The sequence below is a fragment of the Paraburkholderia sp. BGA-UO-ETr-F12 genome (assembly GCF_059567945.1).
In genome coordinates this window covers 1-113633 of the sequence record NZ_JCAQOZ010000044.1, presented here as the reverse complement: position 1 = coordinate 113633, position 113633 = coordinate 1, and the positions used below count along the sequence as shown (strand labels likewise).

The window sequence follows — 113633 nt, the reverse complement described above, 5'->3', positions numbered from 1 at the left end:
CTGGCGGTTTGAGCCGCTTTCTTTTGCCTACTTTTCTTTGCGGCAGGCAAAGAAAAGTAGGTGCCGCCCCGCACAGGGGCAACGCTAATAGACCACTAACAATTCAAGGAAAGGCCAAAAGCCCAACACCAGAACAGCAACAGCAACAGCACCCCCCATCGCCCCGCGAAAAAATCCCCTTATTTCCCCTCATTAGCATACCGCCGGCAATGCTCCAGATACCCCACAGCATGACTACTCACCAACTCTAAAATACTCTTCCAAAGCCACCCCGGCGCATCGAGCGTCTTCGACCGATTCCTCCGCAACTCCGCAAGCCACCCCGCGCGTTCCCCCGCATCCATCTGCCGCGCATGCGCCTTCCCCACCACCAGCGCAAGAAAGCGCGCAACTCTCATCGCCTCATCCTGCGTCAACTGCTCAATCGTCAACTTCATATCCTGCGGCAGCAACTCCCGTATCACAACAGCTCGATCCGATAACCGCGCCGCCCGCATCCGCTCGCCCAGCGATGGCGACAAATGCCGCGCACCCTCCACCACCCGTTCGGCGTTATCCCGCGGCATGCGCACGCCGGGATACCGCGGCGCTGCCGCCTGCGCGGCTTCCTTGATGTCGATCAGGCAAAGGTCGTCACCATCCATCGCGGCACCGTCTATATCCAGCAGCACCGCATACCGCAACCGCCCCAGCGAACTGCATCCCTTCACCCAGTACGCCGCATCGAGCACCTCTACATCCGCGTCGTCGCCACCGCCACGCAAGACCGTCGCAAGCCGCGCCAGCGATCCCTTCTCGAATAACGCCTCGATTTCGCGCCGCTCGCTCTTGGCCAGCGGCCAGAAACGCGAGCCCAGCGGAATGGTCGGCTCGATATCTTCAATCCGCTCCTCCGCCAGATGACGCCACGAACGGCGTACCGCCTCCTTCATCACCACCTTCACCACCTCCGGCTTCTCGGCATGGATATCGGCTTCGCCGGCGCCCTCGTCGAAGGCGCGCTCGTAGCCGTCCGCCAACGCCTCCATCATGTGCACCGTGGTCAGGCCAGGCAGGTCCGAACCGCGCGCGGCCGTCGCCAGCGACAGCCCAAGTCGGATCAGGTCGTGCGCCGGATTGCCGATCACCGTCTGGTCGAGGTCGCGAATCAGGATCTCGACGCGCCCCTCTCCATCGGCGACCGGCCCAAGATTGCCGCTGTGGCAATCGCCGCAGATCCAGATCGCCGGCCCCTCGGGCAAAGTGTGGCTCTCCATCCCGTCGAGCCATTCGTAGAACTTGCTCGTGTTGCCGCGCACATAGGCATGCGCCGAACGCGCCATCTTGGCGTTGCGGCGGGCAGTCAATAACGCCTGCCGTACCTCCGGCTTAGGCAACTTATTGTTTCGTGTGATGTTTTTCTTCGGCATTCTGGCGTCCGCGTTTGTTGAAGTTCGAATCCGGTGTGGCGCTCAACCCGCACCTTGCGCCCATTAGCACAAGCGAACCAGAGCGCGGAGCACGAAACACGCCTGCCCCTTCCCGCCACCCACGCGCATCCGGGACGCGCCCGTCTCGCGCCAATCGAGCAGCAGACGGCCGGTTCAAATCAGTCACATATGCGCTTCTTTTCTGATCCAACGCGCAGACGCCGACCGATTCAGGTAAAACTTGCAAGGCGATTTGCGCCGATTGTTCGGCGAACTCCGCAAAGCCCCTTCTGTTATGCCAACAGGAGACGTTCTAGCCTACAATTATTGCTGCCGCGCAGCCGCTTCGTGGCCGCCTCATCCCCGCGGTACACAGCAGAAGATTCATCCCACCTCCTGCTGAGCATCCACGCGCACCATGCGCGTCGGCAGAGTGGGGACACACTCATTGACGTGAACTCTGTGGAGCGCAGCAATGCCATTCCCGGCACAAGACCACGGCTGCCCCGGCTGGAACGGGGAAATGGCGCGGCGCATTAGCGAATTCGACTGGAGTGCGACCAGCCTCGGCCCCATAAAAGACTGGCCACGCAGTCTCACCGCTGCCGTTCAAATGCTGCTCGCGTCGCCCGTGCCCCTCGTGCTCCTGTGGGGGAAACCGGGCTACATGATCTATAACGACGCCTACGCGATTTTCGCGGGCGGACGGCATCCGTATCTGCTCGGTTGTCCAGTCGAACGCGGCTGGCCGGAAGTGGCCGACTTCAACCGTCATGTGATGGTGACCTGTCTGGCCGGCGGCACCCTGTCGTATCGCGACAAGGAACTGGTTCTGCTGCGCGACGGCAAGCCCGAAGACGTCTGGATGGACCTCTACTACAGCCCGGTCCCCGACGACAGCGGCGCCCCCGCGGGCGTCCTCGCGATGGTCGTCGAAACCACCACGCGCGTACTGACCGAACGCTGGCGGCAACGCGCCGAGGCGGAATTGCGCGAAACCAACGAACGCCTGCAACTCGCACTCAACACCGGCGCCGTGCTCGGCACCTGGGTGCTTGACGTGCGCTCCGGCACCGTCACCGGCGACGAACGTTTCGCGCGCACCTTTTCGTTTCCGCTGGACGAGGCCGCGAAAGGAGTCGAGCATCATGCCGCGACACAAGTAATCCATCCCGATGACCAGTCGCTCAACGAGCAGTTGACGAGCGAAGCGATACGCACCGGCGCGCCATTTCGCGCCGAATACAGGATTCGCCGCCCCGATGGCGACTATATGTGGGTTCAGGCGAACGGCCGGTGCGAGTACAACGAACATGGAGAGCCGACGCGCTTTCCCGGCGTGCTGATCGACATTCACGAGCGCAAGATCGCCGAGCAATCGCTCCGTCAGTTGACCGAAACACTCGAACAACGCGTCGCTGATGAAGTCTCGGCACGCGCGCTCGCCGAAGAGCAGTTGCGCCAGGCCCAGAAAATGGAAGCGATCGGCAGCCTGACAGGCGGCGTCGCGCACGACTTCAACAACGTGCTGCAAGTGATCAACGGCAATCTGCAAATGCTCGCCGCCGATGCGGACTGCAATCCGGCCACCTTGCGGCGCTTGTCCGCCGCAACCGACGCCGTCAAACGCGGTGCGAAACTGGCCGCGCACCTGCTCGCCTTCGCGAGGCGCCAGCCGCTCTCGCCTACCGTGCTGAACCCGCGCCGCCTGCTGGCCGGCATGAGCGAGATGCTGCACCGGGCGCTCGGCGAAACGGTCAAGATCGAAACGGTATTGAGCGACGACCTGTGGAATGTGCAGGTCGATCGCAACCAGCTCGAAAACGCCCTGCTCAATCTCGCGATCAATGCCCGCGATGCAATGCGAGCGGACGGCACACTCACCGTGCGCGCGACGAACCGTGTGCTGGACGCCCAGTTCTGCCGTGGCGAACCGGAACTCTCGCCGGGCGAATACGTGGTGTTCTCAGTGACCGACACGGGCACCGGCATGAAGCCCGAAATCCTCGAGCGCGTGTTTGAACCGTTCTTCACGACCAAGCCCGACGGTCATGGCACCGGCCTGGGCTTGAGCATGGTGTTCGGTTTCGTCAGACAAAGCGGCGGCCATACGATGATCGACAGCGAGCTGGGACGCGGCACCACGGTCTCGCTATTTTTCCCGCGCTGCTGCGAGCCCGAAACTGTCGAAACCGCCGATCAGACTGCGGCGCCGGTGGGCGGCGGCGAAACGATTCTGGTGGTCGAGGACGATGCGGATGTCCGTCTGACCGCCGTCGAAATGCTCGCGCAGCTTGGCTATAAGGTGTTGACTGCATCCAGTGGCGATGCGGCGCTGGAGTTCATCGACAGCGATGTGCCGATCGATCTGCTGTTTACCGACGTCGTGATGCCCGGCCAGGTAAAAAGCGTGGAACTGGCGCAGCGCGCGGCGGCTCGCTCGCCCACGGTGCCAACGCTCTTCACGTCCGGCTATACACGCGACGAAATCGTCCATCACGGCAAGCTCGACGCCGGCATCACGCTGCTCTCCAAACCCTACCGGCGCGACGATCTCGCGCGCAAGGTGCGCGCCGTGCTGAACGCCGGAGTCGTCAGCGTGGGCGATGGACGCATCGCCCCTTGCGTGCCGCGCACGGTGTACGATCCGGCCGGCTCATCCGGCGTATCCGAACCGCGCGAAAGTCCGCATGCGGTTGCCGCTTTGACCGGGAGTTCGCTCGCAGGCGCCACCGCGAGCTCGCCAGTGGATTCCCTGACGAGTTCGGCGGTCCCCCAAGCCGGTACGCCGGCTCGTCTGCTGCTAGTCGAAGACGACGCCGATTCGCGCGACGCGCTCAACGATCTGCTCGGTGCGCTGGGTTTCGACTGCACCGCGGTCGCGAGCGCCGAAGAAGCGCTGCCACTGGTGCCCACGCAGCACTTCGATGTGCTGCTCACGGACCTGACGTTGCCCGGCATGTCCGGCGACAACCTGGCGCGCGCGGTGCTCGGTCAGCAGCCGGACATCCGCGTGTTGCTGGTGTCGGGTTATGGCGAGAATGCCGAGATCGGCGACACCATCCCGGGCGCACGGCTGCTCGGCAAGCCGCTCGATATCTCGCAGTTGCGGCACCAACTCGCCGAGTGGCTCGATCACACGGAGGCGGCCTCCTAGCGGAGTCCTTCGCGCAATCACACGGACCGCCGATGGACATCCGATGCGGCACGGCTGGCTGGACCGACAAGACGCTGATCGCCTGCAAGCGCTTTTATCCGCGCGGCAGCAGCAGCGCGGAAGCAAGGCTGCGTTTTTACGCGTCGCAGTTTCCGCTCGTCGAAGTCGATTCGGCTTACTACGCGTTGCCGTCGGCACCCAATTCCCAGTTGTGGAGCGAGCGCACGCCCGCCGGCTTCACGTTCAATTTCAAATCGTTCCGGCTCTTTACCGGCCATCAGACTTCACCCGACGTCCTGCCCAAAGACATCGCGATGGCGTTGCCGGCGGGCATCACCGGGCCGCGCAAGAAGAACGTCTATTACGGTGATCTCCCCGCCGAGATTCTCGACGAACTATGGCGGCGCTATCGGGAAGCGCTCGAACCGCTGCGCGCGAGCGGTCGTCTCGGCGCGGTGCTATTTCAGTTCGCGCCGTGGATCACCCGCTCGCCGGACGGTCTCGCGCTTGTCGAAACGTGCCGGATGCGCATGGCGGACTATCTGATGGCCGTCGAGTTTCGCAATCAGACCTGGTTCGACGACCAGCACGCGCAATGGACACTCGATTTTCTGCGCGAGCGCGGCCTCGTCCACGTGATCGTCGACGCCCCGCCAGACGTGACGAACCGCGTGCACACCGTATGGGAAGCAACGCATCCCGAACTCGCCATGGTGCGTCTGCACGGCCGCAATACGCAGGCGTGGGGCGCGACGGGCGCGGCAAGCGCCGCCGATCGTTTCGACTACGACTATAACGACGACGAACTGAACGAACTGGCCGCGTCGATCCGCGCAATCGCGACGCGGGCGGGCCGTACTCATGTGATCTTCAATAACTGCTTCGAGGATCAGGGGCAGAGAAACGCGAGGACATTGATGCGTATCCTGGGGGTCGGTCCGATCCCGTCGTGAGCGGTTTCGGCGCGCAGTTGGCCCAACCGGCAACCGGCCCATCAGGGGCATTCGACAAAAGCTCCTGGATTGCTGACAAGCCGGCCGGAGATGGAGTCGGCCAGTCGTCAATTCCATCTGAAGCCATGTTGGGCCAGTTGCCGGGCTTCGACATGCCGACCAGAATCGACGACAATATTCCCCGGAAACAATGGCGAGCCGTGCTCCTTTGTCGGAGACACACCGCTAAACCTGAAAGGCACCATGAGACGACTCTTCGCCGCCGCGCTCGCGGCTGCCACTTTCGCGACTTGCGTTCATGCGCAAAGCAACGCGTCCGGCCCGCTCGGCACGCCCTCGGGCAAACTGCAATTCGTGCGCGCCGATCACGATTTTGCGGCAATGCTCGACCAGCAAATTTTCGATCGGTTTGGCGCGAACACGCTCACGCATTTCGATGACATGGCCGGGAACAATGACACTGTAGAGCGCATGCTCGTGCAGACCGATTCCGGCCCGGTGCTGTACGACTTGCGCGACCGTCCTCCACTTGTGCAGCGCTGTGGCACGCGCATGACGGTCAAGCGCGTGTTCTGGCAAGGCGATGAGGTCGTGATGCAAGGTTCGCAAGGCTGGTTTCGATTCAAACGCGGCGCGCTGACGAAGCTGCAGTCGTCCACGACGACCTATCACTGACGTACTGGCATTGGGGCACGACAGTCAAACGTATGAGGGATTGCCGTAGCGGACTTCGATAGATTTTGAACGTCCGCTACGATGAAGACGGTCACCACCCGCGCCCCATATCCGCAAACCCAGCGGATCGTGGAGCACGGGTGGCGGCGCCCATCGAGCCATCGCGGAAACGTCCCTACGGCAATCGCCTTCCGGTCCGGCCCGCCAGGGCTATGACCCGCATGCGACAGACTAGTGGGTTGAGAACACCGAGATTCCGCCGTTGGGGAAGCTGGCCGCACCGGGCTGGAACGGCACATACACTCGCCCAAGCGTGCTGTCGATAGCAACAGAGTGCGCGCCGGTGCCCACCGGAATCTTGAAGAGCAATTGCCGTGACGTACCATCGATTACGGCCATCTGCGGGCTAAACCCCGATGTCGCGGCGATACCGCTCGTGACGTAATGACGGGCCGGGAGGAAATAGCGATTGGAAGCCGGATCGTAACTGACCTGGTCCACCCCGCCAAATGGCAGGCTCGCTTGAATTGCGCCACTCGTACGGTCGAGAATCAGCGTGATCAGCGGGTCGCCCGCGGGCGGATCGCATCCAACAAGCACGTCATTATTTGGGCCAAGCACGATTCCCGCGGGTCCACATTTCCCTAACGGAAACGACTTGCTGACGGATGGACTTCCCGCTGCCGCAGAACTGGCGGTGATGACATCGAGTTCGCCATCGGGATTGGCAGCAGTCCCATCATTGTTGATCAGAAAACTCTTCGAGGCGTGATCATATGTACACGCTTCGAGCCCCGACGAACCATTGAAAGAAAGCTTCGCCACCGCTGTTTGCGTCAGCGTGGAAATCAACGTGACGAACGGTGGTGAGTCTCCGGGACTTGCGAACATCACAAGATGATCGTCAGGATCGTAGCACCCTTCATCGACACGCGATCCGGAATGACTGATGACGATAGTGTTGACCGTCTTCTGCGCAGCAGTATCGATCACCTTGACTGAGTCGACGTCGCCAACATAGATCGTGTTCGTGCCGGTGACACCTACGATTCCGTCAGGACCGGACTCGTCTGTCGTGGCGCCGGCACCGGTGAACGGCCCTGGAATCTGTGCGATCAACGCGTTTGATCCGGTGTCCACGACATCGACTGCCTTGTTATTGCGGTCGGAAAGAAAGTACTTGCCGGCCTCGACGTAGCCAATGTCGAAACTGAATGGTGGGCTCGAAGCATTGGGTACGGCGATGTTCGTCAACAGCTTTGGCGGCGTCGGCGTGCTGACGTCATTTCCACCTCCGCAGCCGGTCAAGGTGGCCGCCGCGAGCAACATCAAGGTCATCATGCGCTTTTCCATCGATTCGTCTCCTTTCAGTTTATTGGCCTGACCGTCGGTCCGGGGATGGGCGTGAGTACTGAAATCCAACCCGCTCCCGGACGACGACGATCGACGAACAATTTCTTAAGGAATCTTAAGAAATGCTCATCTGAAGATGAAAGCCACGTTTCTCATGAATGCAGCCGCGCAGCGCATGAGTTGTGGCTATAGACTGGCTGTCTGGCTCACACAATGGCGGCGCGACGGAAAATCGGAAAGTAAAACTTATTTATCGTCTGCATTATGTGAACGCTATACCCGTAATGAATCTGAAGCCTCCATGGACCGTCACCTATTTCCATGAAGATTCGGAATCCAAAGATTCATTAGGCGTAGTCAGTGAAATACCTAGGGACGCTCATGGAACGAACCACGCGTCGAGTACCCATGACTGGGCGGCGAGATAGTCGACCATCGCGCGCGGATGTTCACTTGACCCGCGCCCTGGCCTGTACGGATACCTCGGTGTCCAGGCCGGCGAGATTATCTTCGCGCATATCGATCCGCTGCCCCACCCATTGGTGCGCAACCTGTTTTGCCTTGACTTCAAGACATCATGACGTCATGATGTCATACATGAACGCCGACCGAAACAGCCAACTCCCCCTCTACGCGCAGGTCGAAGCAGTGCTTGCCGCGCGGATCGCAGACGGCACCTATCCGCCGGGCACACAATTACCCAATGAGGCGAGCCTGCTGGCCAGTTTCAACATTAGCCGCACCACGCTGCAGAAAACGGTGCAGAACCTGATTACGCGCGGTCTGATCGAAATCCGCCGTGGCAAAGGCACCTTCGTCACCCAGCCGCGCCTCACGCAGCCGCTTACCGAACTGAGCGGTTTTGTCGAGGATATGCGTGCGCACGGCCGCCATCCGAGCGCCCGTCTATTGGCGCGGCAGGTCGAAACCGCCAGCGAGACCGTGGCCGGCAAACTGGCGCTCAAACCGGGTACGCCCGTCGTCCACATTCAGCGCGTGCGCATCGCCGACGGCACGCCGCTTTCGTTCGACGAAACCTGGCTGCCAAAAGACATCGGCGAAAAGATCATCGAAAACGATCTCGAAGCAGAGCCGATCTTCACGCTGCTCGAAGAGAAGTACGGCGTTGCCCTGATCGAAGCGGAATACCGGCTGGAGGCAATCGCCGCGGACGCCGCCGTTGCGCAGGCCCTCGAAGTCGCGACGGGCAGCCCGATTTTCCTGATCGAGCGAACCTCCTACAGCGACGAAAACCGCCCGGTCGATTATGAAAAGCTGTATTACCGGGGCGATCAGATCCAGTTCGTTACCCGCCTCGCCCGGCGCAAGCCGAACCTGCCATGACCGGCGCACAGGCAGCGATGGATCTGGGCTACACGCTGTGGCTCTTCGCGGTGTCGCTCGGGACCAGCGCGCTGGGCGGCGTGCTCGGCATGGCGAGCGGCATTTTTATCGTGCCCATCCTGACCATGTTCGGCCACCTCGACATTCACATCGCCATTGGCGCCAGCATCGTTTCGGTGATCGCCTGCTCGTGCGGAGGCGCCGCACCCTTCCTGCGCGGCCGCTTGACCAATGTCCGGCTTGCCGTGGTTCTGGAAACCGCCACCACGCTCGGCGCGTTGTCCGGCGTCCTGTTGAGTGGGCTCATTCTGGTGCCCGTGCTGTTTTTTATTTTCGCCGTCATTCTGCTGCTCTCCGCCCAGCAAATGCTGGCACGGCGTGCCGATCCGGTTATCAGTCATGGCACTGCCGTGCCGGGCGCGCAGTCGTGGGGCGCTGCGTTGCGCCTGGATTCGAGCTATCCGGACCGCGCGCTCGGACGCGACGTCGACTATCGCGTGCAACGCGTGCCATTGGGCCTGTCCCTTATGTACGGCGCGGGGTTGATTTCGGCGTTGCTCGGCATCGGCAGCGGCGTTCTCAAGATTCCGGCGATGGATACGGCGCTGCGTCTGCCGATCAAGGTCTCGTCCGCCACCTCCAACTTCATGATCGGCGTGACGGCGACAGCCAGCGCCGGCGCTTACTTCCTGCGCGGCGACATCGTGGCGGCAATCGCCGGCCCGGTGGCCTTGGGCTCCGTCGTCGGCGCCGTGCTCGGCGCGCGGGTTCTCACGCGCCTGTCGGGCGACAGGCTGCGTGTGCTCTTTGTCTTGGTACTGGCGGTACTGGCCGTGCAGATGCTGCTCGAAGCATTCGGCGTCCACCTCTTCGGCGCGTCGGCATGAGCGGCGCCGCGTCGACCGGGAGACGGCTCGAACACTGGCTGGCGAGACTCCTGCACTACGGCACATGGGTGGCAACGGGCATCGTTGCCATCGGCCTTGCAATTAGCCTTCTTCGTACCGGCGACGGCAAGCTTGGCAAGCTTGCAAGCGCGCTATCCGGCATGCGAACGCTGCCCGAAATGCTCTCGATATCAGCCGGCATGCATGTTATGACCGCTGGCATCGCGCTTTTTATCCTGTTGCCGATAATGCGGCTTATATTGATGTTAGGGATGTTCCTGCATCAACGCGACTACCGGTTCAGCGCGATTGCCGCCCTGGTGCTGCTGATCGTCGCCGCGGGATTACTGGCCGGCGCGGTTTGATGTGCGCGGCGCGAACGACCCTGGGTATGATGCGAACGCGTGCCGCCCGGCGTGCGATCCGTTGCCGGGCGATGGCACTACGCCGGGCATCGGGTCCCGCATTACGTTTCCTTACCGCGCGTTGTCATCACGTTTCGATTTGAATTTGCAGCCGCGCCTTACACGGCACTTTTCCAGCCACGAGAACCATCATGCCCGCCCAACACGACGAAGTCCCGGCTACCAGCACCGAACCGGGCAACGCAAAGCGCAAGGATCTGTCCGTTACGTCGCGCAACCTTCTGATGGTTGCGATCGGCGTGGTGGTCTTCGCGATCGTGGCAACGGTCGTGCTCTACGGTCCAATCACTTACGGCGACGAGATTCCCAACTTCGGCATCATTCTGATGCTGACCGTGCCGGTTATCGCGGGCGTGGCTTTCCGGGTCGGGCTGGACGCGTGGCTGGACAGGAAATGAGCGGGCCCGATCAGGATGCGCGCGGCAACACGACCCACACTTCCAGGCCACCGCCCTCGCGCGCATGAAACTGCAGGCTGCCGCCGTGCAGCCGTGCAATCCGCTCGACAATCGCAAGCCCCAGCCCGGTACCGCCGCTGTGCGCGCGCGCATTGCGGCCGCGCTGAAACGGCGCTTTCAGTTGTTCCAGTTCCTCCGCCGAAAGCCCTTTGCCGCGATCGCCAACCGCCACATACACGGCCTGGCCTGTGGCCCAGCTTCGTACGGCAAGCCCGCTGCCGCCGTAGACGATCGCGTTCTGCATGAGGTTCATCAGGAGCCGCATCATGCTGATCGGCCGGTACGCGATCGCCGGCAAAACCGCCAGCGAAAGCTCAAATTCATGGCCCAGCCCCGCGAAATCGCCCGCGAGCCGCTCGATCAGTGCATTGAGATCGCCGCGTTCGGCCGCTTCGCGCTCGCCGCTGCCGGCGTAATCCATGAACTGCTGCAAGATCGTTTCGATCTGGTCCAGATAGGACTCCGCTGCGACGACAAAGCTGCTGTCGCTGCCGTCCGGCATCGCCATCGCCATCGAGAGCCGCAGTTTGGTGAGCGGCGTGCGGATGTCGTGTGAGATGCCTGCCAGCATCAGCGCGCGCGTTGCCTCGGCTTGCTGCAGCGTATGCGTCATCTGATTGAATGCGCTGCTTACCGCAGCGATCTCGGTGGGACCGTCGGTCGGCAACGGCTCAGGGGTTTCGCCCGCGCTCACGCGGCGCGCCGCCCGCGTCAACTGCCGCAGCGGCTGGTTCAGATGGCGCTGGATCACGTAGCCGGTCAGCGCCGCCAGCGCACCCAGACCGAGCGACAACAGGATCGCGGCGTCGAGGCCAGCGCCTTGTGCATCCTCCGGAATCGGCAGCGCGATCCAGTACGGCGAATGCGGCGCATCGGCCGGCGCATGCATGCGAATCCACAACCGCTGGCCGCCTTCGGACTGCCAGAGCACCGGCATATCGGCAGGCAGATGCGCGCGCAAGCTGTCGAGAAACACGCTGCGCTGATACGTGCGATAGGCCAGCAACAAACTGGGCGGCGGCTTGACCGACGCCTCGGCGGGCAGTTGCTCACGCGCGTCGAGGCGGCCGGTCAATCCGGCGCGCGCGTTCGGCGGTGTGGCTTGAAGCAGGCTGTCGAGCGTTCTCACGTAGGTGGCGAACACGGCGGCCGCACGCACGACACGCGGCCGCTGCACATAGTGCAGCAGCACACCGAGCGAACACACCTGGCTCAGCATCACCAGGACGATCAGCAAAACGATATTGCGCGCCAGCAGCGTTCTCGGCAGCGCGCGCTGCAGCCACGCGCGGCTCATGAGTCGACGTCCGCGACCAGCATGTAGCCGATGCCCCACACGGTCTTGATGAAGCGCGGCTTCGACGGGTCGTCCTCGACGATCTGCCTGAGCCGCAGCACCTGCACGTCAATGCTGCGATCGAGCGCATCGTGCTCGCGCCCGCGGGCGCGCGCCAGCAGATTGTCCCGGCTCACAGGCCGGTTCGGCGAAGAAGCCAGCGCGACCAGCAGCAGCATCTGCGCCGAATGAATCTCCAGCAACTCGCCCGCGCGCGACAACTCCTGCTTGCCTACGTCGAGACTGAAATCGCCGAAGCGCACACTCTGCGAAGTCACGGTGACGTCGCCCGAAGCCATCTTCTGGCGGCGCAGCAGCGCATTGATCCGCGCCACCAGTTCACGCGGCAGGAACGGTTTGGCGAGGTAGTCGTCAGCGCCGGTTTCGAGGCCCACCACCCGGTCGAGCGGATCGCCCTTGGCGGTCAGCATCAGGATCGGCAGCGTTTGCCCCTGCTCGCGCAGACGGGCGCAGATCTCGAGGCCGTCTTCTTCGCCGATCATCAGATCGAGCACCAGCAGATCGAACGGCTCGCGCTGCAGATAGCGGTCGAGCCGTTTGCTGTCCTCCGCGACCCGCACGTCGAAACCATGGCCACGCAGGAAACGCTGCAACATGTTGCGCAGTTCGACTTCGTCGTCGAGCACGATAATTTTGGCGGGGCGATCCATATGACAGCTCCTCGGTTCAAGCGTCGGGCGGTGCATGGCGCGCCGCGTGCCGTTCTGCCTCGCGCGGCGACAACACGTAGAACGACGGGATAAACAGCCATCCCACGATCCCGCCGATGCCCGCGCCGCTCAGTGCGCTGCCCCGCGTTCCTGCATGAATGCCATGATCTGCGGCAGCGTGATGTAACCCGCTTTCTGCGTGTCGATTTCATCGAAATGCTTCGCGACCATCGGCATGCCTGTGGCGGCCTGTTCTTTCGTGAGCTTGCCGTCGTGCGTGGTGTTGGCATTCGCAAAGCGCGTTTGCAGTTGCTGCACCATGCGTTCCATGCGCTGGGGATTGCCACCTTGCGGTGCGGTTGTTTGAGCAAACGTGACGGTGGATGCGCAGCACAGCAACACAACGGCGATTAACTTCTTCATGACTGATTCCTCGATTAAACCATCGTGCGTCGCCTGCAAACCGCCGCGATCCGTTCGATGACAGAGCGGATTTTTAAGCAAGCGCGACTGGAAGGCAATTTCAGAATCATGTCGCCGTGTTTCATGGTCCGGTTACGTCGGCATAAGGGGCACAGCGCGCGGCCTTCGTGGCACGTTGTGGCACGTCGCGCGCTTCAACCACATGCACGCCTGTCTTCACGACTCCTTTCGCGCGACATGAAATGAAATAAGTTCGCGCTGCCGTTTCGAACGCAGTTTGCGTATCTTTCGTCTGCCGGCGCTACCGGCACCTTATTCACCTTAAGTACCTTAAGCAACCAAAGCGCTCCAGCGGTTCGGATGACATATCAAGCAATCCGAATCAGCCGCCTTTCTTTACCGGCACATGCGCCACGCCGTTCAACACGTCTCAGGAGTATAAAGTGAGTATTCGTCTAGTCTGCGCCTCTACCTTCACCGCCATCGGTCTCGCCTGTTCGTCGACAGCGTTCGCCCGGGTAATCGTCACCGTACCCGCCACCGTCATCTACGCGCCGCCGCCACGCGCCGTCTATTACTACGGCTATGCGCCGGTCAAACCGGTCTATGTGGTGGCGCCCCCACCCGCTCCGATTCCGGTGGCGGTCGCGGCCGGCACGCCGGTGTTGCTGCCCGCGCCGACCCGCTACGCAATCGTGCCCGCGTCCGTCGTTACTTACGCTCAGCCTGTCATGGTGGTGCCGCGTTAGATGGTGCCGAACCGGGGACGCAAACGCGCGCTCCGCGGGTTCGTGTCCGATGTACCGGTTACGGCAATAGCCGTTGAACCAGCATAAGCCATGCTGCCCACAAAGATTCCTGGTGAATTCCCGTTCCCCTGAAGAATGGCCGGCGTGCCGCGCGAAAACACCTTGTCCAGTGTTAAATCGCCACGGCTTACAGACAAAGATGCGAAATGAGCCCGGCTTTTAAGCGTCCGATTAACCATTTCCATGCATTGCGTGATTTAAAACGGACAGAAGACCTGCTCCGTCCAGAAGCCTCCGAGACTGGACGAAGTCAATCCATCAGGGCAATGCAGGACGTTTGAAAGCTCGACATCGCATCAGAACAGAGGGATGCGGTACGGGATTTGCTCAAACGGATTACCAACGCCGAGCGTGTTTAGCATCCGTTAGCCGGATCGGTCTGATCTTTCCAACTTATGGAATTCCGCCCACAACGCTTCGTTGCCCATTCCTCTTCTTCAGGAACGCTTGATGAGCTTCCAACACATAGATAAGGAAATCGCCCATCTCGAACGCGTATTTGGGCTGATCTCCGCTAACGATCGTATCCCGTTGTCCTATTGGCGTCAGCGATTGCTCATGCTTCCAAGAACATCATTGATGCCCGCCCAGCGCGCGCGCCTCGCGCGGCTCGAAGCTGTGCTGCAATCGCTCGAACAGTCCGTGCCGACGCTGGTGGCCAAGCCGCCCTTGCGTCCGACGGGAACCTAGATCAGGATCCGCGCGGCAAGCGCCAGCGCGAGCGCCGGCAGCATCACTACGACCCCGACTTTCAGGAACTTCATGAAACTCACGTCCTCGCCCTCGCGACGAATGGCGTTGAGCCAGAGGATCGTGGCGAGCGAGCCGGTGATCGACAGGTTCGGCCCCAGATCAACGCCAATCAAAAGCGCGTCGATCACCCGCTCCGGACTATGCGCCTGCATCACGGTCGAACTGGCGATCAGGCCGGCCGGCAAATTGTTGATCAGATTGCTGCCGATCGCGATGACGCTGCCCGCCCAAGCGGCCGTCGAGAATTCATTGTGCCGCGTCGCGTCTTGCAGCAGATTGACGAACGTCCTGATGACGCCCGTGTGATCGAGCATTTCGACCAGCACGAATAGGCCGGCGACCAGCGGCAACACGCTCCACGATATCTCCCGGATCATCGGCAGCGGCGATTTGCGCTCCTGGACCAGCACGACCAGCGCGGTCAGCGCGCCGAGTATCGCGGTGGGCAAGCCGAGCGGAACATCGAACGCGGAAACCGTCAGCAACACGACGGCAGTCACCGCGATCCCGCCAAGCGCGACGCGCCCGCTCGACGACAACGCCACTGGCTCCAGATCGGCCTCGCAAGTACCGGCGAGCGCCTCGCGCTGGGTCCAGCGCAACAGCAGATAGGTCGCGACGATCGACAGCAGCGAAGGCAGCGTGAAGCGCAGCAGCCAGGCGCCGAGCGCGGGCGTGTGATTGCCGTACAGCACGATGTTGGCTGGGTTCGAGATCGGCAGCACGAAACTCGCGGCATTCGCGATGAACGCGCACACGAAGAGCAGAGGCAACGGATGCGTCTTCGCTTTTTTGGCGGCGGCAAATACCGCCGGCGTGAGGACGACCGCAGTCGCGTCGTTGGATAGAAACGCGGTAATGACCACGCCGACCAGATAGACCAGCAAAAAGAGCTTTCGCGGCGAACCTTTGGCATGGTTGACCGCGAATACCGCCACCCAGTCGAACAGACCTTCGCGACGCCCGACTTCCGAGAGCAGCATCATGCCGAACAGGAAGAGGTAGACGTCCGTGCCTTTGCCGACCGCCTCGACGGCCAGGTCGACGGGCAGCAGGCCGAGCGACACCAGCAGTAACGCACCGGCGACGGCCCACACGGCCTCGGGCCATTTGAACGGACGGGTAATGACGCCGGCCGTGGCGGCAATGGCAATACCCCAGGATAGGAAGACGGAATTCAATGGACAAGTCCTGGATTCTGATTCTGGATGATCTGGATGGCGCGCGAGCGCGGCCGTGGAGCGCAGCATAACCTATGACCGCAAGACAGCCGGAAACGGGGTGCAAGTGACGTGCCACGCCCCGCAGGCGGTCACGCGCGTTTATTCCATCCTCATTAGCGTCACGGCTAGAACAATCTGTTCTCTTCTGCCCGTCTATTCAGTTTTCATCGGCGTCCCTACCATCCGCATTCACACGCGACATAGCGCACGCGGTAAGCATCACGCGCCTCACGAATAGCGAGCATGAATTCATGAACCCCCGTCCTTCAGACGTCGAGCGTTACAGCGGCCCTGCCATCGCCCTGCATTGGCTGATTGCCTTGCTGATCACCTGCGGGTTCTATATCGGCTGGATCATGACCGATATCCCCGGCTTCACGCCCACCAAGCGTACTTCTCATGGCACAAATGGATCGGCGTGACCGTCTTCGTGCTGGCCGTGGCCCGCGTGCTGTGGCGCGCCACGCACCGCGCGCCTGCACTCGATCGCGCGACACCCACGTGGCAGAAGGCGGCGGCCCACCTCGTGCATGGCGTGCTCTACGCGCTGATGCTGGCCATTCCGCTGTCCGGCTACTTCTATAGCTCGGCCGCGGGCATTCAGGTGGTGTACCTCGGCATCGTACCGCTGCCCACCCTGATCGGCCCCGACCAGGCGCTCAAGGCAAGCCTGCGCACCGTCCACGTACTGCTCAACTACACGCTGCTGGCGCTCGTTGTCATGCACGTACTGGCGGCGCTCAAGCATCAGTTTGTCGACCGCGACGGATTACTCGCGCGGATGATTCCGTTCCTCAAGTAACACAGGCATCAGCCGGGCCACAGCCGGGTCACGGTCTGGTCACAGCCGATTGGCTACAGCCGGTTGGCAATCTAATTCCCCGTAGTGCGCAATCAGCGCGCATGAGTTCGATAGGATGCGTACCACGATGAAATCAACTCTCTACCACTCCATTCTGGCCGGCGCTGCCGCCCTCTCGTTCTTCGGCGCAAGCCTCGCGCACGCCGATGTCGACACGAGCAAAAGCAGCGTCATCGCCACGACGAAGCAGATGAACGTGCCGGTGGACGGCAAATTCAAAAAGTTCTCCGCGCAGCTGAATTTCGATCCGGCCAAGCCAACCGCCGGCAGCGCCAATGTCTCGATCGACACCGGCAGTTACGACCTCGGTGCGGACGACTACAACAAACAGGCCCAAGGCAAGGAATGGTTCGACAGCGCGACCTGGCCGGCCGCGACTTTCGTTTCGAGCGCGATCGCGCCGGCCGGCGGCAATCAGTACAGGATCACCGGCAAGCTCACCATCAAAGGCAAATCGCAGACCGTGGTGGTGCCGGTTACGATCGCCAGCCAGGGCAACACTCAAACCTTCGACGGCACCTTGCCGATCAAGCGCTCGCAGTTCGATGTCGGCACGGGCGAATGGAAAGACACGTCGGTTGTCGCCGACGAAGTCGTCATCAAATTTCACATCGTCGCTTCGAAGAAGTAACGCAACACACCGAAGCGTCACAGCACTTTCTGAAACCTGGAGAATCACTTGAAAAAACAACTTTTGCTCGCCGCAGGCGCGCTGGCCACCGCTTTGTCGTTCAACGCCATGGCCGCCGATACATATCAGCTCGATCCCACGCACACCTACCCGAGCTTCGAAACCGATCACTTCGGCGGACTGTCGATCTGGCGCGGCAAGTTCAAGAAAAGCAGCGGCACCGTGGTGCTGGACCGCGCGGCAAAGACCGGCACGGTAGACGTGACGATCGACATGAGCTCGGTGGATATCGGTAACGACAAGCTCGACGCTGAACTGGTCACCGACAAGTTCTTCGACGCCGCCAAGTATCCGAGCGCGACCTACAAGGGCACGCAGATCCGCTTCGACGGCGACAAGCCGGTGGAAGTGATCGGCACCCTGACCATGCACGGCATCACCAAACCGGTCAACCTGAAGATCGAATCGTTCAAGTGCTTCATCAACCCGATGCTCAAGCGCGAAGTGTGCGGCACTGAATCGACCGCGACGTTCAATCGCGACGATTTCGGTATCGATTTCGGCAAGACCTACGGCTTCAAGATGCAAACCACATTGCACATTCAGGCCGAAGGCATCAAGCAGTAATCGTTGCTCCCCGCCCGCTCGCGCCATGCGCGAGCGGCAAACCGCCGTATCGCTTCCCACCTCCCCCTTCGACCTTGCCGTCATGCCGTGATGCCGACGGTCGATTCGTCCAGACCATCCCTCCCATTCGTCGAAGTCTTCATATTCGAGGCTTAATCGAGGCTCAAACAGGCTCGCCGCGCTGACAAGCTCTTGTTATAATTCTCTCATCAACTCGAACAAAACATAACGCCTTTCCCTACTGCGCGACAGGACCTCCATGCTGAAACCCGACCGCCTCCGCGCCCTCGCCGATGCGCTGGCCAAGCAGAGCGTCATGCGCCTGCGCGACGCCGCCACCCTGCTGAACGTATCGGAGATGACTGTCCGGCGCGACATCGCAGGCAGTCCGGAACGATTCACGTATCTCGGCGGCTACATTGTCAGCGCGACCGACGTACCCAATACCGCCGGCTATTCACTCGAAGCCGAGCAGGATCACTTCGCGCAAGCCAAGGCGGAAGCATCCGCGATTGCCGCGAAACTCGTCGTCGACCACGAAACGATCTTCATCGATTGCGGCACCACGCTCACCACGCTGGCGCGTCTGATTCCGCTCGAGCGTCACGTCACCGTGGTCTGCTATTCGCTGAACGTGGCGGAGATTCTGCGGCGCAAGCCGAATGTGCGGATGATTCTGCTGGGCGGCGTCTACGTGCCGTCTTCAGATTCGTTTGCGGGCGAAGAGAGTCTGGAGATGCTGCGCCGTATGGGCATCAACAAGGCATTTATTTCCGCGGGCGGCGTGGACAGCGCGCGCGGCGTTACATGCTGGAATTTTCACGAAGTCGCGCTCAAGCAGGCAGCCATGGCAAGTGCCGTCGAACGGCATCTGGTGGTGGACCAGAGCAAGTTCGGCGTCGTCAAGGCGGTGCGCTTCTCGCAAGTCGACGACTTCGATTCCATCATCACCGAAAAGGGCCAGGAGCTTCGCAAGCGCAAATGAATGCGCTTGCAGCCCGGCACCACGCCGGGCGGCCGGTTTCAGCTCTTGCGCTGCAAGGCGAACAACGTCCCCGCGATCAGAATAAACGCACCGATAATCACCTTCTGCCAGGTACTCGGCACCCCAACCAGAATCAGCACACTGTTGATCAGCGTGACCAGCACCACACCGAGCAAGGTGCCGGCCACCGTGCCCGTGCCGCCCGTAATGCGCGCACCGCCCAGAATCACCGCGGCGATCACATCGAGTTCCGAGCCCACCAGATCGAACGGATTCGCGAGCCGGTTGTTCGATACATGCAGAATGCCTGCAATCCCGGCGAGCATGCCGGTATAACCGAACACGAACAGATGGATCGCGCGCAGGTTGTAGCCGAGCCGCTCGGCGATGGCGAGACTGCCCCCCATCGCATAGACGCCGCGCCCCATCATGGTCCGGTTCAACAGCCACCACGTAACAACGGCGGCCACCGCCAGCGCCAGCACCGAGACAGGCAGCACGGCGCGCAGCCCCTCGCTGGTGTGATAGAAAAACAGCGGAATCCGGCCGAAATGATCCATGCTGTGCGGAATGTTCATGAAGAACGTCGTGCCGATGAACGTCAGCAGCAGGCCGCGATACAGATACTGCGTGCCGATCGTGACGATCAGCGAAGGCGCTTTCAGGCGATGCACCAGCATGCCGTTGATGAGACCGAGCAGCACGCCGCCCAGCGCGCCGGTGATCAGGATCAATGCGAACGGCGCATCCGGCCAATATGCAAATACCGCTTTCGTAATGCCGTACATCGTCAGCGCGGCGATTGCCGTAAACGAGACGTCGATACCGCCGGACGCAAGCACAACGAGCGTGCCCAGCGCGAAAAGCGACATGGTGGTGGCCGAATGCAGCAGATCGAATAATGTCGCGAGCTGAAAGAAGCGTGGATTGATCGTGCCGACAATCACACACGTCGCCGCAATCAAGGCGACAGTGAACCATTCGGGGTTACGCGAGAGCTTCGCCATCAAGGTGGGTGGCTTGACCTCGGGGGCGACTTCAACAACGCTCGGGGTGGTCATGGTCTGGTTCATGCGCGAAGGGATCCGCGAGTTCATGGGTATCGGCATCCTTTATGCGGCGTGCTTTATGCGGCTTCCGAAAGCAGCGCGCGATACAGGTCGGCTTCGCTCAGCATGTCGGCCTGATATTCGCTTGCCACGCGCCCCTTCTTCATCATCAGGATGCGGTCGCAGTTCTGCAGCAACTCGGGCAGGTCGTCGCTGATCAGAATGATGCCGATGCCGCGTTGCGACAGGCGCTGCATGATGCGGTAGATAATGTCTTTCGAGCCGACGTCGACGCCAACCGTCGGCCCATGCAGAATCAGCACGCGCGGATCGATGGCGAGCCAGCGGCCAATCAGCACGCGCTGCTGATTGCCGCCCGAGAGCGACTGCACGGGTTTGTCGACACCGGGTGTCGCGATCTGCAAATCCTTCACCGTCTGTTCGGCAAGCGCTTGCGCGCGCGTGCGGTCGATCTGGCCGAAGCGGTCCCTCAGGCTCGAGATCATTGCGGTAATCACGTTGTCGCGGATCGGTTTGTCGAGAAACAGCCCTTCGTTCAGGCGGTCTTCCGGCACGTAGCCAATGCGATGATGTTTCGCGTCCGAGGGAGTACGCAAGGAAATCGCCTTGCCGTCGAGCATCGCCTGTCCCGATTGCGCCGGCGCAACACCTGCCAGTGCACGAGCAAGTTCGTTGCGCCCCGAATCGAGCAGACCGGTGATGCCGAGAATCTCGCCGCCATGGAGCGCGAACGACACGTTGCTGAATTGGCCCGCGCGCGTGAAGCCGCGCACGTCGAGCACGACCTCCCGGCTGAACGCGCCTTCACGATAGCGCTCGTTCGACAGATGGCGCCCTGTCATCAGCTCGCTGATCTGCGCTTTGGTGAATTGCGCGATCGGCCCCTGCGCCATTTTCTGGCCGTCGCGCAGCACGATGACTTCGCCGCCGATCGCGTAGCATTCGTCGAGCTTGTGGCTGACGAACAGCACCGTCACGCCCTGCGCGCGCAGATTCGCGAGCACGGCGATCAGATTGTCGACCTCCTTCTGCGTGAGCGAGGTGGTGGGCTCGTCCATGATGACGAACTTTGCCTCGCTCGCAATCGCGCGCGCAATGGCAACGAGCTGGCGCGTGGCAAGCGGCAATTGCTCGATCAAGGTCGCCTGAAATTGCGCATCGCCAGGCAGGCCCACCGATTCCAGCGCTCGCGCTGCCGTGCGCGCGAGCGCCCGGCGGTCGAAGGTCCGCGCGAGCCGGCCTGCGTGCGTGGCCAGCTCGGCGGTAAGTGCAACGTTTTCCGCCACGTTCATGTTGGGCAGCAGCGAGAGATCCTGATAGACGGTCTCGATGCCCGCCGCGAGCGATTCCAGCGCGGAAAGCCGCGCATGCCGAACGCCTTCGATCACGAGCTCACCTTCGTCGGGCGGCTGCGCGCCGGAGATGATCTTGATCAGGGTGCTCTTGCCGCAGCCGTTTTCGCCGAGCAGGTGATAAATCTGACCGCGCTCAAACGACAGGCTCACCCCGCGCAAGGCATGCACGCCGGTGAAACGCTTGTGCACGCCGACAACCTCAAGAAACGGTTGCGGCGTGTCGGAACGCGATGACAGCGGTGACGTTGCGTCTTCACTCATATCAGAACGGATACTGCTTGTAGTTCGATTTGTCGACGTTCACCCAGCCCTGGCCGCGCACAATGATCCCCTTGCCCGGCCCCTTGGCCACGGTAACTTTCGTATAGCCCGGAATGCCGAGATCGGCGCCGTTCTCGACCGTCTTGCCGTCGATCAGCATCTGCGCAATCTTGTTCATCGCGATGCCCGCAAGCTTCGGATCCCAGAATGCGATGCCGTTGATCGCGCCGCTCTCAAGGAACTTGCCTGCTTCGGTCGGCAGGCCCGTGCCGTACACACAGATCTTGCCCTGCATGCCGGCTTCTTCGACCGCGCGGCCGATACCGATCACGTCGAGCGAGGAGGAGCCCTGGAAGCCCTTCAGGTCCGGATGCTTGCGCAGCACTTCCTTCGCGACTTCATAGGCGCGTTCGCCGTCGTTGTTGGTTTCGAGTTTCGGTTCGACCAGATCCATCTTCGGATACTTCGCCTTGGCGTTGCCGATCCCGCCGTCGGCCCATTGCACCTGCGAGCGGCTGCCGAGCGAGCCGACCAGCACGGCCCACTTGCCTTCGTTGTGCATGCATGAAGCGAGGCGTTCGTTCAGGCCGGCACCGTAGGCCGTGTTGTCGAATGCCTCGATATCGACCATCGTGTTCTTTTCATTGTCGGCCTCATGGGTCACCACCTTGATGCCGCGATCCATCGCCTTCTTCAAGGCCGGTTCGAGTGTCGGCGGATCGTAGGGCACCACCGCAATCGCCGTGACTTTCTTCGCGATCAGATCTTCGATGATCTTCAGTTGTTGTGCGGCATCCGCCCGGCCAGGGCCGGTCTGATATGCGGTCACACCCGGGTTGTCCTTCGCGAATTGCTTGACGCCCTCGTCCATCCGGTTGAACCAGTTGATGCCGGTCACCTTGACGACCGTGACGATCGTCTCGTTGGTTGCCGCGTGCGCAGCGGCAATCACGCCCACCGTAAGGGCGCCTGCTGCGAGCGCGGTACCCAGTCGAGTCAATTTCATGCGATGTCTCCTTTATGGTTCGATGTCGCCCCACTTCATCGTCACGGACAGCCAGGGCTCGTTGTCCGCCGCGTACTGAAACCTTGCCTTCGCCTCGCGTCCGTGCTGCGCGCTAATGTTTCGGCGCCGTGCCGCCGGAACCTGCGGTACTACCTCCACCTCCGCCGCCACCGCCGCCGAAACCGAAGATCGCGCGCACCCGCTCGCCGCCCGCGAACGCGAGCGACAGCAGCAACAGAAAACCCCACGCGCAGTCGCCGAAAAACTGCGACACGCCCAGCAGATTGAACAGACTGGAGAGGAACTGCAGTACGGTGGCGGCAAAGAACACGCAGATGATGCGGCCGTGGCCGCCGGACGGATTCACACCGCCCATCACCGCGATCAGAATGGCGATCAGCAGATAGGAGTTGCCGTAGTCCCATTTCGCGCTCGACGTATGAGTCGCGCTGATCAGACCGGCGAGCGAGGCCAGCACGCCGCACATCGCATAGGTCGTGATCAGCATCCGCGCAGGCGGAATGCCGGCGTAGAACGCGGCCTTCGGATTGGTGCCCATCAGATAGAGGCGCAAACCGAACGGGCTGCGCTTGAGCAGCCATCCCAGCACGATCACAGCGGCGATAAAGATGCAGAACGCGATCGGCACCTGAAACACGGTGCCGTTACCGATATTCGACAAGGGGTCGACATAGTCGACATGTACCGAAGCGCCGTTGCTGAGTACAACCGCAAAACCCGTGAACACCAGTTGCGTGCCGAGCGTGCAGAGAATCGGCGTGAGCCGCAGACGCGCGATGACCACGCCGTTCAGCAGTCCGCCAAGCAGCCCCGTCACCACGACGATCACGCAGAAGAGCGACGTATAGAGCACCGGTGAGTCGTCGCCGCTGACGAAGCGCGGCACAACGAGCGCGGCGACCATCCCGGACAGGTTCGCGAGCCCCACACCCGACAGGTCGATTCCGCCGTTGCCCGACACCATCGACAACATGATGCCGAGCGCGAGCAGCCCGAGTTCGGGCAACTGCCCGCCCATCGACTGCAGGTTGTCGATATCGACGAATTGCCCGCGCGAAAGCCACGTTGCGGCCAGCACGACGAGTACGTTGACGATCAGCAGAAAATTCAGTTGCCGGTCGCCGAACATTTTTCCAGCGTTGCCAGTGATAAACGAGGACTTCATGGTGAACACGATCTCCTTGAGCCTTCGCAATGATCAGGACAGCGGCGAGCTTGCCGGAGACAGTTCGGCCGGCTGATTCAGCACGCGATTCACCTCGTCGAGCGTCGGCATGGAAGGCGCCGTACCCGCGCGCGTGACGGAAATGCCCGCGAGTGCACAGCCGAAGCGCAGTGCGGCTACCGCGTCGTCGCCGCGTGCGAGTGCGGCCGCGAAGCCGCCCGTGAAGCCGTCGCCCGCACCGGCGGTCTCCACCACGCGGCCGCAGCGATAGGCCGGTACGAGCACCGACTGGGTCGGCGAGTGCAGCAGCGCGCCGCTTTCCCCCAGCGTCACGATGACCGCGCCAACACCTTTGGCGAGCAGCGCGTCGGCGGCACGGCGCGCGTCGTCGGCATTCGCGATCGGCACGCCGGTGAGCGCGGCGGCTTCGGTTTCGTTGGGGGTAATGTAATCGCACAACGGGAAGATGTCGTCGTCGAGCGGCAACGCGGGCGCCGGATTGAACACGGTGATGACGCCGTGCCGGCGCGCCACCTCGAGGCCGCGGCGCGCCGCCGCGAGCGGCTGCTCGAGTTGCGTGACGAATACGCGCGCAGCGGCAATGTCGGCTTCGATTGCGTCGACGTCAGCTGCATTCATCGTACCGGCCGCACCGGAAGCGACGATGATCGCGTTCGTGCCGGTGGTGTCGTCGACGAAGATATGCGCCGCCCCCGTGGAGACGCCCTCGATCACCGACGCGCGTGCCGTAATGCCTTCCGTGGCCCACGTTTTACGCGCAATCTCGCCGAATGCATCGTTGCCGATGCGAGTGCAGAACACCACCTCGGCCCCGGCGCGCGCCGCCGCCACCGCCTGATTCGAGCCCTTGCCGCCCGGACCCATTGCGAATGCCGAGCCGGCAATCGTCTCGCCGATCAGGGGCATGCGCGCGGCACGAAACGTCAGGTCCGTGACGTAGATGCCCAGAATGACGACACGCCCGTTTCGCTGTACCGGCGCGTTCATTGGCATTCCCCTCGAGGCAAAACCTGCAACAACAACCGCAAATCCAGTTTCTTCAGCACGTTGTCTCCTCCATTTTCTGGTTGGCGTGCATGGGGTTTCGACACCCTGTGGGTCTCGCGGTCAGTCTCCGTACGGGATCCAGATATTCTTCACCTGCACGGCCTGACGCAGAAACGGGCGGCCTTCGCTCGAACGGTCGAACCAGTCGAACTGGCGGCCATAATCGACGAACGTCCGCTTCAGATTACCAACCGACTCGCGCTCGACGAGCGTCGAATCCGCCGCATAACCGAAACACCAGAGCGCATCGACGTCGTCGTGTGCGGCAAGCGCGGGCAACAGCGCACCGCGCTCACCCGTGACGATGTTCAGCACACCGCCCGGCACATCTGAAGTCTCGGCTACCTGATAAAAATCGGTCACGGTGAGCGGGCACGCCGCACTCGGCAAGACCACCACACGATTGCCCATGGCCAGCGCGGGGGCCACCAGCGAAACGAAGCCGAGCAACGGCGCTTCGTCCGGACAGGCGATACCGATCACGCCAAGCGGCTCGTGCATGGCCAGCGCGACACCGCGCAGCGGCGGCGTATGCACGGCGCCGTCGAACTTGTCGGCCCACGCTGCGTAAGTAAAGAGGCGTGCTACCGCCGCCTCGACTTCCGCATGCGCCGCCGCTTCCGTGGCGCCGTTTCTCGTCACCAGTTGCCGCGCGAACTCGTCCGCACGAACGGCCAGGTTCTCCGCGAGATAGAACAGCACCTGGGCACGATTATGCGTGCTCGCCTGCGACCATTTCTGCGCCGCGCGCGCCGCTTCGACCGCGTTGCGAATATCCTTGCGATTGCCCTCACCCACTTCGCCGACCAGGCTGCCATCCGGCGCATGAACCGGCAACGAATAGCCGCTATCCGGACGCACCTGCTTGCCACCGATGAAAAGCTTCGCAGTACGGTCGATCAGCGTGACGTTCGACAACGACCCGGGCGCATCTGCGCCGGCTGTCGGTTCAACCCGTTCAGCGCGTTCAGCGCGCGCGTCCCGACGGGCGGCCAGCTTGAGCCAGGCGCGCGGCTTCAGATATTCGTAGATACCCTCACGACCGCCTTCCCGGCCATAGCCCGACTCGCGATAACCCCCGAAACCAACGGCCGCATCGAACAGATTGGTCGCGTTGATCCACACCACGCCGCAGAGAAGGCGCGGCGCGATATCGAGCGCGCGGCCAATGGTTTCGCTCCACACGCTCGCAGCGAGTCCGTAGCGCGAGTTATTGGCAAGCGCAATTGCTTCGTCCGGTGTGCGAAAATTCATGGCGACCAGCACCGGTCCGAAGATTTCTTCCTGCGCCAGAATGGAAGCCGGCGCCACGCCGGTAACGAGTGTAGGCGGATAAAAACAGCCGCCGGCAGGCATCGCCGTATCGGGTGACTGCCACACCGCACAGCCTTCACGCCGGCCGGTTTCCACCAGCGACTGAATACGTTCGAGCTGCACCGGATCGACGATCGCGCCGATGTCGATACTCTTGTCGAGTGAGTTGCCCACGCGCAGCGTTTCCATGCGGCGCTTCAGCTTCGCGATGAAACGCGCTTCGATGCCCTCCTGCACCAGCAGGCGCGAGCCCGCGCAGCAAACCTGCCCCTGGTTGAACCAGATCGCGTCGACAACGCCTTCGACGGCGCCGTCGAGATCCGCGTCGTCGAATACGATGAACGGCGACTTGCCGCCGAGTTCGAGCGTCAGCGATTTGCCCGAGCCGGCCGTGGCCGCGCGTATCAGACGCCCAACTTCCGTCGACCCCGTGAACGCGATCTTGTCCACTTGCGGATGATCGACGAGCGCGGCGCCGGTGCGGCCGTCGCCCGTCACGATGTTCAGCACGCCGGCCGGCAAACCGGCCCGGTGCGCGAGTTCGGCAAACAGCAACGCCGTGAGTGGTGTGTATTCGGCCGGCTTCAACACGACGCAGTTGCCCATTGCAATCGCCGGTGCGATCTTCCACGCGAGCATCAGCAGCGGAAAATTCCACGGCACGATCTGGCCGATCACACCGAGCGGCGCGTAATCGGCGAATTCGCTCTCCTGCAATTGCGCCCACCCCGCGTGATGCAGGAAGTGCCGCGCGACGAGCGGTACGTCGATATCGCGTGTTTCACGGATCGGCTTGCCGTTGTCGAGTGCTTCGAGCACGGCAAAGAGGCGGCTATGCCGCTGCACCATGCGCGCCAGCGCATATAGATGGCGTGCCCGGCCGGCGCCGCCCAACGCGAGCCAGCCCGGTTGCGCGGCACGCGCGGCGGCCACGGCCGCGTCGACATCGGCCGCGTCGCCTTGCGCGATATCCGCGAGCCGCTCGCCCGTGGCAGGCGCGTGCGAGACGAAACGCTCGCCGGCAGCGGGCGCATGCCACGCACCGCCGATGAAATGCCCGAAGCCCGCTTCATGCTGCGCGAGCCACGCGCGCGCAGGGCGATCGTCCTCGGGTGCGGGACCGTACTCCATCGATGAAAAATACTCGGCTACGCTCATGAGATCGGTCTTCTGTTCAGGCTACGGGGTGGCGGTTGAAAGCGGAGTAACGGCCGCTCACGTGGTGTTCGAGCTGGCGTTCGATATCGGCCAGCAGGCTCGATGCGCCGATCCGGAACAGCTCCGGTTCGAGCCACGGACGGCCCAGTTCCTCCTTCATGAGGATCTGATAGGACAGCACGGACTTGGCGCTCGACACACCGCCCGCCGGCTTGAAGCCGATCGGCACACCCGTGCGCTGCTGGTATTCGCGGATCATGCGCACCATCACCAGTGAAACATCCAGCGTGGCGTTGACCCCTTCCTTGCCGGTCGACGTCTTGATGAAGTCGGCGCCCGCCATCATGCAGACCATCGAGGCGCGCGCCACGTTGGAAAGCGTGCGGATGTCGCCGGTGGCCAGAATCGCCTTCAGGTGTGCCGGACCGCAGGCCGCGCGGAACTCGCGCACCTCGTCGTAGAGCGCCTGCCAGTTGCCGGTCAGCACATATTCACGCGTGACGACAATGTCGATTTCTTGCGCCCCGTCCGCCACCGACGCCTCGATCTCTTTCAGCTTCAGCGGATGCGGAATCAGTCCGGCCGGAAATCCTGTCGATACGGCGGCGACCGGAATGCCGCTGCCCTGCAGCGCATCCACCGCCGCCGCGACGAAGCGGTGATAAACACACACCGCGCCCGTGGTGATGCCGTGCGGCGCGATGCCGAGCGCTTCGAGCAGATCGGCCCGCACGGGTTGGCGCGCCTTCGCGCAAAGGCGGCGCACGCGCCCTTCGGTGTCGTCGCCGTTAAGCGTGGTGAGGTCGATACAGGTGACAGCCTTCAGCAGCCACGCTGCCTGGGCGTCTTTCTTGACGCTGCGGCGGGTTCCGAGCGTGGCCGTGCGCCGCTCGACGGCGGACTGATTGACCCGCAAGCCGTCCAGCCAGGACGCGTCGAACGGCAGGCCCGGATTACGCACCGGATGAACCAGCGGGCCGCCGCGCAGCGTGACGACCGAAGAAGAAAGCACAGGGGCTTCAGGCATAAGGCATCCGGAAATTTGACGCGGCGCACAACGGCCGCCGACAAGTTTGTTCGCAGTTATGCTACAACGATTGATAGAATTCTCACAAGCTTTCCGATTCAATCGTCACACAATCCGATGTCAAGCGCTGCGGTACGGGACAAATGTTATTGACGCACCATATTCATGATGCGAAGATCACAAAACGGTTTCGGCCATCAGCGCCATACAAAGAGAAAGATTCCGCCGTATCGACGAAGGAGACGTGTCAGATGAGTGAGCCGGTTGCGGTCGCGGCCGCGTCATCGCCTCAGGTTCCATTGATCCGTGTTGCGGGCGTCACCAAACGATTCGGTGGCGTGCAGGCGCTGCGCGGCGTCAGCCTCGACGTATTGCCCGGCGAAGTCCATGCGTTGCTCGGCGAAAACGGCGCCGGCAAATCCACTCTGATCAAGATTCTCAGCGGCGTGCATGCCTATGACGACGGCGTCATCGAGATTGCCGGCCAGAAAGTGGCGTTCGACTCGCCGGCGCGCTCGCGTGAAGCCGGCGTTGCCGTGGTCTATCAGGATCTGAGCCTGGTCGAATCGCTGTCGGTCGGCGCAAATCTGATGCTGGGGCGCGAGCCCCGCACCCGTCTCGGTTTCGTGAAGAACCGGCAACTGATGGCCACCGTCCGCGAATTCCTCCACTCGCATGGCATCCCGCTCGACCCGCGCACGCCGGTTGGCGCATTGCCGTTCGCTTACCGGCAAATGACCGAAATCTGCAAGGCGCTGATGGGCGACGTGCGCGTGCTGATTCTCGACGAACCGACCTCGGCGCTGACCGGCGGCGAGGAACAGATTCTGTTCGACGCGATTCGCGCGGTCACAGAGCGCGGCGTCGGTGTGATCTATGTGACGCATCGTCTGAACGAGGTGTTCAGGATTTCGCAGCGTGTCACCGTGTTTCGCGACGGAGCCAACGCAGGGGTGTTCCAGACCGCGCACACCGATATGAAGCAACTGGTCGCAGCCATCGTCGGACCCGGTCATGCGGCCTTGCAGGCGCGGGAGCGGACGGCTGCCGGCATGGCGGGTGACGAACCGTTTCCCGGACAGCAGACCCTCGCGACCTTCCATGCCGCTGCCGCGCCCGTGCTCAAGTTGTCGAACGTCAGCAACGACAGGCTTCGTCACGTCGACCTGCTGATTCGCCGCGGCGAGATCCACGGGCTTGCGGGATTGATCGGCAGCGGACGCACGGATATCCTGCAAACCATTTTTGGCATTCGCACGATCGAGGCAGGCGCGATCGTGATCGAAGGTCAATCCCGCGCGCGTATGACGCCGGCCGAAGCCATCCTGCTCGGCGTCGCGCTGGTGCCGGAAGACCGTCATCTCGAAGGGCTCGTTCTCGACCATTCGATCGAGCGCAATCTGACCTTGCCGCGCTTGCCGCAATTCTCGCGTTGGGGGTGGCTGCGCAGCCAGGCGGCCGTCAATCAGGCGAAGCACTCGATGCAGGAACTGGCCGTCAAGGCACCGGGCTCGTCGACCCCGGTCAAGTTTCTCTCGGGCGGCAACCAGCAGAAAGTGGTCTTTGCGAAGTGGAATCACCCGCGTCCCAAGATCCTTCTGCTCGACGAACCGACAGTCGGCGTGGACGTCGGCGCGCGCGAGGAGATCTACGACGTGATCCAGGACGCCGCGCAAGCAGGCACCGGCGTGCTCGTCGTGTCCTCGGACCTCGACGAGCTGCTGCGCCTGTGCGCGCGGATTTCGGTCGTCGTGGACGGCTCGATCGTCAGGACCATTGAGCGTGCCGATCTCGCCAACGCCGAGGCGCTTCATCACCTGATCCAGTTGTCCCGTTCCTCCATCGAGTCCCTCGACGGGACTTCTTCCAGGGCGCATTCAAAATGAACGATTCTGTCTCGCCGATGACGGCCGAACGGCAGGCATCGCCACCGCGCAAGAGCCGCATGCGGCGCATCGCGCAACTCCTGCTGCAAGGCGAGCGGCCCTATGCACTGTACGGCGCGTTCGCCATCCTGCTGGTGGTGTTCAGTTTCGCTTCGCCCTGGTTTCTCTCCATCGATAACTTCCTGAATATCGGCCGGCAAACCGCGCTCGTGTCGATCATCGCTGTCGGCATGACCTTTGTGATCATCGCGCGGCAAATCGATCTCTCAGTGGGCTCGACCCTAGCGCTGTCGGGCATGTCCGCGGCGCTTGCCATGTCGCATCTCGGCGACAACTGGATCGTCGGCGCGATTGCCGGCATCGGCACCGGCGCGCTTGTCGGCGCGATCAACGGGGTCGTGAGCACGCGGCTGAACATCCCCTCCTTTCTCGTGACGCTCGGCACCTTGAGCGCCGCACGCGGACTCGCCTTGATGGTGACGACCACGCGGCCGGAGATCATCACCAACGACTCGTTCATCGCGATCTTCGGCGAGGGCGACATTGCCGGTGTGCCGGTACCGATCATCTGGACCGTACTGACGGTGATCGCCGGCATCCTGCTGCTGCATTACAGCGTGTTCGGCCGGCAGATCTATGCCGCCGGCGGCAATCCGACGGCGGCGCTCTACTCCGGCATCAACACGCGACGCGTGACCACCCTCGCCTTCATTCTCACCGGCATGCTGGCCGGACTCGCCGCGCTCGTGCTCTCGGCACGTTCGCATGCGGCACGGCCCGACGTCGTGCAAGGCATGGAACTCGACGTGATCGCTTCGGTGACGCTCGGCGGCTGCAGTCTGTTCGGGGGCCGCGGCTTCGTGCTCGGCACGCTGCTCGGCAGTCTCATCATCGGCACGCTCAACAACGGGCTGGTCCTGCTCGGTGTCAGTTCATCGCTGCAGTTGGTGATCAAGGGGGCCATCATCGTCGCGGCGGTGGCCTTCACCAGAAAATGAGCGGGACATGAGCTGGAAGCGATCCAGAAAGTGACGAGGGCAAGTCGATCGCGCGTGAGTTCGCGTGCCCGCGCTGTTCGTGAATGGCAGGAGACGTAACACCAACATGAAGACCAATGGAGAAGAAACATGAAACATTGTCGTGGCTCAGGATACGTTCTACCCACTCTCATGGCGGCCGCCGCTGCCGCCCTCATGGCGCTGGCAACGCCGGGCGCCTACGCGCAATGCGTGACGAGTCTGCCGGTCGGATCGATCGGTCCGAAGACGATTGTCGGGCAAGGGCCGAACGGCGAAAAAGCGGCCTCGGTGGATGCCGTCAAGCTGAGCGACGCCGACATCGCCAAAATCAAGGCCGGCAAATTCAAGGTCGGTATTTCGATGCAGACCATGAATCTCGACTGGTCGCAACTGCAGGTCCAAGGCATCACGGATACGCTCAAGAAGTACGGTGTGGAAGTGATCGGCACGGCGTCGGCGGAGTACCAGGTCGACAAGCAGATCGCGGATATCGAAAACACCATTCAGCGCCATCCGGACGGCATCATCTCCATTCCGGTCGACGGTACGGCGACGGCCGCCACCTACAAGAAAGTGTCCGAAGCCGGTATCAAGCTCGTGTTCATGGACAACGTGCCGACCGGCCTGAAGCATCCTGAGCAATACGCGTCGATGATTTCCGCCGACAGCGAAGGCAACGGCCAGATTGCGGCGAAAGTGCTCGCCTCGTGCGTGCCGCAAGGCGGCACCATCGGGCTCGTGAATTTCGGCGTAGACTACTTCAGCACGACGGAGCGCACCAAGGCCGTCAACGACTGGTTCAAAAAGAATCGTCCCGACATCAAGATCAAACAGGTCGCGTTTACGGATCCGTCCAAGGTGGGGCAGATCGCGGGCGATTTCCTGACCGGCAATCCGGACGTCAAGGGCCTGTTCGCCGTCTGGGATCAACCGGCGCTCGACACGCTGACGTCGATGCGGGCACAAGGGGTGAATATTCCCGTCACGACCGTCGACCTCGGTCTGCAATCCGCAATCGAAATCGCCAAGGGCGGACCGCTGAAGGCAACCGGTTCGCAACGTCCGTACGATCAGGGCGTGGCCGAGGCCATGGCGATGATGAAGGCGCTGATCGGCCAGACGCCGCCGGCCTGGATCGGCGTGCAGTCTTTGCCGGTGGTTCAGTCGAATGTGCTCGAATCGTATAAGACGGTGTTCAAGAAGGACCCGCCGCCGCAGCTTGCGGACGCATGCAAGAAAGCCAAGCCGGCTTGCGGTTGACGCTGACCGCGTGACACCTTGCCCGGGCGGAGCAAGGTAATATTATGGTTTGGCGCCCGGCGTACAGCCCGTCACGGCTGATATGTCAGGCGCCCAACGCAGCAGCCATACCATCGGGCAACGGGCCCACGCATCGACTGTTATGCTCGCGGCCCGTGCTGTCATTCCATCCGCCATCCATGAGTTCTGCAAGCCGCCGTATTGCGCATCTGGACATGGACGCGTTCTACGCGTCCGTCGAACTCCTGCGCTATCCCGAACTGCGCGGCAAGGCGGTGGTGATCGGCGGCGGGCGCAACGGCGCGCCGCAAACGCTTGAAGACGGCAGCCGCCGCTTCGCAAAGCTGCGCGATTACGCGGGCCGCGGCGTGGTGACCACCTCCACTTACGAAGCCCGCGCGCTCGGCGTGTTCTCCGCGATGGGCATGATGAAAGCCGCCGTGCTCGCGCCCGACGCGATTCTGCTGCCCACCGATTTCGAGTCGTATCGCCACTACTCGCGCCTGTTCAAGGCGGCGGTCGCGACCTTCACGGACCGGATCGAAGACCGCGGCATCGACGAAATCTACATCGACCTCACCGAGCTGCCCGGCGAGCCGCGCGAGATCGCCGCGCGCATCAAGCAGGCCGTCAATCAGGCAACCGGCCTCACCTGCTCCATCTGCGTCGCGCCGAACAAGCTGCTGGCGAAGATCGGCTCCGAACTCGACAAACCCGACGGCCTCACGATTCTGACGCCGGAGGACGTGCCGCTGCGGGTGTGGCCGTTGCCGGTGCGCAAGGTCAACGGGATCGGACCGAAGGCCGCGGAGAAGCTCATCGCGCTCGGTCTCGCCACAGTCGGCGATCTGGCGGCGGCAGACGCGGGCCTGTTGCAGGATCACTTCGGACGCAGCTACTCGGCCTGGCTCATGCAAGTCGCGCAAGGCTACGACGAGCGGCCGGTGGTGGTCGAATCGGAACCAAAGTCGATGAGCCGCGAGACGACCTTCGAGCGCGATCTGCATCCGCGCCACGATCGGCCGGCCCTGTCCAGTTCGTTTACCGGCCTATGCGTGCGGGTGGCGGAAGACCTGGTGAGGAAGGGCTACGTGGGCCGCACGGTGGGTATCAAGCTGCGCTACGACGATTTCCGCACGGTCACGCGCGACCTGACGCTCGACGAACCGACGGCCGACGCCACCGAGATCCGGCGCGCGGCAACCGAGTGTCTGCGACGGGTGGAATTGAACCGCAAGCTGCGGCTGCTGGGTGTGCGCGTCAGCGCATTGACACCGGCCAATGCGCAAACGGTGAAGACGCGCGTACCGGTTCAGGCCGATTTGCCTTTTACCAGCGACGATTAACCCGCGACGATTAACCCGCGGCCACCGCCGCGACACCGGCATTCGCGCGCGCCGCCGGCGCGCTGGTTTCCACACTCGAGGCCGCAATCGAAAACGTGAACGTATTGATCCCGTTCGCGCTTTCCGCCGACACCGCGCCGCGATGCATCTCCGCAATCGCCTTCACGATCGCGAGGCCCAGCCCGTGGTTTTCGCGGCTATTGGTGCGAGACACTTCCGCGCGATAGAAGCGGTCGAACAGGTGTTCGAGCACGCCCGGCTCGATGGGCTCGCCAGGGTTGGCCACCGCCACGCGCACCTGATCCGGCGTGTTCGAAATCGTCACCGTGATCGCCGCGCCAGGCGCGCAGTGCTGGATCGCGTTCATCAGCAGATTCGTGCACGCACGCCCGAACAGCGAGCGGTTCACGCGCGCCACCGCATCGCCGCGCAACTGCGCGTGCACGCGGGCTTCTTCAAATGGGATCTCCAGAAACTCCAGCGTGTGCGCGACCTCCGCGGCCAGCGACACTTCGACGAGCCCCGTCGCGCGCTCGCCCTGGTCGGCACGGGCGAGGAACAGCATGTCGTTGATGATCGCGCGCAGGCGTTCGAACTCTTCGAGATTCGATTGCAGCGTATGACGCAAATCGTCGACCGAGCGGTTGCGCGTCAATGCCACTTCGGTCTGACCGATCAGAATCGTCACCGGCGTACGCAGTTCGTGAGCGACGTCCGCGTTGAACGATTCGAGGCGGCCATAAGCGCCGTCCAGACGTTCGAGTGCGCCGTTGAAGGAGTTGGCCAGATCGTTCAGTTCGAGCGGCAGCGAAGCGGTATTCAGACGTTGCGAGCGGTTGTTCGGGCTCACTGCGGACGCATCTCGCGTCAGGCGCGTCAACGGCGCGAGACCCAGCCGGGTGACCGAGTAACTCAGCAGCAGCACGGCGAGACTGCCGAGCGCGGACAGCGCGGCGAGCGCCGAGCCGAACACGCGCATGGTGCGGAAGTTGGGCGAACAACTGGCGGCGACCTGCAATTGCACCGCCGGGCGGGCGCCATTAGCCGCTATCGGCACGGTAATGGTCAGCATGTCCGCGCCGCCGCCGGCTGGTGCAATAGTCGCGTAGCCGCCCGCCCAGCTCGATACCACGGGGCCTTCGACCAGCTTGCCGTAGTGGAAATACGGATCGGCACTCGACACCGCATAGATGGTGCTGCCGTCGCGCGGCGTCATGTCGGTGAGTTTTTCACGCGCCATGCGCCACTTTTCCGGCGTCACCGCATGAGAGACGATGATGCGCGCGATCTCCGTGCGATCGTCGAGCGACTCGCGCAGGTGATGCTGAAGTTGCGTGCGCAACACCACAAAGAGCCCGGTTCCTACCAGCGTGAACACGAGCAGCGCAACCAGCGCGAACATCAGCGCAAGGCGGCGTGCAATAGAACGGTTCATGTTTGCTCCGCCTCTTCACGTACTTCGAGCACGTAGCCCATGCCGCGCACGGTGTGCAGCAGCTTCGAGGGAAACGGGCCGTCGAGTTTGGCGCGCAGCCGCTTGATCGCGGTTTCTACCACGTTGGTATGGCTGTCGAAGTTGACGTCCCACACGAGTTCGGTAATCGCGGTCTTCGAGAGAATGTCGCCCTGGCGGCGCGCCAGCACGCTGAGCAACTGGAATTCCTTGGCGGTCAGATCGAGACGCACGCCGTCGCGGGTGGCGCGCCGGCCGATCAGATCGACGAATAAATCGCCCACGGAAATCAATGTGGATTCCTGCGAGCGCGTGCGGCGCGCCAATGCATGCAACCGCTCGACCAGTTCGAGAAAGGAAAAAGGCTTGGTCAGGTAGTCGTCCGCGCCTTCGCGCAAACCCCGCACACGGTCGTTCACATGATCGCGGGCCGTCAGCATGATGACCGGGGTCGACTTGCGCATGCGCAGCGCCTTGAGCACGCTGTAACCGTCGCGTTTGGGCAGCATCACGTCGAGGACGATTACGTCGTAATCGAATTCGGTGGCCAGATGCATGCCTTCCTCGCCGTCGAGCGCGACGTCGACGACCCAGCCTTGCTCTGTCAAACCGGAGCGCAGGTAGTCCACCACCTTATGCTCGTCTTCAACGATCAGCAATTTCATGCGCATCCCCTTGTATCTGCATTATACGAAACGCCTCGTTTTCCGTTTCCCGTTTCCCGCCTTCCTGTCTGGCCGTGTCATTCGTCGGGCGGCTCACTTCGCGGGAACCATCGCCTCCTTCGTGTTCGTTGCGTTCGTTGCGTTGGTTGCTTCGCCGGGCCGCTGCGTGCCCGACATGTCCGTGCCGGCACCCTCCCAGCCGCCGCCGAGCGCCTTCACCAGCGACACCGACAGCGTCATCTGCTGACCATGAATCTGCACGTCCTGACGCTCGCTGGTGAGCAGCGACTGCTGCGCGGTGATGACGTCGAGATAGGCGACGAGGCCGCCCGAATAACGATCGTTGGCGAGCGCCAGCAGATGCTGCGCATCGCTCACCGCCTCGTGCGACTGCTTCGCCGCGCCGTCCAGCACCGACAGACCGGTGATGCCGTCCTGCACCTGCTGGAATGCGTTCAGCACGGTTTGCCGATAGTTCGCCTCGGTCGCCTTATAGCCTTCGCTCGCGTATTTCACGTTGGCCGCGCGGCGGCCGCCGTCGAACAACACCTGGCCGACCGTCGCGCCGAGCGTCCACATCAGCGTTGGCGCGCTCAGCAGGCTGGCGAACTGCGTGCTTTCCCAGCCGATGCCCGGCGTCAGCGTCAGGCTCGGGAAAAACGCCGCCTTGGCGACGCCGATCTGCGCGTTCGCGGCCGCCATCGCGCGCTCGGCCGAGGCGATATCCGGGCGCCGTTGCAATACGTCGCTCGGCAGCCCAAGCGGAATCGGCGGCACCTGCGTGGCGAGCACGCGAGACTCGATTGCGAACTGCGGCGCGGGTACGCCGATCAGCGCGGCAATCGCGTGCTCTTCCTGCGCGCGCTGATTCAGCAGCAGTTGCGCCTGCACCCGGGTCGAATCGAGCAGCGACTTCTGCTGCAGCACGTCGAGCCCGGACACCGAGCCGAGATCGTGCTCGGCCGTGACGTAATCGAGCGCCTTCTGCTGCAGTTTCACCGATTGATTCAGCACGTCGATCTCGGCGTCGAGTTCACGCAGCGAGAAATAGTCGGTGGCGAGATCGGTAGTGAGGACGAGCCGCGCGTTGGCGAGGTCGTCGGCCGATTGTTGCGCCGAAGCCGTGGCGCCTTCCACCTCGCGACGTATCCGGCCGAATAGATCGGTGTCGTAGTTGATGGTCGGGCCGAGCTGCACGTTGTTCTGCACCGTCGACACAGTCGGCGTGGCGTAATTCGTTTGCGGCCGGTTCTGTGAAATGCGGAAGCGCGAGCCGGTCGCGCTCAGATCGACCTCGGGAATCTGCTGCGCACGGGTGTTGGCGAGCGTCGCTTTAGCCTGCTCATAATGCGCGCTTGCCGCGGCCAGCGTCTGATTCTGCGCCAGAGCCTGCGTTTCCAGCGCGGTGAGCGTCGGGTCGCCGAACGCGCTCCACCAGTCCGGCGACATCGGTGCATGCGAAGGCGCCGCGACGCGCCAGTACGAATCGGTTTGCCAGTCCGGCGGCACTTCGGCTTGCGGTCGCTGATAATCCGGGCCGACGGTGCATGCGGCCAGCAATGCCGCGCTTGCGGCGGCCGCGAGTGCCGCAAGCGCACTGCGTGACGCGTGTGACGTTCGTGATGTGAGTGCCCGGTCAGCGCCCGCCTGCTTCGCGATCACGACGCCCCCTTGCCGTTTTTCTGCGGCGGCGCGATCTGCACATGATCGCCGTCCGAGATCGAATCGCTCGGGTTGATGATGATCTTGTCGCTCGCCTCGATGCCGCTCTCGATTTCGAGCGATTGCCCCAGGTCCTGCGCGATCACCACTTTGCGCAACGTCACATTGCCCTTCGCATCGACCACCGCGAGCCGCGGACCTTCGGCGCGAAACAGCAGCGCATTACCCGGCACCGACAATTGCGCATGAGCGGCCGCGGGCACCGCAACCTGCACATAGGCGCCGGGCCGCAGCGTGCCGTCGGGATTCGGCAAGGTCACTTCGATCTGCAGTGAACGGGTTGGTACGTCGATCGCGCCGGAGATGTGCGTGATCTTGCCGTGGAACTGCTGACCCGGCAGTTCAGCCTGCGTGACCACCACGTCCTGTCCGACCGACACGTTCTGCGCGTAAGCCTGCGGCAGTTGCACATAGACTCGCAACGGGTCCGACTGCGCAAGAGCAAACAACGCGCGGCTCGTGCCGCTGCCCGCGTCGATCAGATCGCCGACGTCGACATTGCGCTGCGTGACCACGCCCGCAAACGGCGCGACGATGCGCTTGAACGATTCGAGTTGCTGGAGGCGCTTCACATTGGCGTCGGCGGCGGCGAGATTGGCGACATCCTGCGTGTAAGCGCTCTGCCGTTCGTCGAGTTCCTGCTGCGAGACCGCATCGCGTTGACGCAGTTGCTGCCAGCGTTGCGCCGAACTTTTGGCAAGCTCGAGACTCGAACTGGCCTGTTGACGCTGCGCGAGAGCCTGCGCGAGTTCCTGATCAATTTCCGGCGTGTCCAGATCCGCAAGCAATTGACCTTGCTTCACGCGAGCGCCGATATCGACGTACCAGTGCAGCAGATAGCCGGTGGCGCGCGCGTAGATCGGCGACTCGACATAGCCGCGCAGCGTGCCCGGCAGCAAGGTATGGCCGCCACCGCCCGTTTCCGTCGGGCTGACCACGTTCACGTACTGGGTGGCGTTCTGCGTTGTCGTGGCGACGACTGCGCGGCTCTGCAGAATGTTCGCGACCACGGTGCGCAGCGCACCCACGGCGAGCAGCGCCAACACGATCCAGACGGCGATTTTGGCGCGCTTCCATTCGCGATTGCGCGGCGGCAAGCTGTGGCCGCCTTCGGTCTCTCGCGCGGGTATCGCCAGCGATGCATGAGTTTTTTCGGTCATCTCAGTCAGCTATCTCAGTCAGCCGTCAATTAACGTTACGCGGGCTTGCCGTCACCGCCGTGGTCCAACGTGGGGCCGTCGTTGCCATGGCCGGCGCCGTGGCTGCCCGTACTATCCGTGTCGTCATCGTCGCGGTGGCGCCGCGCGAGGCGGGTATGAATGCCCGCGAACACCACCGGCACGAAAAACAGCGTGGAGACGGTGGCGAACAGCAAGCCGCCGATCACCGCGCGGCCCAGCGGCGCGTTCTGTTCGGCGCCTTCACCGAGACCGAGCGCCATCGGAATCATGCCGATGATCATCGCGAACGCGGTCATCAGCACCGGCCTGATCCGGCTCGCACCGGCTTCGAGCGCGGCGGTAAGCGGCGGTGCGCCGGCGGAGAGCCGCTGGCGCGCGAACGACACCATCAAAATACTGTTGGCGGTCGCGACACCCATCGTCATGATCGCGCCGGTCAAGGCCGGCACGCTCAGATGCGTGCCGGTCAGGAACAGCATCCACACGATGCCTGCCAGCGCCGCAGGCAACGCGCTGATGATGATCAGCGGATCGACCCACGACTGGAAATTCACCACGATCAGCAGATACACCAGCACGATTGCCATCGCCACGCCGAGGCCCAGACCGAAGAACGAACTGCGCATGGTCTGCACCTGGCCGCGCACGATGATCTGGCTGCCGCGCGGCAGCGAGGCGCGCACGTTATCGACGAGCTTGTCGACCTGATTCGCCACGCTGCCGAGATCGCGCTTCTCGACGCTCACGTACAGGTCGATCACCGGTCTGATGTTGTAGTGCGTGACGTCCGCGAACTGGGTGTGCGGCGAGACCCGCACCAGGTTGCCGAGCAGTTGCGTCGGCCCCGTGGCGGAACCCGACACCGGTGTGCGCAACAATTCATCGATCGACGAAATCCGATACTGCGGAGTTTGCACCCCGACGCTGTACTCCACACCATTTTTGTCGTTGAACCAGAACCCCGGCGAAGTCTGCGAACTGCCCGACAACGAAATCAGCACGTTTTGCGCCACGTTGCTTGCGCTCAGATTGAGCTGCTGCAGGCGCGTGCGATCCATCTGAAGATTGATCGCCGGTTCGTCCAGTTTCTGCTGGATGTGCGTGTCGACCGTACCGGGAATCATCCGAACCTGTTTCAGCAGCTTGCGTGCGACGTCGAAGTTGCCCTGCTGATCCGCACCGGAAATCTGCACATCGACGGCGGCGGGCAGGCCGAAGTTGAGAATCTGCGTGACGATGTCCGCCGGTTGAAAGAAGAACTCGACGCCCGGAAAGCGCTGCGGCAGGATCGCGCGCAATTTGTCCATATAGCCTTGCGTCGGCTTGTGGTTTTCGTTCAGGGCCACCTGAATTTCGCCATCGAGCGTGCCGATCGTCCCCGCGTTGCTATACGAGAGGTTGATACCGCTATACGGCAAGCCGAGGTTGTCCAGGATCGTGCCGAGTTCGTCAGGCGGCACGACCTGGCGAATCACCTTCTCAACTTCGTCCGCGAGACGCGCGGTTTCCTCGATGCGCGTGCCGGTCGGCGCACGCATATGCAGACGAATGTCGCCGGCGTCGACACTCGGGAAAAAGTCCTCGCCGAGCACGAAAACCAGCCCCATCGACACCACGCAGAAGCAGAGAAATATGCCGCCAAACCTGCCGCGACGCACCAGCACGCTGCTGAGAATCACAATGTAGGCGGAACGCATGCGCTCGAAGCCGTGATCGAAACGCAGATAGAGGCGGCGGAACAGATTCGGTCTGGCATTCGCCTTGGGCTTGTGCGCATGGCCCATCAGCAGCATGGCGAGCGTCGGCACCAGCGTACGCGACAGCACGTACGAGGCGAGCATCGCGAACACCACCGCTTCCGCAAGCGGCACGAACAGATAACGCGCGACGCCGGTCAGGAAGAACATCGGCACGAACACGATACAGATACACAGCGTCGAGACCAGCGCCGGCACCGCGATTTCGCCGGCGCCGTCGAGAATCGCATCGTGAAGATTCGTACCCATATGCAGGTGCCGTTCGATGTTTTCGATCGTCACCGTCGCGTCGTCGACAAGGATCCCGACCGCCAGCGCAAGGCCCCCCAGCGTCATGATGTTGATGGTTTGGCCGAGCGCATGCAAAGCGATCAGCGAAGACAGAATCGACAGCGGGATCGAAATCGCGATGATGCAGGTGCTGCGCCAGTTACCGAGGAACAGCAGGATCATCGCCGCAGTCAGCGCAGCGGCCACCAACGCTTCGCGCACTACGCCCTGTACGGCCGCTTTCACGAAGACGGACTGGTCGAACAGGGCCGTGATGCTCAAGTCCGGCGGCAACGCGGCGCGCACGTTTGGCAGCAATTCTTTCAGCGTATTGACGATCGAAAGTGTCGACGCGCTGCCGCTCTTCAGCACCGAGATCAGCACGCCGCGGTGGCCGTTCTGCCGCACGATATTGGTCTGCGGCGAAAAACCGTCGCGCACATGGGCCACTTCACGCAGGTACGTTGTCGCGCCATTGAGCGTGCGCACCGGAATGTCGTTGAGTCCCTCCACCGTGGCGGGTGAGCCGTTCATGTTGATGGTGTATTCCCGCGGCCCGATCTTGGCCGTGCCGGTCGGCAGAATCAGGTTTTGCGCATTGAATGCGCTGACGACGTCCAAAGGCGTCAGGCCCTTCGCAAGCAACGCGCGCGTGTCGAGGTCGACCGAGATCAGACGCGATTTGCCGCCGTACGGATAGGGCACCGCCGCGCCCGGAATCGTTACCAGTTGCGGACGCAAAAAATTCAGCGCGGTGTCGTTGAGCGCCTGCTCGGAAAGCTTCGGGCTCGACAAGCCGAGCTGGATCACCGGAATGCTGGAGGCCGAATAGCTGATCACCAGAGGCGGCGTCGCGCCCGGCGGCATCTGCTTGAGCTGTGCCTGCTCGACGGCCACCGTCTGCGCGATCGCGGTCTGGATATTCGCATTGGGCTGCAGGAACACCTTGAGAATCGTGATGCCCGCCAGCGACTGCGATTCAATGTGCTCGATGTCGTTGACCGTAGTGGTCAGACTGCGCTCGTTGACGGACGTGATGCGGTTGGCCATGTCCTCGGCCGACAAGCCCGTATAACTCCAGATGATGCTGACCACCGGAATATTGATCTCCGGCAGCACGTCGACCGGCGTGGTCAACAGCACGAACGGCGTCGCCAGCAGGATCAGAATGGCCATCACGATGAACGTGTATGGCCGCTTAAGCGCTACGTTGACGATCCACATGAAACGCGCCCGAAAGAATGCCGGTAAGGGAGGGGTGAATCAGCCAGGACGGGTGAGTCAGCCAATATGCTAGATCGGTAGCACCAACGCCTGCATGGCGCGAAAATGGCGGAATTGTCAGGAAGGCTAATGTAAGGATAGGAGACACTTCAAACGCACGCAATGCCGTGCGGACGCAAACGTTTGAAGAGATGGAGTTAGGCGATTTTAAGCGGGTGATTAAAGGCATGTCCCACGCAAGTCTCGGCGAACTCTGGCGAGACATGCCTTTATATTTTATTGCGCAATGCTAATACCTTACGGCCAGATTGTGTCTCCTGCCGTTCGGCGTGGTGATGGGCTCCACGCAATCGGCTTCTGGCAACCCACCCTCATTCGCGGCGCCGGCGTATACCGCCGGGCCCCTCGCACCAACTGTTACTTCGCAAACAACGACGACATATCCGCAAACGCCTTGAATTCCAGCGCGTTGCCCGACGGATCGAGGAAGAACATCGTCGCCTGCTCGCCGACCTCGCCCTTGAAGCGCACATGCGGTTCGATGATGAAGTCGATCCCGGCCTGTTGCAGCTTGTCCGCGGCAGCCTGCCATTGCGCCATCGAAAGCACCGCGCCGAAGTGGCGCACCGGCACCGCGTCGCCGTCGACCTTGCTGGTGTGCCGGTGGCCGATTTCTTCCGGCGCGAGGTGCGCGACGATCTGGTGGCCGTAGAAGTTGAAGTCGACCCAGTCCGGCGAGCTGCGCCCTTCCGGACAGCCGAGCAGCTCGCCATAGAACTCGCGTGCGGCCTCGAGGCTATGCACAGGGAACGCCAGATGGAACGGCGGCAAAACGGTTTCGGCAACGCTCATGTTCGGAGAACTCGCAAAGAGGAAAGTGGGATCGCGTGCCGGGCCCTGAATCAGCCCATGAAGCGGCCCATGAGGCAGCCCATCAAGCGGTTCCTGAAGCCGCACGCGTGAGGCCAATTTTAACCATGACTAAAAATGGTGAAAAACGATATATATTTGACCTGACCAACACGAAAATCGATCAATCGACGATGCTCAGCGAACTCAGAACCTTTATCGCCGTCAGCCAGTACGGTACGTTTTCCGGCGCGGGTGCGCGCATCGGCCTGACGCAATCGGCGGTCAGCGCGCAGATGCAGCGGCTCGAAGAGGAACTCGGCTTCGCGCTGTTCGACCGCACCGGCCGCTCCGCCACGCTCAACGACGCCGGCCGCGAAACGCTGGCGCTAGCCGAAGAAATGATGACGCTGTACGCGCGGCTCTCTGAGCGCGGCGCGGGCGCCGCCGATAGCGGCATGCTGCGGGTGGGCGCGATTGCGTCCGCGCAAGTGTCGTTTCTCGCCGATGCGCTGGCGCGCTTTCGCGACGACCGCCCCGGCTGGCGAATGCGCGTCGTGCCCGGCGTGTCGCTGGGTTTGCTCGGCCAGGTGGACTCGGGCGAGCTCGATCTCGCCGTGATCATCAAACCGCCGTTCGCGCTGCCGTCCGAACTGGAATGGCGCACGCTCGTCACCGAGCCGTTCGTGCTGCTGACGCCCAAGGCGCTCGCGCGTGGCAAGCGCTCCTGGCGCGAGCTGCTCCGAAGCGAGCCGTTCATCCGCTACGACCGCGGATCGTTCGGCGGCAGGCTGGTCGACCGTTTTCTGCGGCGCGAGCGGCTGAATGTGCACGACGTGATCGAGCTGGACGAGTTGCAGGGCATCGCGCAACTGGTCGCGCGCGGTATCGGCGTGGCGCTGATTCCGAATACTACGGGACTCGGCAGATGGCCCGCCAATGTCGCCGCGCTCGAACTCGGCGACGCGACGTTTCACCGTGAGATCGGGCTCGTGCAGCGTCCACGGCATAGCCGGCAGGCGGTGGCGGAGGCGCTGGCGGATTGCATCGGTCAGGCGGCGGGGGGCTGAGTTGCGCGGCGACTCCGGGCTGCGTGAGTTACCTGCCTGAGGTTGGGCCGGATGTGGTGCCTGATATGGCAAATACACGTTGCAAATGAACGTAGCAAACGCACGTGACAAGCGCACGCGACAACCGCACGATTGTGCCGCTGCACGGGCCATCAACTGTACCTGTGAGATTCGCACGCCAGCACGCAGAATCGTTGCACTCGCATCGTTCCACCCCGCTCGCCACCCAAGCTTACAAACCCATGATCGCCAGCACCTTCCTCACCACCGACGTTCTGATCGCCTACAGCGCCTACTTCGTCGGCACGGCGAGTCCGGGGCCAAGCAATCTTGCGATCATGTCGCTCGCGATGAGCGCCGGCAGAAAATCCGCGCTCACTTTCGCGCTTGGCGTGGTGTCCGGTTCGTTCTTCTGGGCCTTGCTGGCGTCGCTGGGTTTGTCGGCGGTACTTGCCACCTACTCGGAATGTCTGGTGGCGATCAAGATTGCCGGCGGACTTTATCTGCTATGGCTCGGCTTCAAATCCGCGCGCTCCGCCTTGCGCGCGAAAACGCTGCCCACGAATACCGCACGCGAAGGCGAACCGCTCAAACGGCTCTATTTGCGTGGCCTGCTGCTGCACCTCACCAATCCGAAAGCGATTCTGGTGTGGCTCTCAATCGTTTCGCTGGCCATGTCGCCGGCAGGCGGCACGCCGCAAACGGCACCGGTGGTACTCGGCTGCATGGTGATCGGCGTATCCGTGTTCAGCAGCTACGCGGTGCTGTTTTCAACCGCGTCCGCGCGGCGTATTTACGTCGCGATCCGCCGCTGGCTGGACGGTTCACTCGCGATCATGTTCGGCATTGCCGGGATCAAGCTGCTGACCTCGAAAAGCTAACCGCGCCCTCGGGACTCGCCCGCTCTGCGATACTGTCAGCTTGATGAATCGAAGTGGACAAGCGAACAGAATGAGCGCTGGCAACAACCCGGATCCGGCAGCAAGGCGCTCGCCATTCCAAACGCGGCTATATCTGGCAGGCGCTGCTGTGCTGCTCGGCAGTCTGGTCGCCGCTGCGATCATCTACGCAATGGCGCCGGCGCCGGACAGCGCCGTCTCCATGTACAGCATCGCGGACCCGCGCTATCAGATCGAATTGCAGCGCATTGGCGGCACCGCTCAGGTGCTGATGGCGGAGCTTCACCAGTGGTTCGATGGTCTTTGGCAGGGCACGGCGCTCGCGTATACGGTGGCCGTGCTCGGCGCGCTGCTTGCGGGCGCATGCTTTTTCGTCGGCTACTTCTTTGCCGACGAAGAGCCCTCCCTCTGAAGCCGACCCGCCGCGTCTGACCAAACAGGCGTTTATCACGCCTCCTCGTAGTCCTTCGTTACGAGGCGTCTTTGCGCGTACCCGGCTGCTCCACGCCTGCCAGGCGCAACGCTTCGTGCAAGGTGCTAAAAATGCGGTCAGTGCCGACAATCGGCGTGATCCCATGCCGCTCCATATCCGAGCGCAGGTACTGGTTTACGCGCGCGAAGATCACGTCGACACCGCTCTTCTTTAGCGTCCCGCACAATTCGCCGATTGAACGCGCCGCCGAATAGTCGAGGTCGGTGATCGCGCCGGAATCGATCACGAACCATTGCACCGGGCTCGGCGCGTGATCGATCAGGCGGCGGGTATCGTCGACGAAAAAGTGGTCATTCGCGTAGAACAGATCGGCGCCGAAGCGATAAACGATCAGTCCCGGCGCGGTCTGAAGTCCGGGCGCGGCCGGCACCGGCGCCCAGATACCGCCTTCGCTGGGCGCGAGAATCATGGTGTGCGGCCGGTAACTATGCCGCACGTGCCGCAGCAACGATAGCGTGACCGCCACCAGAATACCGTGCTCGACACCGATCAACACCACGGCTGCCGCGGTGAACACGGCCAGCATGAATTCACCGGGACTTTCGCGGCGAATTGAAAACAGCGTCGTCAGATTGATCAGCCCGACAGCGATCGTAAACACGATGCTGGCCAGGATGCAGTGCGGCAGGTACTGCAAAAACCGGCTGAAAAACAGCAGCACCACAACCACCACCACCGCGAACGCAAGCTGCGCGAACTGGCTGCGCGTACCGGCGCGATCGGCCATCGCGGTTTGCGTCGGACTGCCGTTCACCACGAACGCGCCGGAAAACGCCGCCGCGGCATTGGCGGCGGCAATGCCCAGCAGATCAGCATTGGTATCGACGGTTTCGTGATAACGCTCAGCGAATACCCGGCTCGCGGCGGCGCTTTGCGCGACGATCATCACGAAGCAGGAAGCCGCGACCGGCAGCAGATCGAGCAGTTGCTGCCAGGTAACCGAAGGCATGTGCAGCGGCGGCAAGCCGCCGGCCACCGGCCCCAGCACGGCGATACCGTGCGCCGCGAAACCGTAGATATCGCTGGCCGCGATGCCCGCCACCACCGCGATCAACGGCACTGGCACGCGCGGCAGAAAGCGCTTGCAAACCAGAATGGCGACAACCACCAGCACTGAAATGGCGAGCGTCGGCAGATTGATCTGCGCCGACTCGCGCACCGCCAGAGCGAGTTGGCCGACGCTGGTGGCGGCATGCCCAGGAATGCCGAGCATGTCGCCCAGCATCGCGATGCCGACCTGCACGCCGACGCCGGCGAGGAAACCGACCAGCACCGTGCGCGAAAGGAAATCAGCAAGAAAGCCGAGCTTGAAGATCCGCGCGATCAACAACAGCGCAGCAGTGAGCAAGGCGACCATCCCGGCGAGCGCCGCATATTCAGCGCTCGAAGCCGGCGCCATGGTCGACAGCCGGCTCGCAAAAATGGTGGCGGTGGCGGAATCGGCAGCCACCACGAGGTGCCGCGACGCGCCGAAGAACGCGAACGCGATAAGCGGCAGAAAGACGGTGTAAAGGCCCGTAACGGCAGGCATGCCGGCAATGCGCGCGTAGCCGAGCACTTGCGGAATATCCATTGACGCCAGTTGCACGCCGGCCAGCGCATCGCGCGCCGCCGCAGCACGGCTCAACGGAAGGACGCCCTTCAGCAGGCCAAGGCGTGAAGTGATGTTTGCCAGAAAATCCCGCATGCGCGATCGTGCCCCGAACTTAGGTTTATCGCGCATCGTGCCGCGACTCGGCACGTAAAGGCAAGGATTGGAGCGTTGATCGGCTAAAGAAAATGGCAAAACCAATGCGACGGCTTCGAACCCCAGGCTCCGAATCCGCCACGGCAACCATCCACTTCGGCTTAACGCCTGAACTGCCCCGTCAGTGGATCCACACGCCGCGCGAAACCGAACAGCGCGGCAATGCAGATCGGACAAGCGATGATGAACACGGCCAACATCTCGCACCCCGTAACATATTGTTACCGCCAAGTTTAAGCGATTGCGGCGCGAATTGAATGAGGGAAAACGCAACACACTATTGCGGACCATTACAACAAAATTACTGCCGGATGGCGCGTCGCTTGCGAAAACGCGCCCGAAAATGTGCCGGAAAATACGCCGGAAAACGCGGCAAACAGGGCAATAGAGCGCGCGCCCGGCACAAGGCGCTACGACGCGCAAACCTTCACTCACCTACAAATCTGTTACACCGCATATAGGTCACGTTCAGCTTCGCGGCCCGACAATTAGACGACCGCTTCCAACGACTCGAAGCGAGCATTGGCTGGCGCCCGCACCACTGCGCACTCCTATTTCGCTTCCTTGAACAGCACGATGCCGGCGAAACTCACCAGCCCGCAGGCCAGCACATACCAGGCCGGTGCATAAAAACTCCCCGACATGCGCCACAGCGCGCTGACGATCAACTGCGCGAAACCGCCAAAAATCGTCACACCCAACGCGTAGATGATGCCGAGCGACGTTGCCCGCACTTCGGGTTTGAACGCTTCGAGAATCAGCACGAAACCCGCCGGGCTCGACAGCGTCATCAAGCCGATCAGCACGAATACGACTAGCACCACGATATAAATCGACGGCCAGGTCCTGATCGCATAGAACGCCGGCAGCAGCACAACCAGCGACACCACCGACACCGCGTACAGCAAGGTCTTGCGACGCGGCGTGCGGTCCGCGAGACGACCGGCGAACGGCGAACCGATCAGCAGCACGAGGCCCGCGGTGCAACCCGCCAGCAACGATACCGCCGCCGGCATGCCGGTTGTCATCGTCAGGAACGACGGCAGGAAAAATACGATCACATACATCGACGAGGTGCCGCCGATCACCAGCATCGTGCCCGCCACGATCTGCCGCCATTCGATGCGGGACTTGCGGGCCGCCGCCGTCACCGCATGCGCGGGCGGCAAGGTCTCGTCGAGATGCTTGCGCAGATAGAAACCGAGCGGACCGATCAGAAGGCCGATCAGGAACGGCACGCGCCAACCCCATGCAAGCAGGGCTTCGTGCGACAGGCTGCGCGAGAGCGTTGCCGCCACCAGCGCGCCGACCAGCGCTGCGCCGCCCTGCGAGGCCATCTGCCAGCTCACCAGCGAACCGCGCCGGCCCGCGCTGCCCGACTCCATCAGCAAGGTGGTCGCCGCACCCACTTCTCCACCCGCCGAGAAGCCTTGCAGCAAACGGCCCAGCACGATGATCGCGGGCGCGGCCAGACCGATCGCCGCGTAAGTCGGCGCGAGGCCGATCATGCCGGTGCCGAGCGCCATCAGCGAAACAGTGAGCACGAGGGCCTGCTTGCGGCCCACGCGGTCGGCATACGCGCCGATCACGATGCTGCCGAGCGGGCGCACCACAAAGCCGACGCCGAACGTCGCCAGCGACATCATCAGTGCACCGAGCTCGCTACCGGCCGGAAAAAACAACTTGCCGATCAGCGCGGCGAAAAAGCTGTAGACCGTAAAGTCGAAAAATTCGAGGCCATTGCCGAGTGCCGCGGCGAAGATGGTCCGGCGCGACGCGCGCTGCGCTGCCGCGTTGTTCACGACGGCGCCTGCCGTGTGTTGGATTGCATTCATGGGGAGCCGTACGCCTAGAAGTTGTGATACATGCCGAGCGACATGGTGACCGGCGTCGTCCCGAGTTCCGGCGCCGTGCTGCCGGTTTGTGTCGGCAGCGGATTATTGTTCAGCAGTACCGTGGAAATGCCGTAGTTGCGGATGAAGCCGGCGCGCGCATACAGGCCCGTGCGTTTGGAAAGGGTGTAGTCGTAGCCGAGCATCACGCCGAACGCCGAATCTTTCGCGGGATTGTTTGCCGAGTCGTGCACGCCGGATGTATCGCGATACACCACTGAAGCCCGGAACGCATTGCGCCCGACCGGCCAGATCGTGCCGAGCGTATAGACACGCGCGATGCCGTCGTTGGCTAGCCTCGGCGCATACTGGTTGAATGCGCCTGACAGCACGATCTTGCCGGTATCGACCACCACGCCGAGACCGTACAGATCGTTGCGCACGGTGCTCGTGCCGCCTGTGCCTGTGGCGCCCCACACCTGGTTGTAGGTACCCGTCACGTAAGTCCTGCCGTCATACCACTGCAACAGCGCACCCTGCGCCGCCGCGGCAGGCGACTGCCCCGCCACGTTGCTCGGCGCATACATCACTTCCGTGCTGAAGCCCGCAAACGTCGGCGACAGGTACGTGATTGCGTTGTTCACCCGCGCGGCCAGTTGCGTTGCGCCCGCGCCGAGGTCACTGTTGTAGCCGAAGCCCTTCGGCGTCTGCACGACAGCGGTGCCGAGCCACGTATAAGCCGAGTTGGTGCCCACCGTGCCGAACACGTCGACGAAGAGCGGCAGCCCCGTGCCGATCTGCTTGCCGAAACGCAGCCGGCCGTAAGTCGACGAGTTCAACCCTACCCAAGCCTCGCGATTGAAGAATGACGTGCTGTCCTGCATGGCGCCGTTATTCGCCAGAAAACCGTTCTCCAGATTGAATTCGGCGCGCAGACCACCGCCCAGATCCTCCCGTCCGAAGATGCCGAATTTTGAGGTCCATTCGCCGCCGCTCTGAGTCTGCACCAGCGATTTGCCGCCGACGGTCTGATAGTTGATGCCCATATCCACCGAGCCGTACAGCGCCACGCCTTCGCGCAAGCTGCCATTGAACTCCGGCAACGCGGCCAGCAAGGTTGCCTGATACGGCTCGGCGTGCGCCGTGCCGGTCCCGAGCGTCAGCACTGCCACGCTCATTGCGATGCATTTTTTCATGGGTCTCCCTGCTCCTCACATGCGATTGATATCTGACGCTCAGGACACGCTCAAACAGCGCTCCGCGAGTCCGACGAAATAGGCCGCGCCCCAGCTGAGCGCCGCGTCGTTGAAGTCGTATTCCGGGTTGTGGACCGCGCAGCCGCCTTTCGAGTCGACGCCGTTGCCGAGCACCACATAGCAGCCCGGCACCACTTCGGTCATCCACGAGAAGTCTTCGCTGCCCATCACCGCATCGGGCATTAGCGTGTAGCCCTCGGGGCCTGCAAGGGCTTCGATGGTTTCGATCGCGAGGTCGGCCGCGCCGCGATGATTGACGAGCGGCCGAGAGATCTGCCGGTAGTCGACTTCGGCTGTGGCACCGTAGGTTTGCGCCTGCAATTGGGCAATGTTGCGGATCCGTGCTTCGACCTTGTCGCGCGTTTCCGAATCGAGCGCGCGCACCGAAAGTTTCAGCGTTGCGGTTTCGGGGATCACGTTGGGCGCGCTGCCGGCGTGGATCGCGCCGACCGTCACCACGGCCGCGCGAGTCGGCTCGATGTTGCGCGCGACGATCGACTGCAAGGCCAGCACAATATTGGCCGCCGCGACGATCGGATCGCAGCCCAACTGCGGCATCGCGCCGTGCGTGCCCTTGCCGGTCACGGTGATCGTCACCGAATCGGACGACGCCATCATGCAGCCGTGGCGCAGCGCGAAATGGCCGACCGGCAGGCCGGGCGCGTTATGCAGCGCGAACACCTGGTCGCATGGAAAGCGCGTGAAGAGGCCGTCCGCGATCATCTTCGAGGCGCCGCCCAGGCCCTCTTCCGCAGGCTGGAAGATCACGTTCAGCGTGCCGTCGAATTCGCCTTTGCGTGCAAGGTGATGCGCGGCGGCCAGCAGGATCGCGGTGTGGCCGTCGTGACCGCACGCGTGCATGGTCTGCGCGACGGTGCTCGCGTACGGCAGGCCGGTGGCCTCCTGGATCGGCAGCGCGTCCATGTCGGCGCGCAAGCCGAGCGTGCGATTCGACGTGCCGCGCCGCAACTGGCCCACCACGCCGGTGCCGCCGACCCCCGTCGTCACGTCATAGCCCCACTCGGCGAGCTTACGGGCGACCAGTTCCGCGGTGCGCGTTTCAGCGAAGCCCAGTTCGGGATGCGCATGGATGTCGTGGCGAATCGAAATGAATTCGTGCTCGTTCTCGCGCAGTTCGGCGAGAAGCTGGGGAAAAGCCTGCGTCATTCGTCTTGCTCCGATTAAGCCGGTTGTCGTTTCGCAACCGTCGAAGCCAAGCGTAAAGATCCAGCCCGAAAACAAAAAAGCACAAATTTTGATGTGCATAACCAGCAGTGCTATATTCCGCATCATGAAAATTCATCATCTGCGAGCACTGGTTGCGATTGCCTCGACCGGCAGCATCAACGGTGCGGCCAAGGCGCTGTACGTGACACAACCGGCCATCACGAAAGCGGTGCGCGAACTGGAGACGGAGTTCGGCGTGCGGCTGCTGGAGCGCAACCCGTGGGGCGTCGTGCCGACGGCTGAAGGCGCGGCGCTGGTGAGCCGGGCGCGCACCGTGGTGCGCGAGATGGAACGCGCCGAGGAAGACATGGCGCATCTGAAGGGCTTGCGCGACGGCAGCCTCGTGATCGGCATCACACCGATTGTCGGCACGACCGGGCTTGCCGAGGCCTTCGTCGAATTTCGCAAACGCTGGCCGATGGTGACGCTGGAGTTTCGCGAGCTGGGCTTCAACCAGTTGCACGAGCAACTGCGCAATCGCACGCTGGATCTTGCGTTCGCCGCCTTTGCCCGGCCGGTGAGCGATCTGGGCAGCGTGAAGCGGATGGTCTCGTTCGAGACCGTATTCGTGACGCGCGCACAGAGTCCCTATGCCGGCGCGGCATCGCTCGAAGCGGTGCAGGAAGCCGAGTGGATTCACACCGACGTGACGGACAACTATCCGGGCTTCATCCGCGCGATGTTCGAATGCGCCGGACTCGCGCCGCCCCGGCGCATCACGCGTTGTACCTCATACGCGCTGTTTTACAGCCTGACGGTCAGCACCGATGCGATCTTCGCGTGGACCACGCATTCGCTCGAAGAAACCTTGCTCGGACAGAGCTTCGTGCGCCTCGCCCTGCCGGTCGCGCCACCGCCGCTGCAGTTGTATTTGCTGTCACCGCAGGAATCGCAGTTGACCCGTCCGGCGGAGTATTTCGTCCATTGCATCGAGCAGGCAATCGGGCCGTTGTTGAAGGGGACGGTGGCTGCCGAAGAAGTATGAACGGGGTCGAAGGAATGACCCGGTCACTGCCGCAGCCCTAAATTTGTCCGATATTTTAGTCAAATTTCAAGTTTTTGCCTGAAGTATCATGCACATCAAATACGATCTCGGTTGATATCGCCAACCCTCCTATCATTTCGATCCAAGTCGTCTTGTCCGATACTTTTGACAAATATAGGATATTTGCCTAATCTATCCGACATGCCACGTACCTTTCAACGCCCCTTTCCGTCGGTCGAGAAACAGATGCGCGCTCTTGGCGAGCGGTTAAAACTGGCCCGGCTACGGCGTGAACTCTCTACGGTTCTGTTCGCCGAAAGGCTGGGCATTTCGCGCGACACCTTGAGCCGCCTCGAGAAAGGCGATCCGAACATTGCGCTTGGGACCTACATGCGAGCGCTTCGTGTATTGGGCCTCGACAAGGACATGGACGCCGTCGCCCGCGACGACGAACTCGGCCGCAAGCTCCAGGATCTCAAGTTGCCCGGCCAGCGAAAACCACGTACGGAAAGACCCAGCACCGCGCCGATCAAAACCGCGCCGCCGGATAAAGCTCACCCGAAGAGGTCTGATGGTCAGTAATAAACCTCGAGATACATACAAGGTATTCCTCGACGCAGCCGAACTGAGCGACATGCAACAGGTCGGCACGTTGTACCGCCAGACTGCGCGTACCGACTTGCCTGCCGCGTTTGCCTATGCGCAGAGCTGGCTCGACGGTCGCAACGCATTCATGCTCGACCCGCGCCTCGAGTTATGGGTCCATGAGCAATACCCGCCGGCGAAGTCTGTCGCATTCGGCGTATTCATGGACTCGGCCCCTGATCGCTGGGGACGCGTGTTGATGGAGCGCCGCGAAGCCGCTACCGCGGATCGCGAGGACAGACCCATGCGTAACTTGCAGGAACTCGACTTTCTGCTGGGCGTACACGATCTGACGCGCGTCGGCGCGCTGCGGTTTCGGGATGTAGAGGACCGGTTTCTTGACAACAGCGCCGACGCCGCTCCACCCGTTACCGACCTTGCCACCCTCGCCTATATCAGCTTGCGCATTGAAGAGGCGGGGGTCGAAAAGTTGCCCGAATACGAGCAGTGGCTCGCCATGCTGATCGCTCCCGGCACATCGCTCGGCGGCGCTCGCCCGAAGGCCAACTTCACCAGCCTGGGCAACGATCTCTGGATCGCCAAATTCCCAGCCAAAGACGACCGTTACGACATCGGCGCGTGGGAATACCTCACTCACCGGCTGGCGAGCAAAGCCGGCATCTGGGTGCCGCAGTCCGAGCTCAGGTACGTCGGTGCGCATGGCGTACGGTATGGCACGTTCTGCGTCGAACGATTCGATCGCCGTCAAGGCAGCCGGCGCATGTACACCTCCGCCATGACCTTGCTCGAACGTCAGGATGGCGAGTCGGATGCAAGCTATCTGGACATCGCCGAGTACCTCGCCGGCAACGGCGCGCAAGGTCACATCGACGAAGATCTCGCCCAACTCTTCCGAAGGATTGTCTTCAACGTGCTCGTGGGAAACCGGGACGATCATCTTCGCAATCACGGCTTCATTCGCGAAGCGTCGGGCTGGAGGCTCTCGCCGGCATTCGATATGAATCCAAATCCCGGCAAGCGGGAACACGCGCTCACGCTGGACGCCATGAGCGCCCTGCCGGATCTCGAAACCGTGATCGGAACGGCTGAGTTTTATCGGCTCGACGACAAGCAGGCACGTCGCATCGTTGTGGACGTTCGACACGCCGTCAATACATGGCGTGAAGAAGCCGCGGCTCTGAATCTGCCCCGGCCCGAAATACAGCGAATGGAATCTGTATTTCAGGTGTGATGCGTTCGAATGGCGACCCACATGTGCGAGGCCAGTCGGTCGCAACGGGCACCTCACTGCCTGCGTTCGAGCACATATCCTCATACCCCTTATAATCCGGCATGACCCGAATCCCGCATCCTCTCCCCCTCAAATCGGCCGCGTACGGCCGATCAGCCGCCCACCGCTCCATGGCGGCCGCATGAAAACACCCAAACGTCTGCTCCCGCTGGTCGAGGAAGGCCTGATCGACGAAGTCATTTCGCAGTTGATGAGCGGCAAGGAGGCCACCGTCTACGTGGTCCGCAGCGGCGAATCTACGCGCTGCGCGAAGGTCTATAAAGACGCCAAACAGCGCAGCTTCCGCCAGGCCGCGTCCTATCAGCAGGGCCGCAAGGTCAAGAACAGCCGCCAGCAGCGCGCCATGGAGAAAGGCAGCCGCTATGGCCGCGAAGTGCAGGAGCAGGCATGGCAGAACGCTGAAGTCGACGCGCTGTTCCAGCTTGCCAACGCGGGCGTGCGCGTGCCGCAGCCGTTCATCTGCACCGACGGCGTGTTGCTGATGGAATTGGTGACCGATGCGGACGGCGACGTCGCGCCGCGTCTGAACGATGTCGAGATGACCGAAGCACGCGCGCTCGAACTGCACGCGCTGCTGCTCAACCAGGTGGTGCGCATGCTGTGCGCCGGCATGATTCACGGCGATCTGTCCGAGTACAACATCCTGCTCGCGGCGGACGGCCCCGTGATCATCGATCTGCCGCAAGCCGTGGATGCCGCCGGCAATCTGGAAGCGCCGGCCATGCTGGAGCGCGACGTGAACAACCTCGCCACGTACTTCGGCCGTTTCGCGCCCGCCTTGCTCGACACAAGCTACGGCAAGGAAATCTGGTCGCTGTACGAAGCAGGCGCTCTGCACGTGGACGCCCGATTGACCGGCCGTGTCGAACAGGACACCACGCCGATCGATCTCGAAGGCGTGCTACAGGAACTCGAAGACACCCGGCTCGATGAAGAAGCGCGCCTGCGCTACGAACAGTCGCTGCGTAGCGGAACGTAAGCGGACCCCGTACCTCGCGCCAGCGTACCCGGAACCTGCCCCACCGATTCCCGCATCGTCACGCTCACCGGAAACTCGCGAGTAATCTCCCACGAAGTGCCGTAGCACTGATTGACCAGCCAGCGCACGGCATTCTGCGTCAGCTCCGCCGTCGGGATATGCACCGAGGTCAGTCCCGGCGCGGCATAAGCGGCCGAATAGTCATCGTCGTAGCCGATCACGGAAACGTCGTCCGGTACGGCAATGCCCGCCTGATGAAAGCGCGCCAGCACGCTGACCGCCATCGTGTCGTTCGCGCAGAATAGCCCCGTGAAGCGCCGCTTCGAATCGAGCAGTTTCTGCGCGGCCGCATAGCCGCCTTCTGGCGAAAAGTCCGATTCGATCAGCGTGACGTCCTCGCGAGCGATGCCTTCGCGCGACAGTTCGGCGAAGAAGCCTTCGAGCCGGGTCTGGTTGTCCGAGGCGCTGGACGGCCCGGATATCACCGCGATGTGCCGGTGCCCATGATCGAGCAGCGTGCGTGCCGCCAGTTCACCGCCACGCCGATGATCCGCGCAGAATGACGCCTCCGGCAAATGATCGAACGCGCGATTCAGAAACACCATTTTCGGGTGCATGCGATGCAGCATGTCCAGATCGTCGTCGTGCAGATCGTGGCTGATCACCACCACGCCGTCGCAATCGCGGCCGATCAGAAAGCGCACCGCCTCGATCGCCTGCTCACGCGGCGACACTTCCCCACAGCCGGTCGCCACCACCACGTGACGGCGCACCGCGCGCAGTTCAGTGTCCGTTTGCTTGAGTATCGTGCCGTAGTAGGAGCCGAAGAAAGTCGGCACAAAAATGCCGATGATGCCGAGCGATTGCGTCGCCATGGCGCGGCCGATCGACGATGGCCGGAAATTCAGTGCTTCGATCGCGGCCTTTACACGGGCGGCCGCGTCGGCTGAAATGGGTCCCTTACCGGAAATGGCGCGTGACGCAGTCGACATCCCCACGCCGGCCAGTGCCGCGACATCCTTGAGTGTTGCCACGCGGTTCTCCGTCAAGCCTGTTGTATTCAACGACGCCGCGTCCGGTCACTAGAGACGCGCGCCGCCCTCCTCGTCGAACAGCGAAATATGCGCGCCGTCGAACGAGAACGCCGCGGCATCTCCTATCGCCAACGGCGTCTTGGTCTGATCGATCGACGCGATCTGCACGCCATGATAATCGAGCCAGACGACGCGGTGGTTGCCCATCGGCTCAATCAGTGAAATGTTCGCGCGCTCGCTCATTGCCGTGCCCGAATCCACGCGTTCGCTCACCAGCACGTCTTCTGCCCGCACGCCGAGCACACAAGGCAGACGATCCGCCGGCAGGTTTTTGAAAGGATAGGCCGACACATCGAACCGCAAGTTCGCGCTGCAAAAGTGCAGCGACCCATCGCGCACCTCGAGTGTGCCCTTGAGCAGATTCATCGCGGGCGAGCCCAGAAACGTCGCGACAAACAGATTGTCCGGCCGCGCATAGACTTCCCCGGGCGTGCCGAACTGCTGGATCACGCCGCCGCGCATCACGGCCATGCGTGTGGCGAGCGTCATGGCTTCCACCTGGTCGTGAGTCACGTAGATCATCGTCGCGCCCAGACGCTGGTGCAGTTGCTTGAGCTCGCGCCGCAATTCAGTGCGCAGCTTGGCGTCGAGATTCGACAGCGGTTCGTCGAACAGGAACACGTCGGCCTCGCGTACGATCGCCCGGCCAATCGCGACGCGCTGCCGTTGCCCGCCAGAGAGCTGGGCCGGCTTGCGCTTGAGCAGCGGGCCGAGTTGCAGCATCTCGGAGGCCCGCGTGACGCGCCGTTCGATTTCCGCCTTCGGCGTGCCGTTGATGCGCAACGCGAACGACAGATTGCGCTCGACACTCATGGTCGGATACAACGCATACGACTGAAATACCAGCGCGATGCGGCGATCTTTCGGGTCGGCCCAAGTCATGTCTTCGCCGGCAATTTCGATGCTGCCGCCGGTCACATCGATCAGACCCGCAATGCTGTGCAGCAAGGTGGATTTGCCACAGCCCGAGGGTCCGAGCAGCACCACGAACTCGCCCGCGCGCACGTCGAGATCGAGATTTTCGATCACCGTATTCGCGCCGAGCTGAATCTTCAGGTTGCGCACCGATACATTGGCCGGATTCGCCAGCCCCGCCGCATCCGCCACGTCGCCGAGGCCGGCCGCACCTGCCACATCTGCCGCGCCTGCTGCCGGGTGTGTCATCGCATTTGCCACTGCATGTGCCTCCACGTTTCAAAACTGGCCAGCTTCGTCATACCTTACCGCCCTGTCCCCTATCCCTTGACGGCGCCGGACGCAATGCCGCGCACAAACCAGCGGCCCGAAATGAAGTAGACCGCTAGCGGCACCATGGAGGTCAGAATGGTCGCCGCCATATTGACGTTGTAGAGCCGTTCGCCGGTAGTCGTGTTGATGATGTTGTTCAATTGCACCGTCATCGGCAGATTTTTTGTGCCGGCGAACACCAGCCCGAGAATAAAGTCGTTCCAGATGCCCGTCACCTGCATGATGACCGCCACGACGATGATCGGCGTGGACATCGGCAGCATCAGCTGCAAAAAGATACGCCAGAAACCGCCGCCGTCGATGCGCGCCGCCTTGAACAGCTCCTGCGGAATCGACGCGTAGTAGTTGCGAAACAGCAGCGTCATCACCGGCATGCCGAAGATGGTGTGTATCACCACGATGCCCGGCAGCGAACTGAACAGATGCACGCTCGCCAGCACGCGCACGAGCGGATAGACCATCACCTGCACAGGAATGAAGGCGCCCATCAGCAGCACGCCGAACAGCACGCCGGCCCCGCGCGGCCGCCAGAACGACAGCGCGTAGCCGTTGACCGCACCGGCCGCGATCGATAACACCGTGCTCGGCACGACGATACGCACTGAATTCCAGAAACCGACCTGAATGCCGTTGCAATCGAGCCCGGTACAGGCCGATTGCCACGCGGCGCGCCATGCGTCGAGCGTGAAATGCGTGGGGAACGCGAGCAGATTGCCGAGGCGAATCTCGCTCATCGGTTTGACCGACGTGACGAGCATCACATACAGCGGCAGCAGGAAAAACAACGCTGCCGTGAGCAAAAACGCGTAGACGCCGAAACGCGCGGGTGTAAAAGTCCGGCGGCGCCGGCGGCTATGGCTCGGCGTGCCGCCTTTCAGGGTTGGACTCAGCGTGTTCATCACACCTCCTTGCGCAACGCAGCGCGGCTGCGGGCATAGAAGAACGGCGCGAGGATCGCCAGCACCGTTGCGAGCAACACGATCGACGCGGCCGACGCCAAACCGATATTCGCGCGGCCGAACAGGTAGTCCATGATGAACTTTGCGGGCACTTCGCTCGCCGTGCCGGGGCCGCCTTGCGTCATTGCGACCACCGCGTCGTAGAGCTTGACGACCATCACGAAGAGCAGCACGAAGGCCGTGGACATGGAAGGCCCGAGCATCGGCACGACAATGCTCGCATACACACGCCAACGCGGAATTCCGTCGATACGGGCGGCTTTCCACAGTTCGTCGTCGATACCGCGCAAGCCCGCCAGCAGCAGCGCCATCACGAGGCCGGATGCCTGCCATACCGTCGCGATGACGATGGTGTAGATCACCCAGTCCTGATCGACGATCCAGTCGAAGCGCGCATGCACGAAACCGAGCTTGTGCAACACCGCCTGCGCGCCCAGTTCGGGATTCAGGATCCACTGCCAGACCAGACCGGTGGCGACAAACGACATGGCATACGGATAGAGAAACACCGTGCGCAGCACGCCTTCAGCCGCCACTCGCTGATCGATGAAGATCGCCAGCAACAAACCGATCACCATGCACGCAACAATGAAGCACGCACCATAGATCACGATATTTTGCAGCGACAGCAACCAACGGTCGTTGTTGAACAGCCGCACGTATTGCGTGAAGCCCGCGAAATCGCCGGAAGGAAACGTGCGCGAGTTGCTCAGCGACACGCGCGCGGTCCAGACCATCGTGCCGAGATACGCGAACACGACGGTCAGGACCATCGGCAGCAATGCCACCCATACCGCTATAGGCAAACTCTTTTTAAGCGGTTTTTTCAGCGGCCCTTTGCGATGCCTCGAGTCAGCGGCCTGCAGCTTGAGCGCGTGCATGGCGGGCGCCTAGCTCTTCAACGCACTGGCAAACGCCTTCTGCGCGTCGTCGACCGACTGGTTCTTGTTCCAGAAGTTCGTGATGACGTCGATTAACGCGCCCTGTGTGTCAGGCGAGAGCAGCATTTCCGGATTCGGCAACTGACGCGACTTGTCCTTCATGATCGCAATACCCTCCTTCGCGCAGATGTCGAGACTGCTCGCGTCCACGTCGGGACGAATCGGAATCGAACCTTTCTTCGCGCTGAATGCGACCTGCGCGGCCGGCGAGGTCATCACCGTGGCAAGCAGATTCTGCGCCTTGATCGCGTTGGCGTTGTCGGTTTTCGGGAACACGAATACATCGCCCGCGACCAGATACGGCGAATGCGGACCGAAACCCGGGAAGCAGCCGAAGTCCTTGCCGGCCACCTGGTTGGCTGCCGAGAACTCACCCTTGGCCCAGTCGCCCATGATCTGCACCCCGGCCTTGCCGGAAATCACCAGCGCGGTGGCATCGTTCCAGTTGCGGCCAGGCGAGCCCGGATCGACGAAGTCATGCAAGCGCTTGAACGATGCGAGCACCTTCTTGAACGCGTCCGACCTGACCGCGTTCTGGTCGCGATCGCGATACACCTTCAGATAAAGATCGGGGCCGCCGACGTCGGCGAATACCGCATCGAACGTGATCTTTTCCTGCCACGGCTGACCGCCGAGCGCGAGCGGGATCACGCCCGCGGCTTTGAGCTTGCCGAGATCGGCGAGGAATTCGTCGTAGTTCTTCGGCTCGGCGGCAATGCCGGCCTTCTGGAACACGGGTTTCGAGTAGAAGAACCAGGCCGGCATATGAATATCGACCGGCGCGGCGTAGTAATGACCTTTCACCTTGATGCTGTCGATGATCGACTGCGGGAAGACGTTATTCCAGTTCTCTTTCGCGGCAACCTCGTCGACATTGTTCAGGAGGCCCTGGTCGATCAGGTCGTGAAACTGTTTGGACGTATTGAACTGCGCGGCGGTGGGCGGATCGCCGCCGACGATCCGATTGATCGCGGTGGAGCGTGCCTGATCGGCGCCGGCGACGGCGTTGTCGATCCACTGGCCGCCGGCCTTGTTATACGCATCGGCGAACTGGCGGATCGCGGCGGACTCGCCGCCCGAGGTCCACCAGTGGATCACGTTGGCCTTCAACGGTTCCGCTTGCGCGACGACGCCATATAACGACAGTGCCGCAACTACACTCGCCGCGATCATTTTTCTGCTGTTCATTCCGTCTCCTGTGTCGATCAGAGTTAGCGCTTTAGCGCTTATTCTGATCCCATGCAAAGCTGTCGATCAGAGTTAGCGCTTTAGCGCTTACTCTGGTCCCATGCAAAGCTGTCGATCAGAGTTAGCGCTTCAGCGCTTACTCTGATCCCATGCAAAGCTGTCGATCAGAGTTAGCGCTTTAGCGCTTACTCTGATCCCATGCAAAGCTGTCGACATACAGCCCCACCTGCCGTTAGACCCTCGCCTTACGCTCCTTCAAGAATTTCGCCACCAACTCCGCACTGCGTTTGACCGTGCGCTTCTGCGTACTGTAATCGACATGGACGACACCAAAGCGACGCTCGTAGCCAAACGCCCACTCGAAGTTATCCATCAGCGACCACAGAAAATAGCCGCGAACATCCACGCCGGCCTTGATCGCCTGATCGACCGCCGCAAGATGGCGCTTGAGGAACGAGATGCGCTGCGCATCGTCGACGTGGCCGTCGATCACCTTGTCGTCCGAGGCCATGCCGTTTTCGGTGATGTAGATCGGCGGCAGGTTGCGATACGTTTTCTTGAAACCGGTCAGCAGATCGCGCAAGCCATCGGGATACACCTCCCAACCCATCTGCGTGCGTTCGACGCCTTCGAGCGGCACGTCGCGAAATCCATGCGCGCCATCGCTCGCAACATTGGTACGGAAGTAATAGTTGATACCGAGGAAGTCGAGCGGCGCGGCAATGGTCCGCATATCGCCGTCGAGTACCAGCGGTTCGGTGCCCGGCCACAATTCGAACAGATCCTGCGGATACTCACCCTTGAGCAGCGGATCGAGAATCCACGCATTGTGCTGGACTTCGAACAGATGTGCCGCGCGTTGATCCGCGGCGCTGTCGCTATTGGCCGTGCCACGGCCGATGTTGGCGACGATACCTTTCTGCGAAGCCGGATCGTTGCCGCGCAATACCGGAATCGCGAGGCCGTGCGCGAGCAGCAGATGATGCATCGCCTGCGTCGCGAAACGGTCGTTGGCGAGGCCCGGCGCGTGGTGGCCGTTGCCGTAGCCGAGATATGCCGAACACCACGGTTCATTGAGCGTCGCCCATGCGTCGACCGTGCCGGCCAGTTCGCGGCTCATCAGATCGGCGTAGTCGGCGAAGCGATACGCGGTGTCGCGATTGAGCCAGCCGCCGCGATCCTCCAGATGCTGCGGCAGGTCCCAGTGATAGAGCGTCACGAAGCTTGTGATGCCCTTCTCTTTCAGGCGGTTCAGAAGGCGCTTGTAGAAGTCGAGCCCTTTGCGATTCGCCCTGCCTGCCGCGTCCATCACGCGTGGCCATGCAATCGAGAGCCGGTAGCCCTCGAGCCCGAGCGAGGCCAGCATGTCGATGTCCGCTTCCCACCGGTGATAGTGATCGCAGGCCACCGCGCCGGTGTCGCCGGCCAGCACCTTGCCGGGTGTCGCCGAGAAGGTGTCCCAGATCGACGGCAGGCGACCGTCTTCATCCACCGCGCCTTCGATCTGATACGAAGCCGTGGCGGCGCCCAGCAGGAAGTTCTTGCGCCACAGCGAGGAGTCCGCGGGCGGGGTAAAGGGCTCGGCGAGCGAGCCCTTGAAAACTGCTGGGGATAGGGTGTCGAATGCAGCGGATGCGTCGTTTGCCACGGATTCTCTCCTGCGCTGAGGTCATTGAACCGGGTACGGCAAAACTTGATACGGAAGCCGGCTGGAAGCCGCTTAAGAGCTGATTGGAAACAGTCTGGAAGCAAAAGTGGAAGCGCTTCCACAACGACCAGCGAACGATAGCAGTGGCGAATTCCCCGCAGCAATCAGGGTTTGTCTGGAGGGAGTGCTGGCATGCGCGGCGCTGTCATGCGCCGCGCATTGGCGTTGTCGCGTGAATCTGAATTCAACAGGCTGTTGGCGCTGCCGAACGATTGAAGTGAATTGTGCGGCGATTGTCAGCTGTCAAGCTGACAGTCCACATGGCAGTGGTAAGTTACGAACCCGACTTGCCATATAGATGGCGCAAATCTGCCCCGCCGATCCGCTTGTTTCGCTCGACAATCATTAACCCGTCGCCCGCTTCAGGGTAATTAACCAGCGGTTCTCCATCTAACCGGTCCACATTAAAGATATCAATGAAATAGTCTGAGGGGGTTTTCATTGCCACCGCATAGATTAGAACCGGCACACCGTGATCGACGCCCACCAATTCGTAGCCGAGTGTGATTGAGTCGCGTCCTGCTCTTTCGATGTTTTCTTCGTGAACCACCGCGAGGAAATAAGGAGAATCGATCTCGCGTACCAGACACGTTTCAACCTGTGTCTTCCATTGATTAGTTCGGTCACCATACAGCGGCTCATTTGCCTCGATCAGAAACTTGAGCAGCGCATGCTCCTTCGCCGAGAGTGGTCTTGACATTTGTTCCTTCCTCATCTTGGGCGAATCGAGCCCACTCGTATCGTGTTGCGTCGTTCAGATCGAGGGACTGCCGTTCCTGGCAACCGTGCCGGTCCGCGAAACGACCTGGCCGTCAGGTGAATAGCCGAACCTCCTGTTTCGCTCGCCAATCATTACCCCGTCACCTGCCTCAGGATAGTTAGCCAGCTTCTCTATCGAGGCGGTCTTTCGGGAGCTTAAAGCGCGGCAATAGGTCCGACTCCTTGAACACGTGTCGCAAATCTGCCCCTCCTATGCGTTTCCCCGCTTCCATGATCATGAGGCCGTCACCTGGCTCGGGATAGGCGACAAGAGGCTCTCCATCGAGTCTGTCGATATTGAAGGAGTCGAGCACGAAGCCTGCCGGCGTTCTATCGGCTATCGCGTAGATAAGCACCGGTACACCTTCGTCAATGGATATCAGTTCACGCGCAAGCGTTCGGGAGTTTTCCCATCCTTCGTAGGTTTCCTCGCCGTGGCTGATCGAGAGGCAATAGGGAACGTTGACTTCACAAACCATACAGTTTTGAATCTGATTCATCCAGCGAGGTGCGTCCGCCTCGTACAAGGGAGCATTGACCGAAAATAAGAAATTCAATCAATCGATGTTCCCGGGGAGTTAGCAGTCGTTGCATATGTAGCCTCTGTGACCTTATTACCGTGGCAGGCAAATCGAACCAATGCGAATTACATCCGCACACTGTCGATAAGCCGAGTATCCGATCTGCACACCGTCGACGCTAGAGGTAAAAAGACAAGATGCGCTGGCAGCCGTAAAGATCGATGCAAAGCCCTGGGCACGGCGCCAAGTGCCCAGGGTGACGCGCCATTAAGACTTCTGCACCGGCAGATTAAACGCGCCGCCATCATAAGCCTCGCAATACGCTTTCCAGTCGGCGTTCACTTGAGCCTCGCATTGCGTCGCGAGTTCGATCAATGGCAATTGCCAGTCCTTACGATTGCCGAACGCAATCAATTCGTCCGCAATCGCCGACTTCTGCCGGCCGCCGCTACGCAGTTGCCCCCATGCGCTCAACTCGGCCATGCTATTGATCACTGCTTCGAGCCGCGGCAGCTTGTCGTCCCAGGCGCTCAACGCCACCCGGTCTTCCGAAGGTTGCAAGCTGCGCAGCACATACGAACGCTGGTTGAAATCGACTGCGTGCAGGAACGCCTGCGAAACAGCCTGATTGCGCCGCTGAATTTCAACCACGCGCTGCGCCTCGCTGTGCCACTTCGGCTGCGGTGTGCGCACATGCGGCGTCACCGAAGACGGCAGCGCCTCTTTCAGATCGAGCAGATAGTTGCCGTCCGGCGAGCCTTTGCCTTCGACCAGAATCGCATAGCGATCTACCCCCAGGCTCCCGGTGCCGGCAATCCGCCGGGCCACGTCGATAACGCGATAGAAGTCCGGATTGGGTTGGCTGGCGGCGAACTGATGCATGAACGCGGTAACGGTGGCCCGCGCCTCGTCGCTGATCGGCAGGGCTTTTCTGCCGTCCACCTTCAGCACGCGCGTCTTGCCCTTGAGCGTGGTGCGCCGGTCGAGATGCTGGGCGCGCGTGCGACTCTCCAGCGCGTCGAACAGATCGCGCACCATGCCGACGGAAGTCTCCGCTTCGATCCAGCGCGCTTTGCCGAAGGCGAGCGCGCCGCCGTACGCATCGACCGCGGTGTGGCAGAGCGCGAGTGCCTGAGCACGGCTCAGTTTGAGGTCGCTTGCACCGACCAGCACGCTCGTGAGAAGCCGTACCAGTTCGTAAAGGGCCGGCGCGAGGCAGGCTTCATCGAAATCGTTGTTGTCGAAATAGACAAGCCGGCTATCACCCTTGTAGCTGCCGAAATTTTCCAGATGCATATCGCCGCAAATCCACACCGGCGGCGCATCGTCGAGCACTTTGTCGCGCGGCAGGCGCTCATAGAACAGATGACAGGTGCCACGCAGAAACACGAATGGCGAGCTGCGCATGAGCTTGTACTTCATCGCGAGCCGTTCAGGATCGCGGCCGGTATTGAAGCTGGCGATGGTATGTGCGATATCGGACATGGGGTTTCCTTTCATACGGCGCGCGGTGAGTCCAACGGGGGGCAGTATGGACTCAATTCGAGCGGATCGAGTCCACGAGCGCATGGAGATTGAGCGGCTTCACGCGAATCACGCCACCGCGCGGACTGTCGATATCGGCGACCAGCATGAACGACAGCGATACGATCAGCGGCACGATCAGCAACAAGCCGGCGCCCGCTTTCAGACCGCGCGCGCCATAGCCGACCAGTACGTTGGCGCACACGCCGATCAGCACCATCAGTGTCCACGCCGCGACGGGAATGCGGTTCCACCACGCCGCCTGCGTATAACCCTGCGTGTTGAGCACGTCGTTCATGCCGGAGACAGCTAGCGCCGCCACCGGCGTGGGCTGCGCCATGGCGGCGTTCTTCACCGCGGACCACATTGCGTTTTGCAGGCGTGACGTATCGGCGTTGACCTGGGCGAGTTCGTCGGCGTCGCGGGTAGTGTAGAACAGCACCCGCTGGTCCAGATAAGTCTTCAGCAAGCCTCGCACGGTAGCCGCTTCGGCGGCGGGCAAAAGATCGGCACGAACGTATTCAGTGCCGATTGCGTTCGCCTCTTCTTCCTCGTAGTTTTTGCGTTGATCGTAGCGGCCTACCGCCATCGAAAAAGTGAAACCGATAATCAGCGCGAGCAAGGTTAGCGTGGCGGCCTGAATCACGCTGAAGTCATCGCGTGCATCTTCGTCGATCTTTCTGAATCTGCGTAGCACCGACGCGCCGACGCGCGCCGACAACCACATCGCGACGAACGAAATGATGAACACGAGTGCGGGATAGTCGAAGAGGGTTTGCATGGACGAGCGTTATTCTTATCAGGGCTTCGTTGGCGGGAACGCTGTGGACAGCGGTTAAACGGGTACAGCCATTGCATCATAAGAGACGCGGTGCGGATGGGGAAGCCGGCGCGCAACGCCGCACTCGCGCCTGGCCGCCGGCAGCATGCGAACCGTCAGGAGCCTGTCATCAGATAGTAACGTCCGTTCGCACTGACATTGAAGCCGAAACCGCATTCCATCGGCGAGCCATGCGTCTCTACGTCGAGCGTCTCCGGTGCGGAAAGCCTGAACTCGATCAGGCATTTGTCCGCCGCTTTGTTAGCGGGTTTGTCATAAGCCGCGAGGTTGGTGATTCTCGCAGTGGCGTCGAGCGGCGCATCGCCGCCGCCATCGGTCACGGGCACGCGCGCCACACCGTCGTAAAACCGCACGTAGGCCGACAGGTTGCCCAGGTTCGCGCTGGGCTGACCGTCGGCGCCCACCGTGGGATACATGAAGTCGCCGTCGATCCGGTAGATGCCGTGCCGCCCTTTCACCGGCTTGATCTCGATACTGTTCCACGCGCCGAAAAACATATAGCTGACGAAGTGCGCGCCGTTTGGCGGCACCCCGTTCACCACGGCTTTGCCGGCGATCGACTCGAGGCGCTGACGCGCGGCCGCGACGGCGCGACCGAGCAGCGCATCGTCAGGGTACGCGCCGCCACGACTCACCGCGGTCCGGTAGTAGGCGCGGGCATCGGGCAGCGCACCTAGCTTCAATTGCACGTCGCCCTGATGGACCAGCGCCATCGCCACGCGGGCCCGCGCCGAACTGGTGGCTTTCGGCGAGTTCTCCTCGTCGGCCTGCAGGGCGGTGGCTTCGGCGAGCGCGGCTTCCATCTCGACCAGCGTTCGCGCCTCCTTGACGTGCCCGGCTTCGAGCGCGGCCACGCCCAACGCCGCGCATGACGCGTTCGTACGGCACGGCACGTCTTTGCCCGCCAGCAGGTTGCGCCGATAGAGTTCGGCGCGTGACGCGGTGGCTTGCGTTTGCGCCGCGGCGAGCGCGGGCGTAAGCACAGCAACGGCAGCAGTGACGACGACGGCAGCAGCAGCGACGGTGATTTTGACGTTCATGAGCAGGAGAGGACGGTGGCGACGACGCGTTTCAAAGACGCACTTCAAGCAGCCGTATGCGCCACACGCTGGAGGTGGGTTGCCACGGACGCTGGCCGTGATGCTGACAGAAAACCGGCGATTGCGCGAACCCTCGCACGCGGCCGGTGCGGGTGCTCAATCACGCGAACCAGTCGTAACGCCCGGCTTATGGCGCTTCGTGACGTTCGATCTCGCGCGGAGGCCGGCATGACGCGCATTCGATATCTCATGCGGCGCGCATCGAAGTGCTTGCCATGCATGCACCCTGGATGATTTTTCACATCGGCAAGCGCGTGTTTGAAACGGCACGCGCACACGAGAACGGCAACACGGACGTGACCTACGTCTACCGGCCCGTTTGCAAGCCGCCCTATGCCTCGGCTTGCACGCCGAATTTCTTACGATACGCGCCTGGGCTCGTCAATGCGATACGGCGAAAGTGCCGTCGCAGTGATTCCTCAGAGCCGAAGCCCGCGAGTTCCGCAACGCGCGTCATGGGCAACGGCGTGGATGCCTCAAGCAGTTCCCGCGCGATCGCCACGCGTTCACGCACCAGCCATTCGTAGGGCGCCATGCCGGTGGCGTCGTGAAACTGCCGCTGCAGCGTGCGCGGACTCATCGCCGCCCGTTCGGCCAGCGACTGCAAGGTGTGCGGCAAAGCCGGATGACGGCGCACCCAGTCCATCAGTTTCGCGAGGCGGCCGCCTTCATCCTGCGGCATCGGCCGCGGCACGAACTGCGCCTGACCGCCCTCGCGATGCGGCGGCACCACGAGCCGCTGCGCGACCCGGTTGGCGACCGCGCTGCCGTGGTCGCGCCGCACCAGATGCAGCAGCATGTCGAGCCCTGCCGCCGATCCCGCCGAGGTGATGATCTGTCCGTCGTCAACATATAACGCGTCCGGCTGCACACGCAGTTGCGGATAACGCTGCTGCAAGGTGTCGGCGTAGCGCCAATGGGTCGTCACGGTCTTACCGTCGAGCACGCCCGCGGCGGCCAGCACGAATACGCCGGAGCAAATCGAACAAAGGCGTGCGCCGCGCTCGTGAGCGGCGCGAATTTTCTTTAGCAGCGGCTCGGGCGGCAGTTCGCCGGCATCGCGCCAGCCGGGAACCACAATCGTGTTGGCGCGATCCAGCAGCTTGAGCGTGTAAGGCGCGGTGACGGTAATGCCGCCGGCGGCGCGAATCGGACCAGGCTCACTCGCACATACCGCAAAGCGATACCAGTCCACGCCGAGCTCGGGACGTTCGAGCGCGAACAGTTCGGTCACGCAGCCGAATTCGAACGTACAGAGCCGATCGTAAGCCAGTGCAACAACGAGATGATTTTGCATGGCGTGATGTTACCGGAGATTGACGATTACGCCACTTATCCGGCAGCTCGGGTACCGCGACAATGAAGGCTCCTGAATCGCCTCGCGATGCCTTCACGCTCACTCTCTACCGGAACCTAGCCATGCCTGATCACACCGCGGCCCCCTCCACCAACCCTGTCACCACTATCGCCGCTGCCGATAGCGCCGCCGCCGTCGCTCACTTCCAGGCGTCGCTGCAATTCGAAACCGATTGCGCCGACGTCAGCGCGGCATTAGCTAGCGGCACGCCCGGCTTCGTGCTGCTCGACGTGCGTAGCCCGGCGCTGTTCGAACAAGGCCACGTGCCGGGCGCGCTGAACCTGCCGCACGGCAAAATCGTGGCGTCGAAGCTCGCGGCCTACCCGCCGGACACGCTCTTCGTCACCTACTGCGCGGGTCCACATTGCAACGGCGCCGCACGCGGCGCGCTGCGTCTCGCGCAACTGGGACGGCCCGTCAAATTGATGATCGGCGGCGTCACGGGCTGGCTCGACGAGGGGTTCACCCTGGCTTGAAGAACGGTCCAATTACCGCCAGGCCGCAGCCAGACCAGGCGTGATCGAGCCCTATCGCTAACATATTGAAAATTAATTAAATAAACGCCGCGAACTGTCGATAACAGGTTCAGCCGCTTCCCTTTCGCGGTTGGACTTAACATGCAGAGCTCATACAATTTTTGGCTGGTTGCAATCTCGTTCCTCGTCGCGGCGCTAGCGTCCTATACGGCGCTCGATTTGACAGGCCGCATCTTCATGCTGGCATCGGTACGTCTGCGTCGCGCGTGGCGTCTGGGCGGCGCAGCGGCGCTCGGTGTCGGGATCTGGTCGATGCACTTCATCGCGATGCTCGCCTTTTCGCTGCCGATCCCGCTTGGCTACGACTTCGCGACGACCGCTTTTTCGCTCGGCCTCGCGATCGGCGTCTCGTATCTGGCATTGGTCGTGACGACCCAGGCACGGCTTACTCCGCTTCGGCTCGTAGCCGGCGGCGTGCTGATGGGCTTCGGCATTGCCGGCATGCACTACACCGGCATGGCCGCCATGCAGATGGCGCCGGGCATCCATTACCGCCCGGCCTGGTTCGCCGCTTCGCTGGTGATCGCGATCGGCGCCTCGACCGCCGCGCTATGGATGGCGCGCGCACTCAGTAACGACGACGAACGCCACGTCGTGCGCAAACGTTTCGGCGCCGCGCTGGTGATGGGCGTGGCAATCAGCGGCATGCATTACACCGGCATGGCGGCCGCCGAGTTTCTGCCCGGCGCCGTGTGCGGCGCGGCTAAGGGCGTGAACGCGGAATGGCTGGCGACCTCGGTGATCCTGTTCACATTTGCAATTCTGATCGTGACGCTGATGTTGTCGCGTTTCGATGCGCGCACCAGCTTCCTGATCGGGTCGGTATCGAAACTGAACGGTCAGATCGTGCGGCTCGCCACGCTCGACACGCTGACCGGCCTGCCCAACCGCAGCACGCTCACCGACCGCATCCAACACGCGATCCATGTTGCGCGCCGGCAGCGTTCGCTGTTCGCCATCCTGTTCATGGATCTCGACGGCTTCAAGACCATTAACGATTCGCTCGGCCACTCGGCCGGCGACGAAGTGCTGTCCGCGTTCGCCCAGCGTCTTCTGCTGTGCGTGCGTGCGAGCGACACCGTCGCGCGTCTGGGCGGCGACGAGTTCGTCGTGCTGTCCGAAAACCTGGATTCACGCGAAGATGCCGGCACGATCGCCGAAGGCGTGCTCGACCGGATGCGCCGTGGCATCTGGACCGACTCGCAGCCGCTGCAGGTGATGCCGAGCATCGGCATCGCGCTCTATCCGCACGACGGCGACAGCGTCGACACGCTCCTCAAACATGCCGACGCGGCCATGTACGAAGCCAAGCGCGCGGGCCGCAGCACCTATCGCTTCTTCGAGCAAAGCATGAACGAAGCCGCGACGCGTACGCTGCAAATTCAGAGTGCGCTGCATGAAGCGCTCACCGCCGGACATTTCTCGCTGCACTTCCAGCCGAAGTTCCATGGCAGCGGCGACTCGCTGGCGGGCGCCGAAGCGCTGATCCGCCTGAATCATCCGCAGCTCGGCGTGCTGGCGCCGCTCGAGTTCGTGCCGATTGCCGAGCGCTCGGGCCAGATCGTACAGATCGGCTACTGGGTCATGCGTGAAACCTGCCGGCAGATTCGCCGCTGGGTCGCGCAAGGCCTGCCGTCGATGAAAGTGGCGATCAATCTGTCGCCGCGCCAGTTGTCGCAACCGAACCTCGTCCCGACGATGCTCGAGATCGTCAAGGAGGAAGGCGTGCAATGCGGACAGATCATGTTCGAAATCACCGAATCCGTCGCGATGCAGGACGCGCCTAAAACCATCGAAATGATCCGCGAGTTTCAGGCAAGCGGCTTTGAAATCGCCATCGACGATTTCGGCACCGGCTATTCCAGCCTCGCTTACCTGCAGCGCTTTCGCGTCAAGCAACTGAAAATCGACCGCTTCTTCACCAACGGCCTCGACGAGCACGGACCGGAAGGCAGCGCGATCGTCTCCGCGATCATTGCGCTCGCGCACTCGCTGGAGATGGACGTCGTGGCGGAAGGCGTCGAGACCGAATCGCAACTCGACAAGCTCAAGTCCATGATGTGCGACGAGATGCAAGGCTTCCTGCTAGGCAAGCCGCTTAGCGCCGACGATTTCAGTGAACTGCTCCGTGAGAGGATGATGGCGGCATGAGCATCCTGACCCGCTCGAAACGCCCAGGGGCGCGCCGCGAAGGTGTGCGCCGCCGTGCCCTGCCCGCTGCGCGACCCCGTTTTACCGATAAGCAGGAACAGACAGATTGGCGGCCGGAGATTTCATGAAAATTGACGTAGCGACGTTCCAAACGGTATGGCTGATTCTGTTTCTGTGCAGCGCCCTGATCACGACGGCGCTTTCGCGCATGTTCGCGCAGGTCGGCGCCTTCCGCTTCTGGGCCATCGGCTTTTATCTGCTTGCCACCGCCACGGCATCGTTCGCGTTGCATAAGATCTGGCCCAACGACCTGCTGATGCTGGCCACCGCGACGCTGGCGTTGCTAAGCCGCATTCTGATCTGGTCGGGCACGCGCGATCTGTTCGGCGCCGCGCCGCGGTGGCGCACCGGCCTTGCCGTCACGGCCGTGTTTGCCGTGCTGCATGGGAGCATGCTGGCATTGAACGCGCCGCTGGGCGCCCGCGCCTTGCTGCTGGCGCTGTTTTTTCTGCCGTGCCGCGCGGCGACGCTGTATGAAGTGTGCCGCCGGCGCCGTCCGCATCTCGGGCCGGCACGTGTGCTGGTGGTCGTGGGCAGCATCATCGCGATGCTCAATGTCATCGTGCCGCTCCTGCTGGTCCTGCTGGACCGGGCCAATATGACACTGTTCTACGGCAATCCTCGCACCACCTCGGCGCTGTACGCGGTGGTGTTTGCAGGCGATCTGCTGTTGACCGTCGGCTTGATCGTGCTGGCCTTGCGCCAGCTGGTCACCGAACGCGACATGCTCGCCACGCTCGACCGCGGCGCGCTGGAACATCTCGCCGGAGCACGGCAAATGCGGGCTCTGCGCGATTCGCGGCTGCCACGCGGCGACGTGCTCGGTCACGACACGTCCACGCAACGCCAGTCGCTGCCGGGAGCGATTTGACGCGGCGCGCGGGCCGCTTGTGAACCCTGTTGGCGGCGCATTGGCCCGTTCATGACTTTAGCCGCCGGCAGGCGCTCGTTAAGCGCTAATTGGTCGTTCATTAATCGTTCATTAGTCGCTCGGTAGTCGACTAGCCGGCCTTGCGTTCCTCTCGCGCGCTATCAGCCACTTCGACGAGCATCGGCGACGCAATCTGTACAGCTTCACGCCTCGCCAGCTTGCCGTCCACCGAGGCGCCGCAATCCATCCGCAACTGCTGGTAGTAGATGTTGCCGGTCACGTGCGCGCCGCTTTGCAACTCGACAAAGTGATCGGCAATCACGTCGCCGATGATCCGGCCGTTGACCACCACGTCATAGCCATGCACGTTGCCCTCGATCGAGCCGCGCTCGCTCAATACCAGCAGCGTCTGCGCACCCGGCTCGCCGCTGACGTTGCCGGTCACGTGGCCGTCCATGCGCAGGCCGTCGCTGAACAGGAGGTCGCCCGTGATCCGCACGTCATGGGCGATGAGTGTGGCGAGCTTCGTCTGCTGGATACCCGCGTGCTTTTTCTTGCTGAACATAAATACCTCGTGAAAATGAAAATGTTCGTCGCGCGATGCCGTCCGGGCGACGATCCGGGGTGTTGTTGCCTGGTTGTTGCCTGGTTGTTGCCTGGCTGTTGTTGCCTGATTGTTCCTGCCCGGTTGCCGGGTCATCCGCTTGCCGGGTCATCGGGGTGTTGCGCCGCATACCCGTCAGTCAGCGGCGCGGCTCGGATGGCTTCGCTTTGCTCTGGCCGCGCAGAAACTGCAGTTCGGCATTCAATCTCGCGACATCGGCGGCGGCGCCATCCGCGGTTTTCTGCACCGCGGCGCGCGCCGCCGATTCCTGCGCCAACGCAAGCCGCGCGCGGGCTAGCTCCCTCTGTTCGCTGCCTTCATCCGCGGGTGCCGCCGTGCATTGAAGCGCCGGTGTGCCGGCGCGCTGCGCGTGCCAAGCCACAACGGCCGCCGCGCCGCCAGCCGCGCTGAGCGCGCACACCAAAACCCACAGGGCCGCGCGAAAAGCCGGCGAGCGTGCGGGCTGCAACGTGTAGGCGCGCTGCGTCAGACGGCCCGCATCGCGGGAGAGGCGTCGGTCAACCATGGGGCGGAGGCGCGAACAGCGCAAGGTAAGCGGCCGGGTTGACCGGCGCGCCGTTGACCAGTACTTCGAAATGCAGATGCGGCCCGGTGGAGCGACCGGTGGAGCCGACGTCGGCGACATACTGGCGCGGCAGCACCAGATCGCCGACATGCGCAACGATGCGCGACGCGTGGCCGTAACGGGTCACGAGGCCGTTGCCGTGATCGATTTCGACGCAGTTGCCATAGCCCGATTTCTCACCGGCGAAGATGACCCGGCCGCCTGCTGCCGCCAGAATCGGCGTACCGGTTCTGGCGACCAGGTCGACGCCCGGATGAAAACTCAAACGATGGGTGAACGGATCGGTGCGGTTGCCAAACGGTGAGCCGAAGCGTGCGCCGTCGGCGGGCATGCGGCCGGGGAAGGCAGCGTAGGCGATCGCGTGGTCGGCGGTCTGCTGCTCGAGCGCGGACAGCGTCGCCGCGATGCAATCCAGTTGTTGCCGGGTGCGCGCGGCATCGGCATGACCGGCCGCTTGCGGCATGACATCCGTACACCGGCGCGGCGGTAAAGACGGGCCGCCCTCGCCGTCGGTTGCCGACAGGTCGGGTTCGAAGGCGGCGCCCGGGGTTGCCGGGATGGCCGGGGTAGCTGAAGTAGCCGGTGCGCGCGGCGCCGGCCGCGGTGTATTCAGACGTGTTTCGAAATCGCGCAACGCGTCGACCTGCAGCGTCAGGCGCGCGATGCGCGGTTCGATTTGCGCCACGGATGCGTTCAGCTTGCCGAGCTGATCAATCGCATAGTCGTGCTCGACACGGTTCGCCACTTGCTCGCCGGCGGCGTCGTGTGCCGGCCAATGCATGCCGATCGCGATGCCTGCGGCGAGCGCCAGCGCCGCCGCGCCGAACGCAGTGGCAACCACGATGGTCAGCACGGTGCGGCGTGTCACGAAACTGACCGGACCGCTGGAAAACCTGCGGCCAGCGCCAAACATGGAGGACATCAGCAGCTCCCGGCACGCGCCATGAGGCGCGCGCAAGGCGGCGTACGGGCGATGCAGGACGCGTTCAACACGCGCGGTGTGTTGAACGCGCCACGCATGTTGAACAGGCAAAAACGAGACGGGAAATCGGCGAACTGGACTGACTGCATGCGGCATCAACCGGACAACTTACCGGTTGCGATAATGGACAAAGGGGGCCGATTATCGCCTGGCATCACGAACCATCATCTCAAATACAAAGGGCAGTTGACGAGTCCGCGCTCATGCTCACCGTGCCGCCAGACGCGGCTCGCTCCGATCGAACCCGTCCAGCTCACACAGCCGTGCAACCAGCGCATCGCTGGCACGCGTCATCGGCATGCGCAAGCCGTCGCGTATCAGGCCTTGCGCTGCAAGCAGCGCCTTCACCGGCGCCGGGTTCGGCTCGGCAAACAGCGCCTGGATCAATGGCGCGAGCTCATGAAAAATACGCCGCCCTTCGTCGAGGCGGCCCGCCGATAACGCACGATACAGCGCGACGAACCGCTCCGGCCGCAGATGCGCGGAAGCCGCGATCGCCCCGCTGCCGCCCAGGCACAGGGTGTTGAACAGATTGATGTCCTCGCCGGTCAGCACCTGCAGGCGGCCATCGCGAATCAGCGCGAGCGTGGTGTCGAGCGAACCGGCGCAATCCTTCACCGCCTGAATTCGTGGATGCGCGGCCAGCGTCAGGAGCGTGTCGAGTTCGAGCCGGACGCCGGTTCGATAGGGAATGTCGTACAGCACGACAGGCTTCTCGCTCGCCTCGGCAAGCGCCAGGAAATGCCCGACGATGCCCGCCTGCGAAGGCCGGATGTAGTACGGCGCGGCTATCAGCACGCCGGCGATCGGCAATGCGTTCAGTTGCCCGATGCGCGCCTGCATGCTCGCCGTATGATTGCCGGATACGCCGACCAGCACGGGCAGCGCTCGCGCGTTCGCGCCTTGGCCGGCCGTCTGCGCTTCGTCGAGAATCGTCGCCAGCACGGCGTGCTGCTCGGCGTCGTCGAGCGCGGCTGGCTCGCCGGTCGTGCCGAGTGCGACCAGCCCGGCAATGCCCGCGTCGGCATAGCGGCGCACCAGCGCGCGCAGCGCGGCGTGATCCACCTCGCCGTCGGCGAATGGCGTGATGAGCGGAACCCAGATACCCGAAAAAATAGACATGTTTTTACCTCGATGACGACCGTATCGATTCCGATCAGCGGTGCGAGGGAGGAAAAACGGGGAATGCCGCAGAGGGCGTTGACCGGCTGTTCCGTCGCAACATCTGACGGAACAGCGGCTCCGGTCAGATGAGCGGCTGTTTTTTGGCTTTGGCGTTGACGTTCGCGAGATTCGCGCGTGCGGCCACGACGCTCGCAGAAGCGAGACGTGCGGCGGTTGACGAGCAGGGTCGGAACGTTTGGCCGGAATGCATGACACGCAGTTTAACCGCGTCCGGCGCGAGTTGGCAAAGCGGGCCGGCCAAACTCGCAAAATTGCTTGACTTCTGCGACAGGGAAACTAATATACGCACCGCGTACATAGCCGATACGCAGCCCTTTCCCGACAGGTGCCCGCATGAGCGTCCCACAACAAGCCTTCCTACGCGACGCGATGCGTCGCATGAACATGACCCGCGAAGCGTTCGCGAGCCGTATCGGCGTGTCGCGCCGCGCACTCGACACGTGGCTGCTGCCGGACGATTCGCAGGAATCGCGCGCCATGCCGGAGATCGTGGAGCGTTTCGTGTCGGAAATCGTGGTGCATGGCGAACCAGGCGAAAAGCATACGCAAAGCGTAGACTCGCAGTCGCTTGCCAGCCAGATGCTGTTCGAGGGCAAACCGCAACTGCTGTCCGTCGATCAGTTCTCCCGCGACTCGGTCGAGGCACTGTTTCGCGTCGCCGACATCATGCAGCCGATCGCACGGCGCCGGAAAATCTCCCGCGTGCTCGAAGGCGCGGTACTCGGCAATCTGTTTTTCGAGGCCAGCACCCGGACCCGCGTGAGCTTCGGCGCGGCGTTCTGCCGGCTCGGCGGCTCGGTGTGCGACACCACCGGCTTCACGTTTTCGTCGATGGCCAAGGGCGAGTCGATTTACGACACCAGCCGCGTGATGAGCGGCTACGTGGATGCGCTGGTGATCCGTCATCCGGAGCAAGGCTCGGTGGCCGAATTCGCGCGCGCCACCAACGTGCCGGTGATCAACGGCGGCGACGGCCCCGGCGAGCATCCGAGCCAGGCGCTGCTCGACCTGTACACGATCCAGCGCGAGTTCTCGCGCCTGGGCAAGATTGTCGACGGGGCGCATATCGCGCTGGTCGGCGATCTGAAATACGGCCGCACGGTGCATTCGCTGGTCAAGCTGCTGGCGCTCTATCGCGGCATCAAGTTCACGCTGATCTCGCCGCCCATGCTCGAAATGCCGAGCTACATCATCGAGCAGATTTCACGCAACGATCATGTGATCGAGCAGACTCACGATCTGACCGCCGGCCTGCGCGGCGCCGACGTGGTGTACGCCACGCGCATTCAGAAAGAGCGCTTCACCGACGAATCGTTCGAAGGCTACACGCCGGATTTCCAGATCAATCAGGCGCTGATGGACAGCGTATGCGGTGCCGACACGTTGATCATGCACCCGCTGCCGCGCGACAGCCGGCCGGGCGCGAACGATCTAAGCGTCGACCTGAATCACGATCCGCGGCTGGCGATTTTCCGGCAGACCGATAATGGCATTCCGGTGCGGATGGCGATTTTCGCGGTACTGCTGGGCGTCGAAAAGCTGGTCCAGCATTCGATGCGCGACGCCGCGTGGCGCCCGCCCGCTTATCTCGGTCCGGACGACGCGGTGTTTCACGGCATCGACTGATCGCCCGACGATCGACTGAGACCGTCCGATGCGAAGCGGCCTTGCTGTGAACCAGCAAGGCCGCTTTTTTTACGCTGCCGCAAGCAGGTCCGATCAGGCCCGAGCGGGCCGTTACATGCTCAACCCCACGCGTGCTGCGACTTGCCGTCCACCACCGTGCATTGCAGGCCGGACATACGGCCGGCCGCGTCGATGGCCGCCTCCAGCTCGGCAAACGGATACGACTTCAACTCGACCGCATCGAGTGCGATCTGGCCGGATGCGACCATCGAAATCAACGCGAGATAGTCAGCGCGCGTGTACATGAAGTGGCCGATCAACTCCCAGTTGTTCTGCAACATCTCCCGGTACGTAATCGGCAAATCCACTTGCATGCTGCCCATCAGCACGAGCCGGCCGCCGCGGCGCAGGCTGCGCAATGTGGCGAGCGTTGCGTTCGCATCGGTCGCGTGGCCGACCATATCGAAGCCGAGGTCCACGCCGCCACCGCTGGCGGCACAAATCGCCGCCGTGTCTTGCGCGACGTCGCCGGTCAGTACGACGGGCACCACACGCCCGCGGCCTTGCTCGACCAGCGCTTGCAGCGGCTCAAGCCGACGGCCCTGGGCGACCACCTTGCTCGCGCCGAGCGCCAGCGCCGCGATCACGGCCGCCGAGCCGAAGTAACCGCTCGCGCCGTTGACCGCCACCGTCTCGCCCGCCGATAGCCGGCCGCGCCTCAGGCCGCCGAACGGCACCGCGAATTTGCCCAGCACCGCAAGACGGGCGGCGTCGATCTGATCCAGACCATCCAGCGCCATGACGGTCGAGGCCGGGAATTCGGCCAGTTCGCGCAACGTGCCGTGCGGAAAGTCAGCCATCAACGCGCCGCTGTCGGCGCTGATGGCGGTGAGCCCCAGTAGCGCCTGTGCGGGTTCGCGCACCGTTTCATCGGCAATCAGGTACGGATTCACGGCGACCCGTTGGCCCGCGCGGAATGCCACCACACCCTCGCCGACCGCGACGATCCGGCCGACACCATTGGTACCGGGCGAAAACGGTCCCGGCGGGCACGCATAGCCCAACTTCCCTTCCACATAGTCACGCGTGTAACTCAGCAGCGGCACCGCCTCCATCCGCACCAGCACAGCGTTACGGCGCGGCTGCGGTTGCGGCACTTCACGCAAGGCCAGCGCCTTGCCGGGTTCATCGAGCATCCAGGCTTTCATCTTGGTTGTCCTTCAGTTCGTTTCGGTGCTTGAACTGTAGAAGCGCGGTACGTATTCTTGAAATCAATTACTCATATGTGACCCATCAACATGATTGATCTCCGTGGCATCGATCTGAACCTGCTGGTTTCGCTCGACGCGCTGCTTGCAGAGTCGAACGTCACGCGGGCGGCGGAGCGGCTGCATCTGACCCAACCGGCCGTCTCCACGCAGCTTGCGCGCTTGCGGCAGATCTTTGGCGATCCGCTGCTCCTGCCCGCCGAAACCGGCCGTGGCATGACACGCACGGCGCGGGCGCTGGAGTTGATGACGCCGCTGCATGCCGCGCTGAAAAATCTCGAAGCCGTGGTGCGCCACCAGTCCGCCTTCGATCCACTGAGCAACACGCGGCGCTTCGCGATCGCCGCGCACGACAACGCCACCGCGGTGCTCGGCATGCGCCTGATGGAGCGCTTGCCCGCCCTCGCGGGGCCTGGCGTGCGCGTGGCGTTCGTGATGGGCGATCAGCCCGTCACCGCATCGCGACTCGAGAACGGCGAGATCGATCTGCTGCTCGGTTCCGACCGGATGATTCCGCCGTCGATGAAAGCCCGCAAGCTCTACGACGAGCATTTCGTCTTCGTGCAGCGCAAGGGACACCCGCGCGGCACCGCTCCGCTCGATCTCGACGCTTACTGCACACTCGATCACGTGCTGGTGTCCACCAGCGGCGGCAGCTTTCACGGTTTCATGGACGAGCATCTCGACGAACTCGGCCGCGAGCGGCACGTCGCGCTGTCGGTTCAGCACTTCACGCTGGTGCCGGAACTGCTGTCAAAAACCGACTATGTGTCGACACTGCCGTCGCGCTTCGCGGCACGCTACGCCGATCGGCTCGATACCTTTGCGCTACCGTTCGACGCACGCGGCTTCACGTTGTATGCGGCGTGGCATCCGCGCAACCAGGCCGATCCGGCGCTCGTGTGGCTGCGGGAAACGCTGGCTGAACTCGCGGCGCAGTAGGATGACGGTGGGCAAGCCGCCCCTTTTGGCCAGAAGGGCTCAATCGCCCGCTACTCGTACCGATCGCGCAGCAGAAACAAATTCACCTCTGCGCAGAGTCGCCAAATTCTCGCATTTCCCCTCCATTTTCCCCGATTGACCCGCTAATTCCATCTGCCGGCCCACGCGCGCCACCCCGCACCCCAAGATTTTATGTTGAGAACGCTTCTCAATTACAAGCGGATTGCATAGAATGCACGCCGAAAACACTTTGTAATAAACATGACATGCCCGGGTAAGGAAAAGCTTCTCTACCCGGCCGCCTGCACTCAACAACGGGGATAAAAATGAAGTTGCGGTCCGACGAACCGAAGCTCGGCAAAATCAGCACGACGCTGTGCGGCATGCTGGCGGCAGGTCCCGCCCTCGCGCAAGGCACGCCCGGCACCACGCCGCCCGACAAGGAAAACCAGTTCGCGCCGATTGCCGTGCAAGGCCAACTGGATGACGGCTTCAAGACCGATCATTCGGCGTCGGTCAAATTCACGGCGCCGCTGGTCGATACGCCGAAGTCGGTCACCGTGATTCCGCAGGAGTTGATCAGGAGCACGGGCGCCTCGACTTTGACCGAAGCGTTGCGCACGGTGCCGGGCATCACCTTCGGCGCAGGCGAAGGCGGCAACCCGCTCGGCGACCGGCCGTTCATTCGCGGCTACGATGCTCAGGGCAGCACCTTCGTCGACGGCATGCGCGACATCGGCGCGACCACCCGTGAAGTGTTCAACATCGAAAGCGTTGAAGTGACCAAGGGTTCGGACGGCGCCTACGGCGGCCGCGGCGGCGCGGGCGGCAGCATCAACCTGATCACCAAGACCCCGCATCTGGGCAATTCCGCCGATGGCAGCGTCGGCCTCGGCACCGACCGCTACCGCCGCTTCACCGCGGACGGCAACTGGCAGATGGCCGATCATGCGGCGTTCCGCCTGAACGTGATGAGCCACAACAACGACGTGGCCGGCCGCGATGCGGTCAATAACGAACGCTGGGGCATCGCGCCGTCGTTCACCTACGGTCTCGGCACGCCTACCCGCGTCACGGCGAGCTACTATCATCTCTCGACCGACGACCTGCCCGACAGCGGTATTCCGTACTTCTACACAACTACCAACAAACCGGCCAACGTCGACACGATCTATCCGGCCAATGTGGACCGCCACAACTTTTACGGCCTGATCGACCGCGATTTCCGCAAGACGACTTCGGACGTCGGCACGGTGCGTATCGAACACGACATCAACAGCAACCTGACGATCCGCAACACCACGCGTTATACGAAGTCCACCCAGGACTACATCTGGACGCAGCCGGACGACAGCCAGGGCAACGTCGTCAACGGCATGGTGTGGCGCCGCGCGAACACGCGTGCCAGTGACGTCTACAGCCTCGCGAACCAGACCGAACTGTTCGGCGAGTTCAGGACCGGCTTCCTGAAGCACAGCTTCACCACCGGCCTCGAACTGTCGCGTGAAACCAGCGTGAATGATTCGTACACCGTGGCCGCCGCCACCGGCGCGATCTGCAGGACCAACGGTATCGGCGCGGCGTCGGGCTACAACTGCACGAGCCTGTGGTCGCCGAATCCTAACGACCCGTGGGCCGGTTCGGTCAAGCAGACCAACGATCCGAGCGAGCAGCGCACCGTCACCAAATCGCTGTACGCGTTCGATACGATCGAACTCACCAAACGCTGGCAGGCCAACGTCGGCTTGCGGGTCGACGATTACTCGACCGATTTCCGCAATACAGTAGCCAACGGCGGCAAGCGCACCTCGCGCGACGACACGCTGTTCAACTATCAGTTCGGCCTAGTCTTCAAACCGGCGTCCAACGGCAGCATCTATGCGTCGATTGCAACCTCGTCGACGCCGGCCGGCGCCTTGCTCGGCCAGGGCAGCGAGACGCAGTCGCTGACGCCGGGCCGCGGCGGTGTCGGTGCGAACGCGGATCAACTCGCCCCGGAAAAAAACCGCAGCATCGAACTCGGCACCAAGTGGAATGTGCTGAACAACCAGCTCTCGCTGACCGGCGCGCTGTTCCAGATCGATACGACCAACGCCCGCGTCACGCTGCCGAATAACGAATACGCGATGGTCGGCAACAAGCGAGTGCAAGGCTTCGAATTCGGCGTAGCGGGTAAGCTGACCAGCAAGTGGCAGGTGTTCGGCGGCTACACCTACATGAAGAGCCAGTTGCGCGACAACGGCAAGACCACGTCGGATAACGGCCATCAGTTCCCGAATACGCCGAAGAACAGCATCAGCCTGTGGACCAACTACGACGTACTGCCCAAGTTCACGATCGGCGGCGGCGCGTTCTACATGTCGCAGGTGTACGGCGACACGGCGAATCTGCGCGCGGTGCCTTCTTACTGGCGCTTCGACGGCATGGCCACGTACCGGATCAACAAGAAGGTCGATCTGCAACTGAACGTGCAGAACATCTTCAACCGCACGTATTACGACCAGGCGTACCCGGCGCATTACGCGTCGATCGCACCCGGCCGTTCCGCCTTCCTGACGCTCAACGCGCACTACTAGGCAACGCATGATGGAACAGGTGACGCTGAAGGCGCTGGCGAGCGTGTCGCATGACGAACTCGCCGCGATCCTCTCCGGGCCGCCTGCCCACGCCGTCGCGTGGGTAGCGGCTGCCGCGCACAACGGCATCGTCGAAGCACAGGCGGTGTACGGCCAGTATCTGCTCGACGGTCACGGCGTGGAACGTAATGCCGAAGAAGCGTTGACGTGGTTCAGGCACGCGGCCCGGCAGGATCATCCGATGGCGATGAACATGCTGGGCCGCTGCTACGAACACGGTTGGGGAACGGCCGCGTGCGCGCCGGTAGCCGTGTACTGGTATCGGCTCGCGGCCCAGGCGGGACTCGACTGGGGTATGTACAACTACGCGTCGGCGCTGGCGCTAGGCCATGGTGTGGAGTGCGACCGGGCGCAGGCGCTGCAGTGGTTCCGGCGCGCCGCCGAGACAGGGCACGTGAAGTCGCTCAACTATATCGGCAGCTTTTACGAAGACGGCTGGGCCGTCGATACCGACGCAGGCATCGCGCTCGACTATTACCGGCGCGCCGCGGTGGGCGGCGACTTTCGCGGCCAGTTCAACTATGCCCGGCTGCTGGCCACGCGCGGCGAGATCGACGCCGCACTCGGATGGTTGCGGCGCGTGCCGATGACGGCAACGGCGGCGTTCGTCGAGAAAATGCGGGCATGGCTGGCCGCTTCGCCAGTGGCTGCATTTCGTGCCCTCGCTGAGGAGATCAATGAAGAGGTGCACGCATGATGTTGCATCTGCAGGGCGTACTCAGCAAACAACAGGTCGCGCAATGCCGTGAAATTCTCGACGCGGCGCAATGGATCGACGGCAATGCGACGTCCGGCGAACAGTCGGCGCAGGCCAAGCGCAACCAGCAATTGCCCGAAGGCTCCGCGGTCGCGCGCGCGGTGGGCGATGCGATTCAGGACGCACTCGGGCGCAATCCGCGGTTCTTTTCCGCTGCTTTGCCGCTGAAAGTATTTCCACCGCTGTTTAACCGCTATGCAGGCGGCGACGGTTTCGGCACGCATGTGGACAACGCGATCCGCCAGCTACGTGGCACCGACTTCCGCATTCGCAGCGATCTGTCGGCCACGCTCTTTCTTGCCGAGCCGGACACTTACGACGGCGGCGAACTCTGCATCGAAGACACCTATGGTGTGCATCGCGCGAAGCTGCCGGCGGGCGATATGGTGCTCTACCCCGCTTCGAGCCTGCATCACGTGAGCCCGGTGACGCGCGGTGTGCGGATCGCGTCGTTCTTCTGGATTCAGAGCATGGTGCGCGATGACGGCGAACGCGCCATGCTGTTTCAACTCGACAACGACGTGCAGCGCCTCGCTGCCGAGAAGGGTTCGAACGATCCGACAGTGGTGAGTCTTACCGGCATTTATCACAATCTGCTGCGCCGCTGGGCTGATGCGTAGCAGACGATGCAGGCGTCGGCGATAGAAGTGTGAGGTTAGCCCGGAAATTTTCACCGAGTCTGTATTTTCGAAACGGGAACTACACAGCGCACGCGTTCTCGAAGAAAAGAGTCAGTGATTCGCAGCGTGAAACCTCATTGCTCGGTTGCCGAAGCGTCCCGCGCAAGTTGCTTTGCTCGCACGAACGCCGATATAGTTACCCATTGCGATTACACATCGACGGACATTGCCTGCTGCGAGGCGACGAGCTTCGGCGGTGGATCGCATTTACAGATGCACAGATCATCGCTCAGCGCCGTGCGGCGTCCGTCTGGTCCGGGCATCGTCAGACGTTGGCCGTCGCATTTGATCTTCCCCGTTGAGTTGCACGCTGGACACACAACGTCATCGCCCTCGTGCGCGATATGCCGACCTCTCAACGAGAGCGCGGTCGGCTGTGCACGAACCGTTCCGGATACTGTCGTGTGATCGCCGTCGAGAATCAGATATCGCTTCACAATTTGCCTACCTGTTATCGGAACATCACGTCTGATCGATGTACGCGACCAGTTCCCACGCCACCGTCGCAACCTGCTGACGTGTACCCATCATGCGGTCGAGGAATGCAAGCGTGCGCGGTTCATGCACGACCAGCGAGGGCAATGTATCGCCCTTGAGGAACCGCCGCTGCGAATCCCCCATCTGCCCCGCTTCGAGCTTCGCGTGCCAAACACCATCTTCGGGGCAAATTTCACCCGTGCTCGCGAGGGTCCCAATCGGTACGCGGGCTGCGACCTTCGAGGGTTCGTCGGCCTGTGATGTCTTGTTCGAGAAACCCGATAGCGGCAGACCGGTCGCCGGGTCGAGGTGCTTCGCCTTTGCCATCTGGTCGATTATTTCGTCAGCTGGCTTTTTCGGTGGCACGGCTGCATCCTGCTCTTTTTGCCACTGGAACGTACCGTCCCACGGCGGAAGCTTCGCAGGCGGTAGCGGAACGATCTTGTCGATGTCGGGTACCTTGGGGTTGCGACCGTCGTTGCTGTCGAGGAATTTGCCAATCAAGCCATAGCGGCGAGTACGTTCTGCATCAGGCTTAACGTCGATCGCATAGAGCTCATTCTTTCCAGATTTCTCATCAAAGGCATACTGGAGTAGGAACGCCGACTGACTACTTCCCGCCTTGGCGCTACTTTGAAAAGCCTCAGCCGCTTCGACAAACTTTCGATTGAGTTGAAAAGCCACGCCCAGATCGTTACCTGCGGCAGCGTATCCTTGAGCAGACGCACATTGAAACATTTGTAGCGCAATGTCCGGCGCTGCATCAGCGGGGTTGAGTAAATTCGCAACATAGTATTGCGCATCTGGATTTCCCAAATCTGCTGCTTTGCGTATGTAACGCCTAGCCGCGTCGTCGTCGCGTTTGACGCCGTAGCCATTCAGCAGGTAGTGCCCGATATCGTAGTAGCCGCTCGGCACACCTGCTTTGATGAGTTGTTCAGCCAGATCAACGCTTTCCTTTTCTGGATCGGGTGACGACGCCGATCCAGATGAAATCAGGATTTGCAGATTGTGGTTCGCCTTGTAATGTCCATACGCCGCTGCAATCCGATAGTAACGCGCGATGTCGTTGAAATCCTTCGGCCCCTCTTTCTTCTCAAGATATCGTCCGTACTGAAAGAGTTCTTCCGATTCGGGATCGAGCGGCGGCAGATGATCAGCTTCGTGCGTACACGTGAAGGCAAGTTTCAGGCGTACTGCGCTAACGTCAGGCAACGGGTCCATGGCATTCTCGTTTTTCGAACAGGCAGATAGCAGGCATACAACAGACAATGCAACGAGCGATCTATGCATGATCAATCTAGTTTGCTCCGTTTTGTCGTGTCGGTTCGAAACGCAATCAAAGATGCCAAAGGCGACTGTTTCTTGCTATCCATTCGTTTTTTGTTGCTTGTGATGATCCCGCTCCAAGCCTTGAATGCTTCCTCAATATTGTCGCCGATGGCCTGTGCGTTATTTGCGTCCGAGTCCGACTGTCCTCCTTGATAACTGACTGAACCGTTCCTTGTATGAATAGTCCACAACCGCTTCCGGAGCGCATTCGTCACGTCGCCATGCTCATGGCAGATGTTCAATTCGCTATCGACTTCCATACTCCGCGTGTTGATGTTAGCCGAGCCGTGCGTGAGGAACACATCATCGATGACCATGATCTTGCTATGTACATAGGTGTTCATCCAGTTTCCTGCCGGAGAGTCAGGCGCAACCAACGTGCAGATTAGCGTTTTCAGCCCGGTGATATCACTCGGAACAACTGGCCCGCTCTTATTGGCACTGATCTTCCCGTTTACGGCATCCAGTTGCTGCTGCAAATCCTTCTTGCGTGCTTCGCTCCTGGCAAAAAATGGCGCATTCTGTGTGGCCGTGCCGGTGCCATATACTCTCACGGTCTGCTCACTGCCATCGATGTCGTCTATCTGCGACTGGAGACTGCTTTTCTGCTGTTGCAGTGCGTCGTCGCGTTCCGCCTTCGTTACGTCTGGCATCGTATCCGCATGTCCAAGCGACTCCATCATGCGATACGTCGAAACCTGTCCGTTTTCCAGCGCATCGTCGCTGGAATTGGTCACGACAAACAGATATAGCGTCCCATCCCTGCCGGTGTCCCGTCCCCATGCAAGTTGTTTATTGACGGCGGCCTTGATCTGATCGACCAGCGGTGGCCAGCGAAAATACTGGTTCTCGATATACATGAAGCGGGACGTATTGTTCGTCACCTGCTTGTACATCGACCGGATATCCCGGCGATTCTCGGCTTTCTGCGACTGTGTGCGCAGGATTTGCGCCATCACAGGAGTGCCCTTGTCCTGTCGGACGGTGAGCCGCGATGCCAGCGCCTTGCGCGGCGTAATCAGGTCGACTTTCGTGGTGTGCTGCCACGCACGGCAGAAGTTCACGTTCAGATGTTCAAGGATCGGACCAGTGACGCACGCGGACATGTCCTGCCTCGGCGTTGCGCCATTGCGTCCGAAGCGCGGATGCATCCGCGCAAACGAATGTTTATCGTCGTCCCAATAGGCGTCGAGCGTGTTGTGCCCCATGACGAAGCCCACCGCGTGTTCCGGCGCGTCGTAGTCCACCATCACCATTTTCTGGTGATGTGACGGTTCGCCACCAAAGCCGACCGTGACCGCTTCCTCGTTGAGATTTTTATCATCGCGGAAACGTGATTCCCGCCACATGATTTCCCAGCGGTCCTTCAACGAGAAATCCCGCGTCGCCATTTCCACGCACGGGAACCCCTGTAAGGCGACGACCTGTGCGGGATCAGGTGGCGGCAATCCCGCCGTGTGTCGCGCCCGTAATTCCGCTGCCCACTTGTTTCTCGCATCCTCCCATTGAGGTCCGATACCCGGGGCTGTCGCATGCCGATACCACTCGCGGTCATATTCCCGCTCCGCATTGTTCTCGTTCTGTGTAAAAAAGTGCCTCCACCAGGTCAGGCCCGGAGTCGAATTCTCGGACATCTGCGCGATACCAAGGGAATCCGCCCAACACAGAACCCGGACCCGCACGCCTTGCAAGCCCTTTGTGATGAGCAGATCACCGATATTCATCGACGCACCGCGATCACCGCGCTTGAAATACATCGAAGGCTGAAAGCCCCAGCAGATAATATCGACGCTGAATCTTGCTGCATTAATGGCGTCGTAGACCGCACTGAATGCTTCCTCACCGTTTACGAGCGGCTTGTAGGAGCATGGTAGCGGATGAAATTCGACAGGCCTGTTCTCGTCGGTAAAGTCCACGAACCAAGGCGAGCATACTGTCGCAGTGGATGTCTGGTTCTGTGCAAGCGGTGTCGTGATTGGCGCGCCGGTCATGCGTCGTCTCCTGATGACGGATTGAGCAGGTCGCTGTAGCGTTGTCGATGCTGAGCGCGGTCACCGGGTGGGGTGACATCCGTCGCACTGCCATTCTCGTGAAACTGGAATCCCTGATTCGCCAGCGCCCCATTGCCAGCGTCCCGGTAATCGGCCGGGACAGGGATTTCGTGCTTGACGCCGCTTGCCATCTCAAGCGTATATTTCTGCGTGGTGACGTGATGGTCGATGGGTAATTGCCCGGTGCTGTCGAATACACCCTGCTTCACCAACGCACCGTCCGCATAGAGCTTGTACGGCATGCCGACCGGCACGACGTTCGTCGCGGAAGGTGACGCCATCGTGTTCAGGGTCAGTCGCCGCGTAGGCATGTCCTTGAACGCCGGGTTCGTCACATCCATCCGCGTCGGTCCACTGAACGGGAAGTCTGCCCCCTTGAAGTCGATCTTGCCCGGTGCGTGAATCTCGATGTTGCCGTCCTTGATGCGGATGTATGCACCTCCAGAGGTCAGCAGGATTTCCTGCTGGGCAGCGGCCTGAATACTTTCCGTGGCGGATACAAACAGCAGCGATTTCTGCGCGGTCAATTCGACATTGTCGGCATGCGCCTGCACCTGAATCTTCCCCTTCGCCGCGAACAGCTTCATCCCTGCGTTCTGCACGAATAGGCTCAGTTTCTGCGTGACGCTTGCCACCAGCGATTTACCCGTCGCAATGTGCGTGCTCTGGGCGCTCACCAGATTGATATGCTGGTCCGCCGCGACGTGCGTCGACTTCTGTGTCGACAGTGCAATACCCGCAGGCGCGGCAAACAGTATCACGGGCTGCGTGAACGCGTTCGCGCTACCGGTTCCCCCACCTGCCGTGTTGCCACCACTACCCGTCGCGCCCGCTTCGCTGTGCTGGGTCGCATCTGTAAAAACCTTCAACGCGTCGCGCCCTTCCTTCAGACTCTCGGCCTGCGCGCTTTCGCTAGCCTGCGACAGTCCTTCAATGACACTTTCCGAGCTGATTAACTGATTGCTGGCCTGACGCGCATCGAGAGGCTGGCTGACGACAGGGTGCGTCGATACGTACAGCCCACGTCCTGCGCGCAGTGCACCGTATGCTTCGGAACTCAGATCGAAGCCGCTGCCGAGGAAGTTGCCGCGCGTGTTGGCGGTATGATCAATCAGATAGCCGAGGTGAAGTTGAGCATTGGTGCTTGAACTGTATAGCTGAACGCGGTTCTGGCCAGTCGCGTCGTCCATCACCATCTGATTGAAACCGCTTCCCGAAAATTCCTTTGAGCGAAATCCCGAGAGCAGCCCGTTCGAATGCCATTGCGGTTTCGCTGCGCCGTTGTACACGCGATACAGCGCAATGGGTCGGTCAATGTCGTTGCCGACATAGCCGATTATCAGTTCCTCACCTGCACGTGGCATGTGCACGCCGCCATAACCATCACCCGTATCAGACTGCACCACGCGCACCCAGCACGATGCCCGCTCATCGCCCTCATTGATCCGGTCCCACACGAACAGCACCTTGACCCGGTTCAGTTCGTCGGTATACGCCTCCTGACCTTTCGGACCGGCGACAATGGCCGACTCCAGTTGCGCTTCGGGCTTGCGGTGTTCGAACGGGCTGCGGTACGGCACACCCGTACGCTGCGCTTCGACGGAAACCCGGTAAAACCCTGTGGAGCCGTCACCATGCGCAACACTGAACAGCTTGCCCGGATCGTCGGCGCGAGCCTGCGTGAGTTGATTGCTCAGGCTGTGCGGGTAATTCGTTTCGTGTCCGGAAAGCGGGAGATTGTTCTCGATGGCCCATTCAACCTCGATGGCCGCAAATTCACGCTGATCGTCCGAATCCTGATCGTGTACAGGATGACCGGCTATCATAAAACGCCGCCCTGCGTCGATTGCGCGCAAACCGCCTGCGCCATGAAAGCGCTTCGCCTGCGACTCCCATTCCTGCATGCGGATTGTCGACAAGTGATCGCCGCGCTCCTGGTCCCAGTAGGTATAGCCGCCCGTATATTCGTAGACTTCAGTCTGTGCTGGCAGCACCCCCTGATTCGCCATCGTGGGAATCGCTGTCGCCTTCGGATTGAACGGCGTCGGCGGATTCTTGTAGTCGAACGTGCGTGTCGACAACAGAACAGATTGCAGCGTCCGCGTGCCCGACCACTGCATCAGTGCATCGGCCTCGCTGTTCACGCCCGCACGATAGAACCCGACCGTCTGCGGCGAGAGCGGTTCGAGCGTCTGGAGGCGGTCGGTAATCACCAGCGTATGCGATTTGCCGTCACTCGCCTGCTGCCAGATACCGTAAAGCCCCTCTGACTCCAGCAGCCGGTGCACGAAATTCCAGTCAGTCTCACACTGCCGACAATACGAGCGCATGGGCAGCGGTTTCGACAGTGCGAAGCGGAACATCCCGCGCGCCTGCGGGTGCTCGTTGAATACGTCCGAAATGATCGCGTCGGCGCTTTTATCCTGCCAGTGTTTCTGGTCGCGGCGGAATTGCAGGAAATGCATCCATGAGGAAAACGCAAGCTGGTACGTGGTCAGACTACCTTCGCTTCCCAACCGGCGTGCCGTATGCACATAACCGTGATGCGGGAGATACGAGCCATCCGTTTGCTGTATCCACAGCGTGACGGCCTGCGCGATCAGTGTCTTGAGCTGGACATCGCCCGACGTGGATACACAGTCGAGCATGAAAAGATAATCACGACCGATGCGCGAGCGACCGATGACCCGATGCGGCAGGAGGACGTTATTTCCTGCCGTTGTATCCAGTTTCAGAAGGCGGTCCTGCTGTGACAGCCCGCCTGTTATCGCCCCGATCACATCCCGCACGCCCATACCGCCTCTCATCGTTCCCGCCGGTTCGCGCGATTTTACGTATGACGATAGTATGAAGGCAATTGGACAAGTGTGATAATTTGCAAAAAGAAACGCCAGCTTAATGCAACATGAATATTCTGGTGGATACCGAATCTCCGAGAGATTAACTCCATATATGCCAGCGCCTGAACTGGCAATATTCGCCGCCCTTTATAGCGTGAATAGTGTCAAGCAATTTCGCCTGCCCGGTCACGGCGTGAAAAAGAAAGTCATTTCCAACTTTGAACACGGTCGAACCGTTTCCCGCAACATAGCTGTTCGGGATACGAGCGGTTTCGTCCCTCCATTCGATCCAGTCCTGCTGCACGTGGATTCAGGTTCCAACTCGACAACGACGTGCAGCGCCTCGCTGCCGAGAAAGGCTCGAACGATCCGACCGTGCACAGTCTCGCCGGCATTTATCACAATCTGCTGCGCCGCTGGGCTGATGCCTGAGCAGTACCCGCGCCTGTAATTCCCCACGCGGACTCCTCGTCCCAAGCAAAACAGTCTTTCTCTTTATACGCAGAAAGAAGACACCCAAGCGTATTTACTTTCCCGTTCGTTAAGCGCAACGTCAGTCACTGACGTGCGCCACGGCATATCTGGCCGCGCCTCCACGATTCGAACGGATTCGCCGCGGCTTGTCGCCGGATCGCGAAGAATCGCTTTACGCCGCGTCGACAACCTGTTGCATTCGCAACGGCACCGAAATTGCTGAGTGTGTAATGAATTAAACCGCGACACTTCGGGTGCCTGCGCATGGGACACCCGCATGTCGGCTATCGGGGCGTGGGATACGCGCGTGTCGTCATGCCTGCATTGACCTTTCGATGGAGCCAGCAGACCGTCATGTCCACGAGAAACAAACTTCAGGATCCGGGCGACGAGTCCGACGCCGCACCGCCTCAACCTTCACGCCGCCGCTTTCTGCAATCGGCCGCCGCTGCCGCCACCGTCGGCGCGGCACCGCATTTGCGGGCCCAGACACCCGGTCCTGCCGCGCTACCGCCCGCTGAAACCCATACGCCGGTGCCGAGCCGACCAGTCACGCTAACCGTCAACGGTCGTGCTTATACGCTGCAACTGGAGCCACGCGTAACGCTGCTCGATGCGCTGCGCGAATACGCCGGCCTGATGGGTACGAAAAAAGGCTGCGACCGTGGGCAATGCGGCGCATGCACCGTCATCGCCGGCGGCCGTCGTATCAATTCCTGCCTGACGCTCGCCGTGATGCATGAAGGAGAAAACATCACGACGGTGGAAGGACTTGCCAGCAACGACGTGCTGAGTCCATTACAACGAGCCTTCATCGAATACGATGCGTTCCAGTGCGGCTACTGTACGTCCGGGCAGCTGTGTTCCGCGACTGCCCTGCTGAACGAATTCCGCAACGGCACGGCCAGTGCCGTGACCGCCGACGTGCGCAGCCGCCCGCCCCAGCTTTCCGACGACGAAATCCGCGAGCGCATGAGCGGAAATATCTGTCGCTGCGGCGCGTATGCCAACATCGTCGCGGCAGTGCGCGCCGTGCATGACGGCGGCGGGCAAAACAGCGCGGGCGCCGGCAGCAACGGCGGCTTGCACGACACCAAAGCCTGACGGAGCGACCAGCATGGATGCGATCTCTTACGAACGCGCCGGCGACATCGCCGGCGCCGTGCGCGCGGCGCAGCAGCCAGGGGCGGTATTCATCGGCGGCGGCACCAATCTGCTCGACCTGATGAAAGGCGGCGTGGCGCGGCCAATGCGGCTCATCGATATCACGCACATCAGCGGGCTCGATACGGTCGGCACGCTGCCGGATGGCGGTATCCGCATCGGCGCGCTGGTGCGCAATAGCGATGCGGCCAATCACGCGCTGGTGCGCGAACAATATCCGTTGCTGTCGCAAGCTTTTCTGGCCGGCGCCTCGTCGCAACTGCGCAATATGGCGACCGTGGGCGGCAATCTGATGCAGCGCACCCGCTGCGGCTACTTTTACGACACCGCCTTCACGCAGTGCAATAAGCGCACGCCAGGCAGCGGCTGCGCGGCGCTCGAAGGCCACAATCGCACACAGGCGATTCTCGGTGCGAGTCCGCAATGCATCGCCGTGAACCCGTCGGATATGAGCGTGGCGCTCGCCGCGCTCGACGCCGTCGTGCGCGTCACGGGCCCCGCAGGCGAGCGGACGATTGCGTTCGCGGATTTTCACAGGCTGCCCGGCGATCGGCCCGACGTCGATACGACCTTGCGGCCGGGAGAACTGATCACTGCCGTCGATTTGCCACCGCCTTTGTTCAGCGCGAACTCACACTATCTGAAAGTGCGTGACCGGGCCAGTTACGCATTCGCGCTGGTGTCCGTAGCCGCCGCGTTGCAGATGGACGGCGATCACGTGAGCACCGCGCGCATCGCGCTGGGCGGCGTCGCGCACAAACCATGGCGTGCGACTGCCGCCGAGCAGACGCTCAACGGCCAGCCGCTCACACAGGCGCGGTTGCATGACGCCGCAGCCGCCGCGCTACGCGATGCGAGGCCGCAGCACGAGAACGCGTTCAAGGTACAGCTCGCGCAACGCGCGATCGTGCGCGCAGTGAATCAGGCCGCGGGCCGCAGCGGAGGTGTCGCATGAATCTGATCGGTCAACCCATGGACCGTATCGACGGTCTGCTGAAAGTGACCGGCGAAGCGCGCTACGCCGCCGAGTTCCCCGAGGCACGGCTTGCGCATGCCGTGCTGGTCACCAGCACGATCGCAAGCGGCACGATTACGTCGATCGACGCCAGCCGCGCGCAGGCATTGCCAGGCGTATTGCTGGTGATGACCCATCAGAACGCGCCGCGCCTGCCGAATGGCGGCAAGCCCGCGTTGGCGCCGCCGGCAGTCAGACGCCTGTCGCTGTTGCAGGACAACCAGGTTCAGTACAACAACGAACCGGTCGCGGTGGTGGTTGCCGATACGCTCGAACATGCTGCCGACGCCGCCCGTCAGTTGCGCATCACATATCAGAGCAGCGCCGCGGTACTCGATTTCGCACAGGCGAAGCCGAACGGACATGCGCCCGACAAACCGCAAGGCCGCACCACCGACACGCAACGCGGCAGCTTCGAGGACGGCATGCGCAGCGGCGCAGTCCACATCGACGCCGTCTACACGACACCGATCGAGCATCACAACCCGATGGAGCCGCACGCCACCATGGCGCGCTGGGATGGCCCGCAGCTCACGCTCTACGATTCGACCCAAGGCGTCAGCAATGCGGCGCAGGCGGTCGCCAAAACCTTCGGCATGCCGGTGAGCGACGTGCGCGTGATTTCGCCGTTTATCGGCGGTGGCTTCGGTTGCAAGGGATCGTCGTGGTCGCACGTATCGTTGTGCGCGATGGCGGCGAAACAGACCGGGCGTCCTGTGCGTCTCGTGCTCGAGCGGCCGCAGATGTTCGGGCCGGTCGGCGCGCGGCCGCATACCGAACAGCATTTCACGCTCGCCGCGCGGCACGACGGCACGCTAACCGCGATGCGCCACGACAGTACCTCGAACACCTCGGTATTCGAAGACTGGACCGAGACCTGCTGCATGGTCACGCGCATGTTGTACGCGGTGCCCAATCAGATCACGACGCACAGGATCGTGCCGATGAATCTCGGCACGCCGACCTTCATGCGCGCGCCCGGCGAGACAACCGGTTCGTTCGCGCTCGAATCGGCAATGGACGAACTCGCCGTGGCACTGAAAATGGACCCGCTCGCGCTGCGCCTGAAGAATTACGCCGAAGCCGATCCGCAGGAAAACAAGCCGTGGTCCAGCAAGTCCCTGCGCGAGTGCTATCAGATCGGCGCGGAGAAATTCGGCTGGTCGCGGCGTACCGGCGCACCGCGCTCGATGCGCGACGGCAATACGCTGATCGGCATGGGTATGGCGACCGCGACCTATCCGGCCAACCGCAGCGAAGCCGCAGCCATTGCGCGGATTCTGCCGGACGGTAGCGCCATGGTCGCCTCCGGCACCCAGGACCTCGGCACCGGCACCTACACGGTGATGACCCAGGTGGCCGCCGACGCGCTCGGCTTCGCGCCGGAGAATATCCACTTCGCGCTCGGCGACTCGTCGTTGCCGAAAGCACCGGGGTCGGGCGGCTCGCAATCGGCGGCCAGCGTTTCGCCCGCGGTGCGCGAGGCCGCCAACGCAGCGCGCAGCCAGCTGATCGCCCTGGCGCTCGCCGATGTAGCCTCGCCGGTGCACGGCATCGCGCTCGACGACATCACGGTGGAGAACGGCTGGGTCGTGAGCCGTTCGCAACCGGCCAAACGCGATCCGGCGGCGGCGATCATCGCGCGCTCAGGCGGCAAACCGATCGAAGCCACCGCGACGGTCAAACCCGGCGATGAAAGGCAGAAGTATTCGCTGCACTCGTTTGGCGCCGTGTTCGCCGAAGTCCATGTCGATGCGGATCTCGGCACGATTCGGGTGGCGCGCGTGGTCGGCGTATATGACGTGGGGCGCGTGCTGAACCAGAAGACCGCGCGCAGCCAGTTGATGGGCGGCATCGTGTGGGGCGTGGGGGCGGCGCTCCAGGAAGAGACCTCGCTCGATACGCGCTATGGGCGCTTCGTCAACGCGAATCTCGCCGAGTATCACGTGCCGGTGAATGCCGATATCGGTTCGCTCGACATCACGTTCATCGATCGGCCCGATCCGTACGTCAACTCGCTCGGCGTGCGCGGCATCGGCGAGATCGGCATTACCGGCGTACCGGCGGCCATCGCGAATGCGGTGTATCACGCGACCGGCGTGCGCGTGCGCGATCTTCCGGTGACACTCGACAAGGTGATGGGGACGATGCGCGCATAACGGTCGATACATTGGCGCTTGCCTGCCGATGCGTTGCATCGCACAATCGGGCACATCCTTTCTCTCGGTGCCCGCCCATGGCCTACGCCTCGCTCGCGACCGGCGTGTTGCTCGCCGCCGGCTTCGGCTCACGCTTCGACCCGGACGGCCTGCACAACAAGCTGCTCGCGCAGATGCCCGACGGCACGCCGGTCGCGCACGAAGCCGCACACCGGCTGCTGCGGGTCGTCTCGCATGTGCTGGCCGTGGTGCGGCCGGGCTCGGACGCCCTCGCTCGCCTGCTGAACGACGCCGGCTGTGACGTGGTGTTCGCCGAGAGTGCCAATCGAGGCATGGGTGCGAGTCTCGCCGCCGGCATCGAAGCCAGCGACGACGCCGAAGGCTGGATCGTCGCGCTTGCCGATATGCCGCGCATTGCCACCCCCACGATCGAAGCCGTCGCACGTGCGCTCGACGGCGGCGCTTCGATCGTCGCGCCGTTTTATCAGGGCCAGCGCGGCCATCCGGTTGGCTTCGGCATCGAGCATCGGGACGCCCTGATGGCGCTCGACGGCGACACCGGCGCACGCGCGCTGTTGACCTCGCAGCGGGTCATGCGGCTGGACGTCGACGATCCGGGGATCCTGCGGGACGTAGATACGCCGGAAGATCTGCGCAACGTTTAGTCCGACGACACCTGCTGACGGCACATTCTGAGAACGAGCTGCCTGAGCCAGCGGTGAACCGGGTCATTCTCCGAACGGGGATGCCACATCTGCGAAACCGTAAAACCCTCAGTCACCACGGGAAGCTCGAACGCGTAGACGCTGACGGCCGCACCGGGCTGCGTGTTCACAAAAGATTCCGGCAGGAGCGCGACCAGATCCGACGCTCGCGCCACGGCCAGCGCCGCCGGAAAACTCGGCACAACCGCGACAGTCGTGCGCTCCAGACCTGACTGGGCAAGCGCGGCGTCAAGCGAATCGATTGTCTGGCGGCCGTACGGCGTGACGACGTGACCAAACGCGGCGTATTGCTCGAGCGTCACCTCCTGTTTCAGTTTCAGGTCGAGGGGATGCCCCTTTCTGACGACACCCAAAAAACGGTCTCGAAACAACGCCTGAACGCGAATTTCGGGCCCCATTTCCTCCACGACGCCGATCTCCAGATCGGCGGAGCCATTGCGCAGATATTCCGCGTTCTTTTCCGGCTTGGACGAAAAGTGCAAACGCACAAACGGCGCCTGCGCGGTCACTTCGGCAATCAAGGGCGCGCCGAAGGCTTCCACGAAAGCTTCATTGACGCGGATCGTGAGGGTTCTGCGCAGGGTTGAAAAATCCAGCGCCGCGGGCGACGGGCGCAGTAAGGAACGCGCGTCCTGAACGACGTTCTGCGTTCGCTCGCGAATCTCCTCCGCATACGGCGTCAGCACCATCTGGCGCCCGGCCCGGACCAGTAATGGATCGCCGGTCGCGGCGCGAAGCCGGGTCAGCGTGCGGCTCATTGCCGACGCACTCAACTGCAACGACCGGGCGGCGCGCGTCACGTTTTTCTCAGTGAGCAACGCATCTAGCGCGAAAAGAAGATTGAGGTCCGGTTCAGGCATTTTTTTAATCGTGGTCGGCGGAGATGGGATAAGGCGTCTGATGCAGATATTAGTTGCATTCAGCGCGGCTTCCGCCCTTTCCAGCGCATGGCTATATTGGGTTGCACAATTTATCCACGAGGATCGCTCCCGTTAGACTCAGGTTCGGGAGCGGCTTCGTTCTCCGGAATACCCATGAAAAACACCCATTCGCAGAAAACCGTCCTCCTTGTCGGCACGTCCCGCGGCCTTGGATTGGCGATGGTCGAGGAATATCTGAAGCGCGGCTACCAGGTCATCGCCACCGGACGAACCGGCTCGACCGACAAGCTCCGGCATGTCGCGGAGGCTTCCGCTGGCGCGCTGGAAGTAGAAACTGTCGATATCACGATTCCGGAGCAGATCGCAGCGCTGCGCACCCGCCTTGCAGACCGTCGTATCGATGTGCTCTTTGTGAATGCCGGCGTCAAGAACGACGATGGGGAAACAATCGCGGATGTCTCAACCGAGGAATTCGTGCGGGTGATGGTGACGAATTCGCTAAGTCCGATGAGAGTCATCGACGCGTTTCAGGACCTCGTCCCGCCGACTGGAACGATTGGCGTCATGTCGTCGGGGCAAGGCAGTATCACCAACGCCACTAACGCGAATTACGAAGTCTATCGGGGCAGCAAGGCCGCCTTGAATATGTTCATGCGGACTTTCGCGGCGCGCAGCGCCGCGTATCCGCGCAGCCTTCTGCTGATGGCGCCTGGATGGGTCCAGACCGACATGGGCGGTCCTACGGCGCGCCTGACCATCGGGGAAAGCATTCCGAACCTGGTCAATACGATTGAGGCTTATGAAGGGCGTGCCGGCCTGCATTACCTCGACTACCTCGGAAGGGTCGTGCCGTGGTGACGGGCGCCGTTGACGCAAATACCCGTCGGCCGGCGAGTATGTCTCTGGCCCCGTTGCAATGTCACGCACCCGCAGCGCCGGCTTGATCCGGTCGACTTGATCCAGGCAGGCGTTCTGTCGCATACTGTATATCCATACAGTATTTTAGCAGCATAGGTACGCGCATCACGATGCGCGCATCCGCCGCGCGTCAGCATGAAACGCATTCCGATCGAACCGTCTTTCGCTACATGGCGGCGTGCCGCGCGGGTACTGCTGCGGCAAGGTATCGAGCCGCTACAGGTCGAGTGGGTCGAGTCCGAAGCTGAAGCGGGGGCTGCAACGCCGGGCGTGCCGACTACTGAATCCGCGTTTGCCACGGCGGGTGCCTCCGGCCCAGCAATCGCCGCCGCTGCCCCGGGCCTCGCCACACCCGTGATTCCGCGCGAACTGCTCTCCTGGCTGAAAACGGCGGCGTGCTTCCGCGCGCCGGACCGCTGGGCGCTGCTGTACCGCGTCCTTTGGCGCTGGACGCGCAGCGAGCGCAATGTCCTCGACCCCAGCGACCCGGACGGCGCGCTGCTGGATCAGCGCATCCGCACTATCGAGCGCGAAACCGAAGACCTGCTGACACTCACCCTGTTCAGACGGCGTGATCCGTCGATGGGGCCACCCGAATTCGTCGGCTGGTACGAGCCGCATCACGACTTGCTGGAGCGTGCCGCCGTGCGCTTCGCCGGGAGCATGGGCAATTCCACGTGGATGCTGGCCACGCCGCACGGCGCGGTGTTCTGGAACGGCATGCTGCTGCGCATTGACCGGCCGTTACTGGCGCAATGCGAGCAAGCCGCGCCTGCGTTCGCGGCCAGTGCGGCCGGTGCACTCAGTGGCGAAGCCGTCACCAGCACACCCACCGAGGCGCTCTGGCTCGCGTACTACAGCAACGCCGTCAATAGCCTGCCGTCGCCGGTGCCGCTGCGTTACTGGAGAATGCCGCCGGCAGGCCCACCGCTGCCCGCACATCTCGCGCGCGAACGCAGCCGTCTCGGCGCGCAAAGCGCGGCTGTCACCGTTCCCCGCAAACCGCCGGTCGAGTATTCGGCCGTGACGCCGCCCTTGCAGGAACCCACCGGCCCGCTCGCCACCTGCCGGCGCTGCGCGTTATGGCGCAACGCGAAACAGGCGGTGGCGGGCGCCGGGCCCGCACCTGCGGCGATCATGGTGATCGGCGAACAGCCGGGCGAAGACGAGAACCAGCATGGCGAGCCCTTCACCGGACCGGCCGGCCAACTGCTGGACACCGTGCTGGCGCGCGCCGGCCTCGAGCGCCAAGCGCTGTATCTGACGTATGCCGTCAAGCATTACAAATGGGAAACGCTCGACCAGCAACGCATCCATCGCACACCCGTGTGGCGCGAACTGGAGGCTTGTCAGTACTGGCTGGAAAAAGAACTGGCGCGGGTCGCGCCGCGCGTCATCGTCGCACTCGGCGCGACGGCGTTGCAAACACTGACCGGCGCGCACGTCAATCTGTCCGAATACCTTGGTCAAACCATTGCCCACGACGGGCGCCTGATCGTACCGACCTGGCATCCGTCGTATGCGCTAGGAATGGTCGACGCCACATTGCGCAACGACATCGTGGCGACCATCACGAGCGCGTTCAGCCGCGCAGCGGCGCTGGCAGAGGGCAGCGCGCCCGCTCGAGGTGAGCAGGTTCGGGATAGGCCAGAGACACAACGGTGAGCCTCTACGGGAAGCCGCCGCAGAATCGGCCCGCCCAGGCACGCGGTTTGCGGCGCTGACAACGATTACCACAAGCTGCGCCAATTCCGCCTAAGCTGATGTGACGCCGCCGATCCTGCGAGTGTGTCTCGCGCAAGATTGAAGCTTCGAACGCGGCCCTGCACGTCTCGCAATCTCCACACATTCCATGAGCGAAACCAGCCCACGCCTTTTTATCGTCTCGCCCCATTTCGATGACGCCGTCTTCAGTTGCGGCGCATTACTCGCCGCCCATCCCGACGCCGCGGTCTGTACCGTATTCGCCGCCCCGCCCGAGCAGGAAATGCAAACCGAATGGGATGCAAAGTCGGGATTCACGAGCGCCCATCAGGCCATCCGCGCCCGCACGCGCGAAGACAACCTCGCGCTCGAAGTGCTCGACGCGATTCCGCTGCGCATGCCGTTTCGCGACGGCCAATATCTGGATTCGCCGTCGATCGCCCGATTGGCGGCGGCGCTTGAAGAGACTATCTACCGCACGACCGCGAATACGCTGCTCATGCCGCTCGGCCTGCGGCACGAGGATCACGTCCTGGTATTCGAAGCCTGTTGCGAAATCCTGCCGCGGCTGTCACACCTCACATGGTTCGCCTATGAGGACGCGATTCACCGCCGCACGCCCGGCGTCGTGCAGGCGCGCCTCGCCGACCTCGCGCAACGCGGCATCGTCGCCACGCCGGACTATCCGAACGCGAGTCACACGATCGACCTGCCGCGCCGCCTCCAGCTCAAGCGCGAAGCGGTCAACGCTTACGCAAGCCAGCTACGCGCTTTCGGCGCCGGCAACTACGACGACGTTTTCGCCGCCGAACGCTACTGGCAGTTGAGCGCGGGCCGTCGCAGGAAAAAGTAAGAGGCGTGCGGTGCTGGATCGCCTACGCTAGAAGGAAACGGCCTGCGTTTAGGCACATTCCTGACTCAAAGAGGTGATGCAATGAGCTACGACATGCATACCAGCCCGATTCCCGATCCGAACGCCGATCCGAATCGGGACCCGGAAGCCGATCCGCTAGTGCCGCCGTCGCCGGGTCATCACACCGAAGAGCCGCAGCGGCCCGATGGACCGCCGGACAAAGATCCGGTGTGACGCCCGGGAGTCTGCCACCAGGCTGGCTAGCCCACGCGTTCCGTAAGCGTCACCGGCCCCGGATTGAGCAGCAGCCTTCACGGACTCCTTAAGCCGCGCCGATGTGGCGCATCAGGCGCGTCTTGACATCGGGCGGGGTGATCGTGGGACGCGGCAGGCCATCGGGCGTGCCGCGGCGAATCGCCAGTCGCACGAAGCGCGGGCCGTGGGGCGACGGCGCTGTGCCGAACAACTCGTCGATCACGTCGACGTCGTCGCTTTCAAGCGCCGACGCGTAACCGCAAGCCGCCGCGACACCCGCAAACGACACCTGCGGCGACACCGTCGCCTGACCACCGGTCGAATCGTGCGCGCCGTTGTCGAGCAGCACGTGCGTGAGATTCGACGGGCCGTACGCGCCGAGCGTGGCGAAGGCGCCCATGCGCATCAGCGCGGCGCCGTCGCCGTCGAGCGCGACCACGTGCAGATCCGGACGCGCGAGTGCAAGGCCCAGCGCAAACGGCGTCACGCAGCCCATCGAGCCGACCATGTACAACTGGTTGGGACGGTCGTCGATTGCATAGAGTTCGCGGCCGCAAAAACCGGTCGACGCGAGCACTACCGTGGATTCGAGCGGCGTGTGCGCGATGACTTTCTGCAGCGCGTCGTGACGCGAAGCCAATTCATTCGCCGCGACGTTTTTGAATTGCGAACGCGGCGCGACCGGCACGCGGCGCGCGCCCGCGGTGCCCTCTTTCAACTCATATGGCGCCACGCTGCCCTTTTGCATCACGAGTGCGTAGGGGCGGCCGGTTTCATCCATGTGGGCAATGGCACGATCCAGCGCCGGGCCGATCGCGTCAGCCTCAGTCGGGAAAGTCTCCCACGGAATCTCCATCGTATCGAGCATCGCGGGCGTGACGGGACCCATCAGTGCGTGCTGCGGTTCGTCCGCGACGCCGGGTTGCCCACGCCATGTCACGATCAGCAACTGCGGCAGACGGAAGGTCCACGTGAGCGAAGTCAACGGGCTCACCGCGTTGCCGAGTCCGGAGTTCTGCATCATCGTGATACCGCGCCGGCCGTTTTGCGCGCCGAGCGTGACGCCGGCGATCAACGCAACCGCATCGCCTTCATTGGCGGCCGAGACGTAATGCAGCGATTCGTCCTGCAATACGTAGTTGATGAACGGCGTCAGATACGAGCACGGCACACCTGCGTACCAGTCGAAACCGCGCTCGCGCGCCGCCTCGACAAACTGTGCTGCCTCGATCATTGCGCCGCTCCGCTGGCTTCGTTCGTCTTGCCGCCGGCCGCCGCCGCAAACGGCGCTTGCGCATGCGCGAAATCGCCGGCGCGACGGAAGTCTTCCAGATCGTTCACGCCGCGCCAGTGGCCGTGCACGTATTGCACTTCGATCGCCTCACCTGCCTCGATCAGCGCATTGAGCAGCGCCGGCATGTCGAGCGAATCGAAATCCGGGCGCGTCTGCAACTTGCCCAGCACCGCTTGCAGACGCTCGCGCCCTTCGCCGCGCACGTTCAGCAGACCCACCCAGCGGCCATGCGGCGTTTGCGAAGCGATGGCCGAGCTTGCTTCCTGCCCGCTCGACACGTGACGCAGCGTGACCTTGTTGCCGAACAGACCGCGATCGTCGGCTGCCGAGCACCATGCGAAGTCGCGCACGCTGGCGTTTTCCGCATCGGTCAGCGACGAATCCACCACGACGCTGAACGCGGCTTCGCTTTCGACCAGATCGCGCAGGATGTAGCTGCGGAACAGCAGATCGCCGTAGGAGATGACGGTATCGCCCGCGAGCTTGCCGGCCGCGCAGGCGAGCGACGCCAACTCGCCGGTTTGCGCGTGGCGTTCGTTGACGACCAGCTTGATCCCGGCCGTGTCGATCGCATCGGCGCGATAACCGCCGACCACGGTGATGTCGTTGACGCTTTGCTTCTTGAACGCGTCGACGAGCCAGCGCAACAGCGGCTTGCCCGCGATCGGCAGCATGACTTTCGGACGGTCTTCGGTGACGGCTTCGAGCCCCTTGCCGCGGCTGGCCGCGAGCACGATGGCGGAGCCGGCGGAGCGCCCGCTGGACAGATAGCGGTCTTCGGCTTCCGAGTATTCGTCCGCGTCTTGCAGACGGAAGATTTCGTTGACGGCGGCGATGCTGTCTTCGACGTTGACGAGCGTTTCGCTCGAGTGAATTTCCTTGGCGACGGCCTGCATGGCCGAGGTTGCCGCGCGGATCAGATGATTTGCCCAGATGACCGTGCTGATGCCGGCTTCGCGGAACACTTCGGTGGGCGTGCTGTAGTACTTGGTCGGCACGATGACGAGCGGCCCGCGGCCCGCCCATTCGCGTGCGAACTCGAGAATTTCATCGGGGCGCGAGAGCTTGCTGTGGATCAGGATCGCGTCCGCGCCTGCTTGCCTATAGGCTTCCGCGCGACGCAGCGCTTCGTCCATGCCCCAGCCGGCGATGAGTGCTTCGACGCGGGCGACGATCGAGAAATTTTCATCCGACTGCGAGTCTTTGCCGGCTTTGATCTTGCCGCAGAACTCGTCCATATCGGCGAGCGGCTGGGCTTCGCCGTTGATGAAGCTGTTTGTTTTCGGGAATTGCTTGTCTTCGATACAGACGCCGGCGATGCCGCGCTGTTCGAGTTTGCGCACGAGGCGGCGCACGTTGTTGAAGTTGCCGTAGCCGGTATCGCCGTCGAGGAGGATGGGCAGATCGCTGGCATCGGCCATGAATTCGAGGTTATCGACGACTTGCGTCCAGCTCGCTTCGTTATTGTCGCGCACGCCGAATTGGGCGGAGATCGCGAGACCCGAACCCCAGATCGCCTTGAAGCCCGCTTCGCGGACGATACGGGCGGAGAGACCGTTATGGGCCTCCATCATGAATTCGAGTTCGTTGCTGACGAGCATCTGGCGCAGGCGTGCGCTGCGGGAAACCGGGATGAATGCGGGTTCGCGGGCGTTCATTTTCTTTACTCCTGGTGGCGGGCTTATTGGTGCTCTTTTTTGCCCGGCTGGCGACTGGAAAATGGCGACTATAGCTGAAATCGTTTTTATTGGTAGTGATGGTTGTATTCACCTTTTTTGGGTGTTGTTGTTAAGTGGGGAAATGTGCTGTTTTTTGCATTTCATGCAGAGTAGTTTTTGGTTGGGGTTTTTTGGCGTTACGTGGAGAAATGTGATTGGGCCCTGCGGGGCTTGGGGTTTGGGGTGGGTTTTTTCGTTTTCTATTTATTTTGTTTTTATGGTTTATATGGTTGGTGTTTGTTTTTCTGTATTGGCGTCGGTCGTGGTTTATTAGTGTTTATCTTTTGGCCTTTCCTTGTTTTGTTAATGGTCTATTGGCGTTGCCCCTGTGCGGGGCGGCACTTACTTTCTTTGCCGCCGCAAAGAAAGATAAGCAAAGAAAGCGGCTCACACCGCTAATTCTTAAGCGGGTCCCCTGGCTTGGAGGGGGTAGTGGTGCATCTGGAATCTGCGTTCTCGCACATTCGGCTTTAGTGACAAGGCCGTCATACCTCCGGCGGCGCTGCGCGCGCCGATACCCGGCTCATAAAACCGGCCGCCGGATTTTCGCTTCCGCGGTTTGGTCCCTTCCCAGCTCGCCGTTGCGTCGCTGCCACCGGGCTGCGGTTTCATTCTCCCGTTTGTCCCGTTCCCTGATTCGTTGTTGCCTCGCTGCTCCCTCGATGCCGTTTCGCTATCGCGTTTGCGCCTTTCCCTAACTCGCCGTTGCTTCGCTGCTGCAAGCGCAACCGCGGCAGCGATCGCGATTGCACCGCGAATGCGACGCACGCCATTTCATTAAAGTGGGGTTGGCCAATCAGAGCGGGGGCATCTCGCCGAGGCGAAGCCGACGGCCCCCGCTGCGCGAAGCGAAGCCGCTGGTTTCCCTGACAGACCCGTCCGCGACGCACGCAGTGCGGAGTGGGAGCTGATGAGCGCCTTGTCACTAGCGCGGAGTGCGCGGGGGCACGGATTCCAGATGCACCACTACCGTGGCTGCGCGGGGGACCCGCTTAAGAATTAGCGGTTTGAGCCGCTTTCTTTTGCCTACTTTTCTTTGCGGCAGGCAAAGAAAAGTAGGTGCCGCCCCGCACAGGGGCAACGCTAATAGACCACTAACAAAGGAAGGAAAGGCCAAAAGACCAAAAGACCAAAAGACCAACACCAGAACAGACCACAATCAATACAAAAAAAGCCCAACGGCATAACCCCCTTTTGATCAGACAAATAAAAACAACGGGTTTCCCCTCCCTGCGGAGCAACGAACAAGCACCCGTAAACACAGTAAGCGACAAGCCACTCGCTGCAAGCGAAACACAGAAAGAGCCCTTGACCGACCACCTCGCGAAAGCAAAAGCGAAACACCTCCCGCTATGACTCTGAACAAAAAACTAGCCTCAATGATCGCCGTCCTCTGGACCGGCCTGATCCTGATCGGCGGCTTCGGCGCATGGCAAAACCGTGCGTCGATGATCTCGGACCGCCGTGACCAGCTCGCCTCGCTGATCGACCAGGCGAATCACATCGTCAACCGCTACTACACCCTAGCCCAGCAACACACAATCACCGAAGACGAAGCCAAAAAGCAGGCGCTAGAAACACTCGCCGCGATGCGCTACGGCAAAGACGGCTACATCTCCGTCAACAACTCGCAATCGGTCATGCTAATGCACCCGTTCAAACCGGAACTGGTCGGCAAAAATCTGACTCAATTCACCGACCCGGCCGGTAATCACCTTTTCACCGATATCGTCGAGGCAGGCAATCACGACGGCGGCGGCTACGTCGACTATCTCTGGTCCAAGCCCGGCAGCGACAAACCCGTGGCGAAAACCAGCTTCTCGCTGCGCTTCGCGCCGTGGGACTGGTATCTCGTCACCGGCATGTACATGGACGACGTGCAGAACGCGTTCTACGCCAATCTGCTGCGCTGGCTCGTCATCACCGTGACGCTCGGCGCAATCGCGACCGCGGTCATGCTGCTGGTATTGCGCAGCATCCGCCGCACACTCGGCGGCGACCTGGAAGTCGCGGTCGAAGCGGCTCAACTCATGGCGCGCGGCAACCTCGCCACGCGCGTGCCGATACACACGAACGACACCAACAGTCTGCTGCACGCGCTCCACACCATGCAGGCCGGTCTCGTCGATACGGTGTCGCGCGTGCGTCTCGGCACCGAAAACATCAACATCGGCGCAACCGAAATCGCCGCCGGCAACACGGATCTGTCGCAACGCACCGAGGAGCAAGCCGCGGCGCTCGTCGAAACGGCGTCGAGCATGGATCAGATGACGGTCAACGTGAAGCAGAACGCGGACAGCGCGCTGCAGGCCGCCCATCTCGCCGGGCAGGCCGCGGATGTGGCCACGCGCGGCAGCCGCGTGGTCGACGACGTGGTGCGCACGATGGGCGAAATCACCAGCAGCTCGCGGCAGATCGGCGACATCATCGGCGTGATCGACGGCATCGCGTTCCAGACCAACATCCTCGCGCTCAATGCGGCCGTCGAAGCAGCACGCGCGGGCGAACAGGGACGCGGCTTCGCCGTGGTCGCCGCCGAGGTGCGCAGCCTCGCACAGCGCTCCGCCACGGCCGCAAAGGAAATCAAGGCGTTGATCGAAACGTCCACGCATACCGTCGAAGCCGGCGCGTCGCTAGTCGCCAACGCGGGTTCGACCATGGGCGAGATCGTGCAGTCGGTGCGCCGCGTGAACGAAATCCTCGAGGAAATCAGCAATGCGTCGCGCGAACAGAGCGCGGGCATCGAACAGGTCAATCGCGCAGTCGGCGAAATGGATCAGGTCACGCAACAGAATGCCGCGCTCGTCGAACAGGCCGCAGCCGCAGCCCATTCGCTGAAGGATCAGGTCGGCGTGTTGCGCGAGGCGATCTCGAGCTTCGCGTTGCCGGCCTGAGAACGTCGGAGAAAAAAGAAGGCGCCCAACAGGCAGAGAGCGCCTCTTTAACACGCCGCGTCGGAGTCGACGCATTAATCGAACGAACCAGCCGCACGGATTTTCAAGTCCGTGCGGCTTTTTTGTGGGCGCTCGTGGCGACGGCTCAGGCCACAGCCACGTCCGCTTCAAAAAGATCGGGATAAAACCCCTGTCATTCAGCAGACGCTTACTTCGCCCGATCCCGCAACGAAGTTAAGCCGATTTTGTCATTGCCGAATTCGGCTTAAGAAATTTTCATCAAGAGCCGCCGCTTCCGATAATGGCCGCTTTCGAACACGCGCCTCGCGGCAAGCTCCGATGCGCGGAGTCCTTGATCTCGCCAGCGCCGCCCCACCAAGGCTCGCCGCCATGTTGCTCCATTCCCTCTACCTGCTTGCGATCGTCGCCGAAGCCATGTCCGGCGCCATGATGGGCATGCGCCGCGGCATGGACCGCTTCGGCCTATGCCTCGTCGGCACCGTCACCGCACTCGGCGGCGGCACGGTGCGCGACGTCTTGCTCGGCCACTATCCCCTTGCATGGATCTCGCATCCAGATTACGTTCTGATTACAATTGGGGCGGCGTCGATTGCCGCGGCCGGCGCCAGATGGTTGCGCAACTGGCAAGGGCTGTTTGTCACGGTCGACGCCATCGGCCTGATCGCGTTCACGATCATCGGTTGCGATGTTGCCGCGACACTCGACGTGAGCCCTGCCATCGTCGTGCTGGCAGGCGCGATCACCGGCGTGTGCGGCGGCATGCTGCGCGACCTGCTGTGCAATCAGATACCGCTCGTGCTGCGCGAGGAACTGTACGCCAGCATCGCGCTCGGCGCGGGCGCACTGTATGTGGCCCTGCAAGCCTGCGATGTCGCGCCGGGGCCGGCCTCCATCGTGGTGCTGGCAGGCGGCTTCACGGTGCGCATGATGGCCGTGCGGTTTCGCTGGCAACTCAAGGTATTCACCGCCGCCGATTCGGGCGGCGCAAGCTAATCCCGCAGCACGCCACGCGCGTGCGGCTTTCACTCGAGGAGCCCGCTCGACAGTCACGCGTAACAGGCCGCCGGCCTTGCCGGTTTCAGCCCGCCACGCGAGCGCTGCTCGCTCACCGCACTCATGGTCCAAAAGAAGAAATCGCAGTCGCATGATCCGTACGCGCCCGTCGCGAAGAACCATTTGCTGGCCGCGCGCCTGCCGATGTGGCGCTCGAAACTCGTCATCCTGCTGGTGTTCAGCGCGTTCGCATCGCTGGTTGCGCGCGCGTTCTGGGTGCAGATCGTCAATCAGGATTTCTACGTCGATCAGGGGCAAAAACGCTATCAGCGCACCCTCGAACTCGATGCCACACGCGGGCGCATCGTCGACCGTAATGGCTCGCTGCTCGCCGTCAGCCTCGCGACCTATGAGATCTGGGCCTCCCCCAAGCTGCTCGACGAAGCCGCCTTCGCGCCGCTTTCGAAGCTGCTCGACCTGCCGTTGGCGGAACTGCGCCGGCGTCTGAATGGCGACAAGACCTTCGTGCTGCTCAAGCGCCAGGTGGATGCGGACACCGCCGACCATCTGAACAAACTCGGCCTCGCCGGCATCACGCAAATCGCGGATTCGAAACGCTTTTATCCGGAAGGCGAATCGGCCGCGCACGTGGTTGGCTTCACGGATATCGAGGACAACGGCCAGGAAGGCGTCGAACTCGCCGCCAACGAACAACTGCTCGGCGTGCCGGGCCAGCGCGAAGTGATCCGCGACCGGCTGGGCCGGGTGGTGTCCGAGACCCGGCCGCTGGTACCCGCGCAAAACGGCGACACGATCCACCTGACGATTGACCGGCGCATCCAGCAACTCGCCTACACGCAACTGAAGGAGGCCATCGCCAAACATCATGCTGAAGCCGGCAGCGTGGTGGTGCTCGACGCGCGTAACGGCGAGATTCTGGCGCTCGCCAATTATCCGAGCTTCGATCCGAACGACCGCGCGCGGCTAACCGGAAGGCAACTGCGCAATCGCGCGGTGGTCGACACCTTCGAGCCGGGTTCGACGATCAAGCCGGTCGTCGTCGCACTGTCGATCGACGAAGGCAAGGTGCGGCCGCAAAGCATCATCGATACCGCGCCGGGTTGGTACAAGATCGGCCCCGCCGTGATTCACGACACGTCGAATCATGGCGCCATGACGGTTGCCGAAGCGGTGCAGAAGTCGAGCAATATCGCACTTGCCAAGCTTGCGCTGAATCTGCCCGCCGAAACGATCTGGAACAAGTATCAGGAATACGGGCTCGGATTGAGGCCGGACTTGACCTTTCCGGGTGTCGCGTCGGGCAAGGTTCGCCCGTACAAACGCTGGCGTCCAATCGAACAGGCGACCATGGCCTATGGCTACGGCCTGTCCACTTCGCTGCTGCAGATTGCGCAGGTCTACACCGCCTATGCCGGCGACGGCACCCTGCATCACGTGAGTCTGTTGCGCAAGGACCAGGGCGCGGACAGGGACGCGGGTGCGGCCCGCGCGGCGCCGGCGGCGGACACAGGCCATGCGGTCACGACGCCCGCCACCGCGCGCGCGATCCGCTTGATGCTCGAAATGGCCACGGGTCCGGGCGGCACGGGGCGCGCAGCGGCAGTGGAAGGCTACCGGATCGGCGGCAAAACCGGCACGGCGCGCAAACAGGTCGGCGCCACTTACGCGAAAAACCGTTACCGCGCGCTGTTTGTCGGCATGGCGCCGATGAGCGATCCACGGCTAATCGTCGCCGTCATGATCGACGACCCGGCCGGCAAAGCGTTTTACGGAGGCACGGTGGCCGGCCCCGTGTTCGGCGCGGTGACGGGTGGCGCGCTGCAATTGCTGGGCGTGCCGCCGGACGCGTGAGGGTCTCCGCTGCTCCGTCAATTACGCGCGCTGCCATTGCCGCAGCAAGGGTCAGCGTGCAGCGTTATTGCTGGCCGCTTGCACCAGCGCTTCGATGCGGTTGCGGCCATTGCGTTTGGCGCAGTACATCGCCCGATCGGCTTCTTCTATCATCGCGTGACCGTGCACGGCCGCCTCGGCCGGAGTGCCGGTAATCGTGCGCGCCGCCACGCCAACCGACACCGTCAGTGTAATTCGTTCGCCGTGGTCGTCCTGCAAATCCAATTTTTCGACCGCCTGCCGCACGCGCTCGGCTACCGTCAGCGCATCGGCCCGATCGCCTTGCAGCAGCGCGGTGAATTCTTCACCGCCGTAGCGCGCCACGGTGTCGCCCAGCCGCACCTGCTGCCGCACGCAGGCCGCCACCGCCGCCAGCGCGCGGTCGCCGGTCTGGTGCCCGTAGGTGTCGTTGATCAGCTTGAAATTGTCGATATCGATGAACAGACACGCGACCGGCACGCCATACCGGACGGCGCGCATGATCTCCTCGCGCAGCCGTTCGTCGAAGTAGCGGCGATTGGCGAGGCCGGTCAGCGAATCGGTCATACCGAGTTGCTTGAGCCGCTCGCGATGTGCGACGTTGTCGAGACTCGCCGTCACGATGCTTGCAAAGCGTTCCAGAATATCTGTCGCCATGCCTTCGGCAAAACGCGCGGGATCGTCGCTGCAGAGGCACAGATAGCCACTGGCGGTATCGCCGGCGGCAAGCGGCAACAAGATCGCGCTAGCCGGCGTATCGATGTCGCCGAAGAACGCGCGGCGCGCCATTTCATCCAGTTCGTTCAGCTTGCCCAGCCACGGCCGTCCCGCGTCGCACAGCCCCTGGGCGGCGAGACCACCTTCGCGCGAGGTTCTCAGATTGGCTTGATCGAGCGCATGCAAAGCGCCCGGCTCGAGGAGTTCGAGCAACATCGGCGCGCGGTCGTCGAGCCATAACACGACGCTCGCCAGCGAGAATTCTCGCGGCAGATGGCTAAACAACGTGTCGAGAAACGACGTGAAATCCTGAGCGCCGATCAGCCTCAACTCGACGTTCTGGAAGCGGCGCAGCGTGCGCTCATTGTGCTGCACCGTATCGACGAGCGAGCGAAGGCGGTCTGAAAGCGGCGTTTGAGCGAGATTCGTCACGTTATCGATGCGAGCCCGAAGGCGGAGCGAGGTCGGCGGCCCCAATCGCTGTAATAACGGCCAATTCTGTGAGGTCTTGAGGGTTGGATCATCGCGCGCGTAAAACAGCGGCTTGACGAGACGATCGGGCAAACGGACTCAGTGCGGGAATCCGGTCGCGCGCTTAAGTTTGGCTTTTAAGTTTGGCTTAATTCTTACCTGTAACTATGACACTCAACATCCCCTGTTGAGCCGCCAGAACATCGGCGGCGCTTTTTTCTCCGGGGGTGTCGCCGACGCGCGGATACATGGGCAGCATGCCTGCGAACAAGGAGTCAAACCATGGTGGAAGACACGGTATTCGAGTATTTGCGCGCGATGCCCGGCAACGAATGGGTGCGCCAGATCCACTCGTGCAAAGTCTCGGACCCTTTGCAGCCCCCTTGGGGACGCTCGTACAGGCTCGTCGAATGGACCATGAAACACACCCCCGAGTCGAGCCGCCGCGTGGTGCCCGCGGAAAGCACGCCACTCGAAATCGCACAGGCGGTCGTGTCGCACATTCCGGGGCGCCGTTTCTGCCAGCAAAGCGACGACTGATCTGGCCGAGCGCGTTGTTCGAATAGAAGTCCGAACCATCCGCCAGCTGCTTCGACTTTGTATCGACCTGAATTTTTCCGGCCTGCGCCCCCGCTTCGTACAGAGAGATCCGCGTGGCGAGCGAGCATGAACCACCCGGGCCTGTATGCCGCATCCGGCGACAAACGCGCGTTGTATCTGACCACGCTCGAACGTTATATCGAGGCCGGCCGTCTCCCGAAGCTCGCGCCGGCGATTTTGCACAGCCTCGCGTTGCGCTCCCGCGCGGGCGATTCGCGCGCGTCGTTGCGGGCCACGGCTGTTGCGGGGGTGGCGTTGCTATGCGGCGATGCGGGCAGCTAACCAGGCCTTTGCAATGGTTGACAGTCACGGCGAACGGTTACACCTATCATGGCTCGATTCATCCGACGCGCTATGGTCCCGACATGAACTATCCGTACGATGTACTGACTGCCGCCTGTCTTTTCATCATCGTGGTCTCCACGTCCATCATGCTCGCGCTCAGCTGAGCGTCGTAACGGCGCCCTTTTGGCGGGGCTGATATTCGCTCGACACGCGCTACGCGTTTCCGTAAAAAGACGGGCTATACTGTATGCATATACAGTACTTTTCGTCTGAGCAATGCACCTTCCTCCCTTCGACCCTCCCACGCTCGCTGAACTGCGCGCCTGGTGGCGCACGTGCGACGAGCAGGCCATTCATCGGCTTATCCTCGAGATCCAGCGCCAACGGCTCACGTTGCTGGAATTGCGCAACCTGATCGACAGCGGCGTCCAGCAGGCGCGTGCCGCCGACCGCTCGCTAGTCGAGCGCGGCGAGCCATTAATGACACTACGCATACGGATCGCGCAAGAGGTGCTGCGTGTGGGGGATATCGACGATACGCGGCAGATGAGCCGCGCCGCACAGGAAAAGCTCGCCGTGCGCACTCAGGGCCAGATGGAATACGCACGTGAAGGCCGCTTGAGGCGGCAGCGGCGGAATATCTAGCTCGGGCACGGTGCCCGAGCTAACCAGCGTATTTCCGCGCGCGCCCGAACTAAGGCACGGCGCGCGGCCAGGTCGGTCCCGCTGAATCAGCGCGTTTGCGTCGCAACGCGCAGGCCGAGCGAAATAAACAGCACGCCGATAATCTTGTTCTGCCAGCGGCTAAGCCATGTCATGCGCTTGACGAGTTTGCCCAACGGACGAATGGTCAGCACGATCAGCGTTGTATAAAGCGCGCTCATGCCCACGAAGATCAATCCGAGCGCCGCGAACTGCAGGAATGACGAGCCGTGCTCCGGGTGAACGAACTGCGGCAGGAAGGCGAGGAAAAACAGCGCGGTCTTGGGATTCAACACTTCGGCAGGAATCGCCTGAAAGAAGGCCTTGGAAGCGGATACGGGCGCGACCGCCGGCAAATGCGTGCTCGCCTGTTTCTCGCGCAACGCGCGAATGCCCAGGTAGACCAGGTACGCCGCGCCGACGAATTTCACGGCATTGAAGGCAAGTGCCGAGGTCATCAGCAGGGCCGACAGCCCGACCGCCGCGCCTAGCGTATGGATGAAATCGCCCACGGCGATACCGAGACCGGTGAGTATGCCGGCCTTGCGCCCACCATGCACCGTGCGCGTCAAAACCAGCAGCACGGCCGGACCGGGAATCAGAAAGAGCCCTAGTACAACGGCGACAAACGTTCCTAGCGTTGAAAGGTCGAGCATGTCATCTCCTGGGTGGCGCGCCTCGTTCATTGGACAGGGTCGCGTTCAGCAGTCGATTATAGACATTCGCCGATTAGCCGTCGGCGATCCGTTACCATGGCGGGCACGGGGCTGCGTGAGATGCACACGCCCCATGAGTCCGCAACTTTTCCGTCCACTGAAGTCTTAGCCTTGCCCACCTATACCCTGCCCGCGCCGCTCAGCGCGGAACTCGAAATCCGTAAGAGCCGTTTCATCGCGCATGCGATACCGGTCGCCGACCGCGACGCCGCGATGGCCGAGTTGCGGCGTCTGCGCGACGAGCATCCTAGCGCGACGCATGTGTGCTGGGCGCTGCTGGCGGGTGGCCAGTCAGGCATGTCCGACGACGGCGAGCCGTCGGGAACCGCGGGCCGGCCCATTCTCGAAGTGCTGCGGCATCATGATCTGGACGGCGTGCTCGCGGCCGTCGTGCGGTATTACGGCGGCGTCAAACTGGGTGCCGGCGGGCTCGTGCGAGCGTACACCGATGCGATTGCCTCGGCCCTACTGGATGCGCCACGGGTGGAGCGGATTGCTCAGGTCACGCTGATCGTCGAAGTGAGTTACGCCGACGAAGCGAAAGTGCGCAGATGGATCGAAGCCGAAGGCTATGGACTCGTCGACAGCACTTACGGGATGCTGGTGAAGATGACGATCCGGCTTCCGGTCAACGCGGTCGACGATGCACGGCTGGCGCTCGTGGATATGACTCAGGGCAAGGCCGGTTTCTTCTGATCGCGTTTGCCCTCCGCGCTCGTCGCGAAGAGGGCAAACGCAGAATCAGAACGCGTATCTTATGCCGGCAAAAACACTCCTTCCCTCCCCGGGATAAAAGATGCCTCTTTTCAATTCTCAGTGGGTGGGTTGGCGGGTCAAGTACGGGCGCCAGCCCGGCGAAGCGAATACTTGACGTGCCTTGAAGAAGTAAGCTGAGAGAGGGCTGGTTGCGGCAGAAT

Annotated in this window: 97 protein-coding genes and 2 pseudogenes; 50 read left to right on the top strand and 49 right to left on the bottom strand. The window is 62.3% G+C overall.

Annotated elements, in window-relative coordinates:
- Positions 1–179: 179 nt before the first annotated feature.
- Complete coding sequence (locus AC57B6_RS19245; RefSeq protein ID WP_496421906.1) at positions 180–1409, bottom strand: DUF2252 domain-containing protein; 1230 nt, start codon at positions 1407–1409, stop codon at positions 180–182.
- Between the two features lie 475 nt (positions 1410–1884).
- On the opposite strand from AC57B6_RS19245, the gene AC57B6_RS19240 reads away from it, so the two are divergent.
- The 3 genes from AC57B6_RS19240 (at position 1885) to AC57B6_RS19230 (ending at position 6194) form a co-directional block, all read left to right on the top strand.
- Positions 1885–4566 (top strand): response regulator, encoded by a 2682-nt coding sequence (locus tag AC57B6_RS19240; RefSeq protein WP_496421905.1) that lies wholly within the window; start codon positions 1885–1887, stop codon positions 4564–4566.
- A 32-nt stretch (positions 4567–4598) separates the two neighbouring features.
- The gene (locus AC57B6_RS19235; RefSeq protein ID WP_496421904.1) at positions 4599–5519 is read left to right on the top strand and encodes a DUF72 domain-containing protein; all 921 of its coding nucleotides are present in this window, start codon (positions 4599–4601) and stop codon (positions 5517–5519) included.
- Positions 5520–5762: 243 nt separating this feature from the next.
- Entirely contained in the window at positions 5763–6194 is a 432-nt protein-coding gene (locus AC57B6_RS19230) for a hypothetical protein (RefSeq protein WP_406868661.1), read from the top strand.
- A 231-nt stretch (positions 6195–6425) separates the two neighbouring features.
- Here AC57B6_RS19230 and AC57B6_RS19225 read toward each other — a convergent pair whose 3' ends face one another.
- Positions 6426–7616, bottom strand: coding sequence for a YncE family protein (locus tag AC57B6_RS19225; protein WP_496421903.1), 1191 nt, complete (start codon positions 7614–7616; stop codon positions 6426–6428).
- 528 nt (positions 7617–8144) lie between these two features.
- Between AC57B6_RS19225 and AC57B6_RS19220 the strand changes: the two genes are divergently transcribed.
- From AC57B6_RS19220 to AC57B6_RS19205, 4 genes are all read left to right on the top strand, one after another.
- Complete coding sequence (locus AC57B6_RS19220; protein ID WP_144192541.1) at positions 8145–8891, top strand: GntR family transcriptional regulator; 747 nt, start codon at positions 8145–8147, stop codon at positions 8889–8891.
- Entirely contained in the window at positions 8888–9778 is an 891-nt protein-coding gene (locus tag AC57B6_RS19215) for a sulfite exporter TauE/SafE family protein (protein ID WP_496421902.1), read from the top strand. The genes AC57B6_RS19220 and AC57B6_RS19215 overlap by 4 nt, the downstream gene beginning before the upstream one ends.
- On the top strand, positions 9775–10143 hold the full coding sequence (locus tag AC57B6_RS19210) for a DUF1634 domain-containing protein (protein ID WP_028200241.1): 369 nt from the start codon (positions 9775–9777) through the stop codon (positions 10141–10143). Before AC57B6_RS19215 ends, AC57B6_RS19210 begins: the two co-directional genes overlap by 4 nt.
- Positions 10144–10334: 191 nt before the next feature.
- Complete coding sequence (locus AC57B6_RS19205; RefSeq protein WP_028200242.1) at positions 10335–10601, top strand: hypothetical protein; 267 nt, start codon at positions 10335–10337, stop codon at positions 10599–10601.
- Positions 10602–10611: 10 nt separating this feature from the next.
- On the opposite strand, the gene AC57B6_RS19200 is transcribed toward AC57B6_RS19205, so the two are convergent.
- The 3 genes from AC57B6_RS19200 to AC57B6_RS19190 all read right to left on the bottom strand — a co-directional run bounded on the left by AC57B6_RS19200 (position 10612) and on the right by AC57B6_RS19190 (position 13091).
- Entirely contained in the window at positions 10612–11958 is a 1347-nt protein-coding gene (locus AC57B6_RS19200) for an ATP-binding protein (protein ID WP_496421901.1), read from the bottom strand.
- Complete coding sequence (locus AC57B6_RS19195; RefSeq protein WP_028200244.1) at positions 11955–12668, bottom strand: response regulator; 714 nt, start codon at positions 12666–12668, stop codon at positions 11955–11957. Before AC57B6_RS19195 ends, AC57B6_RS19200 begins: the two co-directional genes overlap by 4 nt.
- A 129-nt stretch (positions 12669–12797) precedes the next feature.
- Positions 12798–13091 carry an EF-hand domain-containing protein gene (locus AC57B6_RS19190; RefSeq protein ID WP_028200245.1) on the bottom strand — a complete coding sequence of 98 codons (294 nt, stop codon included), beginning with the start codon at positions 13089–13091 and terminating at the stop codon, positions 12798–12800.
- Positions 13092–13534: 443 nt separating this feature from the next.
- Here AC57B6_RS19190 and AC57B6_RS19185 point away from each other — a divergent pair, with 443 nt between their 5' ends.
- Together AC57B6_RS19185 and AC57B6_RS19180 are read left to right on the top strand one after the other, a co-directional pair.
- Positions 13535–13840 carry a hypothetical protein gene (locus tag AC57B6_RS19185; protein WP_496421900.1) on the top strand — a complete coding sequence of 102 codons (306 nt, stop codon included), beginning with the start codon at positions 13535–13537 and terminating at the stop codon, positions 13838–13840.
- 510 nt (positions 13841–14350) lie between these two features.
- Entirely contained in the window at positions 14351–14590 is a 240-nt protein-coding gene (locus AC57B6_RS19180; RefSeq protein WP_030098785.1) for a hypothetical protein, read from the top strand.
- Here the strand turns inward: AC57B6_RS19180 and AC57B6_RS19175 are convergent.
- Positions 14587–15834: an arsenic transporter gene (locus AC57B6_RS19175; RefSeq protein ID WP_183804192.1), complete on the bottom strand. Its 1248-nt coding sequence runs from the start codon at positions 15832–15834 to the stop codon at positions 14587–14589. The two genes, AC57B6_RS19180 and AC57B6_RS19175, sit on opposite strands and share 4 nt — an antisense overlap.
- Before the next feature lie 293 nt (positions 15835–16127).
- Here AC57B6_RS19175 and AC57B6_RS19170 point away from each other — a divergent pair.
- From AC57B6_RS19170 to AC57B6_RS19155, 4 genes and pseudogenes are all read left to right on the top strand, one after another.
- Positions 16128–16678: pseudogene (locus tag AC57B6_RS19170) on the top strand (cytochrome b).
- Positions 16679–16805: 127 nt separating this feature from the next.
- Entirely contained in the window at positions 16806–17369 is a 564-nt protein-coding gene (locus AC57B6_RS19165; RefSeq protein WP_496421899.1) for a YceI family protein, read from the top strand.
- Between the two features lie 48 nt (positions 17370–17417).
- Entirely contained in the window at positions 17418–17996 is a 579-nt protein-coding gene (locus tag AC57B6_RS19160; RefSeq protein WP_406868667.1) for a YceI family protein, read from the top strand.
- Between the two features lie 259 nt (positions 17997–18255).
- The gene (locus AC57B6_RS19155; RefSeq protein ID WP_028200252.1) at positions 18256–18981 is read left to right on the top strand and encodes a DeoR/GlpR family DNA-binding transcription regulator; all 726 of its coding nucleotides are present in this window, start codon (positions 18256–18258) and stop codon (positions 18979–18981) included.
- A gap of 38 nt (positions 18982–19019) precedes the next feature.
- Here the strand turns inward: AC57B6_RS19155 and AC57B6_RS19150 are convergent, their stop codons facing one another.
- The 7 genes from AC57B6_RS19150 to deoC all read right to left on the bottom strand — a co-directional run bounded on the left by AC57B6_RS19150 (position 19020) and on the right by deoC (position 28426).
- Entirely contained in the window at positions 19020–20078 is a 1059-nt protein-coding gene (locus AC57B6_RS19150; RefSeq protein ID WP_030098790.1) for an ABC transporter permease, read from the bottom strand.
- A gap of 29 nt (positions 20079–20107) precedes the next feature.
- Positions 20108–21667, bottom strand: a complete 1560-nt coding sequence (locus tag AC57B6_RS19145) for a sugar ABC transporter ATP-binding protein (RefSeq protein WP_281663583.1) — start codon at positions 21665–21667, stop codon at positions 20108–20110.
- A 1-nt stretch (position 21668) separates the two neighbouring features.
- Entirely contained in the window at positions 21669–22673 is a 1005-nt protein-coding gene (locus AC57B6_RS19140) for an autoinducer 2 ABC transporter substrate-binding protein (RefSeq protein WP_028200255.1), read from the bottom strand.
- Positions 22674–22785: 112 nt separating this feature from the next.
- A complete protein-coding gene (locus tag AC57B6_RS19135) occupies positions 22786–23859 on the bottom strand; it encodes an ABC transporter permease (RefSeq protein WP_496421898.1) in 1074 nt (357 codons plus the stop codon).
- Between the two features lie 33 nt (positions 23860–23892).
- The gene (gene rbsK, locus AC57B6_RS19130) at positions 23893–24867 is read right to left on the bottom strand and encodes a ribokinase (protein ID WP_252889986.1); all 975 of its coding nucleotides are present in this window, start codon (positions 24865–24867) and stop codon (positions 23893–23895) included.
- A 120-nt stretch (positions 24868–24987) separates the two neighbouring features.
- A complete protein-coding gene (locus AC57B6_RS19125) occupies positions 24988–27399 on the bottom strand; it encodes an aldehyde dehydrogenase family protein (protein WP_496421897.1) in 2412 nt (803 codons plus the stop codon).
- A gap of 16 nt (positions 27400–27415) precedes the next feature.
- Positions 27416–28426, bottom strand: coding sequence for a deoxyribose-phosphate aldolase (gene deoC, locus AC57B6_RS19120; RefSeq protein WP_028200259.1), 1011 nt, complete (start codon positions 28424–28426; stop codon positions 27416–27418).
- 251 nt (positions 28427–28677) lie between these two features.
- Between deoC and AC57B6_RS19115 the strand changes: the two genes are divergently transcribed.
- From AC57B6_RS19115 to dinB, 4 genes are all read left to right on the top strand, one after another.
- Positions 28678–30312 carry a sugar ABC transporter ATP-binding protein gene (locus tag AC57B6_RS19115; RefSeq protein WP_496421896.1) on the top strand — a complete coding sequence of 545 codons (1635 nt, stop codon included), beginning with the start codon at positions 28678–28680 and terminating at the stop codon, positions 30310–30312.
- On the top strand, positions 30309–31310 hold the full coding sequence (locus AC57B6_RS19110; protein ID WP_216752423.1) for an ABC transporter permease: 1002 nt from the start codon (positions 30309–30311) through the stop codon (positions 31308–31310). Before AC57B6_RS19115 ends, AC57B6_RS19110 begins: the two co-directional genes overlap by 4 nt.
- A gap of 129 nt (positions 31311–31439) precedes the next feature.
- Positions 31440–32591: a substrate-binding domain-containing protein gene (locus tag AC57B6_RS19105; RefSeq protein WP_216752424.1), complete on the top strand. Its 1152-nt coding sequence runs from the start codon at positions 31440–31442 to the stop codon at positions 32589–32591.
- A 179-nt stretch (positions 32592–32770) separates the two neighbouring features.
- Positions 32771–33937: a DNA polymerase IV gene (gene dinB / locus AC57B6_RS19100; protein ID WP_406868673.1), complete on the top strand. Its 1167-nt coding sequence runs from the start codon at positions 32771–32773 to the stop codon at positions 33935–33937.
- Positions 33938–33947: 10 nt separating this feature from the next.
- Here the strand turns inward: dinB and AC57B6_RS19095 are convergent, their stop codons facing one another.
- The 6 genes from AC57B6_RS19095 to AC57B6_RS19070 form a co-directional block, all read right to left on the bottom strand.
- Positions 33948–35372 carry a heavy metal sensor histidine kinase gene (locus AC57B6_RS19095; RefSeq protein ID WP_042277251.1) on the bottom strand — a complete coding sequence of 475 codons (1425 nt, stop codon included), beginning with the start codon at positions 35370–35372 and terminating at the stop codon, positions 33948–33950.
- A complete protein-coding gene (locus AC57B6_RS19090; protein ID WP_030098800.1) occupies positions 35369–36055 on the bottom strand; it encodes a heavy metal response regulator transcription factor in 687 nt (228 codons plus the stop codon). Before AC57B6_RS19090 ends, AC57B6_RS19095 begins: the two co-directional genes overlap by 4 nt.
- Positions 36056–36148: 93 nt before the next feature.
- On the bottom strand, positions 36149–37615 hold the full coding sequence (locus AC57B6_RS19085; RefSeq protein WP_046573021.1) for an efflux transporter outer membrane subunit: 1467 nt from the start codon (positions 37613–37615) through the stop codon (positions 36149–36151).
- Positions 37616–37713: 98 nt separating this feature from the next.
- Positions 37714–38937: an efflux RND transporter periplasmic adaptor subunit gene (locus tag AC57B6_RS19080; RefSeq protein WP_028200264.1), complete on the bottom strand. Its 1224-nt coding sequence runs from the start codon at positions 38935–38937 to the stop codon at positions 37714–37716.
- 35 nt (positions 38938–38972) lie between these two features.
- Positions 38973–42209, bottom strand: a complete 3237-nt coding sequence (locus AC57B6_RS19075) for an efflux RND transporter permease subunit (RefSeq protein WP_030098803.1) — start codon at positions 42207–42209, stop codon at positions 38973–38975.
- Positions 42210–42626: 417 nt separating this feature from the next.
- On the bottom strand, positions 42627–43061 hold the full coding sequence (locus AC57B6_RS19070) for a VOC family protein (RefSeq protein ID WP_028200266.1): 435 nt from the start codon (positions 43059–43061) through the stop codon (positions 42627–42629).
- 191 nt (positions 43062–43252) lie between these two features.
- Here AC57B6_RS19070 and AC57B6_RS19065 point away from each other — a divergent pair, with 191 nt between their 5' ends.
- The 3 genes from AC57B6_RS19065 to AC57B6_RS19055 all read left to right on the top strand — a co-directional run bounded on the left by AC57B6_RS19065 (position 43253) and on the right by AC57B6_RS19055 (position 45439).
- The gene (locus AC57B6_RS19065; RefSeq protein ID WP_028200267.1) at positions 43253–44128 is read left to right on the top strand and encodes a LysR family transcriptional regulator; all 876 of its coding nucleotides are present in this window, start codon (positions 43253–43255) and stop codon (positions 44126–44128) included.
- A 242-nt stretch (positions 44129–44370) separates the two neighbouring features.
- The gene (locus tag AC57B6_RS19060) at positions 44371–45009 is read left to right on the top strand and encodes a LysE family translocator (protein ID WP_183804172.1); all 639 of its coding nucleotides are present in this window, start codon (positions 44371–44373) and stop codon (positions 45007–45009) included.
- 70 nt (positions 45010–45079) lie between these two features.
- On the top strand, positions 45080–45439 hold the full coding sequence (locus AC57B6_RS19055) for a hypothetical protein (RefSeq protein WP_028200269.1): 360 nt from the start codon (positions 45080–45082) through the stop codon (positions 45437–45439).
- 58 nt (positions 45440–45497) lie between these two features.
- Here the strand turns inward: AC57B6_RS19055 and AC57B6_RS19050 are convergent, their stop codons facing one another.
- The 4 genes from AC57B6_RS19050 to AC57B6_RS19035 all read right to left on the bottom strand — a co-directional run bounded on the left by AC57B6_RS19050 (position 45498) and on the right by AC57B6_RS19035 (position 51522).
- Positions 45498–47207 (bottom strand): SulP family inorganic anion transporter, encoded by a 1710-nt coding sequence (locus AC57B6_RS19050; protein WP_496421895.1) that lies wholly within the window; start codon positions 47205–47207, stop codon positions 45498–45500.
- A 611-nt stretch (positions 47208–47818) separates the two neighbouring features.
- The gene (locus AC57B6_RS19045) at positions 47819–49102 is read right to left on the bottom strand and encodes an MFS transporter (protein ID WP_496421894.1); all 1284 of its coding nucleotides are present in this window, start codon (positions 49100–49102) and stop codon (positions 47819–47821) included.
- A gap of 14 nt (positions 49103–49116) precedes the next feature.
- Positions 49117–50295: a porin gene (locus AC57B6_RS19040; protein WP_030098809.1), complete on the bottom strand. Its 1179-nt coding sequence runs from the start codon at positions 50293–50295 to the stop codon at positions 49117–49119.
- A gap of 39 nt (positions 50296–50334) precedes the next feature.
- A complete protein-coding gene (locus tag AC57B6_RS19035) occupies positions 50335–51522 on the bottom strand; it encodes an amidohydrolase (protein ID WP_491563454.1) in 1188 nt (395 codons plus the stop codon).
- Positions 51523–51646: 124 nt separating this feature from the next.
- Between AC57B6_RS19035 and AC57B6_RS19030 the strand changes: the two genes are divergently transcribed.
- From AC57B6_RS19030 to AC57B6_RS19015, 4 genes are all read left to right on the top strand, one after another.
- Complete coding sequence (locus tag AC57B6_RS19030; protein WP_025527705.1) at positions 51647–52567, top strand: LysR family transcriptional regulator; 921 nt, start codon at positions 51647–51649, stop codon at positions 52565–52567.
- Between the two features lie 246 nt (positions 52568–52813).
- On the top strand, positions 52814–53149 hold the full coding sequence (locus tag AC57B6_RS19025; RefSeq protein ID WP_235430079.1) for a helix-turn-helix transcriptional regulator: 336 nt from the start codon (positions 52814–52816) through the stop codon (positions 53147–53149).
- The gene (locus tag AC57B6_RS19020) at positions 53139–54404 is read left to right on the top strand and encodes a type II toxin-antitoxin system HipA family toxin (RefSeq protein ID WP_496421893.1); all 1266 of its coding nucleotides are present in this window, start codon (positions 53139–53141) and stop codon (positions 54402–54404) included. The genes AC57B6_RS19025 and AC57B6_RS19020 overlap by 11 nt, the downstream gene beginning before the upstream one ends.
- A gap of 181 nt (positions 54405–54585) precedes the next feature.
- Positions 54586–55443, top strand: a complete 858-nt coding sequence (locus tag AC57B6_RS19015; RefSeq protein ID WP_025527708.1) for a PA4780 family RIO1-like protein kinase — start codon at positions 54586–54588, stop codon at positions 55441–55443.
- Here the strand turns inward: AC57B6_RS19015 and AC57B6_RS19010 are convergent.
- The 12 genes from AC57B6_RS19010 to ftrA form a co-directional block, all read right to left on the bottom strand.
- Entirely contained in the window at positions 55413–56477 is a 1065-nt protein-coding gene (locus tag AC57B6_RS19010; protein ID WP_496421892.1) for a LacI family DNA-binding transcriptional regulator, read from the bottom strand. The two genes, AC57B6_RS19015 and AC57B6_RS19010, sit on opposite strands and share 31 nt — an antisense overlap.
- Before the next feature lie 48 nt (positions 56478–56525).
- Positions 56526–57701 carry an ABC transporter ATP-binding protein gene (locus AC57B6_RS19005; RefSeq protein WP_208647846.1) on the bottom strand — a complete coding sequence of 392 codons (1176 nt, stop codon included), beginning with the start codon at positions 57699–57701 and terminating at the stop codon, positions 56526–56528.
- A 71-nt stretch (positions 57702–57772) separates the two neighbouring features.
- Positions 57773–58684: a carbohydrate ABC transporter permease gene (locus tag AC57B6_RS19000; protein ID WP_025527711.1), complete on the bottom strand. Its 912-nt coding sequence runs from the start codon at positions 58682–58684 to the stop codon at positions 57773–57775.
- A complete protein-coding gene (locus tag AC57B6_RS18995; protein ID WP_183804154.1) occupies positions 58684–59625 on the bottom strand; it encodes a carbohydrate ABC transporter permease in 942 nt (313 codons plus the stop codon). The genes AC57B6_RS19000 and AC57B6_RS18995 overlap by 1 nt, the downstream gene beginning before the upstream one ends.
- Positions 59626–59634: 9 nt before the next feature.
- Complete coding sequence (locus AC57B6_RS18990) at positions 59635–60873, bottom strand: ABC transporter substrate-binding protein (protein ID WP_496421891.1); 1239 nt, start codon at positions 60871–60873, stop codon at positions 59635–59637.
- A 232-nt stretch (positions 60874–61105) separates the two neighbouring features.
- Positions 61106–62521, bottom strand: coding sequence for a GH1 family beta-glucosidase (locus AC57B6_RS18985; RefSeq protein ID WP_496421890.1), 1416 nt, complete (start codon positions 62519–62521; stop codon positions 61106–61108).
- A 334-nt stretch (positions 62522–62855) separates the two neighbouring features.
- Entirely contained in the window at positions 62856–63281 is a 426-nt protein-coding gene (locus tag AC57B6_RS18980) for a hypothetical protein (RefSeq protein WP_149029711.1), read from the bottom strand.
- 178 nt (positions 63282–63459) lie between these two features.
- Positions 63460–63840 (bottom strand): hypothetical protein, encoded by a 381-nt coding sequence (locus tag AC57B6_RS18975; protein ID WP_496421889.1) that lies wholly within the window; start codon positions 63838–63840, stop codon positions 63460–63462.
- Positions 63841–64128: 288 nt separating this feature from the next.
- Positions 64129–65346, bottom strand: a complete 1218-nt coding sequence (locus tag AC57B6_RS18970) for a DUF2252 domain-containing protein (RefSeq protein WP_496421888.1) — start codon at positions 65344–65346, stop codon at positions 64129–64131.
- Positions 65347–65398: 52 nt separating this feature from the next.
- The gene (locus AC57B6_RS18965; protein WP_046571153.1) at positions 65399–66166 is read right to left on the bottom strand and encodes a bestrophin-like domain; all 768 of its coding nucleotides are present in this window, start codon (positions 66164–66166) and stop codon (positions 65399–65401) included.
- A gap of 155 nt (positions 66167–66321) precedes the next feature.
- On the bottom strand, positions 66322–67266 hold the full coding sequence (locus AC57B6_RS18960) for a tetratricopeptide repeat protein (protein WP_496421887.1): 945 nt from the start codon (positions 67264–67266) through the stop codon (positions 66322–66324).
- A 391-nt stretch (positions 67267–67657) separates the two neighbouring features.
- On the bottom strand, positions 67658–68623 hold the full coding sequence (gene ftrA / locus AC57B6_RS18955) for a transcriptional regulator FtrA (RefSeq protein ID WP_496421886.1): 966 nt from the start codon (positions 68621–68623) through the stop codon (positions 67658–67660).
- 122 nt (positions 68624–68745) lie between these two features.
- Between ftrA and AC57B6_RS18950 the strand changes: the two genes are divergently transcribed.
- The 3 genes from AC57B6_RS18950 to AC57B6_RS18940 all read left to right on the top strand — a co-directional run bounded on the left by AC57B6_RS18950 (position 68746) and on the right by AC57B6_RS18940 (position 72301).
- Complete coding sequence (locus AC57B6_RS18950; RefSeq protein ID WP_144193264.1) at positions 68746–69159, top strand: rhodanese-like domain-containing protein; 414 nt, start codon at positions 68746–68748, stop codon at positions 69157–69159.
- Between the two features lie 141 nt (positions 69160–69300).
- Entirely contained in the window at positions 69301–71370 is a 2070-nt protein-coding gene (locus AC57B6_RS18945) for a putative bifunctional diguanylate cyclase/phosphodiesterase (RefSeq protein WP_496421885.1), read from the top strand.
- Between the two features lie 124 nt (positions 71371–71494).
- On the top strand, positions 71495–72301 hold the full coding sequence (locus tag AC57B6_RS18940; RefSeq protein ID WP_028200285.1) for a hypothetical protein: 807 nt from the start codon (positions 71495–71497) through the stop codon (positions 72299–72301).
- A gap of 130 nt (positions 72302–72431) precedes the next feature.
- Here the strand turns inward: AC57B6_RS18940 and AC57B6_RS18935 are convergent, their stop codons facing one another.
- From AC57B6_RS18935 to dapA, 4 genes are all read right to left on the bottom strand, one after another.
- The gene (locus tag AC57B6_RS18935; protein ID WP_046571162.1) at positions 72432–72866 is read right to left on the bottom strand and encodes a bactofilin family protein; all 435 of its coding nucleotides are present in this window, start codon (positions 72864–72866) and stop codon (positions 72432–72434) included.
- 178 nt (positions 72867–73044) lie between these two features.
- Positions 73045–73431, bottom strand: coding sequence for a hypothetical protein (locus tag AC57B6_RS18930; protein WP_030098827.1), 387 nt, complete (start codon positions 73429–73431; stop codon positions 73045–73047).
- Complete coding sequence (locus tag AC57B6_RS18925) at positions 73424–74413, bottom strand: M23 family metallopeptidase (protein ID WP_496421884.1); 990 nt, start codon at positions 74411–74413, stop codon at positions 73424–73426. The genes AC57B6_RS18930 and AC57B6_RS18925 overlap by 8 nt, the downstream gene beginning before the upstream one ends.
- A 267-nt stretch (positions 74414–74680) precedes the next feature.
- Positions 74681–75595: a 4-hydroxy-tetrahydrodipicolinate synthase gene (dapA, locus tag AC57B6_RS18920; RefSeq protein WP_496421883.1), complete on the bottom strand. Its 915-nt coding sequence runs from the start codon at positions 75593–75595 to the stop codon at positions 74681–74683.
- A 396-nt stretch (positions 75596–75991) separates the two neighbouring features.
- On the opposite strand from dapA, the gene AC57B6_RS18915 reads away from it, so the two are divergent.
- Positions 75992–77284: an aspartate carbamoyltransferase gene (locus AC57B6_RS18915; protein WP_025647588.1), complete on the top strand. Its 1293-nt coding sequence runs from the start codon at positions 75992–75994 to the stop codon at positions 77282–77284.
- A gap of 119 nt (positions 77285–77403) precedes the next feature.
- Here AC57B6_RS18915 and AC57B6_RS18910 read toward each other — a convergent pair whose 3' ends face one another.
- Positions 77404–78492: a zinc-binding dehydrogenase gene (locus tag AC57B6_RS18910; protein WP_496421882.1), complete on the bottom strand. Its 1089-nt coding sequence runs from the start codon at positions 78490–78492 to the stop codon at positions 77404–77406.
- A 90-nt stretch (positions 78493–78582) separates the two neighbouring features.
- Between AC57B6_RS18910 and AC57B6_RS18905 the strand changes: the two genes are divergently transcribed.
- From AC57B6_RS18905 to AC57B6_RS18890, 4 genes are all read left to right on the top strand, one after another.
- Positions 78583–79494: a LysR family transcriptional regulator gene (locus AC57B6_RS18905; protein ID WP_281663145.1), complete on the top strand. Its 912-nt coding sequence runs from the start codon at positions 78583–78585 to the stop codon at positions 79492–79494.
- A gap of 326 nt (positions 79495–79820) precedes the next feature.
- Positions 79821–82070 carry a TonB-dependent receptor gene (locus AC57B6_RS18900; protein ID WP_496421881.1) on the top strand — a complete coding sequence of 750 codons (2250 nt, stop codon included), beginning with the start codon at positions 79821–79823 and terminating at the stop codon, positions 82068–82070.
- Between the two features lie 10 nt (positions 82071–82080).
- The gene (locus AC57B6_RS18895) at positions 82081–82827 is read left to right on the top strand and encodes a tetratricopeptide repeat protein (RefSeq protein ID WP_496421908.1); all 747 of its coding nucleotides are present in this window, start codon (positions 82081–82083) and stop codon (positions 82825–82827) included.
- Positions 82824–83507, top strand: a complete 684-nt coding sequence (locus tag AC57B6_RS18890; RefSeq protein WP_028200294.1) for a Fe2+-dependent dioxygenase — start codon at positions 82824–82826, stop codon at positions 83505–83507. The genes AC57B6_RS18895 and AC57B6_RS18890 overlap by 4 nt, the downstream gene beginning before the upstream one ends.
- A gap of 209 nt (positions 83508–83716) precedes the next feature.
- Here the strand turns inward: AC57B6_RS18890 and AC57B6_RS18885 are convergent, their stop codons facing one another.
- From AC57B6_RS18885 to AC57B6_RS18870, 4 genes are read right to left on the bottom strand one after another with little or no spacing between them, the layout of a single operon-like run.
- The gene (locus AC57B6_RS18885) at positions 83717–84004 is read right to left on the bottom strand and encodes a PAAR domain-containing protein (RefSeq protein WP_025647597.1); all 288 of its coding nucleotides are present in this window, start codon (positions 84002–84004) and stop codon (positions 83717–83719) included.
- 25 nt (positions 84005–84029) lie between these two features.
- Complete coding sequence (locus tag AC57B6_RS18880; RefSeq protein WP_221306702.1) at positions 84030–85337, bottom strand: SEL1-like repeat protein; 1308 nt, start codon at positions 85335–85337, stop codon at positions 84030–84032.
- 2 nt (positions 85338–85339) lie between these two features.
- On the bottom strand, positions 85340–87367 hold the full coding sequence (locus tag AC57B6_RS18875; RefSeq protein WP_144193270.1) for a phospholipase D-like domain-containing protein: 2028 nt from the start codon (positions 87365–87367) through the stop codon (positions 85340–85342).
- Entirely contained in the window at positions 87364–90222 is a 2859-nt protein-coding gene (locus tag AC57B6_RS18870; protein ID WP_496421907.1) for a type VI secretion system Vgr family protein, read from the bottom strand. Before AC57B6_RS18870 ends, AC57B6_RS18875 begins: the two co-directional genes overlap by 4 nt.
- Positions 90223–90564: 342 nt before the next feature.
- On the opposite strand from AC57B6_RS18870, the pseudogene AC57B6_RS18865 reads away from it, so the two are divergent.
- From AC57B6_RS18865 to AC57B6_RS18845, 5 genes and pseudogenes are all read left to right on the top strand, one after another.
- Positions 90565–90699: pseudogene (locus tag AC57B6_RS18865) on the top strand (PKHD-type hydroxylase); the annotation flags it as partial.
- Positions 90700–91095: 396 nt separating this feature from the next.
- Entirely contained in the window at positions 91096–91845 is a 750-nt protein-coding gene (locus AC57B6_RS18860) for a 2Fe-2S iron-sulfur cluster-binding protein (RefSeq protein ID WP_144193271.1), read from the top strand.
- Between the two features lie 13 nt (positions 91846–91858).
- Positions 91859–92860 (top strand): FAD binding domain-containing protein, encoded by a 1002-nt coding sequence (locus AC57B6_RS18855; RefSeq protein ID WP_444514647.1) that lies wholly within the window; start codon positions 91859–91861, stop codon positions 92858–92860.
- A complete protein-coding gene (locus AC57B6_RS18850; RefSeq protein WP_444514646.1) occupies positions 92857–95079 on the top strand; it encodes a xanthine dehydrogenase family protein molybdopterin-binding subunit in 2223 nt (740 codons plus the stop codon). Before AC57B6_RS18855 ends, AC57B6_RS18850 begins: the two co-directional genes overlap by 4 nt.
- A gap of 77 nt (positions 95080–95156) precedes the next feature.
- Entirely contained in the window at positions 95157–95744 is a 588-nt protein-coding gene (locus tag AC57B6_RS18845; RefSeq protein WP_496421880.1) for a nucleotidyltransferase family protein, read from the top strand.
- Here AC57B6_RS18845 and AC57B6_RS18840 read toward each other — a convergent pair.
- Positions 95741–96664, bottom strand: coding sequence for a LysR family transcriptional regulator (locus AC57B6_RS18840; protein ID WP_496421879.1), 924 nt, complete (start codon positions 96662–96664; stop codon positions 95741–95743). The two genes, AC57B6_RS18845 and AC57B6_RS18840, sit on opposite strands and share 4 nt — an antisense overlap.
- Positions 96665–96838: 174 nt before the next feature.
- Between AC57B6_RS18840 and AC57B6_RS18835 the strand changes: the two genes are divergently transcribed.
- The 4 genes from AC57B6_RS18835 (at position 96839) to AC57B6_RS18820 (ending at position 100394) form a co-directional block, all read left to right on the top strand.
- Positions 96839–97543: an SDR family NAD(P)-dependent oxidoreductase gene (locus AC57B6_RS18835; protein WP_496421878.1), complete on the top strand. Its 705-nt coding sequence runs from the start codon at positions 96839–96841 to the stop codon at positions 97541–97543.
- Positions 97544–97738: 195 nt separating this feature from the next.
- Complete coding sequence (locus AC57B6_RS18830; protein WP_496421877.1) at positions 97739–99268, top strand: UdgX family uracil-DNA binding protein; 1530 nt, start codon at positions 97739–97741, stop codon at positions 99266–99268.
- 187 nt (positions 99269–99455) lie between these two features.
- Positions 99456–100160, top strand: coding sequence for a PIG-L deacetylase family protein (locus AC57B6_RS18825; RefSeq protein ID WP_496421876.1), 705 nt, complete (start codon positions 99456–99458; stop codon positions 100158–100160).
- Positions 100161–100241: 81 nt separating this feature from the next.
- Entirely contained in the window at positions 100242–100394 is a 153-nt protein-coding gene (locus AC57B6_RS18820) for a hypothetical protein (protein WP_165614491.1), read from the top strand.
- A gap of 88 nt (positions 100395–100482) precedes the next feature.
- Here AC57B6_RS18820 and aepY read toward each other — a convergent pair whose 3' ends face one another.
- Together aepY and aepX are read right to left on the bottom strand one after the other, a co-directional pair.
- Positions 100483–101649: a phosphonopyruvate decarboxylase gene (gene aepY, locus AC57B6_RS18815; protein ID WP_496421875.1), complete on the bottom strand. Its 1167-nt coding sequence runs from the start codon at positions 101647–101649 to the stop codon at positions 100483–100485.
- Positions 101646–103367 carry a phosphoenolpyruvate mutase gene (gene aepX / locus AC57B6_RS18810; RefSeq protein ID WP_030098843.1) on the bottom strand — a complete coding sequence of 574 codons (1722 nt, stop codon included), beginning with the start codon at positions 103365–103367 and terminating at the stop codon, positions 101646–101648. Before aepX ends, aepY begins: the two co-directional genes overlap by 4 nt.
- Here aepX and AC57B6_RS18805 point away from each other — a divergent pair.
- From AC57B6_RS18805 to AC57B6_RS18790, 4 genes are all read left to right on the top strand, one after another.
- Positions 103342–103701, top strand: coding sequence for a hypothetical protein (locus AC57B6_RS18805; protein ID WP_496421874.1), 360 nt, complete (start codon positions 103342–103344; stop codon positions 103699–103701). The genes aepX and AC57B6_RS18805 overlap by 26 nt on opposite strands.
- 1078 nt (positions 103702–104779) lie before the next feature.
- Positions 104780–106321: a methyl-accepting chemotaxis protein gene (locus AC57B6_RS18800; RefSeq protein WP_046571208.1), complete on the top strand. Its 1542-nt coding sequence runs from the start codon at positions 104780–104782 to the stop codon at positions 106319–106321.
- 390 nt (positions 106322–106711) lie between these two features.
- Complete coding sequence (locus AC57B6_RS18795) at positions 106712–107335, top strand: trimeric intracellular cation channel family protein (protein ID WP_144194889.1); 624 nt, start codon at positions 106712–106714, stop codon at positions 107333–107335.
- Positions 107336–107458: 123 nt separating this feature from the next.
- Positions 107459–109207, top strand: coding sequence for a peptidoglycan D,D-transpeptidase FtsI family protein (locus AC57B6_RS18790; protein WP_106353471.1), 1749 nt, complete (start codon positions 107459–107461; stop codon positions 109205–109207).
- Positions 109208–109258: 51 nt separating this feature from the next.
- Here the strand turns inward: AC57B6_RS18790 and AC57B6_RS18785 are convergent, their stop codons facing one another.
- Positions 109259–110374 (bottom strand): GGDEF domain-containing protein, encoded by a 1116-nt coding sequence (locus AC57B6_RS18785; RefSeq protein ID WP_046573029.1) that lies wholly within the window; start codon positions 110372–110374, stop codon positions 109259–109261.
- Between the two features lie 321 nt (positions 110375–110695).
- On the opposite strand from AC57B6_RS18785, the gene AC57B6_RS18780 reads away from it, so the two are divergent.
- The 4 genes from AC57B6_RS18780 to AC57B6_RS18765 all read left to right on the top strand — a co-directional run bounded on the left by AC57B6_RS18780 (position 110696) and on the right by AC57B6_RS18765 (position 111943).
- Entirely contained in the window at positions 110696–110953 is a 258-nt protein-coding gene (locus tag AC57B6_RS18780; RefSeq protein WP_028193826.1) for a DUF2866 domain-containing protein, read from the top strand.
- Between the two features lie 126 nt (positions 110954–111079).
- Complete coding sequence (locus AC57B6_RS18775; protein WP_496421873.1) at positions 111080–111295, top strand: hypothetical protein; 216 nt, start codon at positions 111080–111082, stop codon at positions 111293–111295.
- Positions 111296–111303: 8 nt separating this feature from the next.
- A complete protein-coding gene (locus tag AC57B6_RS18770; RefSeq protein ID WP_156034494.1) occupies positions 111304–111462 on the top strand; it encodes a hypothetical protein in 159 nt (52 codons plus the stop codon).
- Between the two features lie 112 nt (positions 111463–111574).
- On the top strand, positions 111575–111943 hold the full coding sequence (locus tag AC57B6_RS18765) for a hypothetical protein (protein WP_028193828.1): 369 nt from the start codon (positions 111575–111577) through the stop codon (positions 111941–111943).
- An 86-nt stretch (positions 111944–112029) separates the two neighbouring features.
- Here AC57B6_RS18765 and AC57B6_RS18760 read toward each other — a convergent pair whose 3' ends face one another.
- Positions 112030–112656, bottom strand: a complete 627-nt coding sequence (locus AC57B6_RS18760) for a LysE family translocator (RefSeq protein ID WP_046571213.1) — start codon at positions 112654–112656, stop codon at positions 112030–112032.
- Between the two features lie 171 nt (positions 112657–112827).
- On the opposite strand from AC57B6_RS18760, the gene AC57B6_RS18755 reads away from it, so the two are divergent.
- The gene (locus AC57B6_RS18755) at positions 112828–113412 is read left to right on the top strand and encodes an IMPACT family protein (protein ID WP_496421872.1); all 585 of its coding nucleotides are present in this window, start codon (positions 112828–112830) and stop codon (positions 113410–113412) included.
- Positions 113413–113633 lie beyond the last annotated feature (221 nt).

Coding starts and splice junctions, on each gene's coding strand:
- AC57B6_RS18940 (WP_028200285.1), top strand. CDS start 71,495: ATGAAAATTGACGTAGCGACGTTCCAAACGGTATGGCTGATTCTGTTT.
- AC57B6_RS19090 (WP_030098800.1), bottom strand. CDS start 36,055: ATGAAATTGCTGATCGTTGAAGACGAGCATAAGGTGGTGGACTACCTG.
- AC57B6_RS18930 (WP_030098827.1), bottom strand. CDS start 73,431: ATGGTTGACCGACGCCTCTCCCGCGATGCGGGCCGTCTGACGCAGCGC.
- AC57B6_RS18910 (WP_496421882.1), bottom strand. CDS start 78,492: ATGAAAGCCTGGATGCTCGATGAACCCGGCAAGGCGCTGGCCTTGCGT.
- AC57B6_RS19110 (WP_216752423.1), top strand. CDS start 30,309: ATGAACGATTCTGTCTCGCCGATGACGGCCGAACGGCAGGCATCGCCA.
- AC57B6_RS18980 (WP_149029711.1), bottom strand. CDS start 63,281: ATGTCAAGACCACTCTCGGCGAAGGAGCATGCGCTGCTCAAGTTTCTG.
- rbsK (WP_252889986.1), bottom strand. CDS start 24,867: ATGAACGCGCCGGTACAGCGAAACGGGCGTGTCGTCATTCTGGGCATC.
- AC57B6_RS19140 (WP_028200255.1), bottom strand. CDS start 22,673: ATGAAATTGACTCGACTGGGTACCGCGCTCGCAGCAGGCGCCCTTACG.
- AC57B6_RS19135 (WP_496421898.1), bottom strand. CDS start 23,859: ATGAAGTCCTCGTTTATCACTGGCAACGCTGGAAAAATGTTCGGCGAC.
- dapA (WP_496421883.1), bottom strand. CDS start 75,595: ATGTCTATTTTTTCGGGTATCTGGGTTCCGCTCATCACGCCATTCGCC.
- AC57B6_RS19180 (WP_030098785.1), top strand. CDS start 14,351: ATGAGCTTCCAACACATAGATAAGGAAATCGCCCATCTCGAACGCGTA.
- AC57B6_RS18790 (WP_106353471.1), top strand. CDS start 107,459: ATGGTCCAAAAGAAGAAATCGCAGTCGCATGATCCGTACGCGCCCGTC.
- AC57B6_RS18845 (WP_496421880.1), top strand. CDS start 95,157: ATGGCCTACGCCTCGCTCGCGACCGGCGTGTTGCTCGCCGCCGGCTTC.
- AC57B6_RS19215 (WP_496421902.1), top strand. CDS start 8,888: ATGACCGGCGCACAGGCAGCGATGGATCTGGGCTACACGCTGTGGCTC.
- AC57B6_RS18835 (WP_496421878.1), top strand. CDS start 96,839: ATGAAAAACACCCATTCGCAGAAAACCGTCCTCCTTGTCGGCACGTCC.
- AC57B6_RS19060 (WP_183804172.1), top strand. CDS start 44,371: ATGATCGCCAGCACCTTCCTCACCACCGACGTTCTGATCGCCTACAGC.
- AC57B6_RS18850 (WP_444514646.1), top strand. CDS start 92,857: ATGAATCTGATCGGTCAACCCATGGACCGTATCGACGGTCTGCTGAAA.
- AC57B6_RS19080 (WP_028200264.1), bottom strand. CDS start 38,937: ATGACCGAAAAAACTCATGCATCGCTGGCGATACCCGCGCGAGAGACC.
- aepX (WP_030098843.1), bottom strand. CDS start 103,367: ATGAACGCCCGCGAACCCGCATTCATCCCGGTTTCCCGCAGCGCACGC.
- AC57B6_RS18765 (WP_028193828.1), top strand. CDS start 111,575: ATGCACCTTCCTCCCTTCGACCCTCCCACGCTCGCTGAACTGCGCGCC.
- AC57B6_RS19205 (WP_028200242.1), top strand. CDS start 10,335: ATGCCCGCCCAACACGACGAAGTCCCGGCTACCAGCACCGAACCGGGC.
- AC57B6_RS18925 (WP_496421884.1), bottom strand. CDS start 74,413: ATGTCCTCCATGTTTGGCGCTGGCCGCAGGTTTTCCAGCGGTCCGGTC.
- AC57B6_RS19210 (WP_028200241.1), top strand. CDS start 9,775: ATGAGCGGCGCCGCGTCGACCGGGAGACGGCTCGAACACTGGCTGGCG.
- ftrA (WP_496421886.1), bottom strand. CDS start 68,623: ATGCAAAATCATCTCGTTGTTGCACTGGCTTACGATCGGCTCTGTACG.
- AC57B6_RS18840 (WP_496421879.1), bottom strand. CDS start 96,664: ATGCCTGAACCGGACCTCAATCTTCTTTTCGCGCTAGATGCGTTGCTC.
- AC57B6_RS19155 (WP_028200252.1), top strand. CDS start 18,256: ATGCTGAAACCCGACCGCCTCCGCGCCCTCGCCGATGCGCTGGCCAAG.
- AC57B6_RS19020 (WP_496421893.1), top strand. CDS start 53,139: ATGGTCAGTAATAAACCTCGAGATACATACAAGGTATTCCTCGACGCA.
- AC57B6_RS18905 (WP_281663145.1), top strand. CDS start 78,583: ATGATTGATCTCCGTGGCATCGATCTGAACCTGCTGGTTTCGCTCGAC.
- AC57B6_RS19070 (WP_028200266.1), bottom strand. CDS start 43,061: ATGAGCGTTGCCGAAACCGTTTTGCCGCCGTTCCATCTGGCGTTCCCT.
- AC57B6_RS18875 (WP_144193270.1), bottom strand. CDS start 87,367: ATGACCGGCGCGCCAATCACGACACCGCTTGCACAGAACCAGACATCC.
- AC57B6_RS18795 (WP_144194889.1), top strand. CDS start 106,712: ATGTTGCTCCATTCCCTCTACCTGCTTGCGATCGTCGCCGAAGCCATG.
- AC57B6_RS18995 (WP_183804154.1), bottom strand. CDS start 59,625: ATGCACGCGCTCAAGCTGCAGGCCGCTGACTCGAGGCATCGCAAAGGG.
- AC57B6_RS18915 (WP_025647588.1), top strand. CDS start 75,992: ATGAGCGTCCCACAACAAGCCTTCCTACGCGACGCGATGCGTCGCATG.
- AC57B6_RS18960 (WP_496421887.1), bottom strand. CDS start 67,266: ATGAACGTCAAAATCACCGTCGCTGCTGCTGCCGTCGTCGTCACTGCT.
- AC57B6_RS18935 (WP_046571162.1), bottom strand. CDS start 72,866: ATGTTCAGCAAGAAAAAGCACGCGGGTATCCAGCAGACGAAGCTCGCC.
- AC57B6_RS18970 (WP_496421888.1), bottom strand. CDS start 65,346: ATGTCCGATATCGCACATACCATCGCCAGCTTCAATACCGGCCGCGAT.
- AC57B6_RS19050 (WP_496421895.1), bottom strand. CDS start 47,207: ATGCGGGATTTTCTGGCAAACATCACTTCACGCCTTGGCCTGCTGAAG.
- AC57B6_RS18760 (WP_046571213.1), bottom strand. CDS start 112,656: ATGCTCGACCTTTCAACGCTAGGAACGTTTGTCGCCGTTGTACTAGGG.
- AC57B6_RS19025 (WP_235430079.1), top strand. CDS start 52,814: ATGCGCGCTCTTGGCGAGCGGTTAAAACTGGCCCGGCTACGGCGTGAA.
- deoC (WP_028200259.1), bottom strand. CDS start 28,426: ATGCCTGAAGCCCCTGTGCTTTCTTCTTCGGTCGTCACGCTGCGCGGC.
- AC57B6_RS19005 (WP_208647846.1), bottom strand. CDS start 57,701: ATGACACACCCGGCAGCAGGCGCGGCAGATGTGGCAGGTGCGGCCGGC.
- AC57B6_RS19200 (WP_496421901.1), bottom strand. CDS start 11,958: ATGAGCCGCGCGTGGCTGCAGCGCGCGCTGCCGAGAACGCTGCTGGCG.
- AC57B6_RS19150 (WP_030098790.1), bottom strand. CDS start 20,078: ATGAACTCGCGGATCCCTTCGCGCATGAACCAGACCATGACCACCCCG.
- AC57B6_RS19145 (WP_281663583.1), bottom strand. CDS start 21,667: ATGAGTGAAGACGCAACGTCACCGCTGTCATCGCGTTCCGACACGCCG.
- AC57B6_RS19105 (WP_216752424.1), top strand. CDS start 31,440: ATGAAACATTGTCGTGGCTCAGGATACGTTCTACCCACTCTCATGGCG.
- AC57B6_RS19220 (WP_144192541.1), top strand. CDS start 8,145: ATGAACGCCGACCGAAACAGCCAACTCCCCCTCTACGCGCAGGTCGAA.
- AC57B6_RS18830 (WP_496421877.1), top strand. CDS start 97,739: ATGAAACGCATTCCGATCGAACCGTCTTTCGCTACATGGCGGCGTGCC.
- AC57B6_RS18990 (WP_496421891.1), bottom strand. CDS start 60,873: ATGAACAGCAGAAAAATGATCGCGGCGAGTGTAGTTGCGGCACTGTCG.
- AC57B6_RS19000 (WP_025527711.1), bottom strand. CDS start 58,684: ATGAACACGCTGAGTCCAACCCTGAAAGGCGGCACGCCGAGCCATAGC.
- AC57B6_RS19035 (WP_491563454.1), bottom strand. CDS start 51,522: ATGACGCAGGCTTTTCCCCAGCTTCTCGCCGAACTGCGCGAGAACGAG.
- AC57B6_RS18950 (WP_144193264.1), top strand. CDS start 68,746: ATGCCTGATCACACCGCGGCCCCCTCCACCAACCCTGTCACCACTATC.
- dinB (WP_406868673.1), top strand. CDS start 32,771: ATGAGTTCTGCAAGCCGCCGTATTGCGCATCTGGACATGGACGCGTTC.
- AC57B6_RS18975 (WP_496421889.1), bottom strand. CDS start 63,840: ATGAATCAGATTCAAAACTGTATGGTTTGTGAAGTCAACGTTCCCTAT.
- AC57B6_RS18860 (WP_144193271.1), top strand. CDS start 91,096: ATGTCCACGAGAAACAAACTTCAGGATCCGGGCGACGAGTCCGACGCC.
- AC57B6_RS18800 (WP_046571208.1), top strand. CDS start 104,780: ATGACTCTGAACAAAAAACTAGCCTCAATGATCGCCGTCCTCTGGACC.
- AC57B6_RS18900 (WP_496421881.1), top strand. CDS start 79,821: ATGAAGTTGCGGTCCGACGAACCGAAGCTCGGCAAAATCAGCACGACG.
- AC57B6_RS18890 (WP_028200294.1), top strand. CDS start 82,824: ATGATGTTGCATCTGCAGGGCGTACTCAGCAAACAACAGGTCGCGCAA.
- AC57B6_RS19235 (WP_496421904.1), top strand. CDS start 4,599: ATGGACATCCGATGCGGCACGGCTGGCTGGACCGACAAGACGCTGATC.
- AC57B6_RS18820 (WP_165614491.1), top strand. CDS start 100,242: ATGAGCTACGACATGCATACCAGCCCGATTCCCGATCCGAACGCCGAT.
- AC57B6_RS19230 (WP_406868661.1), top strand. CDS start 5,763: ATGAGACGACTCTTCGCCGCCGCGCTCGCGGCTGCCACTTTCGCGACT.
- aepY (WP_496421875.1), bottom strand. CDS start 101,649: ATGATCGAGGCAGCACAGTTTGTCGAGGCGGCGCGCGAGCGCGGTTTC.
- AC57B6_RS18945 (WP_496421885.1), top strand. CDS start 69,301: ATGCAGAGCTCATACAATTTTTGGCTGGTTGCAATCTCGTTCCTCGTC.
- AC57B6_RS19195 (WP_028200244.1), bottom strand. CDS start 12,668: ATGGATCGCCCCGCCAAAATTATCGTGCTCGACGACGAAGTCGAACTG.
- AC57B6_RS19245 (WP_496421906.1), bottom strand. CDS start 1,409: ATGCCGAAGAAAAACATCACACGAAACAATAAGTTGCCTAAGCCGGAG.
- AC57B6_RS19240 (WP_496421905.1), top strand. CDS start 1,885: ATGCCATTCCCGGCACAAGACCACGGCTGCCCCGGCTGGAACGGGGAA.
- AC57B6_RS19190 (WP_028200245.1), bottom strand. CDS start 13,091: ATGAAGAAGTTAATCGCCGTTGTGTTGCTGTGCTGCGCATCCACCGTC.
- AC57B6_RS18880 (WP_221306702.1), bottom strand. CDS start 85,337: ATGCATAGATCGCTCGTTGCATTGTCTGTTGTATGCCTGCTATCTGCC.
- AC57B6_RS19125 (WP_496421897.1), bottom strand. CDS start 27,399: ATGAGCGTAGCCGAGTATTTTTCATCGATGGAGTACGGTCCCGCACCC.
- AC57B6_RS18775 (WP_496421873.1), top strand. CDS start 111,080: ATGAACCACCCGGGCCTGTATGCCGCATCCGGCGACAAACGCGCGTTG.
- AC57B6_RS18870 (WP_496421907.1), bottom strand. CDS start 90,222: ATGGGCGTGCGGGATGTGATCGGGGCGATAACAGGCGGGCTGTCACAG.
- AC57B6_RS19045 (WP_496421894.1), bottom strand. CDS start 49,102: ATGAATGCAATCCAACACACGGCAGGCGCCGTCGTGAACAACGCGGCA.
- AC57B6_RS18780 (WP_028193826.1), top strand. CDS start 110,696: ATGGTGGAAGACACGGTATTCGAGTATTTGCGCGCGATGCCCGGCAAC.
- AC57B6_RS19075 (WP_030098803.1), bottom strand. CDS start 42,209: ATGTGGATCGTCAACGTAGCGCTTAAGCGGCCATACACGTTCATCGTG.
- AC57B6_RS19015 (WP_025527708.1), top strand. CDS start 54,586: ATGAAAACACCCAAACGTCTGCTCCCGCTGGTCGAGGAAGGCCTGATC.
- AC57B6_RS19055 (WP_028200269.1), top strand. CDS start 45,080: ATGAGCGCTGGCAACAACCCGGATCCGGCAGCAAGGCGCTCGCCATTC.
- AC57B6_RS18805 (WP_496421874.1), top strand. CDS start 103,342: ATGAATGCGGGTTCGCGGGCGTTCATTTTCTTTACTCCTGGTGGCGGG.
- AC57B6_RS19065 (WP_028200267.1), top strand. CDS start 43,253: ATGCTCAGCGAACTCAGAACCTTTATCGCCGTCAGCCAGTACGGTACG.
- AC57B6_RS18855 (WP_444514647.1), top strand. CDS start 91,859: ATGGATGCGATCTCTTACGAACGCGCCGGCGACATCGCCGGCGCCGTG.
- AC57B6_RS18965 (WP_046571153.1), bottom strand. CDS start 66,166: ATGCAAACCCTCTTCGACTATCCCGCACTCGTGTTCATCATTTCGTTC.
- AC57B6_RS19115 (WP_496421896.1), top strand. CDS start 28,678: ATGAGTGAGCCGGTTGCGGTCGCGGCCGCGTCATCGCCTCAGGTTCCA.
- AC57B6_RS19165 (WP_496421899.1), top strand. CDS start 16,806: ATGAAATCAACTCTCTACCACTCCATTCTGGCCGGCGCTGCCGCCCTC.
- AC57B6_RS18825 (WP_496421876.1), top strand. CDS start 99,456: ATGAGCGAAACCAGCCCACGCCTTTTTATCGTCTCGCCCCATTTCGAT.
- AC57B6_RS19095 (WP_042277251.1), bottom strand. CDS start 35,372: ATGAACCGTTCTATTGCACGCCGCCTTGCGCTGATGTTCGCGCTGGTT.
- AC57B6_RS18895 (WP_496421908.1), top strand. CDS start 82,081: ATGGAACAGGTGACGCTGAAGGCGCTGGCGAGCGTGTCGCATGACGAA.
- AC57B6_RS19030 (WP_025527705.1), top strand. CDS start 51,647: ATGAAAATTCATCATCTGCGAGCACTGGTTGCGATTGCCTCGACCGGC.
- AC57B6_RS19040 (WP_030098809.1), bottom strand. CDS start 50,295: ATGAAAAAATGCATCGCAATGAGCGTGGCAGTGCTGACGCTCGGGACC.